This window comes from Pseudomonas sp. Soil_N_39, assembly GCF_057655955.1.
In genome coordinates this window covers 453364-538697 of record NZ_JBDGLI010000002.1, presented here as the reverse complement: position 1 = coordinate 538697, position 85334 = coordinate 453364, and the positions used below count along the sequence as shown (strand labels likewise).

The following is an 85334-nucleotide window of genomic DNA, read 5'->3' as shown; positions in this document are numbered from 1 at the left end:
AAGCCTCAACCTATCACTTGGCGGTTCAGGTCCGGAGTGGTTATGAAGGCCTGCAAATTGCGCTGCCCTCGGAATGTCTTCCCGTCATACCTCTGGAAAAACTGGCCCAGCGCTTGTTGGAACTGGCCAGAAACATCCAACCAAAACAAGTTGCGAAAAATCCCCGGGGCCCCAAGGTGCCTAAACCCAAAACATGGGTGCAAGGCACTGCGGTGCATGCACATGTTTCAACGGACCGGGTAATCAAGGCCGCCAAAACGAAAAGACCTTGAAAGGGATGGCCGTAAGGGTGGAACCATAAGTAGCCGTTACCCAAAAAACGGATATACACACAAATCCCACACATAAAAAAACCCGCATCACTGCGGGTTTTCTTACAACGTTGAAGCCTTAGTTAACCTTAGCGTTCAACTCACCTTTCAGATAACGCTGATACATCGCTTCCAAAGAAATCGGCTTGATCTTCGAAGCATTCCCCGCCGTACCAAAGGCCTCATAACGCGCAATACACACATCACGCATCGCCGTCACGGTCGCGCCAAAGAACTTACGCGGATCAAACTCGCTAGGATTGGTCGCCATCAACCGACGCATGGCACCGGTAGAAGCGAGACGCAAATCGGTATCGATGTTGACCTTGCGCACACCGTACTTGATACCTTCGACGATCTCCTCAACCGGCACGCCGTAGGTTTCCTTGATGTCGCCACCGTACTGGTTGATGATCGCCAGCCATTCCTGCGGCACCGAAGAAGAACCGTGCATCACCAAGTGAGTGTTGGGAATGCGCTTGTGGATTTCCTTGATACGGTCGATGGCCAGCACGTCACCGGTAGGCGGCTTGGTGAACTTGTAGGCGCCGTGGCTGGTGCCGATGGCGATGGCCAGGGCGTCGACCTGGGTCTTCTTGACGAAATCCGCGGCTTCTTCCGGGTCGGTCAGCATCTGGCTGTGGTCCAGCACGCCTTCGGCGCCGATGCCATCTTCTTCACCGGCCATGCCGGTTTCCAGCGAACCCAGGCAACCCAACTCACCTTCCACCGACACGCCGCAGGCGTGGGCCATGGCGACGGTCTGTTGGGTGACGCGTACGTTGTACTCGTAGTCGGTCGGGGTCTTGCCGTCTTCGCCGAGGGAACCGTCCATCATCACCGAGCTGAAGCCCAGTTGGATGGAGCGCTGGCAGACGTCAGGGCTGGTGCCGTGGTCCTGGTGCATGCACACCGGGATGTGCGGGAATTCTTCGATCGCCGCCAGGATCAGGTGACGCAGGAATGGCGCGCCGGCGTATTTACGGGCACCGGCCGAAGCCTGGACGATCACCGGAGAGTCAGTCTTGTCAGCGGCTTCCATGATGGCGCGCATCTGCTCAAGGTTGTTGACGTTAAAGGCTGGAACGCCGTAGCCGAACTCGGCTGCGTGGTCCAGCATCTGACGCATGCTGATAAGTGCCATTGTGTCTCTCTCCCGGTCGAGGGTCGTTAATCGTGCCAGCCTGCCGGAGCGGCGGCGGCTATTCAAGTCATTGCGGATCGGGGGGTGACCCCGGCCTGCGTGTTCGGTGTCGCTAAACCAAATACTGATGCGATCCCTGTGGGAGCGAGCTTGCTCGCGATGAGGCCAGCACATTCAACATCACTGTCGCCTGATACACCGCTATCGCGAGCAAGCTCGCTCCCACATTGGATCTGCTTTCACATTTGGATCACTGTGGATCAGTTCAATCGTATTACTGCGCCTTGCAACCCCGCCCAATCAAGTCATTGGTGGCGACCCAGTACACCAGGCCTTCCTGACCTTTGACGTGGAACGCCAGCATGTCATCGCTGTACAGCGAACCTTCGACACCCGGTTCAAGCGTGAGGCGATAAACCTTATCGGCGCCGCCCAGGCGCACATCGACTTCCTTTCGGGCAGCATCGGCGTAACGCCAGAGCACTTTGGCCTCGCTATCACAGGTCCAGCTCGTCCAGCCCTCTGCAACGGGCTCGGACGACTGCAAAAAACCCAGTTGCGAGCAACCGGCCAGCAATGCCAACGCCACAACGGCGATCAAGCCTTTCATCCGTGTTCCTCGACGGCCGGCACACGCCGTCCGCCATGAGTTAAGAGTCAGACCCGTCAAGGACAACCATGTTCCTTGGCCGGGGTTTGCGTCTCGTATTTGTCCAGGCCGTCCGGTCCGGAACGCTTGTTCAGCACCGGGTTGGTCTCGGCCTGCCAGTCAGCCTGGTAACAGCCTTCTTCGGGCGTCGGCGTGCCGGTTTGCGGGGCCGGGGCCTCCGGGCTGCTCGAGCAAGCCACCAGCATCGTCGCCGCCAGCAGCAACGTGAACGTCTTGACCATCAGAACACTCCTTTGCCTGGTCAACGCAACCTCAGGCCTTGGCCCGGCTTTCCAGGACTTCCACGGCGGGCAGCACTTTGCCTTCGACGAATTCGAGGAACGCGCCGCCACCGGTGGAAATGTAGGAGATCTGTTCGGCCACGCCATATTTGTCGATGGCCGCCAGGGTGTCGCCACCGCCAGCAATAGAGAACGCGTTGCTTTCGGCGATGGCCTGGGCCAGCACCTTGGTGCCGTTGCCGAACTGGTCGAACTCGAACACGCCGACCGGGCCGTTCCACAGGATCGTCTGGGAGGATTTCAGCAGTTCGGCGAAGTTGGCTGCGGTTTGCGGGCCGATGTCGAGGATCATGTCATCCTCGGCCACGTCGGCCACCAGCTTGACGGTGGCCGTCGCGCTTTCGGCGAATTCCTTGGCCACGACCACGTCCACCGGCAACGGTACGCTGACCTTGGCGGCGATTTCCCGGGCGGTATCCAGCAGATCCGGCTCATACAGGGATTTACCAACCGGGTGACCGGCGGCGGCGAGGAAGGTGTTGGCGATGCCGCCACCGACAATCAGTTGGTTGCAGACCTGGCTCAGGCTGTTGAGCACGTCCAGCTTGGTGGAAACCTTGGAGCCGGCGACAATGGCGGCCATCGGCTGGGCCGGCGAGCCCAGGGCCTTGCCCAGTGCATCCAGTTCAGCTGCCAGCAGCGGGCCGGCAGCGGCGACTTTGGCGAACTTCGCCACGCCATGGGTCGAACCCTCGGCGCGGTGAGCGGTGCCGAAGGCGTCCATCACGAACACGTCGCACAGGGCGGCGTATTGCTGGGCCAATTCGTCGGCGTTCTTTTTCTCGCCCTTGTTGAAGCGTACGTTTTCGAACAGCACGACGTCGCCGGCCTTTACATCGACGCCGCCCAGGTAGTCAGCCACCAATGGCACGTCACGGCCCAAGGCCTTGCTCAGGTAATCGGCCACAGGCTTGAGGCTGTTTTCCGCCGAGAACTCGCCTTCGGTCGGACGGCCCAGGTGGGAACAGACCATCACGGCCGCGCCTTTTTCCAAGGCCAGCTTGATGGTCGGCAGCGAAGCCAGGATACGCGCGTCGCTGGTGACAACACCGTCCTTGACGGGGACGTTGAGGTCTTCGCGGATCAGTACGCGCTTACCTTGCAGATCGAGGTCGGACATCTTCAACACGGTCATGGGTCGCAATTCCTGGGTAACTGTTTAGAGAGCAGGTTTTTTCGAAGCGGTTTGCAGGTAATGCTCGGCAACGTCCAGCATTCGGTTGGCAAACCCCCATTCGTTGTCGAACCAGGCCAGGATGTTCACGAGCCGCGGCCCGGAAACCCGGGTCTGGCTGGCATCGACAATGGCCGAATGGGGGTCATGATTAAAATCACAACTGGCGTGAGGCAACTCGGTGTAGGCCAGGAGGCCTTTGAGCGGGCCGCTGGTGGCGGCTTCGCGCAGGATCCGGTTGACTTCGGTGGCGTCGGTATCGCTCACGGTCTGCATCGTGATGTCGAGGCAGGACACGTTGACCGTCGGCACCCGCACGGCTTTGGCCTGAATTCGCCCGGCAAGTTCCGGCAGCAGCCGTTCAATGCCACGCGCCAGACCAGTGGACACCGGAATCACCGATTGGAACGCCGAACGGGTGCGGCGCAGGTCCTCATGGTGGTAGGCGTCGATCACCGGCTGGTCGTTCATCGCTGAGTGGATGGTGGTGATCGACACGTATTCCAGGCCAATGGCCTGATCCAGCAGGCGCAACAGCGGCACGCCGCAGTTGGTGGTGCAGGACGCGTTGGACACCAGCAATTCGTCGCCGGTCAGGCAATCCTGGTTCACGCCATAGACGATGGTGGCGTCGACATCCGCTTCGCTGGCCATCGGTTGGGAGAACAGCACCCGTGGTGCGCCAGCATCGAGGAAACGCTGACCGTCTTCGCGGGTGTGGTAAGCACCGGAACACTCGAGTACCAGATCGACATCCAGGGACGCCCAATCGATGCCTTCGGGGGTGGCACTACGCAGGACCTTCACGCAGTCGCCATTGATATGCAGACAATCGCCCTCGACCCGCACTTCGCCGGGGAACCGGCCGTGGGTGGAGTCAAAGCGTGTCAGGTATTCGATGCTGGCCATGTCGGCCAGATCGTTGATGGCCACGATTTCGAAACCGGCCTTGGCCCCTCGCTCGAACAACGCACGCAAGACGCAACGACCTATCCGGCCGTAGCCGTTGAGTGCAACTTTGTAGGGACGCGGTTGGGGCATGGGGGTTCTCTGACCAGGGTGAATCCATGGAGTACAGCGCTGAATGTTCCGCAGTCATCGCGGGCAAGCCTTGCTCCCACAGGATGGCATTTTCCCAGTGGGAGCGTGCACATCCTGTGGGAGCAAGGCTTGCCCGCGATGGCGTCAGAACAGGCGATGCATTCCTGGACTTAGTCTTCCAGCAGCTCTTCAGCCTGACCCAGGATGTTGTCCAGGGTAAAGCCGAACTCCTCGAACAACGCCGGCGCAGGCGCCGATTCGCCGTAGGTGGTCATGCCGATCACGCGGCCTTCCAGGCCCACGTACTTGTACCAGTAATCGGCGTGAGCAGCCTCGATGGCGATCCGTGCGCTGACTTGCAGCGGCAGTACCGCCTGCTTGTAGCCAGCGTCCTGGGCATCGAACACGCTGGTGCACGGCATGGACACTACGCGTACGTTGCGGCCTTGCTCGGTCAGCTTGTCGTAGGCCTGGACGGCCAGGCCGACTTCGGAACCGGTGGCGATCAGGATCAGCTCTGGCTCGCCGATGCAATCCTTGAGCACGTAGCCGCCGCGGGCGATGTCGCCGATCTGGTCGGCATCGCGGTTCTGGTGCTGCAGGTTCTGGCGGGAGAAGATCAGCGCCGATGGGCCGTCGTTACGCTCGATCGCGTATTTCCAAGCCACGGCCGACTCCACGGCATCGCAGGGGCGCCAGGTGTCCAGGTTCGGTGTGCAACGCAGGCTCGCCAGTTGCTCGATCGGCTGGTGCGTCGGGCCGTCTTCGCCCAGGCCGATGGAGTCGTGGGTGAACACATACAGGATGCGTTTTTTCATCAGCGCCGACATGCGCACGGCGTTGCGGGCGTATTCCATGAACATCAGGAAAGTAGCGCCGTAAGGCACCAGGCCGCCGTGCAGCGCGACGCCGTTCATGATCGCGCTCATGCCGAACTCGCGAACGCCGTAGTACATGTAGTTGCCGCTGGCGTCTTCGGCGCTGACGCCTTTGCAGCCTTTCCACAGGGTCAGGTTGGAACCGGCCAGGTCGGCCGAACCGCCCAGCAACTCCGGCAGCAATGGGCCGAAGGCGTTCAGGGTGTTCTGGCTGGCCTTGCGGCTGGCGATGGTTTCACCCTTGGCGGCGACTTCAGCGATGTACGCCGAGGCTTTTTCGGCGAAGTCGGCCGGCAGCTCGCCGCTGAGGCGACGCACCAGTTCGTTTGCCAGCTCAGGGAATTCGGCGGAATAGGCGGCGAAACGCTGGTCCCACTCGGCTTCGAGCGCACGGCCCTTTTCCTTGGCATCCCATTCGGCATAGATGTCGGCCGGGATTTCAAACGGGCCATGGTTCCACTTCAGCGCGGCACGGGTCAGGGCGATTTCCTCAGCCCCCAGCGGTGCGCCGTGGCAGTCTTCCTTGCCTTGCTTGTTCGGCGAGCCGAAGCCGATGGTGGTCTTGCAGCAGATCAGGGTCGGCTGGGCGCTTTTGCGCGCGGTCTCGATGGCGGTCTTGATCTCTTCCGGGTCGTGACCGTCGACGTTGCGGATCACCAGCCAGTTGTAGGCCTCGAAACGCTTGGGGGTGTCGTCGGTGAACCAGCCTTCGACTTCGCCGTCGATGGAGATGCCATTGTCGTCGTAGAAAGCGATCAGTTTGTCCAGGCCCAAGGTGCCGGCCAGGGAGGCGACTTCATGGGAAATGCCTTCCATCATGCAGCCATCACCCAGGAACACGTAGGTGTGGTGGTCGACGACATTATGGCCTGGGCGGTTGAATTGCGCCGCCAGGACTTTTTCCGCCAGGGCGAAGCCCACGGCGTTGGCCAGGCCTTGGCCCAACGGGCCGGTGGTGGTTTCCACGCCTGGGGTGTAGCCGTATTCCGGGTGGCCCGGGGTGCGGCTGTGCAGTTGGCGGAAGTTCTTCAGGTCATCGATCGACAGGTCATAGCCGGTCAGGTGCAGCAGCGAGTAGATCAACATCGAACCGTGGCCGTTGGACAGCACGAAGCGGTCACGGTCGGCGAACGATGGGTTGCTCGGGCTGTGCTTGAGGTAGTCGCGCCAAAGCACCTCGGCGATATCCGCCATACCCATGGGGGCACCGGGATGGCCGCTGTTGGCTTTCTGCACGGCATCCATGCTGAGGGCACGAATGGCATTGGCACGCTCACGACGGCTGGGCATCGCTGATCTCCTGCGGGTATTGAATCGAGAATGAATAAAACGGAACTGAAAAAGGCGAGCATTTTCCCTCACCCACCCGCCCCGGGGCAATGACAGATAGTCATCCTGGAGCGTTTTTCCGGTGGATAAAGTCGCATTCGCCAGGTGAAACCTTTCCGCTGATGGCTTGTAGAGTCAAGCACGGTCTGGGAAGTGCCATTTATCAACCAATATCAAAACTTTTTGATATTGAACTTGCGATGATCCAAACCCCTCACTAGACTGCCTCACTGAAACGGACTACCCACTAGTGAAACAGACTGCCCCACGATGAACCTACCCGCGCCCTCCATTCGCCATGACGACTGCGATGAGCTGGCGGCCCTTTGCAAGGCCGGCGGCGACCCGTTGCGGCTCAATGTATTGCGCGCCCTGGCTAACGATTCGTTCGGTGTGCTGGAGCTGGCGCAGATCTTCGGCATCGGTCAGTCCGGCATGAGCCACCACCTCAAGGTCCTTGCCCAGGCCGACCTGGTGGCGACCCGCCGGGAAGGCAACGCCATTTTCTATCGCCGCGCCCTGCCCCACACCGAGCTGCTGGGCGGCAAGCTGCACGCGGCACTGCTGGACGAAGTGGACGCGTTGAACCTGCCGACGGATGTGCAGGCGCGCATCGCCCAGGTCCACGGGCAACGGGCCGCCGCCAGCCAGGACTTCTTCGCACGGGTCGCCGAGAAGTTTCGTGCCCAGCAAGACTTGATCGCCGGCTTGCCGCAATACCGTGAGAGCGTCGTGGCGCTACTCGACAAATTGGGCTTCGAAACCACGGCCACGGCAATCGAAGTCGGCCCCGGCGACGGTGCTTTTCTGCCGGAGCTGGCGCGACGCTTCAGCCAGGTGACGGCGCTGGACAACAGCCCGGCCATGCTCGAACTGGCGCGCCAGGTCTGTGAACGCGAGGCCCTGACTAACGTGCACCTGCAACTGGCCGATGCGCTGGATGGCATGAGCCTGCAGGCCGACTGCGTGGTATTGAACATGGTGCTGCATCATTTCGCCGCGCCGGCCGAGGCGCTCAAGCACATGGCCGGCCTGCTGCAACCGGGCGGCAGCCTGCTGGTGACCGAGTTATGCAGCCACAACCAGAGCTGGGCCAGGGAAGCCTGCGGCGATCTCTGGCTAGGCTTTGAACAAGACGACCTGGCCCGCTGGGCCACCGCAGCGGGCCTCGTGCCCGGGGAAAGCCTCTATGTAGGCTTACGTAATGGTTTCCAGATCCAGGTTCGCCACTTTCAGCGACCCACTGGCGACACTCACCAACGGTAACTTGTAGGAAAACATCGAGATGAGCGAATACTCCCTTTTCACCTCCGAGTCCGTGTCTGAAGGGCATCCGGACAAAATCGCCGACCAGATTTCTGATGCGGTGCTGGACGCCATCATTGCTGAAGACAAGTTCGCCCGCGTGGCGTGCGAGACTCTGGTGAAAACGGGCGTGGCAATCATCGCCGGCGAAGTCACCACGTCGGCCTGGGTCGACCTGGAACAGATCGTTCGCGATGTCATCCTGGGCATTGGCTACAACAGCTCCGACGTCGGCTTTGACGGCGCGACCTGCGGCGTGATGAACATCATCGGCAAGCAGTCCCCCGACATCAACCAGGGCGTTGACCGGGCCAAGCCTGAAGACCAGGGCGCCGGCGACCAGGGCCTGATGTTCGGCTACGCCAGCAACGAGACCGACGTGCTGATGCCGGCCCCGATCACCTTCTCGCACCAGTTGGTTCAACGCCAGGCCGAGGCCCGTAAATCCGGCCTGTTGCCTTGGCTGCGCCCGGACGCCAAGTCCCAGGTGACCTGCCGTTACGAAGGCGGCAAGGTGGTCGGCATCGACGCCGTCGTCCTGTCGACCCAGCACAATCCTGATGTGTCCTACAAAGACCTGCGCGAAGGCGTGATGGAACTGATCGTCAAGCACGTGCTGCCTGCCGAGTTGCTGTCCAAGGACACCCAGTTCCACATCAACCCGACCGGCCAGTTCATCATCGGCGGCCCGGTGGGCGATTGCGGCCTGACCGGTCGCAAGATCATCGTCGACAGCTACGGCGGCATGGCCCGTCACGGCGGTGGCGCGTTCTCCGGCAAGGACCCTTCCAAGGTGGACCGTTCGGCCGCCTACGCCGGTCGTTATGTCGCCAAGAACATCGTGGCCGCCGGCCTGGCCGAGCGTTGCGAGATCCAGGTGTCCTACGCTATTGGCGTGGCCCAGCCTACATCGATCTCGCTGAACACCTTCGGCACCGGCAAGATCGGCGATGACAAGATCATCAACCTGGTCCGCGAAGTGTTCGACCTGCGTCCGTACGCCATCACCACCATGCTCGACCTGCTGCACCCGATGTACCAGGACACCGCCGCCTATGGTCACTTCGGTCGCACGCCGCAGACCAAGACCGTGGGTGACGATACCTTCACCACCTTCACCTGGGAAAAAACCGACCGCGCCGACGCCCTGCGTGCTGCTGCCGGCCTGTAAGACCTGCGTGTAAAAAAAGCCCCTGGCGACTTGGTCGCCAGGGGCTTTTTCATGCCTGGTGCTTGACTACTCTCATACCGGGGCCTTGTGACGATGGCATTTATCTATGGGAGCAAGGCTTGCCCGCGATGAGGACAACTCGGTCCCTGTGGTGACGAGGCGCCTGCATCGCGGGCAAGCCTTGCTCCCACAAAATTCCCTCGCCGAAGCTCAAGATCGCCGTGCCACCAGCAAAAACGAAGCCGCACTGGCCAGCAACCCCGCACACATCCGGTTGAACAAACGCTTACCACTGGGCCGCGCGAACAGCCGCCGCGCATAAATCCCCATGTAGCAATACAAGCCGATGGCGATGCATTCCAGCGCCAGGAACAAGCCGCCCAGCACGGCGAACTGTTGGGTGACGGTGCCTGTACGGTCGACGAATTGCGGCAGGAACGCAGTGAACAACAAAATCGCCTTCGGATTACCAATCGCCACCAGGAACTCCTGGCGCGCCAGGCCGGCCCGGCTCATCGATACGCGTCCGGCCTCGCTGTCGGCCTCGGGCTGGGCCCGCCACAACTGCACGGCCAAATAGAACAGGTACCCGGCACCGACGAGCTTGATCCCCAGGAACAGCAGCTCCGAGGTGTGCAGCACGGCGGTGAGTCCCACCGCGGCCAGGGCGATCATGATCGCAAACGCCAGCAACCGACCGATGCCGCCGCTGCAGGCCCGGACGAAGCCATAACGCGAGGCGTTACTGATGGAGAGCAGGTTGTTCGGCCCCGGCGCCATGTTCAGCGCAAAGCAGGCCGGAATGAAAACAGCGAGTGTCGGCAGGTCCATTCGGGCGCTCCAGGCAGAGGTGGATCGAAGGCTCATTCTGCACCGGTCATTGATCGGTTCAAGGGACAGTTGCGCGGCTAAATCGCGCGGGACTGTACCGCCGCGAGTTTGCCATCAGGCGCCGCAAAATCCGGTAACGCTCCGGCCCTCGCAACAGCTGGGACGCTGACTAGCCTTCAGGGACTCAACCGAGCAAGGATGCTTCGATGTCACCGTTCCTATACGCCCTCGCCTGCCTCGTATTCGTTGCCCTCCCCACGGTCGCCGCGCCCTGCCCCGACTGGCCCGCCGAACGGGCCCGGGCCGAGATCGCCGCGCTGCAACAGCAAATCGACACCTGGGACGACAGCTACCACCGCCTCGGCCAGTCGCCGGTGGCCGATGAGCTTTATGATCAATCCCGCATACAGCTGAACCTATGGCGCAGTTGCTTCAATCTTGCGGCGCCCGACGATCCCCTGCGCTCGGCGGGCGGAAAGGTGACGCACCCCGTCGTCCATACCGGCCTGGAAAAACTCAAGGACGTCGACGCCGCGGGGGCCTGGCTGCTCGGTCGAGAGGACGTCTGGGCGCAGCCGAAAGTCGATGGCGTGGCGGTCTCCCTGGTTTACCGCAAGGGCCGCTTGCATCAAGCAATCAGCCGCGGCGATGGCGTCCTGGGGCATGACTGGACCGCCAATGCGCACAAGATCGACGCCATCGCACAGCGACTGCGCCAGCCCGTGGACCTGGTCGTTCAGGGCGAGTTGTACTGGCGCCTGGACGGCCATGTCCAAGCCAGCCGCGGCAGTCTGAACGCCCGCGCAACCGTGGCGGGCTTGATGGCGCGTAGCAATTTGACGGCGCAGGAGGCGTCATCCATCGGCCTGTTTGTCTGGGACTGGCCTGAAGGGCCCAGCACCCTGCCCGAGCGGATGGTCGCGCTGAGCGCGCTGGGTTTCGCCGACACCCGCGACTACAACCAGCCTGTCCGGGCGCTGAGCGATGCCGAGCGGTGGCGCGACCACTGGTATCGCACGCCGCTGCCCTTCGCCAGTGACGGGATCGTCCTGCGCCAGAGCCGCCGTCCATCCGCCGACCGTTGGCAAGCCAAGGCGCCGTTCTGGAGCGTGGCCTGGAAATACCCATATGCCAAGGCCCTGGCCGAAGTACGCAAGGTGCGCTTCAAGGTCGGGCGTACCGGGCGCATCACCCCGGTGTTGGAACTTGAACCAACCCTGCTCGACGACCGGTGGATTCGCCGGGTGAGCGTCAGTTCACTCAAGCGCTGGGAGGCGATGGACATCCGTCCCGGCGATCGGGTCGCCATCAGCCTGGCCGGGCTGACCATTCCGCGACTCGACGAGGTGGTGCTGCGCAGCCTTGAGCGCCAGGAGGTCAATGCCCCCGCGGCGAGCGATCATCACTTCTTGAGTTGCTGGCAAGCGACGCCCGGCTGTGAAAGCCAATTCCTCGCACGCCTGAACTGGCTCAGCGGCAAGCACGGGCTCGCCCTGCCCCATGTCGGCCCCGGCACCTGGGAAAAACTCCTGGCTGCCGGTCGGCTCCACGGATTGTTGGATTGGTTGACCCTCGATGCCGCCGAGCTTGCTAACATTGACGGCTTCGGCGAACGCAGTAGCGCGCGCCTGCTCGCCAGCCTCGACAGCGCCCGGCAACGCCCTTTCGGGCAATGGCTCAAGGCCTTGGGCCTGCCGCCCATCGGTGAGGTCCGGCTGGAAGGGCCGTGGCAAGGGCTGGCTGAACGCAGTACCGAACAATGGCAAGCCGAAGCCGGCATCGGACCGGGACGCGCGGCGCAATTGAGCGCCTTTTTTCGCGACCCGCAGGTACTGGCCTTGAGTGACGAATTACGCACCGCCGGGATCGACGGTTTTTAATCCGGGGCCCGTGTGGTTGAACCCAAGGGGCGAAGATGCGTTCCAACAGCGCATCTGTTACCGACCGCTCGCGATTTTTTTACGGAGTTGCTATGAATTTCCTGTCCCCCGCTGCCCTGATGCTCTTGTGCAGCGCCATGGCCGCCCCTTTGATGGCGGACGAGCAGACCCCGGAGCTCACCGGCTGCGCGGCCAAGCGCCAGGGCATCATCAACCAGATCGAACTGGCCAAGTCCCGTGGCAACCAGGACCAGCAGGCAGGCCTGGAAACCGCATTGAGTGAAGTCACCACCCATTGCACCGATGCGTCCTTGCGCAAGGAGCGTGAAAACAAGGTGCTCGATGCCAAGCACGAGGTCAGCCGGCGTCAGGCCGACCTGGAAAAGGCCATGAAGAAAGGCGACGCCGAGCGGATCAACAAACGCAAGGACAAGCTGGCGGCCTCTCGCAAGGAGCTGCAGGAAGCGGTGGATGAGTTGGATAAATAGGTTTCTAGCTGCAAGTTCAAAGCTCCACACTTGCAGCTTGCAGCTGCTTCAAAATCAATAATCCCGAAATTCTTTATGACAGGCACTGCACGCATCTTCGACCTTCTGCACCGCCGGCCCCAGGTTGCTGGCCCTGTAGGGCTGGATCTTGCTGACGATCAGCAATTCACCGGTGGCGGCTTCAAGGCTGCGGGCCAGCTCCTGGAAGCGCGCCTGTTTTTGCCAGACCTCATCCCGGGCGCTGGTGTGGTCTTGCTCGCGTACTTGTGGAAAGTGCTTCCACGGTTCATGGGACAATTGGTCCAGTTGCGCCGCGCCCTCGGCGAAACGTGCGCCGTCAAACGGCACGCGGCCGCGCAACATGCCACCCAGTTCTTCGTTGGTCTTGAGCATCTGCTTGAAGATCGCCTTGCGCTGGCCCAGGGGAGAATTGGGATCGACGCCGCCACAGGCGGACAACATCAGGCAGGCCAGCACGGCCATGGAAAATCGTTTTACAAACATCTTGGCCTCGGGGCAGGGAACGGCGGTTAGTATCCTCGGGTCATCGGTAAAGACCAATGCCCCTATCAACAATACGGGTTGTTCGAGCGCCTGACAGCGCTCGAATGGCTGCAAAGGAAATCTTCATGAACAGCCGCATCAAGCCCTGGCACAAAGGCCTGGCATTGACCCTAACGCTGATCGCCCTGTTGGCCGGTTGTAATCGCGGCGAAAAGGTCGAGGAACCGCAGACCCACGCCCTCGCCACCTATGTCAGCGCACCCTGGGAGGCGCTGCCTGCGGTGTCCGATGCAGACCTGCTGGCCGGTTTCGGTTCCTGGCGCAGCGCATGCACCCGGCTCAAGGCCGATGCGACCTGGGGCCCGACCTGTGCAACAGCGGCCAAAGTGCCGCAAACCGCCGTGGCTGTACGCAACTTCCTGAAACAGAACCTGGACGTGTATGGCCTGCGCTCGGGGGACAACAGCCCCAACGGCCTGATTACCGGCTATTACGAGCCGGTCTACCCCGGCAGCCTCACCCAGACCGCCACAGCGAATATCCCGGTGTACGGCGTACCGGAGGACATGATCATCGTGTCGCTGGACAGCCTCTACCCTGAGCTCAAGGGCAAACGCCTGCGCGGCCGCCTCGAAGGTCGCGTGCTCAAGCCGTACGACGATGCGGCCACCATCGAAACCAATGGCATAAAGGCACCGGTCATTGCCTGGCTGACCGACCCCATGAACCTGCAATTCCTGCAAATCCAGGGTTCGGGACGCATTCAACTGGCTGATGGCCGCCAACTGCGCATCGGCTATGCCGACCAGAACGGCCATCCTTACCGCCCCATCGGACGCTGGCTGGTCGAACAAGGCGAACTGAAAAAAGAAGACGTGACCATGGGCACCATCAGTGCCTGGGCCAAGGCCAACCCGAACCGCATTCCCGAATTGCTCGGCAGCAACCCCAGCTACGTCTTCTTCAACCGCAACCCCGACAGCAACGAAGGCCCGCGAGGCTCGTTGAATGTACCGCTGACCGCCGGCTACAGCGTGGCGGTGGACCGCAAGGTGATTCCGCTGGGCAGCCTGTTGTGGCTATCCACCACTCGCCCCGATGGCAGCACCTTGAACCGGCCCGTCGCCGCCCAGGACACTGGCGGTGCAATTACCGGCGAAGTGCGGGCGGACCTGTTCTGGGGCACCGGCGAAGCCGCCGGACAGTTGGCCGGGGACATGAAGCAACAGGGACAAATCTGGATGCTCTGGCCCAAGGGCATGGCGCTGCCGTCGGTGCCGCAGGTGGCGAACGCGGTGACCGCCAATCCTTGAGGGATGGGGTGATTGTCCCGGCCTCATCGCGAGCAAGCTCGCCCCCACATTGGATCGGGTGTGTACACGAAATATGTATTCACTGAGATCAACTGTGGGAGCGAGCTTGCTCACGATGGGGCCAGCACAGACACCGGGACTCAGGAACCAGGCTCAGACCGAAACGAAAAAGAAACTCAAGACCAACCCCACCCCCACGAACCACACCAGCGAACGCAGAATCGCCCAGTCCGCCAGATAACAAATGATGTAGAGCAGACGGCTGGTGATGAACAGCACCGCCAACACGTTGATAGTCACCAGCTCGGCATTGCCGGCCAGGTGCGCGACGATCACGGCGGCGGCAAAGAACGGGCTGATTTCAAAACTGTTCAGTTGCGCGGCGAAGGCACGTCGGGGAGCGCCTTCGAGCGAGTCGAGAAAATCCCGGGGGTCGTGGTTATCCTGCAACCGGTATTTCCCACCGGCCTTGGCGATCCCGATACACAAGTAAGGCAGGAGAAAAGCAATCAATACACACCACAGGGCAACCGTCATACCGCACTTCCTTTTTTGAGTTTTATAGAAAATCGAACGTCAGCCATATCGGTCAGAACTTCATCACCAGCATGCCAACCAACACCAGCCCGCAGGCTAAGAGCCGCGGCAAACCGAAAGGTTCTTTCAAGTAACGCATGCCGAACAGCACCACCAGGATCACGCTGATCTCCCGCAGCGCCGCCGCTTCGGCAATCGAGCCCAGTTGCATGGCCCACAGCACCAGAGCGTAGCTGAACAATACGCAGAATCCGACCGCCAACCCCAGCCGCCATTGTTCGCGCCAGAATCGCATGAACGCCGGCCGTTTGCTCACCAGCGCCAGCAATGGGAACGGCCAGGCACTGAGCAGCGTGACCCAGACCAGGTAGTCCAGCGGCCGGGACCAATGCCGCAGGGCGTGGCCGTCGATAAAGGTGTAGCAACCGATGCACAGGCCGATCAACGCCACCACCGGCAACATCGACCAGGGCAGCCGGTCGCCGCCACCGCCCTGCCACAACAGGCAAAGCATGCCGAACGGGATCAGCAAGATACCGATGACCTGCTGGGTCGTCAGTGCTTCACCGGCGAAAATGAATGTCAGGGCCAGCACCACCAGCGGCGACAAGCCACGCATCAGTGGATAGACCAACCCCAGGTCGCCGACCCGATAAGCCTGGATCAGCAAATAGCGGTACAACAGCTCGAACGCCGCCGACGCCAGAATCCACGGCCAGATCTCCAGCGGCGGCAGGGCCACGAACCCCAGGGCCAATGCGACGACCAGCAAGGCGACACTGTCCATGCACGCCACCACCAGCAAACGCTCGCCACTGAACTTGATCAGCGTATTCCACGCCGCATGCAACAGTGCCGCTACCAATACCAAGGCCGTTGCAAGCACGGCACGCTCCTTGTCTGGCTCCCGCCCTGTAGGATCAGCGGGACTCATGAATTGATTCGCTATCGTTTATACTGCAGGCCGATCACGCCGCACTCAGTTGCGCATACATCAATTCCAATAATTTCGCTGTTGTCCCGCTCATTCGAACCGGGGCGCCGGCATGCGTATGCCTGATCCGGGCGTCAAGACTACAGACAGAGACCTTGCGCATGCCACTCGCCTTGCTTGCTTTGGCCGTTGCCGCTTTTGGCATCGGCACGACTGAATTCGTCATCATGGGCCTGTTGCCCGATGTCGCCCGGGACCTGGCCGTGAGCATTCCCCAGGCCGGGCTGCTGATCACCGGCTACGCCCTGGGCGTGGTGTTCGGCGCGCCGATCCTGGCGATCGGCACCGCCAACATGCCGCGCAAGGCCACGTTATTGGGCATGACCTTGATGTTCATTCTTGGCAATGTGCTCTGCGCCCTGGCGCCGAACTACACCACGCTGATGGCCGCCCGGGTCATCACCGCACTGTGCCACGGAGCGTTCTTTGGCATTGGTTCGGTGGTGGCAGCCGGGTTGGTGGCGCCAAACAAACGAGCCCAGGCGATTGCCATGATGTTCACCGGCCTGACCCTGGCGAACGTGCTGGGCGTCCCGTTGGGCACGGCCCTGGGTCAATACGCCGGCTGGCGCTCGACCTTCTGGGCGGTCTCGATCATCGGCGTGATCGCGGCCGTTGCCCAATGGGTCTGGCTGCCCAAGGAAATCCCCATGGACAAAGCCAACCTGGCCAGCGAGTTCAAGGTCCTGGGCAAGGTCAACGTATTGCTCGCCCTGGGCATGAGCGTGCTGGCCTCCACCAGTTTGTTCAGCGTGTTCACCTACATCGCGCCGATCCTGCAGGACATCACCGGTGTCAGCCCCCACGGCATCACCGTCATGTTGCTGCTGTTCGGCGTCGGTCTGACGGCGGGCAGTTTCCTCGGCGGGCGCCTGGCGGACCGGCGCCTGCTGCCTGCGCTGGTGGGCATGGCCTTGGCCGTGGTGCTGGTGCTGGCCGCGTTCAGCCAGACCAGCCGGTCGGTGATCCCGGCGGCGATCACCCTGGTGCTGTGGGGCATCTTCGCCTTCGCCCTGTGCCCAATCCTGCAACTGCTGATCATCGACCAGGCCCATGAAGCACCGAACCTCGGCTCAACCCTCAACCAGAGCGCATTCAATCTGGGCAACGCGGCCGGGGCCTGGATGGGTGGATTGGTGGTGGCCAGTGGTGCCGACCTGGCAGATCTACCGTGGACCGGAGCAGCGGTCGGCGGCCTCACGGTATTGACCGCCTTGTTCTTTATTCATCGCCAACGACGCTTGGCAGCAGTCGTTGTTTGAGGGCCTGGGACGTCGGCCCTGCCCGTGAACGGGGCGCCTGACATCAGGTTTGTGCCTACTCCGAGTCGTTGCGCCGCGCTGTCGTAGCTGAGGGTTTGTCTTTGGGCAGGCCAACTTCACTGCGGATCTGCGCATGGCTGATCAAAGCGAAGATAAAACTCCCGCCGACGATGTTGCCTGCCAATGTCGGCCCGGCGAAGACCATCCAGAAATCCTCCCAGGACAACTGGCCGGCAAACACCAGGTAGGACACTTCGGCCGAGCCGACTACGATGTGGGTGAAATCCCCAAGCGCCATGAGGTAGGTGATCAGAATGATGATCCACATCTTGGCGCTTTCCATGGAGGGGATCATCCAGACCATGGTGGCGATCATCCAGCCGGAAATGATGCCTTTGGCGAACATCTGGCCGGTGTCGTTCTCCATGACCTTGCGGCCGATCTCCAGGAAAGCCTGGTCGGTGCGCGGGTCGAAAATCGGCAGGTGCAACATCACGTAGGCCACCAGCAAGGTGCCACACAGGTTGCCCACCAACACCACCCCCCAAAGCCGTAGCAACCGACCGAAGTTGCCCAGCGTGGGTTTGCTCATGATCGGCAGCACGGCGGTCAGGGTGTTTTCGGTGAACAGTTGCTGGCGGGCCAGGATCACCGCGAGAAAGCCGGCGCAGTAACCGAAACTGGCGATCACCTTGAAGCCCTCGTGATCCGGCAGCCGGGAGCTGAGCAAGCCCATCGCCATCAGCGACAGGCCCATGGTCAACCCCGCCGCCAGGGCCGACCACCAGAGCGCGGCGATACTGCGCTCCAGTTCCTGGTTGCCCTGGGTGCGGATGATTTCATGCAGCACTGCGGCCCGCGGTGGCTGGTTACGGTCGACTTCGTGCTGTTCCTGCGCCGAAAGATCAGGGGTCTTGCCTTCTTCGTGGGTGTCCATACAGCTCCTGAACCGGTGGCGTGATGTACCTACGACACGCGGCGTTCGGAGCTGTTCAGTGGGACCCCACTCAAATGTGGGCGCGAGCTTGCTCGCGATAGCGGTGGGTCAGTTTGCATCGATGCTGGATGCGCAATCGTCATCGCGAGCAAGCTCGCTCCCACAGGGGATTGGTGGTGGACGCTTATCCTGTGACCGGCCCAGAACCCCTGTGGGAGCGAGCTTGCTCGCGATGAGCGCGCCGCCGATCTCACTCGACGACATCGTCCTTGAACTGATCCTTGACGTAGGTGATCTCGGTCCGCCCATGAGGCGCGGGCAGGCCGTCTTCGCCAAGGTTGACGAAGACCATCTTCTCCACGGTCAAGATGCTTTTGCGGGTGATTTTGTTGCGCACCTCGCAGGTCAGGGTGATGGAGGTGCGGCCAAACTCGGTGGCGGTAATGCCCAGCTCGATGATGTCGCCCTGGCGCGAAGCGCTGACGAAATTGATTTCCGAGATGTACTTGGTGACCACGCGCTGGTTGCCAAGCTGGACGATGGCGTAGATCGCCGCTTCTTCGTCGATCCAGCGCAACAGGCTGCCGCCGAACAGCGTGCCGTTGGGGTTGAGGTCTTCGGGCTTGACCCATTTGCGGGTGTGGAAATTCATGATCACTCCTGAGCGTCTGGCCAATGGATTGCAGCATCATGGCAGACCGGGCGGACAGGCTCTATGTCGCTGCCCCTATAACTGTCATCGGCAATTTCGATTTGCCCGACAGAAACCCTTTTGGAAGATCCGATTAGCCCGTTATAATCGCCACCGCTTTACCGGTCCACCCTTTGGACCGTTCCCGCCACCTGTCCGAGGGGCGCTGCAGCAGGCTCGACCTGTCAGGCTCGGATGGGGCGTTGTTTGTACGGGCCTGCCCGCACGGACACTAAACGCACAACGGCGCCCATTCGCATACATTACGAATGGAGGCTCTTCATGAGCGCTGTTATCACGCCTGCCGCTTTTACCGACTACAAAGTCGCCGACATGTCCCTGGCTGCCTGGGGCCGTCGCGAAATCATCATCGCCGAATCCGAAATGCCAGCCTTGATGGGCCTGCGTCGCAAGTACTCTGGCGAACAGCCATTGAAGGGCGCAAAAATCCTCGGCTGCATCCACATGACCATCCAGACCGCCGTGCTGATCGAAACCCTGGTTGCCCTGGGCGCCGAAGTCCGCTGGTCGTCCTGCAACATCTTCTCGACCCAGGACCAGGCCGCTGCCGCCATCGCCGCTGCCGGCATCCCGGTTTTCGCCTGGAAAGGCGAGACCGAACAAGAGTACGAGTGGTGCCTGGAGCAGACCATCCTCAAGGATGGCCAGCCATGGGACACCAACATGATCCTCGACGACGGCGGTGACCTGACCGAGCTGCTGCACAAGAAATACCCGGCCGTGCTGGACAAGGTCCACGGCGTGACCGAAGAAACCACCACCGGCGTACACCGCCTGCTGGACATGCTGGCCAAGGGCGAGCTGAAAATCCCGGCCATCAACGTCAACGACTCGGTGACCAAGAGCAAGAACGACAACAAGTACGGCTGCCGTCACAGCCTCAACGACGCCATCAAGCGCGGCACCGACCACCTGTTGTCGGGCAAGCAAGCGCTGGTGATCGGCTACGGTGACGTGGGCAAGGGTTCGTCCCAGTCCCTGCGTCAGGAAGGCATGATCGTCAAGGTTTCCGAAGTCGATCCGATTTGTGCCATGCAGGCTTGCATGGACGGTTTCGAGCTGGTTTCGCCGTTCATCGACGGGATCAACGACGGCACCGAAGCCAGCATCGACAAGGCCCTGCTGGGCAAGATCGACCTGATCGTGACCACCACCGGCAACGTCAACGTCTGCGATGCCAACATGCTCAAGGCCCTGAAGAAGCGCGCCGTTGTCTGCAACATCGGTCACTTCGACAATGAAATCGACACCGCTTTCATGCGCAAGAACTGGGCATGGGAAGAAGTGAAGCCACAGGTGCACAAGGTTCACCGCACCGGCACTGGCAGCTTCGACCCACAGAACGACGACTACCTGATCCTGCTGGCCGAAGGTCGCCTGGTCAACCTGGGCAACGCCACCGGTCACCCAAGCCGCATCATGGACGGTTCGTTCGCCAACCAGGTCCTGGCCCAGATCTTCCTGTTCGGCCAGAAGTACGCCGACCTGTCGCCGGCCCAGAAAGCCGAGCGCCTGACCGTGGAAGTACTGCCCAAGAAACTCGACGAAGAAGTGGCCCTGGAAATGGTTCGCGGTTTCGGCGGCGTGGTCACCCAACTGACCAAGCAACAGGCTGACTACATCGGCGTCACCGTCGAAGGCCCGTTCAAGCCGCACGCTTACCGCTACTGATCGGCGCCCTTCCCTTTGGAAGCGGGCCTGTGGGAGCAAAGCTTGCTCGCGATGCAGACACCTCGGTCCAGCTATCGGACCGAGGCGATGCCAATCGCGAGCAAGCTCGCTCCCACATAAACCCGCTCCCACAAGGGATATGCAGGCCTCTCCGGCTTACGAGTTTCCAAGGATACGACCATGTCCCAAGACCGTCGCTACAGCTTCGAGTTCTTCCCGACGAAGACCGATGCTGGGCATGAAAAACTGATCGCCACTGCCCGCCAGTTGGCCAGCTACAACCCCGACTTCTTCTCCTGCACCTATGGCGCCGGCGGTTCGACCCGTGACCGCACCCTGAACACCGTGTTGCAGCTCGAAAGCGAAGTCAAAATCCCGGCCGCGCCGCACCTGTCCTGCGTCGGCGACAGCAAGGACGACCTGCGCAGCCTGCTGTCCCAATACAAGGCCGCTGGCATCAAGCGCATCGTTGCCCTGCGTGGCGACCTGCCCTCGGGCATGGGCATGGCCAGCGGTGAGCTGCGCCACGCCAACGAACTGGTGAGCTTCATTCGTGAAGAAACCGGCGAACACTTCCACATCGAAGTGGCGGCGTATCCGGAAATGCACCCGCAAGCACGCAACTTCGAAGACGATCTGCGCAATTTCGTGCGCAAGGCCAACGCTGGCGCCAGCAGCGCGATTACCCAGTACTTCTTCAACGCCGACAGTTATTTCTACTTCGTCGAACGTATCCGCAAGCTGGGCGTCGACATTCCTGTCGTGCCGGGCATCATGCCGATCACCAACTACAGCAAGCTGGCGCGCTTCTCCGACGCATGCGGTGCAGAAATCCCACGCTGGATCCGCAAGCAACTGGAAGCCTATGGCGATGACTCCGCGAGCATCCAAAGCTTCGGCGAGGAAGTCATCACACAAATGTGTGAGCGGTTGCTGCAAGGCGGTGCACCGGGGCTGCATTTCTATACCCTTAACCAGGCCGAGCCCAGCCTCGCGGTATGGAAAAACCTCAAGCTGCCGCGTTGATTGACTTAACGCAGTGGTAAAAAGAGGCCTTGGCGAAAACCAAGGCCTTTTTTCATTCGGTGGGCGCCTGCCTTAAGCAAATGCGTTTGCATCGGGTGAACACCGCGAGGCCATCCATGAGCACAAAAGGCAATCAAGGCGCAGGCCAGAGCGCTCTAGCTATTTGATGAGCTCTCGTCGTAACCTCAGGCCCATGCCCGCCATTGTCCAGTTGCTAACCGCCCTTCTTCTCTTGTGCCTGAGCGTGACCGCCCAGGCCGAGAAGTTGCGCATTGTCACCGAACCCTGGGCACCTTATGTCTACGAAGAGAACGGCAAAATGCTCGGCCTGGACTACGAAACCACGGCCATTGTGTTCAAGCGCCTGGGCATCGACGTGGAATGGCAGTTCCTGCCCTGGAAGCGTTGCCTGGCGATGCTGGAACAGGGCTTGGCGGACGGTGCGCTGGACATTTTCCACAGCGATGAGCGCGATGCCCTGTTGCTTTACCCCAGCGAACCGCTGTCGGACGTGGAATTCGTGATGTTCTACGCCAACGCCCGCCCCCATCCTTTTCGCACGCTCGACGACCTGGGCGGCCTGACCGTCGGCACCTCGCCCGGTTACCTGTACAGCCAGGCCTTCAGTGAATCGACCCTGTTCAAACGGGAAACGGCGCCCACCCACGAAGCCAATTTCGGTAAGTTGCAACTGGGTCGGATCGACCTGCTCATCACCGACCGCAGGGTCGGCCGGCATGTGCTCGAACATATGCAGTTGGGCGACCAGATTACCGAAAACCCGACGGTGATAAGCCGTCAAAGCCAATACCTGGCGGTGCGGCGCAATGCCGGGATGGATTTGCTGGTGCAACGCTTCAGTGCCGAACTCAAGCGTTTCAAGCGCGAACCGGCCTATGCAGAACTGAGCGCCCGCTACGGCGCAGGTCCGATGACCAAGGCCTCCTCGCCCAGCCGGGCCAGCGCTGAAATAAACCGTTGAGCAGCAGGAAAGCGGCGCGGGGCGTTTGCTCTGTTATACTCCGGCCTTCCCGCCAGGCTCACGCCCGGACGCCCGGTCTTGCAAAAGGCATCCCGACACCGCTACAGCGCAGCCTACAGCCCGCGCGAGCCTTGTCCGGACCCGCCCTCGAGGCCCGGCAGGACCGGACGGGATGACGTCTTTTGGTTGAGCGTCATTCGCGCCCGGCAAGACTATCCCATTGGGCCAGGCCCTCACTAAAACAGGATTACTCATGTCCTTTGCTTCCCTCGGTCTCTCCGAGGCTTTAGTCGGCGCCATCGAAGCCGCCGGCTATACCCAGCCTACCCCGGTGCAACAGCGGGCCATTCCCGCCGTGTTGCAAGGTCGCGACCTGATGGTCGCGGCGCAGACAGGTACTGGTAAAACCGGCGGTTTCGCCCTTCCGATTCTGGAGCGGTTGTTTCCCAACGGTCACCCAGACAAATCCCAGCGTCATGGCCCGCGCCAACCGCGCGTACTGGTCCTGACCCCTACCCGCGAACTGGCGGCCCAGGTACACGAGAGCTTCAAGGTCTACGCTCGCGACCTGAAGTTCGTCAGCGCCTGCATTTTTGGCGGCGTCGGCATGAACCCCCAGGTCCAGGCCATGTCCCGTGGCGTCGATGTACTGGTGGCCTGCCCCGGTCGCTTGCTTGACCTGGCCGGCCAGGGCAGCGTCGACTTGTCCCACGTTGAAATCCTCGTGCTGGACGAAGCCGACCGCATGCTCGACATGGGCTTCGTCCATGACGTGAAGAAAGTTCTCGCCCGCCTGCCCGCCAAGCGCCAGAACCTGCTGTTTTCGGCGACGTTCTCCAAGGACATCACCGACCTGGCCGGCAAGCTGCTGCACAACCCGGAGCGCATCGAAGTCACGCCGCCGAACACCACGGTCGAGCGTATCGAACAGCGTGTGTTCCGCCTGGCGGCCAGCCACAAGCGTGCCTTGCTGGCGCACCTGATCACCGCTGGCGCCTGGGAACAGGTCCTGGTGTTCACCCGTACCAAGCACGGCGCCAATCGCCTGGCCGAGTACTTGGACAAGCATGGCCTGCCAGCCGTGGCGATCCACGGCAACAAGAGCCAGAACGCCCGTACCAAGGCCCTGGCCGATTTCAAGGCCGGCGAAGTGCGCATCCTCGTGGCCACCGACATCGCCGCCCGTGGCCTGGACATCGACCAGTTGCCCCACGTGGTCAACTTCGAGTTGCCGAACGTTGATGAAGATTACGTTCACCGTATCGGCCGTACCGGCCGGGCCGGTCGTTCGGGCGAAGCGATCTCGCTGGTCGCGCCGGACGAAGAAAAGCTGCTCAAAAGCATCGAGCGCATGACCAAGCAGAAAATTGCCGACGGCGACCTGATGGGCTTCGATGCCAGCACCATCGAGGCCGAGAAGCCTGAAGTACGCGAACGTCCGGATGTGCGCAATCCGCGCAATGCCCGTGGCCCACGCGGTGACGGCCCGAACGGCGGTGGTGGTGGCGGCGGTCGCAAAGACAAAGGCAAGGACAAGGGCAAGGAAAAATCGGCCAGCAACAGCAATGGCCGCGGCGAACGCCCTGCCCGCGAGCAGAAGCCCCGCGAAGGCACCCCGGCCCGTGAGCAGCAGCGCCCGGCCCCGCGCGCCGCAGCCGATCGTGCTCCAGACGAGTTCCTGGACGACGACGTAGACAACTTCGGTAACCGCGTCGACTACGTGCCGCAGCAGAAACCGGCCCAGGGCCGCGGTCGTCGCCCAGGTGCCCCGGCACAGGGCGCCGGTGCAGGCGCTCCGCGCAGTGGCCAGCCACAAGGCCGCCAGAACGGTCCGCGCAACAGCAACGGCTCGTCCACCGGCACCCCGCCGGCCAAGCGCAGCGGCCCACGCAACGGCGCCCCGCGTGACGGCCAGGCCCGTCGCGACGACACCCGCCCGCGCCGCCCGGCCCGTGACGACCAGCCTCGCCAGGAACCCGCCGTGCAGAACCCGCGCAGCAACCAGCCGAAGATCATGCACAAGGAATCGAAAGCCGATCGCTTCCCGACGCCTGAGCAGCTGGATCAACTGCCAAGCCGCCCACGGGGCGAAAAACCGGCATTGCTGACGCGCAATCGCTGAGTTTTTCCAAGCCGTAAAAAAAGCCCCAGGTCTCGCGACCTGGGGCTTTTTTTGGCCCAACAAAAATCCAAATGTGGGAGCGAGCTTGCTCGCGATAGCGGTATACCAATCAACATCGAAGTCGGCTGGTAAGACGCCATCGCGAGCAAGCTCGCTCCCACAGAGGAGCTCTGTGTTGCCATAATCTGCGCAATAAAAAACGCCCCTGATCGCAAGACCAGGGGCGTTTTTTGTCAGGCGCGAAGGTTACTTCGCTTTGACACCTTCAAACGAGACGTACAGTTCAACCGCATCGGAGGTTGGACCCAGGTCTTTCTGCTTGCCGAAGTCCGAACGCTTGATGCTGGTGGTGCCTTCGAAGCCCGCACGGTAGCCGCCCCATGGATCCTTGCCTTCACCCAGGAAAGTGGCCTTGACCACAACCGGCTTGGTCACGCCCAGCAGGGTCAGGTCACCGGTCACATCGGCGGTTTCCTTGCCATCGGCGTTTTTGCCGGTGGATTTGACGCTGGTGGAAACGAAGGTGGCCTTGCCGAATTTGCTGGCGTTCAGGAAATCAGCGCTGGCGATGTGCTTGTCGCGCTCGGCGTGATTGGTGAACACACTGGCGGTATTCACGTTGAACTCGATCTTGCTGGCTTCAGGCTTGGCGGCGTCGAAGCTGAACTTGCCGTCGATGTCCTTGAAGGTACCGGTGATGTAGCTATAGCCCAGGTGGCTGATCTTGAAGTCGACGAAGGCGTGCTGGCCTTCCTTGTCGACGACGTAGTCGGCAGCCATGGCCTGACCGGCCGACAGCAGGGCAGAACCAATTGCCAGGGCGGCGAGCGTCTTTTTCAACATGCTTTCTATTCCTTTGGAGTCGAGGTTGAACATCAGGCTTGGCGCCCCAGCATTCGCTTGAGGGTCGCGTCACGGTCGATAAAGTGGTGTTTCAATGCTGCCAACGCATGAAGGCCGGAAAAAATCACCAGCGCCCATGCCAGGTAGAAGTGAATCTCACCGGCGACGTCTGCCTGATCGGGCAGTCCGGACACCAGCGCGGGTACTTCAAACAGGCCAAACACCGGAATCCCGACACCGTCTGCGGTGGAAATCAGGTAACCGGCAATCATCACGGCGAACAACCCGAGATACAGTGCGCTATGGCCAAGCTTGGCGCCGACGCGGGTCAGGCGGCCATAGGTTGGCAGGGTCGGTGGTGGCGGGCTGACAAACCGCCAGATCACCCGCAGCAACATGACCGCCAGCAGCACCAGGCCAATGCTCTTGTGCAGGTCCGGCGCATCTTTGCGCCAGGTGCTGTAGTAATCCAGGCCGACCATCCACAGGCCCAGGGCGAACAGCCCGTACACCACCAGCGCAACGCCCCAGTGCACAGCGATACTGACCCAGCCATAGCGAGAAGAAGAGTTGCGAAGCTGCATTGCTCATATCCTGTAAAAACTGCGATCAAGACTAGCGAGTTATCTATCGATTTAAAGCGGAAAATTTCGCTTTGAAATATCGAGAAATACGATCTTGAGTCTGGAGGGGGTGGGTTAAGGAAAGATTAAAGCCAATACAATGCGTGATATCAGGACGGGCCTCATCGCGAGCAAGCTCGCTCCCACACTGGCCGAGCGCAATCCCTGTGGGAGCGAGCTTGCCCGCGATAGTGGCTCAAGCAAAAAAAAGCGCGGCTGACATGCCGCGCTTTTTTCTGTCACCGAGCCTTACTGAGCCTTGGTCTCAGTCGCTGTCGGCGTTGTCGCTGCCGGCTTGGCCGCCGGTTTCTTCGCCGGCGTAGCTTTCTTCACCGGCGCTTTTTTAGCCGGGGCCTTGGCGGCTGGTTTTTTCGGCGCTGGTTTGGTCGCGGCTTTCTTGGCCGGCTCAACCTTCGCCGGGGCTGGCGCGGGAGGCTCCACCGGGGCCGGCGCTGGGGCGGGGGCCGGCACGGGAGCAGGTGCTACCGGCTCTGGCGCCTTCACCGGCTCCGGCTTCTTGTCGTCATCCGAACCGCCAAACAGGTTGCTGAAGAAGTTGCCCTTCTTCGCGGCCACCGCACCGGCCGCTGCCGCTGTGGCCGCCGGAGCCACCTTGGCCGGTTCAAACGACTTGCCGGCCGCCAGGTCTTCAACCTGGCTGGCTGCCCGCTGGCCGCTGCGCAACGCACCTTCCAGAGTGCCCGGATACAAGGTGTCGGTGTGCTCGCCGGCAAAGGCTACGCGTTGCAATGGCTTTTCCCACAGGCGCCAGTACTTGCTGATCTGGCCCGGGCCAAAGGCCAGGTACGCGCCGCCCATGGATGGGTCGGTACTGTAGCGGCGGATCTCATAGCCGGTGAACGCGCCACGGGCCTGTGGATAAAACGCGTGCAGGCGGATCAGCACCTGATCGACCATCTGCTTGTCGCCGAAGGCTTGCATCACCCGGGCGTTGTCGCCGGACAGGTTGATGACCACGTTGGCGCCGCCCTTCATGGCCGGCTCGATCCACATCATGCCCAGGCCGGTGTTGCTGTAGATCTCGCCCGACATGCGCGCCTTGCTGTCCCAGACCGGGGTCTTGAACTTGAGCATGATCTGGTCGCGCCAGCCGTAGTTGGTACCCTTGATCGCGCCTTGATGCTGGGCATCCAGGGCTGGGGTCAGCTGGATCTTGTTCAGCGCCCGCAACGGCACCGCCAGCACCACATAGTCAGCCTGGTAGCCAACGCTGCCGACCTTCACGGTCACGCCGTCCTTGTCCTGGGAGATGGCCGACACCGGCGAGTTGGTCTTGATGGTCTTCAGTTGTTTGACGAACGCCTGGGCCAGCACCGGACTGCCGCCGAGCAGGCGCGAGGCCCGCAGGTCGCGGTCGGACACGCCGCGATAAACGCGGTTCTGCTGGGCGAAATACAGCAGCGACAGGCGCGAAGGTTCGTCATAACGGGTACGGATTTCCTGGTTCACCAACTGACGCGCCGTGGCCGGCAGTTGCAGGCGATCGAGCCAGTTGGACACGGTGATCTGGTCCAACGCGTGCAACGTGTTGTTGGCCGCCGGGTTTTGCGGGTCTTCGATGGAGCGCGCCAGATCATCCAGGGTGGTTTCGTAGCGCTTGAGGGCTTCGGCGGTGGCCGGCTGCTTGGTCGCCAGGTCGGCGGCGGTAAAGTAGGTGCCGTCGATCAGGTAGCTGGGGGTGCGCACGAATTCCGGAGCCGGCGTGGTGCTCAGCTTGAAGGTGGAGACGTACTTGTTCAGCACCGGCTGAGTCTTCTCGTTGCCGATCCATTCGCTGGTGGCCATGCCCGAGCGACCGCCCAGGCTCGGCTTGGCTTCCAGCAGCGTCACGGCCCAGCCTTTGTTCTGCAACTCATAGGCCGCGGTGAGCCCCGCCAGGCCGCCGCCGATGACGATGGCCGTCGGTTGTTTGTCCTTGGCCAGCGCCGAAACGCTGAACAGCCCTATCATTACCAGCGCACAGGCGCGCAGCCAACCAGCAGACATTCAACGAACTCCGGATTAAACGTAGGAAATTTCAGCTTTCGAGCCAGGCGGCTCGCGGTTTTTCGAGCAAGTATGCTCAGGGAACGGCGAAGAATACGACAGCCATCATAACGCCGCCAGCGACGTCTATCGCCTCACTCAAAGTAGCGCCAATGACACAATGGGTTGTCCCCAGGGCCGCCATTGCATAGGCTTGCGCGATTGTTTTGCCCGCGCCCGCCGCGAGCCGCCTCGAGGAGACTGTAAATGGGCCTGAATAACCAGTGGATGCAACGCGACCTCGCGGTGCTGTGGCATCCCTGCACCCAGATGAAAGACCACGAACAGCTACCGCTGATCCCCATCAAGCGCGGTGAAGGCGTGTGGCTGGAAGATTTCGAAGGCAAGCGCTACCTCGATGCCGTCAGTTCCTGGTGGGTCAATGTGTTCGGCCACGCCAATCCGCGCATCAACCAGCGCATCAAGGACCAGGTCGATCAATTGGAGCATGTGATTCTCGCCGGCTTCAGCCATCAACCGGTGATCGAACTGTCCGAGCGCCTGGTGAAGATGACGCCCGAGGGCCTGACTCGATGCTTCTACGCCGATAACGGCTCGTCCTGCATCGAAGTGGCGATGAAGATGAGCTTCCATTACTGGATCAATCGCGGCCGGCCGGACAAGAAGCGCTTCGTCACCCTGAGCAACAGTTACCACGGCGAAACCATCGCAGCGATGTCGGTGGGCGATGTGCCGTTGTTCACTGAAACCTACAAGGCGCTGTTGCTGGACACGATCAAGGTGCCGAGCCCCGACTGCTACCACCGCCCCGAAGGCATGGGCTGGGAAGAACATTCGCGCAATATGTTCGCCGCTATGGAGCAGACCCTCGCCGAGCACCACGACACAGTGGCGGCAGTGATCGTCGAACCGCTGATCCAGGGCGCTGGTGGCATGCGCATGTACCATCCGGTGTACCTGAAGTTGCTGCGCGAAGCGTGCGACCGCTATGGCGTGCACCTGATCCACGATGAAATTGCCGTCGGCTTCGGTCGCACCGGGACAATGTTCGCCTGTGAGCAGGCCGGCATAACCCCGGACTTTCTCTGCCTGTCCAAGGCCCTGACCGGCGGCTACCTGCCGCTGGCGGCGTGCGTGACCACCGACGAGGTCTACAACGCGTTCTACGACGACTACCCGACCCTGCGCGCCTTCCTGCATTCCCACAGCTACACCGGCAACCCGCTGGCCTGCGCGGCGGCCCTGGCGACGCTGGATATCTTCGAAGAAGACAACGTCATCGAAAGCAACCTGGCCTTGGCCCAGCGCATGGCGAGCGCCACCGCGCACCTGGCCGATCACCCGAACGTCGCCGAAGTGCGCCAGACCGGCATGGTGCTGGCCATTGAAATGGTCAAGGACAAGGCCAGCAAAACCGCGTACCCGTGGCAGGAACGGCGTGGCCTGGCGGTGTTCCAACATGCCCTGGAGCGCGGTGCATTGTTGCGGCCGCTGGGCAGCGTGGTGTATTTCCTGCCGCCGTATGTCATCACCCCTGAGCAGATCGATTTCCTCGCCGAAGTGGCCAGCGAAGGCATCGACATCGCCACTCGGGACAAGGTCAGCGTGTCGGTGCCGAAGGACTTTCACCCGGGCTATCGCGACCCGGGCTGAGCCTGGCCACCGCCATCGCGGGCAAGCCTTGCTCCCACAGAGAAGTGCGAGCCCACTGTGGGAGCAAGGCTTGCCCGCGATGAGGCCGCGAGCTTCAACCACGATCATTTTTTCTTGCAGAGACTCCACATGAGACTGTCCCGCTTCTTCATCGACGCCCCCCTGGGCCTCGGCGACCATGAACTGCCTGAAGCCCAGGCCCATTACATCGGCCGGGTGCTGCGCATGGCCGAGGGCGATGCGGTGCAGGTGTTCGACGGTTCCGGCCAGGAGTTTCGCGGCACCCTGGCCGAAGTCGGCAAGAAGCGCGTGCGGGTGCAACTGGACGAGCAGTTCGCCGGCCAATCTGAATCGCCGCTGCGCATTCACCTCGGCCAGGGCCTGTCCCGGGGCGAGCGCATGGATTGGGCGATCCAGAAAGCCACGGAGCTGGGGGTCAGCGAGATCACACCGATTTTCAGCGAACGCTGCGAAGTACGCCTCAAGGACGAACGCGCCGACAAACGCCTGCTGCACTGGCGCCAGGTGGCGATCAGCGCCTGCGAACAGTGCGGGCGCTCCACCGTGCCGGTGATCCACCCGCCGCTGCTGCTGGCCGATTGGTTGAAGCAGGCCGAGGCCGAACTGAAGCTGGTGCTGCATCCGGTGGCCGAGCCGCTGGTCAGCCATGCCAGGCCGTCGACCCTGGCGTTCCTGATCGGCCCCGAAGGTGGGTTGTCGGAGGCCGAGGTCGAGCAGGCCAAAACCGCCGGCTACCACGCCGCCCGCCTCGGCCCCCGTGTGCTGCGCACCGAAACCGCGCCGGTGGTGGCGTTGGCGGTGGCGCAGCAGTTGTGGGGGGATTTCTAGTTTCCTGCGCCCACTGAAGATCATTGTGGGAGCGAGCTTGCTCGCTCCCACAATGGATCAGCTGTGTTCAGGCGTCAGAGCACATAGAACAGAATCGCCACGAAGTGCAACAGACTGCCGGCCATGACAAACAAGTGCCAGATACCATGGGCGTGGCGCAACCGGTGGTCGAGGGCGAAGAAGATAATGCCGACGGTGTACAACACGCCGCCCGAGGCCAGCCAGGCGAACCCGGTGCTGCCCAAGGCCGCGAGCAGGGGCTTGACCGCCACCAGCACGATCCAGCCCATCACCGCATAGATCACGATCGACAGGATCCGCGCTTCGGAACGCGGCTTGATTTCCTGCAAGATACCAATCACCGCCAGTCCCCAGACGATCCCGAACAACGTCCAGCCCCAAGGCCCGCGCAGGGTAACCAGGCAGAACGGGGTATAGCTGCCCGCGATCAACAGGTAGATCGAAAAGTGATCGACCTTCTGCATGATTTCTTTTTTGCGCCCGCGCACGCTGTGGTAAACCGTCGAAGCGCTGTACAGCGCCAACAAGGTGAACCCGTAGATCGCCACGCTGACGATCTTCCACGGATCGCCCGCCATCCCGGCGATTACCAGCAACCACACCGCGCCGATAAACGCCGCCACCGCCCCCACCAGGTGCGTCCAGGCGTTGAGTCGTTCCCCGTGATACATCCAATACCACCTCACATTTAGAAACAGGTGCCAAGGCTCAGGCCTGGCGATTGAAAGTGCAATGGTTTGCTTTTCAAACCTGGAGACATACCTTGTGGCGAGGGGATTTATCCCCGCTGGGCTGCGCAGCAGCCCCAAATCTTGTCACCTCGGCGTGTCAGGCTGAACGCATTTAGGTGTATTGGGGCCGCTTCGCAGCCCAGCGGGGATAAATCCCCTCGCCACAAAGACCTATTGGGGCACAATCAGGTCATACGAATAAGAGTCCGCCCCATGCTGATCGACGAAGAATTGACCCTGAAAAAACTCGAGGTGTTCCTGGCCTTCATGCGCACCGGCAACCTGGCGCGGGCGGCGGCCGAGTTGCAGACCAGCAACGTCAGTGTGCACCGGGCCATTCACTCGCTGGAAAGCGCCCTGCGCTGCCCGTTGTTCAAGCACGAAGGCCGCAACCTCACGCCGTTGGAAAGCGCTTACGTGCTGGAGGAGCGTGCGCAGAAGCTGATCCAGGACGTGGTCGATAGCGTGCGCCTGACCCGCGAAGCCGCCGGTTTCTCCGCCGAGCGCTTCAAGCTCGGCTCGCTGTATTCGCTGACGGTCAAGACCGTGCCGCAGTTGATCATGGGCCTGAAGATCCGCCGTAGCGAACTCAATATCGACCTGATCATGGGCTCCAACATCGACCTGCTGTACAAGCTCAAGAACATGGAAGTCGATGCGATCCTGGTGTCCCTGGACGACAGCGTCAACGACCCGGACTGCGAGCATATCGAGCTGTTTTGCGATGACATTTTCCTCGCCACGCCAGCCGACTCACCCTTTGCCCAGCGCTGCGAAGTCGACCTGGCCGAAGTCCGCGACGAGACGTTCATCACCCTGACCCAGGGCTTCGCCACGCACCAGGACGGCGTCCGGGTGTTCAAGCAGGCGGGGTTCGAGCCGAAGGTGGCGATGCAGGTCAACGACATCTTCACCCTGCTGAGCATGGTCAGCTCCGGGGTGGGTTATGCCTTGCTGCCGGGCCGGATTGCGGCGGTGTATGAAAACCGGGTGAAGCTGATCCCGTTGCAGGAAAAGTACCGGCTGCAGCAGCACATCGGCGTGGTGTTCCTCAAGGCCAAGGAGCGGGATCCGAACCTGCTGGCGCTGTTGGCCGAGTGCCGGATGTATGCCAATCGCCAGGCTTGAAACCCAGTTATCCCCCATCGCGAGCAAGCTCGCTCCCACAGGGACACGCGGTCAACTGTGGGAGCGAGCTTGCTCGCGATGGCGCCAATACTTTCAATGAGGATTGAAAGCCCTACCCCAGCAACCCCCGCATGATCAGAAACAGCAACGAAGGCCCCAACAAGCACCCCAGCGCCGTATAAAACGCCGCCGTCAGGCAACCATACGGCACCAGCTTCGGATCGGTGGCCGCCAACCCACCGGCCACGCCGCTGGAGGTGCCCATCAAACCACCGAAAATCACCGCGCTACGTGGGTTATTGAGGCCAATCAACGGCGCCACGAACGGCGTCGCCACCATCACCAGGATCGCCTTGATCAACCCGGCGGCAATGGACAGGGCCATCACCTCGGAACTGGCCCCGATCGCCGCCCCGGTCACCGGCCCGACGATGTAGGTCACCGCCCCGGCGCCAATGGTGGTCAGGCTTACCGCATCGGTGTAACCGAAGGCCATCGCCACGCCCACGCCGGCAATGAACGACGTAGCGACGCCGACGAACAACGCCAGCACCCCGACGAAGCCGGCGCGTTTGAGTTCCTCGACACTCACGCCGAACGCCGTGGCGACGATGGCGAAGTCCCGCAGCATGGCACCGCCCAGCAAACCAATCCCGGACAGCAGCGGGATGTCCACCACGCCCTTCTGCCCGCCGGTCATCGCCCCACCGATGTAGGAGAGCACCAGCCCCAGCAGAATGGCGATGGCCGAACCATGCAGGCGGCCTTTGGTGAACGTGTCGCTGATCCAGTAGGACACCCACATGGTGATGCCGACAATGGCAAAACCGCTGATCAGGCCGTAGCCGGTGATGACTTTCATCATGGATTCGTACATGGCAATCACCCGACCGTCTTGACGGAAACATCGGCCTGAGGATCTTTGTTGCCAATGCGTACCAGCACCGGCACCAACGCAAAGGCAATCACCACCGCCAGGGTCCCGGCCAGGATCGCCATCGGCCCGCCCTTGAGCGCACCGTAGACATTTTGCTGCGCCGCCATCGCCACCACGATGGGGATGTAGATCGCGCTCCAGAACTCTACGCCGGCCTCGGATTTGCCCTTGAACAAGCCGCGTTTGCTCAGGTAACTGCCCAGGCCGATCAACAGCAGCATCGCAATGCCGACGCCGCCGACGTTAGCCGGCACGCCGATCAATTTGCCTAGCAGCTCGCCGATAAAAATACCCGCCAGGGTACAAAAGGCCAGAAACGCCACACCGTAAATAATCATTGTTTTAATCCTCAAAATGCATCGTCGAAGTTGTTGTTTTTGTGCTTCGCCAGCTTGAGTCGGTGGTCTAGGGTTGGCGGCTTCCCTCCTCACGCAACAGCGCCTGCAAGGTATCGAGCCGGGCGCCGTCGAAAGCCATGACCGTGCCCTGCTCGAATACCCGGCGCGCCAGCCCGGTCAATACCGCACCGGGCGGCAGTTCGATCTGCAACCGCACGCCGCGCTCGTAGGCGCTTTGCACCGTGCCGCGCCAATCGACGACGCGGCACATGTTGAAGGCCAGGTCGTCGCGCAGGGCCTCGGTGTTAATGACCGGCCGGGCACGGCTGCCACTGAGATAGCCCAGGGTGGGTGCTTTCAACGTCACATCGGCAAACGCTTGGGCCAATGCTTGCGCCGGAGTCTCCAGCAACGGGCAATGGGACGGCACGCTCACCGCCAGTCGACAAGCCTTGCCCGCACCCAGGCTTCGCGCCTGTTTGGCAACGCTGCTCATGGCCTCGTCGCTGCCCGCGATAACCACCTGATTATCCGCATTGATGTTGGCCAGGTAGACCGGTGTGCGGTCGCTGTGCACCTGCGCCAGCAACGCTTCCACTGCCGCCAGGTCCAGGCCGATGATCGCGGTCATGCCGTAGCCTTGCGGATACGCCTGTTGCATCAACTCACCGCGCAGGCTGACCAGCCGCAGCGCATCCTCGAAGCCCAGCGCCCCGGCAACGACCGCCGCCGGATACGCACCGATGGACAGCCCCGCCACATAGTCCGGCGCTGGGGCCTGTTCCAGCAATCGGCGGGCTGCCGCCACGCCGGCGATCAGCAGGCACAGTTGCACCGCACGGGTCGATTGCAACGCCTCGGCGCTGTCCAGTCGCAGGACGTCTTCACCGAGCAAATCCCCCGCCTCGTCCAGGATCCGCGGCGCCAACCCATGGAGCATGCCCACTCGCTGCGCACCCTGGCCGGGAAAGACGAAGAGGCTGCTCACGCGACCTGCCCCACTGAAGGTTGCCAAGGATCGCTCACCAGCCGGGCCTGAACGTCATCCTTGAGCAAGACCCGACGGGACGAACCCGCCCATTCGCGCAGGGCCACGGCGCCGCAAGGGGTTTGCAATTGCATGTCCACAGCGCATACCGAGGCATCCAGTAGTGTCAGCAACTTCCTGGCCTGGAGCCGATCCAGACAGTGCGGCGTGCGCAGGATCAGGTCCAGGTCACTGCGCTCATGCAGCGCCTCGATCCCCGTGGCGAGCTCGAACCCGGCACTACCGCTGACGCCCCAGGTCCAGCCGCTGGCGTCGAGCAGCGGGCGCAGTTGGGACAGCGCTTGCAGGGCTGGCAAGTCGCGAGTCGAGGCAACGTGACAAAGGTCTTCCGGCCTGACACGACGGGCAATCGCCGTGATCGCCATCGACGTTGCATAACGCTGCTCGCGCAAGCGCCCGCGCACGCCGACCGCAATTCGATCCGGCGTCATCAGCGCTCGCCGAACCACCACCGGTTGACCGGCGGTGATCGACTCGACCACCCATGCCGGCGCATCCGCTGGCAACTGTTGCGGGGTCATCCCCCACAGCAGATCATGGGCCAGAAACGTACTCACCACTGCTCTCTCAGCAGTTGGCGAACCCGGCTCGACGCGATACGGTTGTACGCACCCAGACGTCCGCTCAGGTCACGCGGCCCCGCCTCTACATCTTCAATCGCCTGGAGCAGACACGCCGTCACCCGCTCCAGATCCTCCGCCAACGGCTGCTCGATCTGTTCCACCGACAAGGTTTCCCACAACAGACCCAGGCTGGCAAAACTGTCGATGTCATAGGCCATCGGCGGCACACTGGCGGCCAACGCCTCAAGCTCTTCAACACTGCGCAAGGTCACCCGCGCCGCCGAAGCCTTGCCCATGGCGTGGACCATCACGCCCGGATCGCGCAGGGCAATCAACCGGTTGGCCTGGTAGCCGTGGGCCAGGAACGCCCCCGACATCGCCTTGCCCACCAGCAAGCCAATCACCGGATGCCCGGCCAATCGGGCGCGGGCGTAGCTGTCCGCCGCACCGGCCAAGGCCTGATGAATGCCCAGGGCTTCTTCGCGCCGGCCATAGGCCTGGCTCGGTACATCGACAATGGCGATCAGCGCACGCTTGTTGACCGCATCACGGTCGGCGTCAATCGCCTCATCCACCGCCTTGGCCAGGCCCCAGCCTTCCAGCAAGCCGACTTCGCCGTTGCGTGCCCGTGGGAAGCGGTTGTCGGGATCAGCCACCACCGCGAGCAGGCGTACGGTTTGCTCGCCCAGTCTGACGTCGGCAACTTTCAACGAAGCCGGCAAGCCTTGCACCGCGCTGGCACCGCCACTCAAGGCCTCGAACCAGCGCAAACCTCTCAATGAATACGCATTCATGGGCGCTCTCCCTGATACAGCTGACGAACCGCTGCCGGTTCAATTTGCACGTCAGTGTCCAAGCGGGCCAGGTGCTGCAGGAACAACTCGGCCTGGCCGCTGCGGTGTTGCGCGGGCACGCCCAGGTGCAGCAACTGGCTGACCTGTTGGCGGATCTGCGTCACATCGTCGGCCGCATAACGGTCCACCAATCCTGTGGCGAACCGCTGCTCGCCGCCGGTCAGACTCCAGATGAACGGGCGATCGCGGGAGTCGTATTCGTCGAGGCCGGCTTCCTGCTCGATCACTTGTGGACCGTTCAGGCCCAGCCGCGCTTCCCGGGTCACCAGCAGATAACTGCAAAGCCCAGCGGCAATGGACATGCCGCCAAAGCAACCGACGCTGCCGGCGACCACGCCAACCACCGGCTGGTACTGACGCAAATCGACAATCGCCGAATGGATCTCGGCAATCGCCGCGAGCCCGAGGTTGGCCTCCTGCAACCGTACGCCGCCGGTTTCCAGCAGCAGCACGGCGCGGGTCGCAATGCCTTTGCGGTTGTCTTCGGCCGCCAGCTCCAACGCACCGGCAATCTTCGCCCCGCCGACTTCGCCGAGGCTGCCGCCCTGGAACGCACCTTCGATAGCGGCGATCACCACGGGCAGGCCCTCGAGCGTGCCCTTGGCGATCACCACGCCGTCATCACTTTGCGGCACCACGCCTTGGCGCAAGAGCCACGGCGACATGATCCGCTGGAACGGGTCGAGCAACTCACGGAACGTGCCGTCATCGAGCAAGGCCTTGGCCCGTTGTCGGGCACCGAGTTCGACGAAGCTGTGCTTGTTGAGCAACGCTGCGCTGTCAGTCATGGCCGATCTCCTCGAAGCCCTGTTCCAGGCGCAAACGCACCACGCCAGGGGTGGCGCCGAAATCATGGATGTCGATGGACAGGGCCGGTGGCGTCTGGCCGTCGAACATGCGGGCGAACAGATGTTGCCAGCGTTGCTCGCTGCCATTGACCGAGGTCTGCACCTGGATGGTCAGCTTGCCCGCCAGACCCGGTTCAATCAGCACTTCCAGGTCGCCCGAGCCGACGCAGCCCACCAGCGCCCGGCCCCGTGGCGGCTGCCCGGCGGGGAATTCAAAGGATAAGGTTTCCATCAGCACACTCCAGGGAAGAGGCCATCGCCGCGTTCGATACGGTCGAGAAACAGGCAGGCGGCGAGCAGATCGGCAGCGCCACCGGGCGAGGCGTTCAAGGCAATCAGTTGTTGGTCCAGCGCGTGCAACTGACGACGACCGCCCAGGCTCGCACTGCCACCGGCATCAAGCACCGCTCTGGCGCCCTGTTGCATGGCCTGCAAACCCGGCTCGCCGGCGCGGTAGAGCACGCAGGTGTCGGCCAGGGTGGTCATGATCGCCAGCAAGGCATCGAGCCGGGCGTTCTGCTCGCCCGCCCCCGCCGCACGACTGCGCTTGAGCTGCGGCAGGCCCAGGCCCGTCACCGCCGGGAACGCCAGTTGCGCTTCTTCCCGGGCACCGCGCACGCCGTAGCGCTGGGCGACCTGGGCGCCGTGGCTCAGGGGTTGCGGCGCGTAGCGGTCGTTGAGTAAGGCCAGACGGGCGGCACGTAGCGTGACGGCACTGGCGACGTTGGATTCAGGCTCCAGCGCCGTCGCCGCCACGAGCAAGCCCAAGGCCCAGATCGCCCCGCGATGGGTATTCACGCCGTCGGTGGTCGTGAGCATCGCCGCTTCCCCCTCACGGCCGATGCGCCCGAGGGCTTCGCGTAACGGCAGGCCGATTTCGCCGCATTCAAGGGCGGCCTCAGCCATTTCCTTGAACGCCGGCCACAGCGACAGCGCCGAGGCGTGCATCAGGCCCAGGTGCAGGTCGGTGTGGGCGCCATTGCCACGACGGTCCACCAAAGCCGGTTTAGGTGACAGGTCGGCTTCGTCGATCAGCACATCCACCGCCATGTCTGCCAGGTGCTCGGCCAAGGACAGTTTTTTCGGTCGCAGGTTGAAGGCGTGCATTTACCAACTCCTGAATTTGGCGGGCGGGTTGTAGAGGCCACCGGACCATTCCACCAAATCGGCCACGCTCTTGGCCGCGAGCAATTCGCGGGTGGCGTCGGTGCGACGGATGCCGAGGTCTTCGGGCAAGGCGATCAGCCCTTCGCGGCGCATGCGCGCGGTGTCTTTCGGATCATGGCGCAAACCGATGGTGGTGACCCCGGCCACGGCGGCGATCATCGCCTGCCGTTCTTCCAGGGAGCGAGCCTTGTACAGGTAGGCGATGCCCTCTTCGGTCAGCAGGTGGGTGACGTCGTCGCCGTAGATCATGATCGGCGCCAGGGGCATGCCAGCTTTCTTCGCCACGTCCACAGCGTCGAGGGTCTCGACGAAGGTCGGTTTGCCGCCCTCCTGGAACGTCTCGACCATCTGCACCACCAGCTTCTTGCCCCGTTCGAGCAACGGCGCCTCGCCATCGCCGTGGCGCATGTCGAGCCAGGCTGGCGTGCCGTGACGACGACCGCGGGGGTCGTGGCCCATGTTCGGCGCACCGCCGAAGCCGGCCAAGCGGCCCCGGGTGACGGTGGAGGAATGGCCGTCGCCGTCCACTTGCAGCGTGGCGCCGATGAACAGGTCCACCGCGTACTGCCCGGCCAGTTGGCAGACCATGCGGTTGGAGCGCAGCGAGCCGTCGTGGCCGGTGAAGAACACGTCGGGGCGGGCGGCGATGTAGTTTTCCATGCCCAACTCGGTGCCGAAGCAATGCACGCTTTCGACCCAGCCGCTTTCGATGGCGGGGATCAGGGTCGGGTGCGGATTGAGGGTCCAGTTGCGGCAGATCTTGCCCTTCAGGCCCAGGGATTCGCCGTAGGTCGGCAAGATCAATTCGATGGCGGCTGTGTTGAAACCGATGCCGTGATTGAGGGATTGGACGTTGTGTTTTTCGTAGATCCCACGGATCGCCATCATCGCCATCAGCACATGCACAGGCTTGATGTGGCGTGGGTCACGGGTGAACAGCGGCTCGATGTAGAACGGCTTGTCGGCCACCACCACGAAATCGACCCAGGACGCGGGAATGTCGACACGCGGCAGGTCGCTGACGTCGTCCACCAACTGGTTGACCTGGACGATGACGATGCCGTCACTGAAAGCCGCCGGCTCGATCAGCGCCGGTGTGTCTTCGGTACTGGGGCCGGTGTAGATATTGCCGGCGCGGTCGGCCATGAAACCGGCCGAGAGCACCACGTTGGGAATCAGGTCCACCACCAGCCGGGCATAGAGCTCGATGTAAGTATGGATCGCGCCAATTTCCAGCAGGCCGTCTTCCAGCAACTGGCTGATGCGCAGGCTCTGGGTGCCGGCGAAGGAGAAATCGAGCTTGCGGGCGATGCCGCGTTCGAACAGGTCCAGGTGCTCGGAACGACCGACGCTGGGCATGATCATGTGCAAGTCATGCAGCTTGCCCGGGTCGGCCTTGGCCAGGGAGCGCGAGAGGAAATCCGCCTGCTTCTGGTTATTGCCCTCCAGTACCACGCGGTCGCCGGGCAGGATCAACGCCTCCAGCGCCGCGACGATCTTGTCGGTGGGCAACACCACACCGTCGGCCAGCCCCTTCACCAGCCCGAGCCGCCGCTGCTTCTCGCTGCGCCGCCGCGTCCAGCGCGAGTCGGGGGATATTGTTGTTGTCATGACCACTCCACGGGTTCGCTGTCGTGGGGGTCACATTAGGAGTGTTGGGGCGCGGGTATCAATCAAGCTCCGCGGCGGATCGTTACGGTTGGCGTAATGGTTCACGATGAACACAAATCAAAAATGTGGGAGCGAGCTTGCTCGCGATAGCGGTGGGTCAGGCCACATCAATGCTGACTGTTCTGTCGCCATCGCGAGCAAGCTCCCACCCCTGATCGTATCCACGCGGGTACGATCGAGCCGATTTATCAGGTTGAAATGCTTACCTTGTGGGAGCGGGCTTGCTCGCGAAACGGTGTATCAGTCGACATTGAGGTGGCTGACACTCCGCTTTCGCGAGCAAGCCCGCTCCCACCAGATTGATGGTTACCTTTCGATTGGTGGCGGCATCAAGCCTTCGCATTCCTGACGATCCGGTGGCTCGGCTTTCAGGCCGCCGCTACGTAACAGATTCTCCAGGTTTTCTTGCTTGCCCATCCTTGGTTTCCAAAGGGTCTTCACCCAGCAAATTGATCTTGTCCTGTTGCGCTACACGCACTACGAAACTGTTGCCAGCGGCAAATTTCACAGCCCAGTCCTGGGGCGTGTAGAGAGTCGGGTTAAGCGGGCGACCCAACTGCTCTTCCAAGGGCATGAGCCGCTCCATAACTTCACTGTAGTGCAGGCCTTCACCGATCAGCATGAGATCTATGTCACTGGATGCGTTTGCCTGGCCTTTAGCAATGGAGCCATAGACGAACGCCCAACTCAGCTGTTCTGAAAAAGGTTCCAACGCCTGACGCAACGGTTCGGCGATACCGATGGTTTTTTGCACGATGCCCAACAGTTCACTGTAAATCGGGCAATGTGGATTGGCCTGGTAATGGGTTTGATTGCCCTGACGCGTCATGGTGAGCACACCTGAGCGTTGCAGGCGCTCTAACTCCCGCATGAGGCTGCCCTTACCGACTTGAGCCCAGCGGGCAATTTCGTTGGTATAGAAGCTTTGATCCGGCTTACCGAACAACAAACCCAAGACCCGTTTCTGGGTGGCAGTGAAAAGAGCATTACTGAGAGAGAGGTGATTCATGGAGGATACCCAGAGTCCCAAAAAGGGAACGATAGGTCCCTTTTTGGGACCTATCAAGCTTTGAGCATAAATAGGTCCCATAAAGGGACTGATCAGACCCTTTATGGGACCTAATAATTGATATGTCGCAAAATCGGCGGCATCCCTGAATTCCAGTAATCGACATAAATCATTGTGGGAGTGAGCTTGCTCGCGATAGCGACGGGTCTGCTTGCATCAATGCTGAATGTGCCGCCTTCGCGAGCAAGCTTTGCTCCCACAGGTCTTGCTCAAACAGGTCCAGCCCAAACAGGTCTGATGGGTGTACACCGCCCGCAAGAGCCAGGCCGGCTGTCAAGCCGCCATCGCGAGCAAGCTCGCTCCCACAGTGGAGATGTGCATGGTTCAGGGTTTGTGGTGCTGAACCAACCCCGCCGCCACCACCAACTCCTCCAACGCCAGCAGATCCGGCACTTTCGCCACATGTTCACCCACCTGTACCGCCGCCTGCTCCAACCCGCACAGCGGCACGTCGACGTAGCTCAACTGGCTGTCGAGCTTGCAGGAGCGCGGGATGCCTTGCACCAGCAGGGCGATGAAGCGTAACTCCGGCCGGCCGCCCAGGGCATTGAGCACGACGATGCGCACGCGCTCGCCCATCACGGTTTTCTGGCCGCAGGCCGACTCGAAGCTCAGCAGCGGAATCTGCCGTTCGCGCCAGCTCACCCAGCCCAGGAACCACGGCGGGGTGTCCAGATCGAAGGCGCTGCTTTGGTAGTCGATCAGTTCGGCCACCGCCACGTTGGGCAGGATCAGATGCCGGTCGGCCAGGGGCAGCAGCAACCCGGTGAGGTGGCTGGCGCGATGTTCATGCATGGTTTTTGCTCCAGTAGGCGATGCTGTCGAGCAGCACCGATTCCTGGTACGGCTTGCCCAGGTAGTCGTTGACGCCGATGGCCATGGCGCGATCGCGGTGTTTCTGGCCGGTGCGGGAGGTGATCATGATGATCGGCAGGTGCGCCAGGCGTGGGTCGTTGCGCACTTGCGTGGCCACTTCGAAGCCGTCCATGCGCGGCATCTCGATGTCCAGCAGCATCAGGTCCGGCGCGTGTTCGGCCAGCAGCGCCATGGCATCCACGCCGTCCTTGGCGGTCAGGACGTGCATGCCATGGCGCTCCAGCAGGCGGCTGGTGACCTTGCGCACCGTCACCGAGTCATCCACCACCAGCACCAGCAGTGGCCGTTGCGGTTCGCCCTCGCCTTCAGCCGGCACTTGGCGGCGCGGGACCTGGTGGGGCAAGGCGCGGATCGGCGCCAGCAGGTCGAGAATCAACACCACCCGGCCGTCCCCCAGGATCGTCGCCCCGGACAAGCCCTGCACCGCCGAAAATTGCGGCCCCAGGCTCTTGACCACGATCTCCCGGGTCCCGGCGATAGCGTCCACCTGCACCGCGACATGCCGCTCGTTGCACTGCACCAGCAGCACCGGTAACGGTTGGCTCTGGCCCAACAACTTCGGCCGTGCGCCGGTTTTCAACAGCTCGCCCAGGTAGCACAGCTCATAGCGCTGCCCGGCGTAGGTGTAGGTCGGCGGATCGAGTTGGTAATAGCCATCCAGCTCGGCGGGCAACACCCGGACAATGCTTTCGATGGCGTTCAGCGGGATCGCGTACTGATCTTCGTGACAATGCACCATCAACGCCCGGTTCACCGCCACGGTAAACGGCAGGCGGATGCGGAAATGCACGCCCTGCCCCGGCGTGGAATCGATGATCATGCTGCCGCCCAACTGCCGCACCTCTTCGTGGACCACGTCCATGCCGACGCCACGCCCGGAGATCTGGGTGATCTTTTCCGCGGTGGAAAACCCTGGTTGCAGGATGAACTGCAGCACGTCGCGGTCGCTGATGTCGCTGTCCGGCGCCAGCAGGCCACGCTTGATCGCCTTGCTCCGCACCGCCTCCAGCGGCACACCGGCGCCGTCGTCGCGGATGTCGAAAATGATGTCGCCGCCTTCCCGGGACAGGTCGAGGCTGATGCGCCCTCGCGCCGGCTTGCCGGCGGCGATGCGCACGTCGGCCGGTTCCAGGCCGTGGTCGACGGCGTTGCGCAGCATGTGTTCCAGGGGCGCGGCCATACGTTCCAGGACGTTACGGTCCATCTCGCCGTCGGCATTGCCGACCACGAACTCCACGTCCTTGCCCAGTTCCTGCGCCACTTGCCGGACGATGCGCTTGAGCCGCGGCAGCATGCGCTCGAACGGCACCATGCGCGTGCGCATCAGGCCTTCCTGGAGCTCGGTGTTGATCCGCCCCTGCTGTTGCAGCAGGACCTCGGCATCGTGATTGCTGCGATCCAGGGTCTCCTTGAGCTCGAGCAAGTCCGAGGCGGACTCGAACAGCGCCCGAGACAACTGCTGCAACTGAGAATGCCGGTCCATCTCCAGCGGGTCGAACTCTTCGTAGCCCAGGCGCTCGGCCTCCACCTGCTGGCGGCTGAGAATCCGCCCCTGGGTTTCGGTGTCCAGGCGTCGCAACTGGTCGCGCATGCGCTCGATGGTGGTTTCCATTTCGCCCAGGGCCACGCGTGCATCGTTGACCTGCTGTTCGATGCGCCCACGGAAAATCGACGTTTCGCCCGCCAGGTTCACCAGGTCGTCGAGCAGTTCGGCCGAGACCTTGACCATGTCCGCACCGTCGCCCGCTGCGCCGGGGTCTTGTCTGGCGGGGGGCGCCGCTGGCTGACTGGCGATGGGCGCAGTGATCGGCTCCGGTGTCGGGACAGCCTGTGGTGCAGCACTTTCCTGGGGATGATTCACCGCCTGGATCTGCGCGATCAGCCGATCAGCCAGCGGGCACGAATGGCCGGCGCGCACCGCGTCGAGCATCTGCGCCAGTCGGTCATGGCTGCTTTGCAGCAAGGCGAACAGCGCCGGGGTCGGCTGGAGCAGGCCCGCCGACAGGCCTTCATAGAGGTTTTCCAGTTCGTGGGCCAGATCGCCGATGGGGACGATTTCCACCATCCGCGCGCCACCCTTGAGGGTGTGCAAATCCCGCAGCAGGGTTTCCACGGCCTGGCGATTGGACGGTTCTTCCTGCCAGCGCAGCAGCGCCGCGCCTGAACTGTCGAGGATGTCGAAACCTTCTTCCAGGAAGATTTCCAGCAACTCGGGATCATGGCCGGCACCGTCGGCTCGGGTCGCGGCGCTCGTCTCGATGGCGCTCGGCTTGTCCTGGCGGAACCTGCGGATGGAGTCGATCAGCGCAACGGGATCGCCCAACGGCTGGCCCTGTTGCAACTGCCCGAGCAACAGGTCCAGGCGTTCGTGGCTGCTGCCGAGCAGTTGCGCCAGCTCCTCGCTGTAGCTGTAGCGCCGGTCCACCAGCCCCTCGTAAAGGTTTTCCAGCTCCTGGGCCAGGTCGCTCACCGGGCGGATGTCGGCCATCCGCGCGCCACCCTTGAGGGTGTGCAAGTCCCGTTGCAGCGAGGACAGCGGCGCACCGTTGTCCGGATCGGCCAACCAGCGCTGCAGGGCCTGGGCGGCGCTTTCGAGGATGTCCTGGGCCTCTTCGAGGAAAATCGACGCAAGGTCATCTTCCACCGAGGTCTCGGCGGACGCGTCACGTTCCATTTCCGCCGTCGCGTGGCCCAGTTCGCGGATGCTCAGGGTGCGGCTGCCGTCGCTGCGGATCAGGCCGGTGGCCGACGGGTCGAGGCTCTCCTGGAGCAGGCGACGCAGGGCCGCTACCCGCTCGGGCTGCGGACGCACATGTTGCCCGGCCGCCAGCTCATCGAGCATGTCGATCAGCGCTTCATGGGCGAGCTGCGCCTGCTGGAAAAATTCATCGCTAACCGCCAGGCTGCTTTCTTCCACCGCGCCATAGAGGTCCAGCAAGGCTTCGCAGAGTTCGTCCACCGGGTGCAGGTCGGCCAGGTGCGCGCCTTCGCCGAGGGTGGTCAGTTCATCCAGCAGCGCACTCAGTTCCTGGCCTTCACCGGGGTGCTGCTGCCATCGCTGCAAGAGGCTTTCGGCGTCCAGCAGGATGTCCATGCCCTGGGCGAGGAAGTTGTTGATCAGTTGTGGGTCGCGCTTGGTTCGCAGTGCTTTGTCCGGCGCACTGTTGGCGGCGTGCAGACGCTCGGCCAACAGAGCCTGGGCACGCTGGATCAGATCCTCGGCGCCGGGGATCGGCGCCAGCGGCTCGCTGTGCAACTGGCGCAGGCCGCGGCGCAGCAGTCCGCCCGCCTCCAGGAGCAATTCCACCTCATCCAGGTCGAGGGCGATCAGGTGCGCCCGGTATTCCCGGGCCAGTTCATCCATCGCGCCGGCCAGCTCGGCGATGGGCAGTACGCCGGCCATGGACGCGCTGCCCTTGAGGGTGTGCAAGGCTCGCTGCAATTCATCGCTGGCCTGCAACGGCAGATGGTCGGCCGCCTGGTCGAGAAAACGATTGAGGCTGGTCAGGTGGCCCTGGGCTTCGTTGTCGAAGATCTTCAACAGCAGCGGATCGAGCGCAGCCACGTCCTGCTCATCGTCTTCATCGTCTGCATCGCCGCCCTTGGCCAGGGCATGGGCGCGGGCGGCCAGGCGGTCGACGTCGTCGCGTTGGCGCTGCCGATTGGCGGCGAATTCGGCCACCAGGGCCGGCAACAACTGCACCGTGTCTTCGATCAACTGACGGACCGACGCCTGCGGCTCGACGCTGCGCTCCAGCACCCGGTTGAGCAGGTTTTCCACGGCCCAGGCCAGTTCACCCAGCACCAGCGCCCGGACCATCCGGCCGCTGCCCTTGAGGGTGTGGAAGGCCCGGCGCAGTTCGCTCAGGGCGCCGTGGTCGTCGGGATGCGCACTCCAGCGCGGCAAGTATTCACGCAGGACGTCGAGCACCTCGGCGGTTTCCTCGAGGAAGACCTCGCGCAACTCGTCGTCCACCGGGCTCTCGTCCAATGGTGGCGGCAACAGGCTGCCCGGGGTGCTCTTGGCCGGCGGATTGACCGCCGAGACCGGGCTGGCCAGCACCTGGGCCAAGGACTGCACCGTCTGCGGGTCATCCAGCTCCTGCAAGTCCTGCATGACCTGGGCTTCGTTGGGGCTCAACACATCATCGAGCACCGGTACCCGTGCTTCGTCAGGGAAATAACCGAGCGCGGCCAGGCTCCGCTCGACTCCATCGAGCAACGGCTCGCCAGGGGTTTCCGGGTCTTCGCTCAGGCGCTCCAGGTAGTATTCGAGGCCAGTGATCACGTCGGCCAGGTGGTCGAGTTCTTCCCAACCCGGCTGCGCCTTCTCCAGCAGCAGATGGTCACGGATGAACGCGTTGCAGGCCTCCACCAGGCTGGCGGCACGGCTCAGGGGGATCATCGCCAGTGCCCCGCGCACCTGGGTCAGCAGCGCCGGCAAGGGTTGCAGTTGCTCGCTGTTCCAGTCCGCGTCGATGTAGTCGACGATCATGTCCTTGGCCTGTTGCAGGCAGGTGTGGGCTTCCTTGATGACGATCTGGTGGATCTGGGTCAGGTCGGTGGTGGGCAGGTGCGTGTCTTCACGGCTCTCGGGCTCGACGGTGCCGACCATGCCGGCCAGGGTCGCCTCGACGTAGAGCAAGGCCCCAGCAACGTCCATGAGGGTCGCGTCGTCCGGCTCGCGCTGGCCCTGGGCGAGGCTCAGGACCACCGCCAGTTGATCGATGATGACCTTGCGCGGCTGGCCGAAACCCAGCACCGCCAGGGTGTCGGCGATCTGCCGCAGCGGCGCCAGCAGGCTGTCCAGCTCCGAGGCGTGCTGGCGATCGCTGCGCACGAACAGGTCCAGGCGCTCCTTGACCCGTACCAACTCCTCGCACAGCGCGGCAAGCACCGAGCGCATGGCATCGCGGTCGGGCCCGGCCAGGCGCGCGCGTTCTTCGTCGACCATGGCGCTGTCGGGCAGCGCGTCGTCCAGTGAGTAGCGTTCTTTCATGATCTGCATCTGCCCGCTGGGGTGTTCGGCCTTGGCAATATAGAACAACAAGCTCTTGAGCAGGTGGGGCGGTGCCGGTTGATTGATGCCGGGCATGCCTTGGTCCAGCAGGCGCTTGAGTTCCTTGTCGGCTTCCTTGAACAGGCTGCGCAGCGCCGGGCTGTTGGCGATGCGCCCGTCACGCATGCCTTCGACCAGCGCCGACGCCACCTGCCATAACGCATTGAGCGGTGCCCCGGCGCATAACGTTTCCAAGCGCTGGAAAACCTTGGCCAGGTAACCGAGGTGGGTCGCGTCATCCTGTTCGCGCAGCAGGCCCACCAGGGCCATTTGCAGGGTCTGGCGCCATTTGCGCAAGGTGTTTGGCAGGTCGGCGGGTTCGAGGCGCCGCAAGGCCTCATTGCCCAGCGGCGCAATATCGGGCAACTCGGGACTGAACAGGCTGGTTTCCGACAACAGGCTCTCGCCCCGGGCACTGCGCAGGTCGTTGATCAGGGGCAGTACCACCAGCGGCAAATCGCGGCGGGCGCCTTGTATGCGATCCAGGTAGATCGGCAACTGCCCCAGGGCCTGGCTCAACAGGCTGATGGCTTCGTCGCGATGGGTGACGCGGTTGTCCTGCAGGGCGGCGCACAGCTGCTCCATCTCCTCGGCCAGCAACGCCGCACCGTAAAACTCGACCATCTGCAGGCCGCCGTGGACCTGGTGAATGCAGGCCAGGCATTGCCCGAGGGCATCCGACGCCTGGGGATCGTCCACCAGGCGGTTGAGGGCCAGATGCGCCTGCTTCAGCGTTTCGGCAATCTCGCCCTTGACCCATTCCAGGGCCACGTAGTCGTGCCGATCACCCATAACCACTCCAATCAGGAGAACACAACACGCCTGCAGGAAAGGGATTGATCTGTGGGAGCAAAGCTTGCTCGCGATGCAAACACCTCGGTTCCCGAAGTACCGCGTTATCTTCATCGCGGGCAAGCCTTGCTCCCACAGAAACCTCCTCGCCACAAAAAGCCTTTTCCAACGGATGGATCCGGTTGGTCACGCTTTGTCCTCCTCGACCGAAGGCTTCGCCGGCAAGGTAAACCCCGACACCGAACGGCGCAGCTGACTGGCCATTTTCGCCAGGTTGCCGATGCTTTCAGCCGTGGCGGTGGAGCCCGACGAAGTCTGCGTGGTGATCTGCTGGATCACGTTCATGGTCAAGGAAATCTGCCCCGCCGAGGTGGTCTGCTGCTGCGCCGCGTTGGAGATGCTCTGGATCAGCGCCGCCAGGGTCTTGGACACGCCTTCGATCTCTTCCAGGGCGACGCCGGCATCCTGGGCCAGCCGCGCACCGCGCACCACTTCGGTGGTGGTCTGCTCCATGGAAATCACCGCTTCGTTGGTGTCGGCCTGGATCGCCCGCACCAGGGTCTCGATTTGCCGGGTCGCCGCCGAAGAACGCTCGGCCAGGCGCTGCACTTCATCGGCCACCACCGCGAACCCGCGCCCGGCATCCCCGGCCATGGACGCCTGGATGGCGGCGTTGAGGGCGAGGATGTTGGTCTGGTCGGCGATGTCGTCGATCAGGCTGACAATGTCGCCAATTTCCTGGGATGACTCACCCAGGCGCTTGATGCGCTTGGCGGTGTCCTGGATCTGTTCGCGAATGTTGTCCATGCCATGAATGGTGTTGTGCACCACCTCGTTGCCCTTGTTGGCAATCTCCACCGAGCGCTCGGCCACCGCCGACGATTCGGCGGCATTGGCCGAGACCTGGTCGATGGACTGGGCCATTTCATTAATTGAAGTCGAAGCTTCGGAAATTTGCTGGGCCTGGTGCTCGGACGCCTGGGCCAGGTGCATCGCCGTGGCCTGGGTTTCCTGCACGGCGGCGGCGACCTGGCCGGCGGTGAGGTTGATGGTCGCCACCAGATCGCGCAGCTGGTCCACCGAGTAGTTGATGGAATCGGCGATGGTGCCGGTGAAATCCTCGGTGACCGAGGCCGTGACGGTCAGGTCGCCGTCGGCCAGGTCCTCGATTTCATCCAGCAGCCGCATGATCGCGTTCTGGTTGCGCTCGTTCTTTTCCGCGGTTTCGTGCAACTGGCGGTTGGTCTCACGGACCATTACCAGCCCGATCAGGATGATCGACATCAGCGCCATCAGCCCCAGCACATAACCGCCGATGGTATTGACGGAACGCCCGCCGGCGAGGTTTTCGAAGGCCGTGGCCAGGTGCGAAGCCTCGTCGAGCAAGGTCTGTGACAGGTTGAAGATGTTGCCCGCCGATTCGCGGACCTTGAACAGCTCCGGGGAGGTCTCGAGGATTTCATCCACCGAGCCCGAGACAAACTCGAACAGCTCGCTGATTTCGCTCAGCCGCGCCCGGGCATCGCGATCCTGGACCTGGGAGATCTTCAGGGCCGGGTCACCTTGCAACATGCCATTGAGCACCTGGCCAAAACGCGCCGCGTCGCGACCGAAGGTGTCGGCGGCCTGACTGGCGTTTTCGTCCCCCGCCAGCACGGTATTCACCGCGCCGAGAATCCGTTCGGCCAGCAGCGACTGGCGCTGGGCCATGGCCACTTGGGTGGCCGGCGCGCCACGTTGCAGCAGGATTTCGACGACTTTTTCGTACTCGACCTGCAACTGCGGCACGGTTTCGGCCAGGGTCGCCGCCACCTGGTGCAGTGACAGCACGGTCTGCTCGCTGGAGAGGATGGCATCGGTGTTCTTGAGCAGGCGCTCCCAATCCAGCTGCACGGCGCGCATCTGCGGGCGCAGGGTGGCGGGCGCAGGCGGCAGGCCGGTCACCGGGTCGCCCTGCTTCAGGTAACCCCAGCGCTGGGCGAAGTCATTACGCGCGTCGCTCAGCAGCTTGAACGCCGCGGGCTTGCCGGCAGCGGCCTCGGTGGCGTTCTTGGCGATGCGCTGGGACAGCACCCGCAGCTCACCGGCATGGCCGATGTACTGTTTGTCGTAGGTGGATTGGGTGTTGAGGTAAGCGAAGTTGGCGAACAGCAGCATGATGAAGACGATCAGTGCGACGAACAGCACGATGATCTGCGAACGACTGCGCGACGCTTCCAGTGGCTTGCCTGTTTTTGCTTTGATCATCGGTTCTCGCCTGTGCTGCCCAGTCCAACTCACTGCTATTAACTAACTGTAGTGTTGTGCAGCCTGCTCAATCAGTGTGGCTCTGTGGGAGCAAGGCTTGCCCGCGATGAGAGCGACACAGTTTTTCGTCAACCGAGGCGCCACCATCGCGAGCAAGCTTTGCTCCCACAGGCTCGCTCCCACAAGGGGCCTGCGCTGTCTCTTGTTAAATCGCCACATCCATGAACCCCGGCGACCGCGCCAGGGCAAACGGGCTGAACACCTGCCACTCGCGCTCGCCGCCGAACCGGCCCTGGACGAAGGCCGCCTCCGGACCGTCGAGATCGTCCACCAGGAGCGGTTCCAGGCTGTCCTGGGCAAAGTGCTGCAGCCCGAGGACCTCGTCCACCAGCAACCCGGCGAACACCTCGTCGTGGTCCACCACCAGCACCCGCCGCTGCTTGCGCACGGTGGACAGCTCATGGCCGAAGAACCCGCACAAATCCATCAACGGCAACAAGCGCCCGCGCAGGTTAGCCACGCCACGCACCCACGGCTTGACCCCGGGCAAATGCGTGTGACGTGGCTCGTGCAGCACTTCGCTGACTTCGCCCATCGGCGCCACGTACCAGTGCTCGCCCAGGCGAAAACCGATGCCGCTCCAGCCAACGCGGTGGGTCGGCTGGGAAGGCAGGTCCGCCCCCAGCAGCCGGCAACGCCGGTCGATCTGCAGCAGCAGCTCGAAGGCCGTCAGGGATTGGCTCATGGCCGCGCCGTCAACCCGCCAGTACTTTGTTCAAGGTCGCGATCAGGGTTTCTTCGTCCACCGGCTTGGTCAGGTAGTCCTTCGCCCCCTGGCGCGTACCCCAGACCTTGTCGGTGTCCTGATCCTTGGTGGTGATGATGATCACCGGGATATGACCGGTGTCCGGGTCCTTGGTCAACTGGCGCGTGGCCTGGAAACCGTTGAGGCCGGGCATGACGATGTCCATCAGCACCGCGTCGGGTTTTTCCTGGCGGGCCAGGGCCACGCCATCGGCGCCATTCTCGGCCTTCAGGACCTGATGACCATGCTTTTCCAGCATGCCGGTCAGTTTGTACATTTCAGTCGGCGAATCATCGACGATCAGAACTCGTGCCATGGTGTTCCCCATTTTCTTGTCGACCCCAGGCCCGTTGGCCGAGTGTCATTGATGTGCCTGGTGCGGCTGGACAGCGGCAAAGCCCGGGACATGGGCCTGTATCGCTCCCAGCAGTTCTTCCTTGCTGAACGGCTTGGTCAAAAACTGATCGGAACCGACGATGCGCCCCTTGGCCTTGTCGAACAACCCATCCCGGGACGACAGCATGATCACCGGCGTGGCCTTGAACGCGCTGTTGTTCTTGATCAGGGCACAGGTCTGGTAGCCATCGAGGCGCGGCATCATGATGTCGACGAAGATGATGCCCGGATGATGATCGGCGATCTTGGCCAGGGCATCGAAACCGTCGATGGCCGTGATCACCTCGCAGCCCACGTTGCGCAGCAAGGTTTCGGCGGTGCGGCGGATGGTCTTCGAGTCGTCGATGACCATGACCTTCAAGGCGCTGGGTTGCTGCGTGAGATGCTCTGCCATTGCCACTGCGAACCGATTTTTAACGCGTAAGTGTGATCGACAGCGCAAACCCTTGATGTTCAAGGCCCGCACGTCACATGGCAGCCTTTTTAGCACAGTCTCCATCGCCGATCTATCGGCCGCTCGGCGCGGTGGTTTTTCCTTGACCGCCAAACTTCCGGGCGCCACTCTGACGCCACTTTTTCACGCCATTATGTGCCCATCACTTTTCGAGGAACCAAGCCATGAGCGTACGCGTCGGCATTGTCATGGACCCTATCGCCAGCATTTCCTATAAAAAGGATAGCTCGCTGGCCATGCTGCTGGCCGCTCAGAAGCGCGGCTGGGAGCTGTTCTACATGGAGCAGCGCGACCTCTACCAGGCCGAAGGCCAGGCACGGGCGCGGATGAAGCCGCTGAAGGTCTTCGCCAACCCTGAGAAGTGGTTCGAGCTGGGCGACGAAAGCGACGCACTGCTCAGCGACCTGGACGTGATCCTGATGCGCAAGGATCCGCCGTTCGACATGGAGTTCGTGTATTCCACCTACCTGCTGGAACAAGCGGAAAACGCCGGCGTGCTGGTGGTCAACAAGCCCCAGAGCCTGCGCGACTGCAACGAAAAGCTGTTCGCCACGCTGTTCCCGCAGTGCACGCCGCCGACCATCGTCAGCCGTCGCCCGGACGTATTGCGCGAATTTGCCGACCATCACGGCGACGTGATCCTCAAGCCTCTGGACGGCATGGGCGGCTCCTCGATCTTCCGGCACACAGCTGGCCACCCGAACCTGTCGGTGATCCTGGAAACCCTGACCTTGCACGGCCAGCAGCAGATCATGATCCAGGGCTACCTGCCGGCCATCGTCGATGGCGACAAGCGCATCCTGATGATCGACGGCGAACCGGTGGACTATTGCCTGGCGCGTATCCCGGCCGCTGGCGAAACCCGGGGCAACCTGGCGGCCGGCGGACGTGGCGAGGCGCGGCCGTTGACCGAGAAGGACCGCTGGATCGCCGCCCAGGTCGGCCCGACCCTGCGCGAGAAAGGCCTGCTGTTCGTGGGCCTGGACGTGATCGGCGAGCACCTGACGGAAATCAACGTCACCAGCCCGACGTGCATTCGCGAGATCGACAACGCCTTTGGCACGGACATCGGCGGCATGCTGATGGATGCCATCGATCAGAAGCTCAAGGCTCGTTGATCCAGATCTGCTGAAGGAAACCCACATTGCGTTATCATGCCCGGCCTGAAAAAAACGCGATGTTGGTTTCCTTGTCATGACACTTCCGTCCGATCTGCCCCTAGAGCTCGCCCATCGTGGCGTGCGCCCGGCTGATCGCCTCGGTTTTACCCTGTTCCTGGCGGCGCTGATCCACCTGGCCTTGCTGCTGGGCGTCGGGTTTGCCACGGTCGAGCCCAAGCAGATCAGCCAGACCCTGGAAATTACCCTGGCCACCTTCAAGAGCGAGACCAAGCCCAAGAAGGCCGATTTCCTCGCCCAGGAAAACCAGCAAGGCAGCGGCACCCTGGAAAAAAAGGCGATTCCCAAGACCACCGAGATCGCGCCATTCCAGGACAACACGGTGCAGAAAGTCACCCCGCCGCCAGCGGCCAAGCCCGAAGTGCAGGAGACGGCACCCAAGGCGGCCGTGACCACCGTGGCGCCGAAGCCGAAAAAAGCCCCGGTCAAGGAAGAGGTCAAGCCCGACCCCAAGCCCAAGGCCCCGGCACCGACTTTCGACAGTTCCCAGTTGTCCAGCGACATCGCCAGCCTGGAAGCCGAACTGGCCCAGGAGCAACAGCTCTACGCCAAGCGCCCGCGCATCCACCGCCTGAGCGCCGCCTCGACCATGCGCGACAAGGGGGCCTGGTACAAGGACGAGTGGCGCAAGAAGGTCGAGCGCATCGGCAACCTCAACTACCCCGACGAAGCGCGACGCAAGCAGATCTACGGCAACCTGCGGCTAATGGTCTCGATCAACCGTGACGGCTCGTTGTATGAAGTGCTGGTACTGGAATCCTCCGGCCAGCCGCTGCTGGACCAGGCCGCCCAGCGGATCGTGCGCCTGGCGGCACCGTTCGCACCGTTTACCGGGGACCTGTCGGACATCGACCGGCTGGAAATCATCCGCACCTGGAAGTTCGCCCGGGGCGATCGCCTGTCCAGTAACTGACCCACCGCCAATCCCCTTGTGGGAGCGGGCTTTGTGGGAGCAAGGCTTGCCCGCGATGAAAACGCCGCGGTCTCTTGAGGACCGCAGCGCCTGGATCGCGAGCGAGCTTTGCTCCCACACAGCCCACATTTGATCGGTGTCGCCTTCCAGATCGAGGCATTTCCTGCACATCCCCAGCTTGTCAGTTCGGCCCTGCGCCGCCACACTAGCGCCTATGAAAAACGTCAGCCCCACCTACCTCAAGCATCACTTCCTGATCGCCATGCCGCACATGGCCGATCCGAACTTTGCCCATACCTTGACCTACATCGTCGAGCACACGGCCAATGGGGCCATGGGGCTGGTGATCAATCGCCCGCAGGAGCTGAACCTGGCGGACATTCTTGAGCAGTTGCGCCCCGACGTAGAACCGCCACTTTTGTGCCAGCATGTGCCGATTTTCATCGGCGGCCCGGTGCAGACCGACCGCGGTTTCGTGCTCCATCCGTCGGGTCCCAAATACCAGGCCACGGTGGACCTGGACGGCGTGTCGCTGTCCACCTCCCAGGACGTGCTGTTCGCCATCGCCGACGGCGTCGGCCCGGAAAAAAGCCTGATTGCCCTCGGCTATGCCGGCTGGGAACCCGGGCAACTGGAAGCCGAGCTGGCCGACAACGCTTGGCTGACTTGCCCGTTCGACGCCGACATCCTGTTCAACACCAGCAGCGAACTGCGCCTGGAAGCGGCGGCCAGCCGGTTGGGGGTCAACCTCAGCCTGCTCACCAGCCAGGCAGGACACGCCTGATGGCCCTGCGCTTGCTGCTGGGCTTCGATTACGGCACCAAACAGATCGGCGTAGCGGTCGGCCAGGTCATTACCGGCCAGGCCCGCGAGTTGTGCACCTTGAAGGCGCAGAATGGCGTTCCGGACTGGAACCAGGTCGAAGCGCTGATCAAGGAGTGGAAACCCGATGCCGTGGTGGTCGGCCTGCCGCTGAACATGGACGGCACACCCAGTGACATGTGCCTGCGCGCCGAAAAGTTCGCCCGCCGACTCAATGGCCGCTACAACCTGCCCTTCTATACCCATGACGAGCGCCTGACCACCTTCGAGGCCAAGGGCGAGCGCCTGGTGCGCGGCGGGCAGAAAGGCAGTTACCGCGACAATCCGGTGGACGCCATCGCGGCCGCCCTGCTCCTGCAAGGCTGGCTCGACGCCAACACCGCCCTGTTTGAAACCTGATTTTTTACAAAGCGCCGCCAAGGCGCTTTCTTTTAGCGATAAGCCGCGCCACTCACCACCGGCCCGGGAACCTGAAGGAGCCAGCATGAGCCTGCCCAATCCTGCCGAACTGATCAGCCAGATGGCGATTCGTCTCACGGCACACCTGGAACAACGCGGCATCAGCGAACCGCGCTACATCGGCATTCGCACCGGTGGCGTCTGGGTCGCCCAGGCCTTGCTCGATGAACTGGGCAGCCAATCGCCCTTGGGCACCCTGGATGTGTCCTTCTACCGCGACGACTTCAGCCAGAACGGCCTGCACCCGCAAGTACGCCCCTCGGCGCTGCCGTTCGAGATCGAAGGCCAGCACCTGGTGCTGATCGACGACGTGCTGATGAGCGGCCGGACCATCCGCGCCGCTATGAACGAACTGTTCGACTACGGCCGCCCAGCCAGCGTGACACTGGTATGCCTGCTGGATCTGGACGCCGCCGAGCTGCCGATCCGGCCGAACGTGGTCGGTGCGACGCTGACGCTGGCCGCCCATGAGCGGGTCAAGCTCTCCGGGCCGTCGCCGCTGCAACTCGAACTGCAAGACCTTGCCCTTTAACTGCCCTTGTAAGAGTCCATCGCGATGACGCCTCTCGAAACCAAGCGCCCGCTGCAGCTCAACGATCAGGGCCAGCTGCGGCACTTCCTGTCCCTCGACGGCCTGCGCCGCGAGCTGCTGACGGAAATCCTCGACACTGCCGACTCGTTCCTCGAAGTCGGCGCCCGGGCGGTGAAGAAAGTCCCGTTGCTGCGCGGCAAGACCGTGTGCAACGTGTTCTTCGAAAACTCCACCCGCACCCGCACCACCTTCGAACTGGCGGCCCAGCGCCTGTCGGCGGACGTGATCACCCTCAACGTGTCCACGTCCTCGGCGAGCAAGGGCGAAACCCTGCTCGACACCCTGCGCAACCTCGAAGCCATGGCCGCCGACATGTTCGTCGTGCGTCACGGCGACTCCGGCGCTGCGCACTTCATTGCCGAGCACGTGTGCCCGCAAGTGGCGATCATCAACGGCGGCGACGGCCGTCACGCCCACCCGACCCAGGGCATGCTCGACATGCTGACCATCCGTCGGCACAAGGGCAGCTTCGAGAACCTGTCGGTAGCCATCGTCGGCGACATCCTGCACTCGCGGGTGGCCCGCTCGAACATGCTGGCCCTCAAGACCCTTGGCTGCCCGGACATCCGCGTGATCGCGCCGAAAACCCTGCTGCCCATCGGCGTCGAGCAATACGGCGTGAAGGTCTACACCGACATGACCGAAGGCCTCAAGGATGTGGATGTGGTGATCATGCTGCGCCTGCAACGCGAGCGCATGACCGGCGGCCTGCTGCCCAGCGAGGGCGAGTTCTACCGCCTGTTCGGCCTGACCACGGCGCGCCTGGCCGGGGCCAAGCCGGATGCCATCGTCATGCACCCGGGGCCGATCAACCGCGGCGTGGAGATCGAGTCGGCGGTGGCCGACGGGCCGCACTCGGTGATTCTCAACCAGGTGACCTACGGCATCGCCATCCGCATGGCCGTACTGTCCATGGCCATGAGCGGGCAAACGGCCCAGCGCCAATTCGACCAGGAGAACGCCCAGTGAAGCTCAGCATTCTCGGCGCACGCGTGATCGATCCAGCCAGTGGCCTGGATCAAGTGACCGACATTCATATCGATGCCTGCAAGATCGTCGCCCTTGGCGCGGCGCCGACGGGTTTTGTCGCGGTCGACATCCTCGACGCCCAAGGCCTGGTGGCCGCTCCCGGCCTGGTGGACCTGAACGTCGCCCTGCGCGAACCGGGCTACAGCCGCAAAGGCAGTATCGTCAGCGAAACCCGGGCCGCCGCTGCCGGTGGCGTGACCAGCCTGTGCTGCCCGCCGCAGACCAAACCGGTGCTGGACACCTCGGCCGTGGCCGAACTGATCCTCGACCGCGCCCGCGAAGCCGGCAACACCAAGGTCTTCCCGATTGGCGCACTGAGCAAAGGCCTCGACGGTGAGCAACTGGCCGAGCTCATCGCCCTGCGTGACGCCGGTTGTGTGGCGTTCGGCAACGGCCTGAACAGTTTCCGCAACACCCGCACTCTGTGCCGAGCCCTGGAATACGCAGCAACCTTCGGCCTGACAGTGATCTTCAACTCCCAGGACCACGACCTGGCCGAAGGTGGCCTGGCCCACGAAGGCCCGACCGCCAGTTTCCTCGGCCTGCCGGGCATTCCGGAAACCGCCGAGACCGTGGCCCTGGCCCGGGACCTGCTGTTGGTGGAACAAAGCGGCGTGCGCGCCCACTTCAGCCAACTGACCAGTGCCCGCGGCGCGGCGCTGATCGCCCAGGCCCAGGCTCGTGGCCTGCCGGTGACCGCCGATGTGGCGCTGTACCAGTTGATCCTGACCGACGAAGCGCTGATCGGCTTCAACAGCGTCTACCACGTCCAGCCGCCGCTGCGCACCCGCGCCGACCGCGACGGCTTGCGCGAGGCAGTGAAGTCCGGGGTGATCTCGGCCATCTCCAGCCATCACCAACCCCACGAACGCGACGCCAAGCTGGCCCCGTTCGGCGCCACCGAGCCTGGCATCAGCAGCGTCGAACTGCTGCTGCCGCTGGCCCTGACGCTGGTGGAAGATGGCTTGCTGGACCTGCCGACCTTGCTGGCGCGCCTGAGCGCCGGCCCGGCCCAGGCGCTGCAATTGCCGGCGGGGAAACTGGCGGTTGGCGCGGCAGCGGATCTCGTGCTGTTCGACCCAGCCGCGTCCACCGTGGCCGGTGAAGCCTGGCGTTCCAAGGGCGACAACTGCCCGTTCCTCGGCCACAGCCTGCCGGGGGTGGTGCGCTACACCTTGATGGATGGGCGGATTACTCACCAGGCCTGATACCGCGCCGCTCCTATCGCGAGCAAGCTCGCTCCCACAGGGGGATCTTCGGTGAACACATGATCTGTGAACACCTCGATCCAGTGTGGGAGCGAGCTTGCTCGCGATGCAGGCGACTCGGTCTTACTGGAACGCCCCACGTTTCTGCGCATTCCGAATCGAAACCTGATCGTTCAGCGTCCAGAAGTCATACAGCACCCCAAGGAAAAACACCCCGCCGGTCAGCAGGTAGATAATCCCGCTGAGCCATTTGCCCTGATACATCCGGTGTACGCCCAACACCCCGAGAAACGTCAGCAGAATCCACGCCACGCTGTACTCGATCGGCCCTGGGGTAAAACGCAGGTCCGCTTCGCGATCCATGGCCGGGATCAGGAACAGGTCGATCAGCCAACCTATGCCCATCAGGCCGAAGGTGAAGAACCAGATCGTACCCGTGACCGGCTTGCCGTAATAGAAGCGGTGAGCGCCGGTGAAACCGAAAATCCACAGCAGGTAGCCAATGACTTTGCTGTGGGTATCGCGGATTGCGTCCTGCTGATAGCTGTTCATGAATGGCCTCTTTTGCCTCGATAGAAAAATTTGTTCGGACTTTTTGTGACTTTTTTGTGTCTCGCCGACAAGCGGTCCTGAGCGACTTTGAACCAAGGAAACCCCCGTGGTGTCTGGCTTCTGTCGGACAATCGGGTCAACTTGTCGCAATTATGGGGGGTTGGCGCCAGGTTTCGAATCGACAAACGGCCTCGGAATCGCAAAAAAAGCTGTTATAAAGTTGCGCGCTAACCTTTAAGAGCCCTGCCTAATGCGTCCATTTTTCAAGACATGGCTAACCATCTGCCTATTATTGCCCCTGGCCGCCCACGCCACCAATCGTGAGCAACGTCTTCCCAACGTCAACGGCTATACCCCGAAATCCCATGTTTCTGCTCCTTCGAGCAAGAACAAGCAAAGCGTCCAGCGCGTGAGCACCGCCCGCAGCCGACTGGTGCCACCCATGGCAACCAAGACGACCAGCAATGTCCTGAGCCGCGCCGTGAATGTTCTCGGCACACCCTATCGTTGGGGCGGCAGCAGCCCAAGTAAAGGTTTCGATTGCAGTGGTTTGGTGAAATACGCGTTCAACGACGCCACGTTCGACCTGCCGCGCACGTCCAACGCGATGGCCGCCGGCCATGGCGAGAAAGTCGAGCGCAAGGACCTCAAGCCTGGCGACCTGATCTTCTTCAAGCTCAAGAGCCGCCGGGTCAACCACGTGGCCATCTACCTGGGCAACGACCGCTTCATCCACGCCCCGCGCCGCGGCAAGTCGGTGACCATCGACACGCTGAACAAGCCGTACTGGAACACTCATTACGTGGTCGCCAAGCGAGTTCTGCCGAAAGAACCGGGTGCACTGCGCGTGGTTCAGCGCTGATCTGGTATTTGTGTCGCGGCTGACTGCCCCATCGCGAGCAAGCTCGCTCCCACATTTGATCTTCAGTGGTCACATAATTTGTGAACACCTCAGACCAAATGTGGGAGCGAGCTTGCTCGCGATGGGACCCGCAAAAACGCTGCAAACTCCCTAGAAGTTATCCGGCGTACGCGCCCGCTCCCGGGCATGTTCGCGACTGATCAACCCTTTGTTCACCAAGTCCTTCAAACACATATCCAGCGTCTGCATACCCAGCGAGCCGCCGGTCTGGATCGACGAGTACATCTGCGCCACCTTGTCTTCACGGATCAGGTTACGGATGGCCGAGGTCCCCAGCATGATTTCATGCGCCGCGATCCGGCCGCCGCCGATCTTCTTGATCAGCGTCTGGGAAATCACCGCCTGCAACGACTCCGACAACATCGAGCGAACCATGGATTTCTCGTCACCGGGGAACACGTCCACCACCCGGTCGATGGTCTTGGCCGCCGATGTGGTGTGCAAGGTGCCGAATACCAGATGCCCGGTTTCGGCGGCGGTCAGCGCCAGGCGGATGGTCTCCAGGTCGCGCATCTCGCCCACCAGGATCACGTCCGGGTCCTCCCGCAGGGCTGAACGCAGGGCCGTGGAGAAACCCTGGGTGTCGCGGTGCACCTCGCGCTGGTTGATCAGGCATTTGCGCGGTTCGTGAACGAATTCGATAGGGTCTTCGATGGTGAGGATGTGATGGTGCTTGTGGCTGTTGAGGTGGTCGATCATGGCCGCCAGGGTGGTGGACTTGCCCGAACCGGTCGGCCCGGTCACCAGCACGAGCCCGCGCGGCGACTCGGTCACTTTGCGAAACACCTCGCCCATCCCCAGGTCTTCCATGGTCAGGACTTTCGACGGAATGGTCCGGAACACCGCCCCCGCGCCGCGATTCTGATTGAAGGCGTTGACCCGGAATCGCGCTACGCCCGGCACGTCGAAGGAAAAGTCGGTCTCCAGAAACTTTTCGTAATCCACCCGTTGCCGGTCATTCATGATGTCGTAGATCAGCTCATGGACCTGCTTGTGGTCCAGCGCCGGCAGGTTGATCCGCCGCACATCGCCATCCACGCGGATCATCGGCGGCAGGCCGGCGGACAGATGCAGGTCCGACGCCCCCTGCTTGGCGCTGAACGCCAGTAACTCAGTGATATCCATAGCGCTCCTCAATTCCAGTAGAATGCCGCGAACCTCACCGCTGGCGCTTCTTTATGTCCACGATAGCAGACAACATCGCTCAGGTTAGTTCGCGCATCCGCGCTGCGGAGCAGGCCGCCCGGCGTGCCGAAGGCAGCGTCCAACTGCTGGCCGTGAGCAAGACCAAGCCCGCCCAGGCCCTGCGTGAGGCTTATGCCACCGGCCTGCGGGACTTCGGCGAGAACTACCTGCAAGAGGCCCTGGGCAAACAGGTCGAATTGACCGACCTGCCCTTGATCTGGCACTTCATCGGCCCCATTCAATCGAACAAGACGCGCGCTATCGCCGAACACTTCGACTGGGTGCATTCCGTGGATCGCTTGAAAATTGCACAGCGCCTGTCCGAGCAGCGCCCGGCCGAGTTGCCGCCGCTGAACATCTGTATCCAGGTCAACGTCAGTGGTGAGGCCAGCAAATCCGGCTGCACCCCGGCGGACCTGCCCGCCCTGGCCAGCGCCATCAGCGCTTTGCCACGCTTGAAGCTGCGTGGGCTGATGGCGATTCCCGAACCCACCGAAGAGCGTGACGCGCAGGATGCCGCCTTTGCCGCCGTTCAACGCCTGCAAGCCAGCCTGGCACTGCCGCTGGACACGCTTTCCATGGGCATGAGCCACGACCTCGAGTCGGCCATTGCCCAGGGCGCCACCTGGGTGCGCATCGGTACTGCCCTGTTTGGCGCCCGCGACTACGGTCAATCCTGAACCATGGCCGACTCATCTCTTTATAAGGACCTGTCATGAGCAACACGCGTATTGCCTTCATCGGCGCCGGCAACATGGCCGCCAGCCTGATCGGCGGCCTGCGGGCCAAGGGCCTGGACGCTTCGCTGATCCGCGCCAGCGATCCGGGTGAAGAGACCCGCAACCGAGTGAGTGCCGAACACGGCATCGAAACCTTTGCCGACAACGCCCAGGCCATCGACGGCGCCGACGTCATCGTGCTGGCGGTCAAGCCGCAAGCGATGAAAAGCGTCTGCGAGGCCCTGCGTCCGAGCCTCAAACCCCATCAACTGGTGGTGTCGATTGCCGCTGGCATCACCTGCGCCAGCATGAACAACTGGCTCGGCGAGCAGCCGATCGTACGTTGCATGCCCAACACTCCGGCGCTGCTGCGCCAGGGCGTCAGCGGCCTGTTCGCCACGCCACACGTGACCGCCGAACAACGCCAGCAGGCCGAAACGCTGCTGTCCGCCGTTGGCCTGGCCCTGTGGCTGGACACCGAACAGCAACTGGACGCGGTCACCGCCGTCTCCGGCTCGGGCCCGGCGTACTTCTTCCTGCTGATCGAAGCCATGACCGCCGCTGGCGAAAAACTTGGCCTGACCCGGGAAACCGCCGCCCAGTTGACCTTGCAGACCGCCCTCGGCGCCGCGCACATGGCGGTGTCCAGCGACGTCGATGCGGCCGAGTTGCGTCGCCGCGTGACCTCGCCGGCCGGCACCACCGAAGCGGCCATCAAATCGTTCCAGGCCGGGGGCTTCGAAGCCCTGGTGGAAAAAGCACTCGGCGCCGCCGCGCACCGCTCGGCCGAAATGGCCGAACAACTGGGCCAATAAGGAGCCATTCATGATTGGATTGAACACTGCAGCGGTCTACGTGCTGCAAACCCTCGGCAGCCTGTACCTGCTGATCGTGCTGCTGCGCTTCGTGCTGCAACTGGTACGTGCCAACTTCTACAACCCGCTCTGCCAGTTCATCGTCAAGGCTACCCAGCCGCTGCTCAAGCCGCTGCGCCGGATCATCCCGAGCCTGTTCGGCCTGGACATGTCGTCGCTGGTCCTGGCGATCCTCGTGCAACTGGCGCTGATGGCCCTGACCCTGCTGCTGACCTACGGCACCACCGGCAACCCGCTGCAATTGCTGATCTGGTCGATCATTGGCGTGACCGCGCTGTTCCTGAAGATTTTCTTCTTCGCCCTGATCATCAGCGTGATCCTTTCGTGGGTCGCGCCGGGTAGCCATAACCCGGGTGCAGAGCTGGTGAACCAGATCTGCGAGCCGGCCCTGGCGCCGTTCCGCCGCATCGTGCCGAACCTCGGCGGCCTGGATATCTCGCCGATCCTGGCGTTCATGGTGCTCAAGCTGATCGACATGCTGGTGATCAACAACCTGGCGGCGATGACCATGATGCCGGAGATCCTGCGGCTGCTGATCTGATCCACACCCTCCTGATCGGTCAGCACCGATCTATGTGGGAGCAAAGCTTGCTCGCGAAACAGGCACCTCGGTCCCTGGAAGACCGCATCGTCCTCATCGCGGGCAAGCCTTGCTCCCACGGGGTTTGCGCCGGGCGGACAATCAGCGCCGCCCTTTGCTTGCCGCCCGCCACAGCGGTCTTTAGACTTACGCCTCATTTCAACGCGAGCAGGGTCGATGCCAGCTGCCTTTCCCCCCGATTCCGTTGGTCTGGTGACGCCGCAAACGGCGCATTTCAGCGAGCCCCTGGCCCTGGCCTGCGGCCGTTCGTTGCCAGCCTATGACCTGATCTACGAAACCTACGGCACCCTCAATGCCACGGCGAGCAATGCCGTGCTGATCTGCCACGCCTTGTCGGGGCATCACCACGCCGCCGGCTATCACAGCGTCGACGACCGCAAGCCCGGCTGGTGGGACAGTTGCATCGGCCCGGGCAAGCCCATCGACACCAGCAAGTTCTTCGTGGTCAGCCTGAACAACCTGGGCGGCTGCAACGGTTCCACCGGCCCCAGCAGCCTCAACCCGGACACCGGCAAGCCCTTCGGCGCCGATTTCCCGGTGCTGACCGTGGAAGACTGGGTCCACAGCCAGGCGCGCCTGGCCGACCGCCTCGGTATCGGCCAGTGGGCCGCCGTGATCGGCGGCAGCCTGGGCGGCATGCAAGCCCTGCAATGGACCATCACCTACCCGGACCGCGTGCGTCATTGCCTGGCAATCGCCTCGGCCCCCAAGCTGTCGGCGCAGAACATCGCCTTCAACGAAGTGGCGCGCCAAGCGATCCTCACCGACCCGGAATTCCACGGCGGTTCGTTCCAGGAACACGGCGTGATCCCCAAGCGCGGGTTGATGCTGGCGCGGATGGTCGGGCACATCACCTACCTGTCCGACGACTCCATGGGCGAGAAATTCGGCCGTGGCCTCAAGAGCGAAAAGCTCAACTACGACTTCCACAGCGTCGAGTTCCAGGTCGAGAGCTACCTGCGCTATCAGGGTGAAGAGTTCTCCGGGCGTTTCGACGCCAACACGTACCTGTTGATGACCAAGGCGCTGGACTACTTCGATCCGGCGGCGAACTTCGACGATAACCTGGCGAAAACGTTTGCCAGCGCCACCGCCAAGTTCTGTGTGATGTCGTTCACCACCGACTGGCGCTTCTCCCCGGCGCGCTCGCGGGAACTGGTGGACGCGCTGATGGCCGCGCGCAAGGACGTCTGCTACCTGGAAATCGACGCGCCCCAGGGCCACGACGCCTTTTTGATTCCGATCCCGCGCTACCTGCAGGCGTTCGGCAACTACATGAACCGTATAACGCTGTGAGGACGCCATGAGAGCCGATCTGGACATCATCCAGGAATGGATCCCCGCCGGCAGCCGCGTGCTCGACCTGGGCTGCGGCAACGGCGAACTGCTGACCTGGCTGCGGGACAACAAACAGGTCACCGGCTACGGCCTGGAGAACGACCCGGACAACATCGCCGAGTGCGTGGCCAAGGGCATCAACGTCATCGAGCAGGACCTGGACAAGGGCCTGGGCAACTTCGCCAGCAACAGCTTCGACGTCGTGGTCATGACCCAAGCGCTGCAAGCGGTGCACTACCCGGACAAGATCCTCGACGAAATGCTGCGGGTCGGGCGCCAGTGCATCATCACCTTCCCCAACTTCGGCCACTGGCGCTGCCGCTGGTACCTGGCGAGCAAGGGCCGCATGCCGGTCTCGGATTTCCTGCCCTACACCTGGTACAACACGCCGAACATCCACTTCTGTACCTTCGAGGATTTCGAAGCGCTGTGCCGCGAACGTGAAGCCAAAGTCATCGATCGCCTGGCCGTGGACCAACAGCATCGCCACGGGTGGGCCAGCAAGCTATGGCCTAATCTGTTAGGTGAGATAGGCATTTATCGGGTCAGCAGCCCAGGCCTTGCCGATCATCAGGTCGCGGTGTGAGCCCCGGCCTAACCAGGAGCACGACATGAAACGTCTCGCGTTGTTTCTCATCACCGCTTGCCTGAGCGTTGGCACCATGGCCGCCGATGTCATCAAGGCCGAGCGGATGGAAAAATTCGGTGATATCACCGTGCATTACAACACCTTCAATTCCACCTTCCTGACGCCGGACATTGCCAAGGCAGCCGAGCTGACTCGCAGCAAGAATCAAGGCGTTATCAATGTTTCGGTGATCAAGGGCGGCAAGCCTCTGATGGCTCAAGTCAGCGGCTCGGTCAAGGATCTCACCAGCAGCTCCGTCCCGCTGAAATTCAAGCAAGTGATTGAGCAAGGCGCGATCTACTACATCGCCCAGTACCCGGTGGAACAACAGGAAGTCCGGACCTTCGAAATCGAGGTGCAAACCGGCGACAAGATCAACACCCTCAACTTCAACCAGGAACTGTTCCCGGGCCAATGATCAACCTTACCCAACTCGTATTGGCCAGCCACAACGCCGGCAAACTCAAGGAACTGCAGGCCATGCTCGGCGGGTCGGTGCAGTTGCGCTCGATTGGCGAATTCAGCCAGGTGGAACCGGAAGAGACCGGCCTGTCGTTCGTCGAGAACGCCATCCTCAAGGCCCGTAATGCCGCGCGCATCTCGGGCCTGCCGGCGCTGGCCGACGATTCCGGGCTGGCCGTGGACTTCCTCGGCGGCGCACCGGGCATTTACTCGGCCCGTTACGCTGATGGCAAAGGTGACGCGGCGAACAACGCCAAGCTGCTCGACGCCCTCAAGGATGTGCCCGAAGCCGAGCGTGGCGCGCAGTTCGTGTGCGTGCTGGCCCTGGTGCGCCACGCCGACGATCCGTTGCCGATCCTCTGCGAAGGCCTGTGGCCCGGGCGCATTCTCACCGAAGCCAGCGGCGAGCACGGTTTTGGCTATGACCCGTTGTTCTGGGTGCCGGAGCGCGATTGCTCCAGCGCCGAGCTGGGGCCGGTGGAAAAGAACCAACTGAGCCACCGCGCCCGCGCCATGGCCCTGCTGCGTCAACGCCTGGGCCTGCAATGATCGACGACGCTCCCGCACCGCTGATCCATGGCGGTGTACAAACGCCTCGGGCGCCACTGCCGGTGCTGCCGCCCCTGGCGTTGTACGTCCACATCCCGTGGTGCGTGCGCAAATGCCCGTATTGCGACTTCAACTCCCACACCGCCAGCCCGCAACTGCCGGAAGAGGAATACGTCGACGCCCTGCTGGCCGACCTCGACCAGGATTTGCACGCGGTTTACGGTCGCCCGTTGAGCTCGATCTTTTTCGGTGGCGGCACTCCAAGCCTGTTCAGTGCCCAGGCCCTGGGGCGGTTGCTCAAAGGTGTCGAGGCACGGATACCGTTCGCCCAGGACATTGAAATCACCCTGGAAGCCAACCCCGGCACGTTTGAACAAGAAAAATTCGTCGCTTACCGGGCCTTGGGCATCAATCGCCTGTCCATTGGCATCCAGAGCTTCCAGCAGGCCAAGCTCGAAGCCCTGGGCCGGATCCATAACGGTGACGAGGCGGTGCGCGCCGCTGGCATGGCCCGACAAGCCGGGTTCGACAACTTCAACCTGGACCTGATGCATGGGCTGCCCGATCAGTCCCTCGACGACGCCTTGAGCGACCTGCGCCAAGCCATCGCCTTGAAACCGACCCACCTGTCCTGGTACCAGTTGACGTTGGAGCCGAACACGGTGTTCTGGAACCAGCCGCCGACCTTGCCCGAAGACGACACGCTGTGGGACATCCAGGAAGCCGGGCAAGCCTTGCTGGCCGAACACGGCTACGCTCAATACGAAGTCTCGGCCTACGCCCAGCCCGGTCGGGCGGCGCGGCATAACCTGAATTACTGGAGCTTCGGCGACTTCATCGGCATCGGCGCCGGCGCCCACGGCAAGCTCAGCCATCCGGACGGGCGCATCGTGCGCACCTGGAAGACCCGCCTGCCCAAGGACTATCTCAACCCGGCCAAAAGCTTCCAGGCGGGCAAGAAAACCCTGGCCAATGAAGAACTGCCGTTCGAGTTCCTGATGAACGCGCTGCGCCTGACTGCGGGCGTGGAAGCGCAGCTGTACCCGGAACGCACCGGGCTGCCCCTGCAAAGCTTGACCAAAGGCCGGCGCGAGGCCGAACAAAGCGGGTTGTTGCAGGTCGAACCGACACGTCTGGCGGCCACCGAGCGCGGACAGTTGTTTCTCAATGACTTGCTGCAGACATTTCTGAGCTGATCAACACAAGGAAATCGAATGGATCTGGTACTCGACCTGCTGGCCACCGTATCCCGCTGGAGCCGCAGCAACCTGTCGGAAATCTCCCTGGCATTGGTAGGCTGCCTGCTGGTGCTGTTTGGTGCCGACATCAAGGGCTGGGTCGAACAACGCCTGGGCAGCATCGCCGGCGCCTTGCGCGTCCCGTTGATCGCCCTGCTGTGCATGATCGGCAGCGGCGCCGCGCTGATCTATACCACGCCGTGGATCGTCAGGGGCTTGAGCCAGTTCAACAACTACAGCCTGGCGCCGGTGTTGTTGGTGGTGCTGGTGTTGATTGGCGTGGTGGCGGATCGGCGCTGATCCGACAGCCATCACAAAACAACTGTGGGAGCGAGCTTGCTCGCGATGAGGCCATAACATCCAACATCAATGTTGACTGTCATGCCGCCATCGCGAGCAAGCTCGCTCCCACAGGGGATCCCGTTTCAGCAGGGGCTTCGGTGTTTAAGCCACCTTCTCGAACTTCAAATCCCAAACCCCATGCCCAAGCCGTTCGCCACGGCGCTCGAACTTGGTGATCGGCCGTTCGGCCGGTCGTGGCACGCACTTGCCGTCTTCGGCCAGGTTGCGATAACCCGGGGCGACGTTCATCACTTCCAGCATGTACTCGGCGTAGGGTTCCCAGTCGGTGGCCATGTGCAGCACACCACCGACCTTCAATTTACTGCGCACCAGTTCAGCGAACGATGCCTGGACGATACGGCGCTTGTGGTGCCGGCTTTTGTGCCAAGGATCCGGGAAAAACAGCATCAACCGGTCAAGACTGTTGTCGGCCACGCAGCGGTTGAGCACTTCGATGGCGTCGCAATCGTAGACCCGCAGGTTGGTCAGCCCTTGAGTCAGCACGCCGTTGAGCAACGCACCGACGCCGGGACGGTGGACTTCCACGCCGATGAAATCCTGCTCCGGCGCAGCGGCGGCCATTTCCAGCAACGAGTGGCCCATACCGAAGCCGATTTCCAGCGAGCGCGGAGCCGAGCGGCCGAAGACCTGGTCAAAATCCACCGGTGCGTCGGCCAGGGGCAGGACGAATAAAGGCGCGCCCTGCTCCAGGCCGCGCTGCTGGCCTTCAGTCATGCGCCCGGCGCGCATCACGAAACTCTTGATGCGGCGGTGCTGGCGCTCTTCGCCGTCTTCCGGCAGGACCGGCGTGTCGTTCGATTCAGTCATCAATGGCTCTTACTTGATCAGACCATCCAGCGGCGAGGAGGCGCTGGCGTAAAGTTTTTTCGGCATGCGGCCGGCCAGGTACGCCAGGCGACCGGCGACGATGGCGTGCTTCATGGCTTCGGCCATCAGGACCGGCTGCTGCGCATGGGCGATGGCAGAGTTCATCAGCACCGCTTCGCAACCCAGCTCCATGGCGATGGTGGCGTCGGAGGCGGTACCGACACCGGCATCCACCAACACTGGGATCTTGGCTTCTTCCAGGATGATCTGCAGGTTGTACGGGTTGCAGATCCCCAGGCCAGTGCCGATCAGGCCGGCCAGCGGCATGACCGCGATGCAGCCGATTTCCGCCAATTGACGGGCGATGATCGGGTCATCGCTGGTGTAGACCATCACGTCGAAACCTTCCTTGACCAGGGTTTCGGCGGCCTTGAGGGTTTCGATCACGTTGGGGAACAGGGTTTTCTGGTCCGCCAGTACTTCCAGCTTCACCAGATTGTGGCCGTCGAGCAGCTCACGGGCCAGGCGGCAGGTGCGCACGGCCTCGATGGCGTCGAAGCAGCCGGCAGTGTTCGGCAGGATGGTGTAGCGATCCGGCGGCAGGATATCCAGCAGGTTCGGTTCGCCCGGGTTCTGGCCGATGTTGGTCCGGCGCACGGCGACGGTCACGATCTCGGCGCCCGAGGCCTCGATGGCCAGGCGGGTTTCTTCCATGTCGCGGTATTTGCCGGTACCTACCAGCAAGCGCGACTGGTAGGTACGACCGGCCAGGACGAAGGGCTTGTCGCTACGAACGATGCTCATGGGAAATCCTCTGTTGGGGTGAGGTTCTTGCGAAATGCTGCGAAACCGAGGCGACTAGCCACCGCCGATGGCGTGGACCACTTCGACGCTGTCGCCATCGTTCAACGTGGTTTCGGCGTGCTGGCTGCGCGGGACGATATCCAGATTGAGCTCCACCGCGACGCGGCGTCCGGTAAGTTCCAGACGGGTCAGCAGGGCCGCAACGGTTTCACCGTCGGGCAGTTCAAGGGGTTCGCCGTTCAACTGAATGCGCATGCCGGATGCCGCCATCATTTTTAGGGGCTGGCATTCTAGCCCGATCAGTCTGGGTGACCCAAGCCATTCGTCATGAAATGGACCGGCAGGTCAGCCCAGCCGCCAGGCGGCAAGCCCCAGGCACAACCAGCCGATCAGGAACGCCACGCCACCCAACGGAGTGATGATGCCCAGCTTGCTGATGCCCGTGAGCGTCAGCAGGTACAGGCTGCCGGAGAACAACAGGATGCCGATGACAAAGGAAATTCCGGCCCAAGTGACGATGCGCCCGGGAATGTGCGTGGCCAGCAGCGCAACGCCCAGCAACGCCAGGGTGTGCACCAGTTGGTAGGTGACGCTGGTGTGGAAAATCGCCAGGTAATCGGCGCTCAGGCGATTTTTCAGGCCATGGGCGGCGAATGCACCCAGCGCCACGCCCGTGAAACCGAAGAAAGCCGCCAGCATCAGAAAGCTACGCAACATGGGAACTCCAGTCAGACTCGGTGGACAGGGTCTGTATAATGGCCCGCTCGACGGGTTCGGCCAAGCCATCTCTATGCTGCGTACATTGTTTCGACGATTCCTTAAAGCCCTGCTCTGGTTCGCCGTCGGCAGCGTTGTGCTGGTGCTGCTGTTTCGCGTGGTGCCGCCGCCGTTCACGGCGTTGATGATCGAGCGCAAGGTTGAATCCTGGTTCGGCGGTGAACCGATCGACCTGCAACGCACCTGGCAGCCTTGGGACCAGATCTCCGACAGCCTCAAAGTCGCAGTGATCGCTGGCGAAGACCAGAAATTCCCCGAGCACTGGGGCTTCGACATCGGCGCGATCCAGGCCGCCTTCGCCCACAATGGCCGTGGCGGTTCGATTCGCGGCGCCAGCACTCTCAGCCAGCAAGTGTCCAAAAACCTGTTCCTGTGGTCAGGCCGCAGCTGGCTGCGCAAAGGGCTGGAGGCCTGGTTCACCGCGCTGATCGAAGTGTTCTGGCCCAAGCAGCGGATCCTTGAGGTGTACCTCAACAGCGTCGAGTGGGATGACGGTGTGTTCGGGGCGGAAGCGGCGGCACGGCATCATTTCCGCACCAGCGCCGACGCCTTGTCCCGGCAACAGGCCAGCCTGCTGGCGGCGGTATTACCCAACCCGCGCAAATGGAGCGCCAGCCGGCCGAGCCCCTACGTGCTACGGCGGGCGGGCTGGATTCGCCAGCAGATGAGCCAGTTGGGAGGCGACAGTTATTTGCTGGGGCTCGATCATGCGCGGCGGGCGCCTTGGGCGCAGTAGACCAAACACCGACATTCAACTGTGGGAGCGAGCTTGCTCGCTCCCACAGGGGGTCTGCGGCGAATCCGAGATTGAGCGCACACAAAAACGCCCCGAACATCACTGATCGGGGCGTTTTTTGTTGTCGCTATCGCAGGTCAAGCCGCAATCGACACCTTGAGCTTGTTCATCGCGCTCTTCTCAAGTTGGCGAATCCGCTCTGCCGACACGTTGTACTTCTGCGCGAGGTCGTGCAGCGTGGCCTTTTCCTCGGCCAGCCAGCGCTGGTAGAGGATGTCGCGGCTGCGTTCGTCCAGCACTTCCAAGGCTTCGTGCAGGTTGGTGTTGGAGTTGTCGCTCCAGTCGGCGTCTTCCAGTTGACGCGCCGGGTCGTACCGGTGGTCTTCCAGGTAGTTGGCCGGCGATTGGAAAGCGCTGTCGTCGTCCGCTTCGGCAGCCGGGTCGAAGGCCATGTCATGGCCGGTCAGGCGGCTTTCCATCTCGCGCACTTCCCGAGGCTCTACACCCAGGCTTTCAGCCACGCGATGGACTTCTTCGTTGTTCAGCCAGGCCAGACGCTTCTTCTGGCTGCGCAGGTTGAAGAACAGCTTGCGCTGGGCCTTGGTGGTCGCGACTTTCACGATGCGCCAGTTGCGCAGGATGAACTCGTGGATTTCCGCCTTGATCCAGTGCACCGCAAACGACACCAGGCGCACGCCCATTTCCGGGTTGAAACGCTTGACCGCTTTCATCAGGCCGACGTTGCCTTCCTGGATCAGGTCGGCCTGGGCCAGCCCGTAGCCGGAATAGCTGCGGGCGATATGTACGACAAAACGCAGGTGGGCGAGCACCATCTGCCGAGCCGCCTCAAGATCCTGCTCATAATAGAGACTCTCGGCCAGTTCACGCTCCTGCTCGGGCGTCAGCAATGGAATGCTGTTCACCGTGTGCACATAGGCCTCCAGGTTCGCACCCGGGACCAGAGCATAAGCAGGTTGCAAAGAAGTGGTCATACGAAAAAACCTCCGACTCACATAACTCGTGCAGTTCAGCACTGCGAAAATTGACCGGGAACCCTAAGACAAGTTCCCACAAAAACCGAAAGGTCAATACGCGCAAAAAACCCTATTTTGGCGCAAGCTCACGCAAGTGGCGTGCGACCGCAATCCATGCACCGATATAACCCAACAGCACCGCGCCAAGCAAGAGCGACAGACCGTCGGCGACTGGCACTCCGGCCAGCGAAAAATCACTGCCGTACAAACCGGCCAGCCCCACTACCGCATCGTTCAGCCAGTCCAGGCCAAACGCCAATACGCCCCAGGACAGAATCCCGGCACCGAAGCCATACAGCGCCCCCATATAAAGGAAGGGCCTGCGTACATAACTGTCCGTACCGCCGACGAGTTTAATCACTTCTATCTCGGTGCGGCGGTTTTCAATATGAAGACGAATGGTATTGCCTATCACCAAAAGTAATGCAGAAACCAGCAGCACCGTCAGACCGAAGACAAACCGGTCGCCGAGCTTGAGGATCGCCGCAAGACGCTCGACCCAGACTAGATCAAGTTGCGCCTGTTGTACCTTCGGCAACTCGGAAAGTCTTTGTCTTAATGCTTCAAGGGCGGGCTTGTCGACCTCGTTCGGCGTCACCAGCACCACGCCCGGAAGCGGGTTCTCCGGCAGCTCCTTGAGGGCGTCGCCCAGGCCGGACTGTTGCTGGAACTCTTCCAGCGCCTGCTCGCGGCCGATGTACTCGGCTTCGGCCACGCCCGGCATGGCCTTGATCTGCTCACGCAATGCTTGGCCTTCGCCGGGGCTGGCATCCATCTGCAGGTACAGGGAAATCTGCGCGGCGCGCTGCCAGGAGCCGCCCAGGCGCTCCACATTATTCAGCAATAATGACAGGCCCATGGGCAGGCTCAAGGCAACCGCCATCACCATGCAGGTAAAGAAGCTGCCGATGGGTTGCTTGCCCAGGCGCCGCAGGCTGTCCAGCAGGCTGGCGCGATGGCTTTCGATCCAGGCGCGCAGCAGCGTGGCGAAGTCCGGGCCGTCGTCATCGTCGCGTTTTTTCTTTTGCGGCTGCGGATCGGAGGCCTTCGGGGCCACGCGTTCGGCCACTTTCGGGCTGCGAGTAGCACTCATACGCCGGCCTCCCCGTCACCAATCAGGCGTCCGCGCTGCAACGTGAGCATGCGGTGACGCATGCGCGCGATCAACGCCAGGTCGTGACTGGCGATCAGCACGCTGGTGCCCAGACGGTTGATGTCTTCGAACACGCCCATGATTTCCGCCGCCAGGCGCGGGTCGAGGTTACCTGTGGGTTCGTCCGCCAGCAGCAAGGCCGGGCGATGGACGATGGCGCGGGCGATGCCGACGCGCTGTTGCTGGCCGGTGGACAGGTCGCCCGGATACAGGTCGGTCTTGTCCGACAGGGCCACGCGCTCCAGGGCCGAGTCCACCCGCTTGATGATCTCGGCCTTGGACAGGCCAAGGATCTGCAACGGCAACGCCACGTTGTTGAACACCGTGCGGTCGAACAGCAACTGGTGATTCTGGAACACTACACCGATCTGCCGCCGCAGGTAGGGGATCTGGGCATTGCTGATGGTGCTCAGGTCCTGGCCGGCCAGCAGCAGTTTGCCAGTGGAAGGCCGCTCCATCGCCAGCAGCAGGCGCAGCAAGGTACTTTTACCGGCGCCGGAATGGCCGGTGACAAACAGAAACTCGCCCCGACGGACCCGAAAGCTCAGCTCATGCAAGCCGACGTGACCGTTCGGATAGCGTTTACCGACCTGTTCGAAACGAATCATGAGTGCTCCCGTTCGGCAAACAGTGCCTGGACAAAGGGCTCGGCTTCAAAGGTGCGCAAGTCGTCAATGCCTTCGCCCACGCCGATGTAGCGAATGGGCAGGCCGAACTGCTTGGCCAGGGCGAAAATCACCCCGCCCTTGGCGGTGCCGTCGAGCTTGGTCAGAGCCAGCCCGGTCAGTTCGACGGTCTGGTTGAATTGCTTGGCCTGGTTAATGGCGTTCTGGCCGGTACCGGCGTCCAGCACCAGCAGCACTTCGTGAGGCGCATCGGCGTCGAGCTTGCCGATCACCCGGCGTACCTTCTTCAATTCTTCCATCAGGTTGTCTTTGGTGTGCAAGCGACCGGCCGTGTCGGCGATCAGCACATCGATGCCACGGGCCTTGGCCGCCTGCACGGCGTCGAAGATCACCGAAGCGGAGTCGGCACCGGTGTGCTGGGCGATCACCGGGATCTTGTTGCGCTCGCCCCACACTTGCAGCTGTTCGACCGCGGCGGCGCGGAAGGTGTCGCCGGCAGCCAGCATGACTTTCTTGCCTTCGAGTTGCAGCTTCTTGGCCAGCTTGCCGATGGTGGTGGTCTTGCCGGCGCCGTTGACGCCCACCACCAGAATCACGAATGGTTTGTTCTGCGAGGTGATCACCAGTGGTTGTTCCACCGGCTTGAGCATGTTGGTCAACTCGCCTTGCAGGGATTTGTACAACGCGTCGGCGTCGGTCAGTTGCTTGCGAGCAACCTTTTGGGTCAGGCTCTGGATGATCACCGAGGTCGCCTCGACACCGACATCGGCGGTGAGCAGGCGGGTCTCGATGTCTTCCAGCAATTCGTCATCGATGACTTTCTTGCCCAGGAACAGGCTGGCCATGCCTTCGCCGATGCTGGCGCTGGTCTTGGACAGGCCCTGCTTGAGACGGGCGAAGAAGCCGACTTTGTTCTCTTCAGCCGTGCGGGCCGGCTCGACTGGGACCAAAGCTTCAACCGGAGCGGGTTCAGGTTCAGGTTCAGGGGCGGACTGCGAAGCGACAGGTGCAATGACAACCGTTGAGGCCTCGGCAATCGGCGCCACACCCTGTACCACGACAGGTTGTGGCGCGGCCGGAATCGGTGGGGTGATATGCGCGGCTTGCTCGTCTTCGACCAGCGCCACCGGCTCTTCTGCAACCGGCAGGGTCAGCCAGGGAGTGGATTCGACGGGCGGGGTCAGCGGCTGTTCGGCCACAGGCTCAGGCGCGACCGGTTGCAGGATCGGTTCGGCAATCGGCAGGATGATTGGCGCGGCGTCCTCTTCCACCGCTTCGGCGGCGGGCTCAGGCAGCGCTTGTGGCTGTTCGACGACGGTTTCCTGCGGCTTCTTGCGCAGCCATCCGAACAGGCCTTTTTTCTCGCCAGCCGCAGCTGGGGTCTTCTTGTCGTCGTTGGAACCAAACATGGAGGACGGCTATCTCACGGTAGCGACGCGCCACGAGGGCGCCTCGGTGATAAATATTCAATGCTGAACAGACTGCGTTTCATCCAGCTTGTTCACGCGCAACATTTTGTCGAAGCGTCCCCAGGACGCCTCAAAGTCGATTTTTTCGAAGGACTGGTACGGCATCATCGGCGAAAACGCCGGGATCAACGAGCAAACCCAGCGTTTCTCCGGAGAACCCAGACAACCCCGGGCCGATAAAAGGCCCGATAGGCGTGGCCGCCAGTAAAACGGATCAGTATCCTAGCACCTCCTCGCCTGCTGAGGCTAAGACCTAGCAGGCAACCCAACAGGTTTAAACACGAATGAATGCTCTTGCCCGCCGCGCCGCAGGCCTGCTGCTCAGCACAGTTTGTCTGCCTCTTTCAGCCTTGGCTGCCGACCCACAACCCACCCATGAATTCACCCTCGACAACGGCCTGAAGGTCGTCGTGCGCGAAGACCATCGTGCGCCGGTGGTGGTCTCCCAGGTCTGGTACAAGGTGGGTTCCAGCTACGAGACGCCAGGCCAGACCGGTTTGTCCCACGCCCTTGAGCACATGATGTTCAAGGGCAGTGAAAAAGTCGGCCCCGGCGAAGCGTCGCTGATCCTGCGCGACCTCGGTGCCGAAGAGAACGCCTTCACCAGCGACGATTTCACCGCCTACTACCAGGTGCTGGCCCGCGACCGCCTGGGCGTGGCCTTCGAGCTGGAAGCCGACCGCATGGCCAGCCTGCGCCTGCCGCCGGAGGAGTTCAGCCGCGAGATCGAGGTGATCAAGGAAGAGCGCCGCATGCGCACCGACGACAAGCCCATGTCCAAGGCCTACGAGCGCTTCAAGGCCATGGCTTACCCGGCCAGCGGCTACCACACGCCGACCATTGGCTGGATGGCCGACCTGGACCGGATGACCGTCGAGGAACTGCGCCACTGGTACGAGTCCTGGTACACCCCGAACAACGCGACCCTGGTGGTGGTCGGCGACGTGACACCGGACGAGGTCAAGTCCCTGGCCCAGCGCTATTTCGGCCCGATTGCCCGGCGCGCGGTGCCGGTGGCGAAAATCCCCCTGGAGCTGGCCGAACCCGGCGAGCGCCAGATCACCCTGCATGTGCAGACCCAACTGCCCAGCGTGATGCTGGCCTTCAACGTGCCGAGCATCGCCACCGCGACGGACAAGACGTCGGTCAACGCGCTGCGGCTGATCTCAGCCCTGCTGGACGGCGGCTACAGCGGCCGGATCCCGACCCAACTGGAGCGCGGCGAGGAGTTGGTGTCCGGCGGCTCGTCGAACTACGACGCCTTCACCCGCGGCGACACGCTGTTCACCTTGTCGGCGACACCCAACACGCAGAAAAACAAAACCCTCGCCCAGGCCGAAGCAGGTTTGTGGCGCTTGCTTGAGCAGTTGAAAACCACTGCCCCGACCGCCGACGAACTGGAACGCGTGCGCGCCCAGGTCATCGCCGGCCTGGTGTATGAGCGCGACTCGATCACCAGCCAGGCCACCGCCATCGGCCAGCTGGAAACCGTCGGCTTGTCCTGGAAGCTGATGGACACAGAGCTCGCTGAACTGCAAAGCGTGACCCCGCAAGACATCCAGAAGGCAGCCCAGCTGTATTTCACCCGCTCGCGCCTGAGCGTTGCGCACGTCCTGCCCGAGGAGAAAGCTCATGAATGAGCGCAAATCATCGCGCCTGGTGCTGATCGGCCTGGTTTTGCTCGCCTTGGCCTGCGCCCTGGCCTTTTACCTGTCGCCGTCGAGCAACTCCGACGCCAGCCAGGCATTGGACAAGGCCAAGTCCGGCAATAAGCTGCAATCGTTGGCCGAACTGGACGACAAGGCGCCCAGCCGGCGCCAGCTCGACGTACAAACCTGGAAAACCGCTGACGGCGCCAAGGTGCTGTTCGTCGAAGCCCGGGAATTGCCGATGTTCGACCTGCGCCTGACCTTCGCCGCCGGCAGCAGCCAGGACGGCGACGCCCCCGGCCTCGCCCTGCTGACCAACGCCATGCTCAACGAAGGCGTTGCCGGCAAGGACGTCGGCGCCATCGCCCAAGGTTTCGAAAGCCTCGGCGCGGACTTCGGCAACGGTGCCTACCGGGACATGGCCGTAGCGTCCCTGCGCAGTCTCAGCGCAGCCGACAAGCGTGAACCGGCCTTGAAGCTGTTCGCCGAAGTCGTCGGCAAACCGACCTTCCCCGCCGACTCCTTCGCCCGGATCAAGAACCAGATGCTGGCCGGTTTCGAGTACCAGAAACAGAACCCCGGCAAACTGGCGGGCCTGGAACTGATGAAGCGCCTGTACGGCGAGCATCCTTATGCCCACTCCAGCGACGGCACCGCCGACAGCATCCCACCGATCACTCTGGCCCAGGCCCGCGCTTTCCACGCCAAGGCCTACGCTGCCGGCAACGCAGTGATTGCGCTGGTGGGGGATTTGTCCCGCGCCGAAGCCGAAACGATTGCCAACCAGGTGTCCGCCGCCCTGCCCAAGGGCCCGGCCCTGGCGAAAACCCCGCCACCGGTAGAACCGAAAGCGAGCATCGGGCACATCGAGTTCCCGTCCAAGCAGACCAACCTGATGCTCGCGCAACTGGGCATCGACCGCGACGATCCGGACTATGCCGCGGTGTCCCTGGGCAACCAGATCCTCGGCGGCGGTGGCTTCGGCACGCGACTGATGACTGAAGTTCGCGAAAAACGCGGCCTGACCTACGGCGTGTACTCCGGCTTCACGGCGATGCAGGCCCGCGGCCCGTTCATGATCAACCTGCAAACCCGTGCCGAGATGAGCGAGGGCACCTTGAAACTGGTGCAGGACGTGTTCGCCGACTACCTCAAGAACGGTCCGACCCAGAAAGAACTCGATGACGCCAAGCGTGAGTTGGCCGGCAGTTTCCCGCTGTCCACCGCCAGCAATGCCGACATCGTCGGCCAGCTCGGCGCCATGGGCTTCTATGACTTGCCGCTCAGCTACCTGGAAGACTTCATGCGCCAATCCCAGGAACTGACGGTCGAGCAGGTCAAGGCCGCGCTGAACAAACACCTGAGTACCGATAAAATGGTCATCGTCACCGCCGGCCCGAGCGTGCCGCAAAAGCCGTTGCCGCCCCCTACTGACAAACCTGCCGAGCAGCCGCTCGGGGTTCCGGAGCACTAATGGCCCGCCCATCGAATTCCAGCAAGAAACCCGTGCACAACGGTGTGAACCAGTTGCGCATCATCGGCGGCGAATGGCGCAGCCGGCGCCTGAGCTTCCCGGATGCCCCAGGGTTGCGCCCCACCCCTGACCGCGTGCGGGAAACCCTGTTCAACTGGCTCGCGCCCTACGTGGCAGGCGCCCGGGTGCTCGACCCGTTCGCCGGCAGCGGCGCGCTGTTTCTCGAGGCCCTGTCCCGTGGCGCCGCCATGGGCCAGGCGCTGGACGCCAGCAACCTGGCGGTCTCCAGCCTGAAGGAACACCTGGGCACCCTGCGTTGCACCGTCGGTCAGGTGCAAACCGCCGACGCACTGCGCTACCTGGACAGCCAACCGGCGACGCCTTTCGACCTGGTGTTCCTCGACCCGCCTTTCAACCAGAACCTGTTGCCGACTGTCTGCGCCTTGCTCGAGGAACGTCAGTGGCTGGCCGAGGATGCCTGGGTCTACACTGAAAGCGAGACCGCCCCGTCCACCCTGGGCTTGCCGGGCAACTGGCGCTTGCACCGCGAGCAGAAATCAGGACGGGTGTATTACGCGTTGTGGCAGCGTCTGACAAAGGACATGGGCTGAACGGCTGCCCCGTGCATCGAGAATAATAATGATGTCCGCCGCATCTGAACGTTTCGTCCCTGCTCCGGGCCTTGGCAACCCGCACCTGCAGACCTTATGGGGCCCGTTATGGCGCCAGACCACCCACATCGAGCGCCAACGCGAGCGCCTGTGGCTGGAAGACGGTGATTTCCTCGACCTCGACTGGCACGGCCCACACAGCGCCGAGGCGCCGCTGGTGTTGGTGTTGCACGGGCTGACCGGCTCTTCCAACTCGCCTTACGTGGCCGGGTTGCAGCAGGCACTCGGTCGCCAGGGCTGGGCCAGCGCGGCCTTGAACTGGCGCGGCTGCTCGGGCGAGCCGAACCTGCTACCTCGCAGCTATCACTCGGGCGTCAGCGAAGACCTGGCCGCCGCCATTGCCCACTTGCGTGCCCGACGGCCCTTGGCGCCGCTGTTTGCGGTGGGTTATTCACTGGGCGGCAATGTGTTGCTCAAGCACTTGGGGGAAGCCGGCCGCGACAGCCAGTTGCAAGGCGCGGTGGCGGTCTCGGTACCGTTTCGCCTCGACCAGTGCGCCGATCGCATCGGCCAGGGATTTTCCAAGTTCTACCAGGCGCACTTCATGCGACAGCTGGTGACCTATGTGCGCAACAAGCAACGCCGGTTCCAGCACGACGGACGCCACGAAGGCCTGGCGACCCTGTCGGCGCTTGGCCCGTTGGAGAACATGCGCACCTTCTGGGACTTTGACGGCCGGGTGACGGCGCCGCTGCACGGGTTCTCCGACGCGGCGGACTACTACCGCCGCGCCTCCAGCCGCTATTTCATGGCGGGCATCAGCACGCCGACCCTGGTCATCCAGGCCGCCGACGATCCTTTTGTATTTCCCCACAGCCTGCCCGAACCCGGCGAGTTATCCGCCTCGACCCAACTTGAACTGCATGCCCGGGGCGGGCATGTGGGTTTTGTCGACGGAACCCTGCGGCGCCCGGGGTATTACCTGGAGCGGCGGATCCCTGATTGGCTGGCCAGCCTGGGGCGCGGCTGACGATTCGCAGACAACAAAAATCACTGTGGGAGCGAGCGTGCTCGCGATAGCGGTGGGACAGCGACATTGAGGTTGACTGACCCACCGCCATCGCGAGCAAGCTCGCTCCCACAGTTTTTTCCGGGGTGTTCGCGGAGTGGGTGCTCACTAAGAATCCCCTGTGGGAGCGAGCTTGCTCGCGATAGCGGTGGGGCAGCGACATTGAAGTTGTCTGACACACCGCCATCGCGAGCAAGCTCGCTCCCACAGAGACTTGGGGGGGTGAGCGTTATTCGCCCTTCGCCACGCCCCGCTGGGGATCATTGATCCATTCACTCCACGAGCCGGCGTACAGCCGCCCCAAGGGATACCCTGCCAGGCACAAGGCAAAAAGGTTGTGGCACGCCGTCACGCCGGAGCCGCAGTACGCCACCAGTTCGGTGGGCGAACGTTCGCCCAGTTTTTCGGCGAAGCGCTGCTTGAGCTGATCAGCCGGCAAGAAGCGTCCATCGGCGCCCAGGTTGTCGGTAAACGCTGCGCACTGGGCGCCCGGGATATGCCCGGCCACTGGGTCGATCGGCTCGATTTCGCCCTTGAAACGCGGCAGCGCCCGGGCATCCAGCAGGGTCATGGCCGATTCACCGAGGCGTTGTTGCAGCGCTTGCGCATTGATCAGCAGGCTCGCATCCGGCGCCCCCGTGAAAGTCCCGAGGCTGTTCTGCGGCGGATCCAGGCTCAAGGGCAAGCCGGCGGCGTGCCAGGCCTTGAGCCCACCGTCGAGGATGTACACACCATCGCGCTTGCCCAGCCAGGCCAGCAGCCACCAGGCCCGGGCGGCATAGGCGCCGGGGCCGTCGTCATACAGCACGACGTCGCTGTCGTTATCCAGCCCCCAAGCCTTGAGACGCGCGATCAAGGCCTCGGGCTCCGGCAGCGGATGACGCCCGGTCACGCCTTTGGTCACCGGCCCGCTCAGGTCGCGCTCAAGGTCCGCGAACGACGCCCCGGCAATGTGGCCCTCGGCATAGCTGCGTTGGCCGTAATCCGGATCTTCCAGGGCAAAACGGCAATCGAGGATGACCAGCCCGGGCTGTGATCGCCGCTGTTCGAGGGCTTGGGGGCTGATGAGTTGCGCGATGGGCATGGTGAGCTCCTGTGGCTGAGTCGGGGTCGGTCCTACTGCCCTTCCTCCAGGGTCTGGGCCAGTGGGACGTAATATTCATTGAACAGCGCATCCACCGCCTCGCGGGCCTGGTCGGTCACGAAACCGGCTTCCAGCACCAGCACCTGATAGACACCGCGCTTGATGGCCTGCTCACTCAGGTGGCTGAAATTTTCCCGCGTGGTGCACAGAAACCGCACCCAGGACGTGAGGATGATCCAGGCGTTGAGGGTCAGGGACTCGATCTGCACCCGGTCCATCTTCAGGATGCCGGCGGCAACAAAGCCCTCGTAGATCGCGGTGCCGTGGATCAGGCAGCGCTGGGAAAACCGCCGATAGCGGGCCGCAAGGTCCGGATCGCTGTCGAGCAGATGCTCCAGGTCCCGGTGCAGGAAGCGGTAACGCCACATGGCCGCCAACAGTTCCTGCAGGTAGAAGCGCTTGTCATCCACCGTGGCCGCCCGGCCCTGGGGCGGACGCAGGAAGCTGTCCACCAGGTTCTCGTATTCACTGAACAGCACGGCGATGATCGCCTGCTTGTTGGGGAAGTGGTAATAGAGATTGCCCGGGGACATGTCCATGTGGGCGGCGATGTGATTGGTGCTGACGCTGCGCTCACCCTGTTGGTTGAACAGCTCGAGGCTGTTTTGCACGATGCGCTCGCTGGTTTTCATTCGTGGGGCCATGGTTTGGGCTTTAATTCGACGAAGGCATTGATCGGCATCTTACGACCTATCGGTCACAGGAAAAACCCACAGCCGTTGCGGATGTCATTGACTTTATAGAGTATAAGCTCTAGAAAACACCCATTCTAATAATATCCGGTGCCTGACGATGCCTGCCGACGTTGCCTACCTGCACGAGTCTCAACAACAACTGGAGGAGCTGCGGTCGCTCTTCGATGCCCAGCGCCAGGCCTACGCTGCCCACCCGATGCCACCGGCCGAACAGCGCCGACAATGGCTCAAGGCACTGCGCGAGGTATTGAGCAACGAACGACAAGCCTTGATCGACGCCATCAGCCAGGATTTCAGCCACCGCAGCGCCGACGAAACCCTGTTGGCCGAACTGATGCCGAGCCTGCACGGCATCCATTACGCCAGCCGCCATCTCCAAGGCTGGATGAAACCCTCCCGACGCAAGGTAGGCATGGCCTTTCAACCGGCCTCAGCCAAGGTGATCTATCAGCCGTTGGGCGTCGTCGGGGTCATCGTGCCGTGGAACTACCCGCTATTCCTGGCCATCGGGCCACTGGTCGGGGCATTGGCGGCCGGCAACCGGGTGATGCTCAAGCTCAGCGAATCGACACCGGCGACCGGCTTGCTGCTCAAGCAATTGCTGGCCCGTGTCTTCCCCCAAGACCTGGTGTGCGTGGTGCTCGGCGAGGCAGAGGTGGGCATGGCGTTTTCCAAGCTGCCCTTCGATCACCTGTTGTTCACCGGTGCCACCAGCATTGGCAAACATGTCATGCGCGCCGCTGCCGAAAACCTGACCCCGGTCACCCTGGAGCTGGGTGGGAAATCGCCGGCCATCGTGTCGGTCGATGTCCCCATCAAGGACGCCGCCGAACGCATTGCCTTCGGCAAAACCCTGAATGCCGGGCAAACCTGTGTCGCCCCGGACTACGTGCTGGTGCCGCAGAACCGCGTCGGCGAGTTCGTCGAGGCGTATCGCGAGGCGGTCCGCGGGTTTTATCCGACCCTGGCGAACAACCCGGACTACACCGCCATCATCAACGAACGACAACTGGCGCGGCTCAACGGCTACATCAGCGACGCCACCGGCAAGGGCGCGTTGCTGATCGAGCTGTTCGAACAAGGCCAGGGCCGCCGCATGGCCCATAGTCTGCTGCTCAACGTCAACGATGAGATGACCGTCATGCAGGACGAGATCTTCGGCCCGCTGCTGCCCATCGTTCCTTATGACAATCTGGACCAGGCGCTTGCCTACATCAATCAGCGCCCCCGCCCGCTGGCGCTCTACTACTTCGGCTACAACAAGGCCGAACAGCATCGTGTGCTCCACGAAACCCATTCCGGCGGCGTCTGCCTGAACGACACGCTGTTGCACGTCGCCCAGGATGACATGCCGTTCGGCGGCATCGGGCCCTCGGGAATGGGGCATTACCATGGGCAAGAGGGTTTCCTGACCTTCAGCAAGGCCAAGGGCGTGCTGACCAAACAGCGATTCAACGCGGCGAAGCTGATTTATCCGCCCTACGGCAAGCCCTTGCAGAAGCTGATCCAGAAGCTGTTTGTCCGCTGACGCGTCTCTTGCCGGGTAATCACAACAATGAACCCCAGCCTCACTGATACCCCCGCGCTGTCACGGCGCGGCCTGCTGAAATTCAGCCTCGGCGCCAGCGCCTTCCTGGCCACCGTCGGGCTGGGCGCCAGCCTGAGCGGTTGCTCGCCTAGCCAACCGGCCAACGGCCTGGCGGCACTGCGCGACAGCGACCTGGCGTTTTTACGCGCCGTCATCCCCATGATGCTGGACGGTGCAATGGCCATCGGGCAGCTCCCTGCCGCCATTGACGCGACCCTGGGCAGCCTGGACAGAAGCCTGGCCCACTTGTCCCCCGCCATGCTCAAGCTCACGCATCAGCTGTTCGATGTGCTTACGCTAGGCGTGACCCGTGGCCCCCTGACCGGGGTGTGGGGGGCGTGGGAAAACGCCAGTGCCGATGACATCCGCCAGTTCCTCGACCGGTGGGAAAACAGTTCGCTGGACCTGCTGCGACAAGGCCACAGTTCGTTGCTGCAATTGGTGATGATGGCCTGGTACACCCAATCCGAAGCCTGGGCGCATTGCGGGTATCCAGGACCGCCAACGGTCTGAAAGCCAGACCCCGACCCCCTGTGGGAGCGGGCTTGCTCGCGATAGCGTCGCATCAGCCACCTATCGATTGACTGACACACCGCTATCGCGAGCAAGCTCGCTCCCGCAAAGGGCCTATCGCAATCTCATAACAATAAGAGAGCCCTGAACATGCCCCTACCCGATCCCTTCCGCGAAGGCCTCGCTCGTGGCTGGACCACCTACAACGGCGCGCAGCTGACCGAAGATCTGACCCTGGAAGCCGACGTGGCCATCGTCGGCAGCGGTGCCGGTGGCGGCACCACGGCGGAAATTCTCAGTGCTGCCGGCTACCGCGTGTTGCTGATCGAGGAAGGGCCGCTCAAGACCAGCCATGACTTCAAGCTGCTCGAAGACCAGGCCTACAGCAGCCTGTACCAGGAAGGCCTCGGGCGCATGAGCAAGGACGGCGCCATCACCATTCTCCAGGGCCGGGCGGTCGGTGGCACGACGCTGATCAATTGGACCTCCAGCTTCCGCACCCCCGACCAGACCCTCGACCACTGGGCCGCCGAGCACAACGTCAAGGGCCACGGCCGCGTCGAAATGGCGCCTTGGTTTACACAGATGGAACAACGCCTGGGCGTGGCGCCGTGGTTCGTCCCGCCCAACGCCAACAATGACGTGATCCGCAAAGGCTGTGAACAATTGGGCTACGCCTGGCACGTCATCCCGCGCAACGTCCGCGGCTGCTGGAACCTGGGTTATTGCGGCATGGGCTGCCCGACCAACGCCAAGCAGTCGATGCTGGTCACCACCATCCCGGCCACGTTGGACAAGGGTGGCGCGCTGCTTTACCTGGCGCGGGCCGAGCGCCTGACGATCAAAAACGATGCCGTCGTAGGCATCGAGTGCCAGGCCATGGACGAGCGTTGCGTGGTGCCGACCGGGCGGCGTATCACCATCAAGGCGCGGCACTACGTGCTGGCGGGCGGCGGCATCAACAGCCCGGGCCTGCTGTTGCGCTCCGCGGCGCCAGACCCGCACGAACGCCTGGGCAAGCGCACTTTCCTGCACTTGGTGAACATGTCCGCAGGGCAATTCGACGAGGTCATCAACCCGTTCTACGGTGCGCCGCAATCGATTTATTCGGATCACTTCCAATGGCAGGACGGGATCACCGGCAAGATGTCCTACAAGCTCGAAGTCCCACCCTTGCACCCGGCCCTCGCGACCACGTTATTGGGTGGGTTCGGCCCCGAGAACGCCTTGCACATGTCCCGACTGCCCCACACCCACGCCATGCTCGCGCTGTTGCGCGACGGTTTTCACCCAGACAGCCCCGGCGGTCGCGTCGAGTTACGCAGCGACGGCACGCCCGTGCTCGACTACCCCGTTTCGCCGTATACCTGGGACGGCTTGCGCCGGGCCTTCCACAGCATGGCCGAGATCCAGTTTGCCGGCGGCGCCAAGGCAGTGATGCCCCTGCACAACGACGCCCGCTACGTGAAGACCCTGGCCGAAGCCCGCACGCTGATCGACGGGCTCGACCTGGCCTTGTACCGCACGCGCCTGGGCAGTGCCCACGTGATGGGTGGCTGCGCCATGGGTGAGGACCCGAAAACCGCCGTCACCGACAGCCTGGGCCGCCATCACCAATTGGGCAACCTGTCGATCCATGACGGCTCGCTGTTCCCCACCAGCATCGGCGCCAACCCACAATTGTCGGTGTATGGGCTGACCGCACAATTGGCGACAGCCCTGGCCGAACGCCTGAAAACGCCATGAATATCCCAAGGCTATTCACTTAAAGTAAAGGATGGTTTGAATCATTGTGGCGAGGGGATTTATCCCCGCTGGGCTGCGCAGCGGCCCCAAAAGGCTGAATGCAAACAGCCTGGCACACTGCAGTGGCTGGGTTCAGGGCCGCTTCGCAGCCCAGCGGGGATAAATCCCCTCGCCACAGATTCATCTGCTTACTTAGGTGCGCAACATTGCATGGATATCTGGACTATTCGCAGCGTCTATAGTGCTTTCTTATCCAACAGCCGA

The 85334-nt window shown here is 62.6% G+C and carries 81 protein-coding genes, 2 pseudogenes and 1 riboswitch; of the genes and pseudogenes, 39 read left to right on the top strand and 44 right to left on the bottom strand.

The genetic code is table 11. The features are described 5' to 3' along the window. Positions 1 to 272 (top strand): annotated as a pseudogene (locus AC3A5O_RS04805) (IS4 family transposase); the annotation flags it as partial. A 118-nt stretch (positions 273 to 390) separates the two neighbouring features. Here the strand turns inward: AC3A5O_RS04805 and fba are convergent. The 6 genes from fba to tkt form a co-directional block, all read right to left on the bottom strand. Next, a complete protein-coding gene (fba, locus tag AC3A5O_RS04800) occupies positions 391 to 1455 on the bottom strand; it encodes a class II fructose-bisphosphate aldolase (protein ID WP_003177554.1) in 1065 nt (354 codons plus the stop codon). 274 nt (positions 1456 to 1729) lie between these two features. Then, positions 1730 to 2065, bottom strand: coding sequence for an MliC family protein (locus AC3A5O_RS04795; RefSeq protein ID WP_305491256.1), 336 nt, complete (start codon positions 2063 to 2065; stop codon positions 1730 to 1732). Positions 2066 to 2121: 56 nt separating this feature from the next. Continuing rightward, complete coding sequence (locus tag AC3A5O_RS04790) at positions 2122 to 2346, bottom strand: hypothetical protein (protein WP_122566574.1); 225 nt, start codon at positions 2344 to 2346, stop codon at positions 2122 to 2124. 31 nt (positions 2347 to 2377) lie between these two features. Further along, the gene (locus tag AC3A5O_RS04785) at positions 2378 to 3541 is read right to left on the bottom strand and encodes a phosphoglycerate kinase (protein WP_122566573.1); all 1164 of its coding nucleotides are present in this window, start codon (positions 3539 to 3541) and stop codon (positions 2378 to 2380) included. A gap of 24 nt (positions 3542 to 3565) precedes the next feature. Beyond that, the gene (epd, locus tag AC3A5O_RS04780) at positions 3566 to 4621 is read right to left on the bottom strand and encodes an erythrose-4-phosphate dehydrogenase (RefSeq protein WP_122566572.1); all 1056 of its coding nucleotides are present in this window, start codon (positions 4619 to 4621) and stop codon (positions 3566 to 3568) included. Positions 4622 to 4791: 170 nt separating this feature from the next. Next, on the bottom strand, positions 4792 to 6789 hold the full coding sequence (gene tkt, locus AC3A5O_RS04775; RefSeq protein ID WP_305468736.1) for a transketolase: 1998 nt from the start codon (positions 6787 to 6789) through the stop codon (positions 4792 to 4794). A 309-nt stretch (positions 6790 to 7098) separates the two neighbouring features. On the opposite strand from tkt, the gene AC3A5O_RS04770 reads away from it, so the two are divergent. Next, positions 7099 to 8094 carry an ArsR/SmtB family transcription factor gene (locus tag AC3A5O_RS04770; protein ID WP_122566570.1) on the top strand — a complete coding sequence of 332 codons (996 nt, stop codon included), beginning with the start codon at positions 7099 to 7101 and terminating at the stop codon, positions 8092 to 8094. 19 nt (positions 8095 to 8113) lie between these two features. Continuing rightward, positions 8114 to 9304 carry a methionine adenosyltransferase gene (metK, locus tag AC3A5O_RS04765; RefSeq protein ID WP_003177547.1) on the top strand — a complete coding sequence of 397 codons (1191 nt, stop codon included), beginning with the start codon at positions 8114 to 8116 and terminating at the stop codon, positions 9302 to 9304. 210 nt (positions 9305 to 9514) lie between these two features. Here metK and AC3A5O_RS04760 read toward each other — a convergent pair whose 3' ends face one another. After that, positions 9515 to 10135 (bottom strand): LysE family translocator, encoded by a 621-nt coding sequence (locus AC3A5O_RS04760; protein WP_305482018.1) that lies wholly within the window; start codon positions 10133 to 10135, stop codon positions 9515 to 9517. Positions 10136 to 10341: 206 nt separating this feature from the next. Here AC3A5O_RS04760 and ligB point away from each other — a divergent pair, with 206 nt between their 5' ends. Further along, the gene (gene ligB / locus AC3A5O_RS04755; protein WP_487752894.1) at positions 10342 to 12015 is read left to right on the top strand and encodes an NAD-dependent DNA ligase LigB; all 1674 of its coding nucleotides are present in this window, start codon (positions 10342 to 10344) and stop codon (positions 12013 to 12015) included. A gap of 92 nt (positions 12016 to 12107) precedes the next feature. Continuing rightward, complete coding sequence (locus AC3A5O_RS04750) at positions 12108 to 12503, top strand: DUF1090 domain-containing protein (RefSeq protein ID WP_122566567.1); 396 nt, start codon at positions 12108 to 12110, stop codon at positions 12501 to 12503. A gap of 54 nt (positions 12504 to 12557) precedes the next feature. Here the strand turns inward: AC3A5O_RS04750 and AC3A5O_RS04745 are convergent, their stop codons facing one another. Beyond that, a complete protein-coding gene (locus tag AC3A5O_RS04745; RefSeq protein WP_122566566.1) occupies positions 12558 to 13007 on the bottom strand; it encodes a c-type cytochrome in 450 nt (149 codons plus the stop codon). 125 nt (positions 13008 to 13132) lie between these two features. Here AC3A5O_RS04745 and mltA point away from each other — a divergent pair, with 125 nt between their 5' ends. Beyond that, positions 13133 to 14320, top strand: coding sequence for a murein transglycosylase A (mltA, locus tag AC3A5O_RS04740; protein ID WP_305468738.1), 1188 nt, complete (start codon positions 13133 to 13135; stop codon positions 14318 to 14320). A 153-nt stretch (positions 14321 to 14473) separates the two neighbouring features. Here mltA and AC3A5O_RS04735 read toward each other — a convergent pair whose 3' ends face one another. Both AC3A5O_RS04735 and AC3A5O_RS04730 read right to left on the bottom strand, forming a co-directional pair. Beyond that, complete coding sequence (locus AC3A5O_RS04735) at positions 14474 to 14857, bottom strand: MAPEG family protein (protein WP_122566564.1); 384 nt, start codon at positions 14855 to 14857, stop codon at positions 14474 to 14476. A 52-nt stretch (positions 14858 to 14909) separates the two neighbouring features. Beyond that, entirely contained in the window at positions 14910 to 15743 is an 834-nt protein-coding gene (locus AC3A5O_RS04730; RefSeq protein WP_487752893.1) for an EamA family transporter, read from the bottom strand. Between the two features lie 209 nt (positions 15744 to 15952). Between AC3A5O_RS04730 and AC3A5O_RS04725 the strand changes: the two genes are divergently transcribed. After that, positions 15953 to 17113 carry an MFS transporter gene (locus AC3A5O_RS04725; RefSeq protein ID WP_305468739.1) on the top strand — a complete coding sequence of 387 codons (1161 nt, stop codon included), beginning with the start codon at positions 15953 to 15955 and terminating at the stop codon, positions 17111 to 17113. Between the two features lie 55 nt (positions 17114 to 17168). On the opposite strand, the gene AC3A5O_RS04720 is transcribed toward AC3A5O_RS04725, so the two are convergent. Next, the gene (locus AC3A5O_RS04720; RefSeq protein WP_122566561.1) at positions 17169 to 18050 is read right to left on the bottom strand and encodes a formate/nitrite transporter family protein; all 882 of its coding nucleotides are present in this window, start codon (positions 18048 to 18050) and stop codon (positions 17169 to 17171) included. A 250-nt stretch (positions 18051 to 18300) separates the two neighbouring features. After that, positions 18301 to 18702: an acyl-CoA thioesterase gene (locus AC3A5O_RS04715; RefSeq protein WP_018605038.1), complete on the bottom strand. Its 402-nt coding sequence runs from the start codon at positions 18700 to 18702 to the stop codon at positions 18301 to 18303. Between the two features lie 191 nt (positions 18703 to 18893). Next, positions 18894 to 19000: riboswitch (S-adenosyl-L-homocysteine riboswitch) on the top strand. A gap of 23 nt (positions 19001 to 19023) precedes the next feature. On the opposite strand from AC3A5O_RS04715, the gene ahcY reads away from it, so the two are divergent. The 4 genes and pseudogenes from ahcY (at position 19024) to rhlE2 (ending at position 24563) form a co-directional block, all read left to right on the top strand. Continuing rightward, the gene (gene ahcY / locus AC3A5O_RS04710; protein WP_122566560.1) at positions 19024 to 20433 is read left to right on the top strand and encodes an adenosylhomocysteinase; all 1410 of its coding nucleotides are present in this window, start codon (positions 19024 to 19026) and stop codon (positions 20431 to 20433) included. Between the two features lie 180 nt (positions 20434 to 20613). Beyond that, positions 20614 to 21459, top strand: a complete 846-nt coding sequence (gene metF, locus AC3A5O_RS04705) for a methylenetetrahydrofolate reductase [NAD(P)H] (RefSeq protein WP_305482024.1) — start codon at positions 20614 to 20616, stop codon at positions 21457 to 21459. 193 nt (positions 21460 to 21652) lie between these two features. Further along, positions 21653 to 22460, top strand: a pseudogene (locus AC3A5O_RS04700) (substrate-binding periplasmic protein); the annotation flags it as partial. A gap of 234 nt (positions 22461 to 22694) precedes the next feature. Further along, positions 22695 to 24563, top strand: coding sequence for an RNA helicase RhlE2 (gene rhlE2, locus AC3A5O_RS04695; protein ID WP_092204931.1), 1869 nt, complete (start codon positions 22695 to 22697; stop codon positions 24561 to 24563). Positions 24564 to 24809: 246 nt separating this feature from the next. Here rhlE2 and AC3A5O_RS04690 read toward each other — a convergent pair whose 3' ends face one another. The 3 genes from AC3A5O_RS04690 to AC3A5O_RS04680 form a co-directional block, all read right to left on the bottom strand. Next, positions 24810 to 25406 carry a YceI family protein gene (locus tag AC3A5O_RS04690; protein ID WP_025215936.1) on the bottom strand — a complete coding sequence of 199 codons (597 nt, stop codon included), beginning with the start codon at positions 25404 to 25406 and terminating at the stop codon, positions 24810 to 24812. Positions 25407 to 25438: 32 nt separating this feature from the next. After that, complete coding sequence (locus AC3A5O_RS04685; protein ID WP_060740229.1) at positions 25439 to 25990, bottom strand: cytochrome b; 552 nt, start codon at positions 25988 to 25990, stop codon at positions 25439 to 25441. Between the two features lie 288 nt (positions 25991 to 26278). Beyond that, positions 26279 to 28036, bottom strand: coding sequence for a flavin monoamine oxidase family protein (locus AC3A5O_RS04680; RefSeq protein WP_305482028.1), 1758 nt, complete (start codon positions 28034 to 28036; stop codon positions 26279 to 26281). Between the two features lie 246 nt (positions 28037 to 28282). On the opposite strand from AC3A5O_RS04680, the gene AC3A5O_RS04675 reads away from it, so the two are divergent. Continuing rightward, the gene (locus AC3A5O_RS04675) at positions 28283 to 29689 is read left to right on the top strand and encodes an adenosylmethionine--8-amino-7-oxononanoate transaminase (protein ID WP_487752892.1); all 1407 of its coding nucleotides are present in this window, start codon (positions 28283 to 28285) and stop codon (positions 29687 to 29689) included. Between the two features lie 129 nt (positions 29690 to 29818). Beyond that, entirely contained in the window at positions 29819 to 30538 is a 720-nt protein-coding gene (locus AC3A5O_RS04670) for a 16S rRNA (uracil(1498)-N(3))-methyltransferase (protein ID WP_122567373.1), read from the top strand. A gap of 74 nt (positions 30539 to 30612) precedes the next feature. Here the strand turns inward: AC3A5O_RS04670 and trhA are convergent, their stop codons facing one another. After that, positions 30613 to 31230, bottom strand: coding sequence for a PAQR family membrane homeostasis protein TrhA (trhA, locus tag AC3A5O_RS04665; RefSeq protein WP_305482030.1), 618 nt, complete (start codon positions 31228 to 31230; stop codon positions 30613 to 30615). A 273-nt stretch (positions 31231 to 31503) separates the two neighbouring features. Between trhA and AC3A5O_RS04660 the strand changes: the two genes are divergently transcribed. Next, positions 31504 to 32418, top strand: coding sequence for a LysR family transcriptional regulator (locus AC3A5O_RS04660; RefSeq protein ID WP_122567375.1), 915 nt, complete (start codon positions 31504 to 31506; stop codon positions 32416 to 32418). Between the two features lie 112 nt (positions 32419 to 32530). Here the strand turns inward: AC3A5O_RS04660 and madM are convergent, their stop codons facing one another. From madM to pilG, 16 genes are all read right to left on the bottom strand, one after another. Next, entirely contained in the window at positions 32531 to 33295 is a 765-nt protein-coding gene (madM, locus tag AC3A5O_RS04655; protein ID WP_122567811.1) for a malonate transporter subunit MadM, read from the bottom strand. A gap of 5 nt (positions 33296 to 33300) precedes the next feature. Then, positions 33301 to 33693, bottom strand: coding sequence for a malonate transporter subunit MadL (gene madL / locus AC3A5O_RS04650; protein ID WP_122567376.1), 393 nt, complete (start codon positions 33691 to 33693; stop codon positions 33301 to 33303). Positions 33694 to 33760: 67 nt separating this feature from the next. Next, positions 33761 to 34681, bottom strand: a complete 921-nt coding sequence (gene mdcH, locus AC3A5O_RS04645) for a malonate decarboxylase subunit epsilon (RefSeq protein ID WP_487752891.1) — start codon at positions 34679 to 34681, stop codon at positions 33761 to 33763. Next, the gene (locus tag AC3A5O_RS04640) at positions 34678 to 35301 is read right to left on the bottom strand and encodes a malonate decarboxylase holo-ACP synthase (RefSeq protein WP_305482032.1); all 624 of its coding nucleotides are present in this window, start codon (positions 35299 to 35301) and stop codon (positions 34678 to 34680) included. The genes mdcH and AC3A5O_RS04640 overlap by 4 nt, the downstream gene beginning before the upstream one ends. Further along, positions 35295 to 36098, bottom strand: a complete 804-nt coding sequence (mdcE, locus tag AC3A5O_RS04635) for a biotin-independent malonate decarboxylase subunit gamma (RefSeq protein ID WP_487752890.1) — start codon at positions 36096 to 36098, stop codon at positions 35295 to 35297. The genes AC3A5O_RS04640 and mdcE overlap by 7 nt, the downstream gene beginning before the upstream one ends. Next, the gene (locus AC3A5O_RS04630; protein ID WP_487752889.1) at positions 36095 to 36946 is read right to left on the bottom strand and encodes a biotin-independent malonate decarboxylase subunit beta; all 852 of its coding nucleotides are present in this window, start codon (positions 36944 to 36946) and stop codon (positions 36095 to 36097) included. The genes mdcE and AC3A5O_RS04630 overlap by 4 nt, the downstream gene beginning before the upstream one ends. Then, positions 36939 to 37238 carry a malonate decarboxylase subunit delta gene (locus tag AC3A5O_RS04625; RefSeq protein WP_003206454.1) on the bottom strand — a complete coding sequence of 100 codons (300 nt, stop codon included), beginning with the start codon at positions 37236 to 37238 and terminating at the stop codon, positions 36939 to 36941. The genes AC3A5O_RS04630 and AC3A5O_RS04625 overlap by 8 nt, the downstream gene beginning before the upstream one ends. Next, the gene (locus AC3A5O_RS04620; protein WP_460081293.1) at positions 37238 to 38113 is read right to left on the bottom strand and encodes a triphosphoribosyl-dephospho-CoA synthase; all 876 of its coding nucleotides are present in this window, start codon (positions 38111 to 38113) and stop codon (positions 37238 to 37240) included. Before AC3A5O_RS04620 ends, AC3A5O_RS04625 begins: the two co-directional genes overlap by 1 nt. Further along, on the bottom strand, positions 38114 to 39784 hold the full coding sequence (gene mdcA / locus AC3A5O_RS04615; RefSeq protein WP_122567382.1) for a malonate decarboxylase subunit alpha: 1671 nt from the start codon (positions 39782 to 39784) through the stop codon (positions 38114 to 38116). Positions 39785 to 40223: 439 nt separating this feature from the next. Further along, complete coding sequence (locus AC3A5O_RS04610; protein ID WP_487752888.1) at positions 40224 to 40853, bottom strand: nucleotidyltransferase domain-containing protein; 630 nt, start codon at positions 40851 to 40853, stop codon at positions 40224 to 40226. 384 nt (positions 40854 to 41237) lie between these two features. After that, entirely contained in the window at positions 41238 to 41708 is a 471-nt protein-coding gene (locus AC3A5O_RS04605; protein ID WP_305468749.1) for a chemotaxis protein CheW, read from the bottom strand. Next, entirely contained in the window at positions 41701 to 47640 is a 5940-nt protein-coding gene (locus AC3A5O_RS04600) for an Hpt domain-containing protein (protein WP_487752887.1), read from the bottom strand. The genes AC3A5O_RS04605 and AC3A5O_RS04600 overlap by 8 nt, the downstream gene beginning before the upstream one ends. A gap of 186 nt (positions 47641 to 47826) precedes the next feature. Beyond that, positions 47827 to 49887 carry a methyl-accepting chemotaxis protein gene (locus AC3A5O_RS04595; RefSeq protein ID WP_122567387.1) on the bottom strand — a complete coding sequence of 687 codons (2061 nt, stop codon included), beginning with the start codon at positions 49885 to 49887 and terminating at the stop codon, positions 47827 to 47829. A 205-nt stretch (positions 49888 to 50092) separates the two neighbouring features. After that, a complete protein-coding gene (locus AC3A5O_RS04590; protein WP_122567388.1) occupies positions 50093 to 50632 on the bottom strand; it encodes a chemotaxis protein CheW in 540 nt (179 codons plus the stop codon). A 10-nt stretch (positions 50633 to 50642) separates the two neighbouring features. Continuing rightward, entirely contained in the window at positions 50643 to 51008 is a 366-nt protein-coding gene (gene pilH / locus AC3A5O_RS04585) for a twitching motility response regulator PilH (protein WP_003206465.1), read from the bottom strand. A gap of 45 nt (positions 51009 to 51053) precedes the next feature. Then, complete coding sequence (pilG, locus tag AC3A5O_RS04580) at positions 51054 to 51482, bottom strand: twitching motility response regulator PilG (protein WP_122567389.1); 429 nt, start codon at positions 51480 to 51482, stop codon at positions 51054 to 51056. A gap of 224 nt (positions 51483 to 51706) precedes the next feature. On the opposite strand from pilG, the gene gshB reads away from it, so the two are divergent. The 7 genes from gshB (at position 51707) to AC3A5O_RS04545 (ending at position 57743) form a co-directional block, all read left to right on the top strand. Then, positions 51707 to 52660: a glutathione synthase gene (gene gshB / locus AC3A5O_RS04575; protein WP_053188919.1), complete on the top strand. Its 954-nt coding sequence runs from the start codon at positions 51707 to 51709 to the stop codon at positions 52658 to 52660. Positions 52661 to 52736: 76 nt separating this feature from the next. Beyond that, a complete protein-coding gene (locus tag AC3A5O_RS04570; RefSeq protein ID WP_122567390.1) occupies positions 52737 to 53633 on the top strand; it encodes an energy transducer TonB in 897 nt (298 codons plus the stop codon). 214 nt (positions 53634 to 53847) lie between these two features. Further along, positions 53848 to 54417: a YqgE/AlgH family protein gene (locus tag AC3A5O_RS04565; RefSeq protein ID WP_018609528.1), complete on the top strand. Its 570-nt coding sequence runs from the start codon at positions 53848 to 53850 to the stop codon at positions 54415 to 54417. Continuing rightward, positions 54417 to 54854: a Holliday junction resolvase RuvX gene (ruvX, locus tag AC3A5O_RS04560; protein WP_039590497.1), complete on the top strand. Its 438-nt coding sequence runs from the start codon at positions 54417 to 54419 to the stop codon at positions 54852 to 54854. Before AC3A5O_RS04565 ends, ruvX begins: the two co-directional genes overlap by 1 nt. A gap of 85 nt (positions 54855 to 54939) precedes the next feature. Further along, the gene (pyrR, locus tag AC3A5O_RS04555) at positions 54940 to 55446 is read left to right on the top strand and encodes a bifunctional pyr operon transcriptional regulator/uracil phosphoribosyltransferase PyrR (RefSeq protein WP_305468751.1); all 507 of its coding nucleotides are present in this window, start codon (positions 54940 to 54942) and stop codon (positions 55444 to 55446) included. Positions 55447 to 55470: 24 nt separating this feature from the next. Then, on the top strand, positions 55471 to 56475 hold the full coding sequence (locus AC3A5O_RS04550; protein ID WP_003177495.1) for an aspartate carbamoyltransferase catalytic subunit: 1005 nt from the start codon (positions 55471 to 55473) through the stop codon (positions 56473 to 56475). After that, positions 56472 to 57743 carry a dihydroorotase gene (locus tag AC3A5O_RS04545; protein WP_487752886.1) on the top strand — a complete coding sequence of 424 codons (1272 nt, stop codon included), beginning with the start codon at positions 56472 to 56474 and terminating at the stop codon, positions 57741 to 57743. Before AC3A5O_RS04550 ends, AC3A5O_RS04545 begins: the two co-directional genes overlap by 4 nt. A gap of 123 nt (positions 57744 to 57866) precedes the next feature. On the opposite strand, the gene AC3A5O_RS04540 is transcribed toward AC3A5O_RS04545, so the two are convergent. Beyond that, on the bottom strand, positions 57867 to 58295 hold the full coding sequence (locus tag AC3A5O_RS04540) for an NINE protein (RefSeq protein WP_305491275.1): 429 nt from the start codon (positions 58293 to 58295) through the stop codon (positions 57867 to 57869). 250 nt (positions 58296 to 58545) lie between these two features. Between AC3A5O_RS04540 and AC3A5O_RS04535 the strand changes: the two genes are divergently transcribed. After that, the gene (locus AC3A5O_RS04535; RefSeq protein ID WP_122567396.1) at positions 58546 to 59157 is read left to right on the top strand and encodes a C40 family peptidase; all 612 of its coding nucleotides are present in this window, start codon (positions 58546 to 58548) and stop codon (positions 59155 to 59157) included. A 150-nt stretch (positions 59158 to 59307) separates the two neighbouring features. Here AC3A5O_RS04535 and AC3A5O_RS04530 read toward each other — a convergent pair whose 3' ends face one another. Next, the gene (locus tag AC3A5O_RS04530) at positions 59308 to 60342 is read right to left on the bottom strand and encodes a type IV pilus twitching motility protein PilT (RefSeq protein WP_122567397.1); all 1035 of its coding nucleotides are present in this window, start codon (positions 60340 to 60342) and stop codon (positions 59308 to 59310) included. Positions 60343 to 60395: 53 nt separating this feature from the next. Here AC3A5O_RS04530 and AC3A5O_RS04525 point away from each other — a divergent pair, with 53 nt between their 5' ends. From AC3A5O_RS04525 to AC3A5O_RS04485, 9 genes are all read left to right on the top strand, one after another. Beyond that, positions 60396 to 61082 (top strand): YggS family pyridoxal phosphate-dependent enzyme, encoded by a 687-nt coding sequence (locus AC3A5O_RS04525; protein ID WP_487752885.1) that lies wholly within the window; start codon positions 60396 to 60398, stop codon positions 61080 to 61082. A 35-nt stretch (positions 61083 to 61117) separates the two neighbouring features. Next, on the top strand, positions 61118 to 61936 hold the full coding sequence (gene proC / locus AC3A5O_RS04520) for a pyrroline-5-carboxylate reductase (RefSeq protein ID WP_305491276.1): 819 nt from the start codon (positions 61118 to 61120) through the stop codon (positions 61934 to 61936). A gap of 10 nt (positions 61937 to 61946) precedes the next feature. Then, positions 61947 to 62537, top strand: coding sequence for a YggT family protein (locus AC3A5O_RS04515; protein ID WP_210641784.1), 591 nt, complete (start codon positions 61947 to 61949; stop codon positions 62535 to 62537). Between the two features lie 216 nt (positions 62538 to 62753). Next, complete coding sequence (metX, locus tag AC3A5O_RS04510) at positions 62754 to 63893, top strand: homoserine O-succinyltransferase MetX (protein WP_487752884.1); 1140 nt, start codon at positions 62754 to 62756, stop codon at positions 63891 to 63893. 7 nt (positions 63894 to 63900) lie between these two features. Then, positions 63901 to 64521 (top strand): methionine biosynthesis protein MetW, encoded by a 621-nt coding sequence (metW, locus tag AC3A5O_RS04505; protein WP_122567402.1) that lies wholly within the window; start codon positions 63901 to 63903, stop codon positions 64519 to 64521. Between the two features lie 25 nt (positions 64522 to 64546). Then, entirely contained in the window at positions 64547 to 64981 is a 435-nt protein-coding gene (locus AC3A5O_RS04500; protein WP_487752883.1) for a DUF4426 domain-containing protein, read from the top strand. Then, entirely contained in the window at positions 64978 to 65574 is a 597-nt protein-coding gene (rdgB, locus tag AC3A5O_RS04495; protein ID WP_122567404.1) for an RdgB/HAM1 family non-canonical purine NTP pyrophosphatase, read from the top strand. Before AC3A5O_RS04500 ends, rdgB begins: the two co-directional genes overlap by 4 nt. Further along, positions 65571 to 66770 (top strand): radical SAM family heme chaperone HemW, encoded by a 1200-nt coding sequence (gene hemW, locus AC3A5O_RS04490; RefSeq protein WP_487752882.1) that lies wholly within the window; start codon positions 65571 to 65573, stop codon positions 66768 to 66770. Before rdgB ends, hemW begins: the two co-directional genes overlap by 4 nt. An 18-nt stretch (positions 66771 to 66788) precedes the next feature. Further along, positions 66789 to 67112 carry a DUF3392 domain-containing protein gene (locus tag AC3A5O_RS04485; protein ID WP_487752881.1) on the top strand — a complete coding sequence of 108 codons (324 nt, stop codon included), beginning with the start codon at positions 66789 to 66791 and terminating at the stop codon, positions 67110 to 67112. 144 nt (positions 67113 to 67256) lie between these two features. Here the strand turns inward: AC3A5O_RS04485 and trmB are convergent, their stop codons facing one another. The 4 genes from trmB to AC3A5O_RS04465 form a co-directional block, all read right to left on the bottom strand. Further along, positions 67257 to 67982, bottom strand: a complete 726-nt coding sequence (gene trmB / locus AC3A5O_RS04480) for a tRNA (guanosine(46)-N7)-methyltransferase TrmB (protein WP_305468756.1) — start codon at positions 67980 to 67982, stop codon at positions 67257 to 67259. 9 nt (positions 67983 to 67991) lie between these two features. Beyond that, the gene (locus tag AC3A5O_RS04475; protein WP_060740195.1) at positions 67992 to 68786 is read right to left on the bottom strand and encodes a thiazole synthase; all 795 of its coding nucleotides are present in this window, start codon (positions 68784 to 68786) and stop codon (positions 67992 to 67994) included. Positions 68787 to 68840: 54 nt separating this feature from the next. Beyond that, entirely contained in the window at positions 68841 to 69041 is a 201-nt protein-coding gene (gene thiS, locus AC3A5O_RS04470) for a sulfur carrier protein ThiS (RefSeq protein WP_163006804.1), read from the bottom strand. Between the two features lie 90 nt (positions 69042 to 69131). Further along, the gene (locus AC3A5O_RS04465; RefSeq protein WP_487752880.1) at positions 69132 to 69503 is read right to left on the bottom strand and encodes a DUF423 domain-containing protein; all 372 of its coding nucleotides are present in this window, start codon (positions 69501 to 69503) and stop codon (positions 69132 to 69134) included. Positions 69504 to 69576: 73 nt separating this feature from the next. Here AC3A5O_RS04465 and mtgA point away from each other — a divergent pair, with 73 nt between their 5' ends. Beyond that, positions 69577 to 70299, top strand: coding sequence for a monofunctional biosynthetic peptidoglycan transglycosylase (gene mtgA / locus AC3A5O_RS04460; protein WP_122567407.1), 723 nt, complete (start codon positions 69577 to 69579; stop codon positions 70297 to 70299). Positions 70300 to 70436: 137 nt separating this feature from the next. Here mtgA and rpoH read toward each other — a convergent pair whose 3' ends face one another. The 4 genes from rpoH to ftsY form a co-directional block, all read right to left on the bottom strand. Next, a complete protein-coding gene (gene rpoH / locus AC3A5O_RS04455; RefSeq protein WP_003177476.1) occupies positions 70437 to 71291 on the bottom strand; it encodes an RNA polymerase sigma factor RpoH in 855 nt (284 codons plus the stop codon). Between the two features lie 112 nt (positions 71292 to 71403). Beyond that, a complete protein-coding gene (gene ftsX / locus AC3A5O_RS04450; RefSeq protein ID WP_122567408.1) occupies positions 71404 to 72426 on the bottom strand; it encodes a permease-like cell division protein FtsX in 1023 nt (340 codons plus the stop codon). Continuing rightward, positions 72423 to 73094, bottom strand: coding sequence for a cell division ATP-binding protein FtsE (gene ftsE, locus AC3A5O_RS04445; protein ID WP_003177474.1), 672 nt, complete (start codon positions 73092 to 73094; stop codon positions 72423 to 72425). Before ftsE ends, ftsX begins: the two co-directional genes overlap by 4 nt. Beyond that, the gene (gene ftsY / locus AC3A5O_RS04440) at positions 73091 to 74521 is read right to left on the bottom strand and encodes a signal recognition particle-docking protein FtsY (RefSeq protein ID WP_487752879.1); all 1431 of its coding nucleotides are present in this window, start codon (positions 74519 to 74521) and stop codon (positions 73091 to 73093) included. Before ftsY ends, ftsE begins: the two co-directional genes overlap by 4 nt. A gap of 344 nt (positions 74522 to 74865) precedes the next feature. Between ftsY and AC3A5O_RS04435 the strand changes: the two genes are divergently transcribed. From AC3A5O_RS04435 to AC3A5O_RS04420, 4 genes are read left to right on the top strand one after another with little or no spacing between them, the layout of a single operon-like run. Further along, the gene (locus tag AC3A5O_RS04435) at positions 74866 to 76221 is read left to right on the top strand and encodes a M16 family metallopeptidase (RefSeq protein ID WP_122567410.1); all 1356 of its coding nucleotides are present in this window, start codon (positions 74866 to 74868) and stop codon (positions 76219 to 76221) included. Then, positions 76214 to 77704: a M16 family metallopeptidase gene (locus tag AC3A5O_RS04430; RefSeq protein ID WP_305468758.1), complete on the top strand. Its 1491-nt coding sequence runs from the start codon at positions 76214 to 76216 to the stop codon at positions 77702 to 77704. The genes AC3A5O_RS04435 and AC3A5O_RS04430 overlap by 8 nt, the downstream gene beginning before the upstream one ends. Next, positions 77704 to 78315, top strand: coding sequence for a 16S rRNA (guanine(966)-N(2))-methyltransferase RsmD (gene rsmD, locus AC3A5O_RS04425; protein WP_122567412.1), 612 nt, complete (start codon positions 77704 to 77706; stop codon positions 78313 to 78315). Before AC3A5O_RS04430 ends, rsmD begins: the two co-directional genes overlap by 1 nt. A gap of 31 nt (positions 78316 to 78346) precedes the next feature. Beyond that, a complete protein-coding gene (locus AC3A5O_RS04420; RefSeq protein ID WP_122567813.1) occupies positions 78347 to 79345 on the top strand; it encodes a hydrolase in 999 nt (332 codons plus the stop codon). 268 nt (positions 79346 to 79613) lie between these two features. Here the strand turns inward: AC3A5O_RS04420 and AC3A5O_RS04415 are convergent, their stop codons facing one another. Both AC3A5O_RS04415 and AC3A5O_RS04410 read right to left on the bottom strand, forming a co-directional pair. Further along, positions 79614 to 80468, bottom strand: a complete 855-nt coding sequence (locus AC3A5O_RS04415; protein WP_305468759.1) for a sulfurtransferase — start codon at positions 80466 to 80468, stop codon at positions 79614 to 79616. 32 nt (positions 80469 to 80500) lie between these two features. Continuing rightward, positions 80501 to 81172 carry a TetR/AcrR family transcriptional regulator gene (locus AC3A5O_RS04410; protein ID WP_122567414.1) on the bottom strand — a complete coding sequence of 224 codons (672 nt, stop codon included), beginning with the start codon at positions 81170 to 81172 and terminating at the stop codon, positions 80501 to 80503. Between the two features lie 148 nt (positions 81173 to 81320). Between AC3A5O_RS04410 and AC3A5O_RS04405 the strand changes: the two genes are divergently transcribed. The 3 genes from AC3A5O_RS04405 (at position 81321) to AC3A5O_RS04395 (ending at position 85070) form a co-directional block, all read left to right on the top strand. Further along, the gene (locus AC3A5O_RS04405) at positions 81321 to 82751 is read left to right on the top strand and encodes a coniferyl aldehyde dehydrogenase (RefSeq protein ID WP_487752878.1); all 1431 of its coding nucleotides are present in this window, start codon (positions 81321 to 81323) and stop codon (positions 82749 to 82751) included. A gap of 27 nt (positions 82752 to 82778) precedes the next feature. After that, a complete protein-coding gene (locus tag AC3A5O_RS04400) occupies positions 82779 to 83324 on the top strand; it encodes a twin-arginine translocation pathway signal protein (protein WP_487752877.1) in 546 nt (181 codons plus the stop codon). A gap of 150 nt (positions 83325 to 83474) precedes the next feature. Continuing rightward, positions 83475 to 85070, top strand: a complete 1596-nt coding sequence (locus AC3A5O_RS04395; RefSeq protein WP_305491284.1) for a GMC family oxidoreductase — start codon at positions 83475 to 83477, stop codon at positions 85068 to 85070. Positions 85071 to 85334: the final 264 nt, after the last annotated feature.

What these genes read in the sequence shown, in the direction of transcription:
- AC3A5O_RS04630 (WP_487752889.1), bottom strand. Translation starts at nt 36,946, where the DNA reads ATGACTGACAGCGCAGCGTTGCTCAACAAGCACAGCTTCGTCGAACTC.
- AC3A5O_RS04720 (WP_122566561.1), bottom strand. Translation starts at nt 18,050, where the DNA reads ATGGACACCCACGAAGAAGGCAAGACCCCTGATCTTTCGGCGCAGGAA.
- AC3A5O_RS04750 (WP_122566567.1), top strand. Translation starts at nt 12,108, where the DNA reads ATGAATTTCCTGTCCCCCGCTGCCCTGATGCTCTTGTGCAGCGCCATG.
- pilG (WP_122567389.1), bottom strand. Translation starts at nt 51,482, where the DNA reads ATGGCAGAGCATCTCACGCAGCAACCCAGCGCCTTGAAGGTCATGGTC.
- ftsE (WP_003177474.1), bottom strand. Translation starts at nt 73,094, where the DNA reads ATGATTCGTTTCGAACAGGTCGGTAAACGCTATCCGAACGGTCACGTC.
- AC3A5O_RS04415 (WP_305468759.1), bottom strand. Translation starts at nt 80,468, where the DNA reads ATGCCCATCGCGCAACTCATCAGCCCCCAAGCCCTCGAACAGCGGCGA.
- AC3A5O_RS04690 (WP_025215936.1), bottom strand. Translation starts at nt 25,406, where the DNA reads ATGTTGAAAAAGACGCTCGCCGCCCTGGCAATTGGTTCTGCCCTGCTG.
- AC3A5O_RS04595 (WP_122567387.1), bottom strand. Translation starts at nt 49,887, where the DNA reads ATGATCAAAGCAAAAACAGGCAAGCCACTGGAAGCGTCGCGCAGTCGT.
- hemW (WP_487752882.1), top strand. Translation starts at nt 65,571, where the DNA reads ATGATCGACGACGCTCCCGCACCGCTGATCCATGGCGGTGTACAAACG.
- AC3A5O_RS04530 (WP_122567397.1), bottom strand. Translation starts at nt 60,342, where the DNA reads ATGGATATCACTGAGTTACTGGCGTTCAGCGCCAAGCAGGGGGCGTCG.
- AC3A5O_RS04715 (WP_018605038.1), bottom strand. Translation starts at nt 18,702, where the DNA reads ATGAATTTCCACACCCGCAAATGGGTCAAGCCCGAAGACCTCAACCCC.
- AC3A5O_RS04600 (WP_487752887.1), bottom strand. Translation starts at nt 47,640, where the DNA reads ATGGGTGATCGGCACGACTACGTGGCCCTGGAATGGGTCAAGGGCGAG.
- AC3A5O_RS04565 (WP_018609528.1), top strand. Translation starts at nt 53,848, where the DNA reads ATGAAAAACGTCAGCCCCACCTACCTCAAGCATCACTTCCTGATCGCC.
- AC3A5O_RS04735 (WP_122566564.1), bottom strand. Translation starts at nt 14,857, where the DNA reads ATGACGGTTGCCCTGTGGTGTGTATTGATTGCTTTTCTCCTGCCTTAC.
- AC3A5O_RS04795 (WP_305491256.1), bottom strand. Translation starts at nt 2,065, where the DNA reads ATGAAAGGCTTGATCGCCGTTGTGGCGTTGGCATTGCTGGCCGGTTGC.
- metF (WP_305482024.1), top strand. Translation starts at nt 20,614, where the DNA reads ATGTCCCAAGACCGTCGCTACAGCTTCGAGTTCTTCCCGACGAAGACC.
- pilH (WP_003206465.1), bottom strand. Translation starts at nt 51,008, where the DNA reads ATGGCACGAGTTCTGATCGTCGATGATTCGCCGACTGAAATGTACAAA.
- AC3A5O_RS04395 (WP_305491284.1), top strand. Translation starts at nt 83,475, where the DNA reads ATGCCCCTACCCGATCCCTTCCGCGAAGGCCTCGCTCGTGGCTGGACC.
- AC3A5O_RS04400 (WP_487752877.1), top strand. Translation starts at nt 82,779, where the DNA reads ATGAACCCCAGCCTCACTGATACCCCCGCGCTGTCACGGCGCGGCCTG.
- AC3A5O_RS04515 (WP_210641784.1), top strand. Translation starts at nt 61,947, where the DNA reads ATGATTGGATTGAACACTGCAGCGGTCTACGTGCTGCAAACCCTCGGC.
- AC3A5O_RS04625 (WP_003206454.1), bottom strand. Translation starts at nt 37,238, where the DNA reads ATGGAAACCTTATCCTTTGAATTCCCCGCCGGGCAGCCGCCACGGGGC.
- AC3A5O_RS04500 (WP_487752883.1), top strand. Translation starts at nt 64,547, where the DNA reads ATGAAACGTCTCGCGTTGTTTCTCATCACCGCTTGCCTGAGCGTTGGC.
- metX (WP_487752884.1), top strand. Translation starts at nt 62,754, where the DNA reads ATGCCAGCTGCCTTTCCCCCCGATTCCGTTGGTCTGGTGACGCCGCAA.
- metW (WP_122567402.1), top strand. Translation starts at nt 63,901, where the DNA reads ATGAGAGCCGATCTGGACATCATCCAGGAATGGATCCCCGCCGGCAGC.
- AC3A5O_RS04680 (WP_305482028.1), bottom strand. Translation starts at nt 28,036, where the DNA reads ATGTCTGCTGGTTGGCTGCGCGCCTGTGCGCTGGTAATGATAGGGCTG.
- AC3A5O_RS04410 (WP_122567414.1), bottom strand. Translation starts at nt 81,172, where the DNA reads ATGGCCCCACGAATGAAAACCAGCGAGCGCATCGTGCAAAACAGCCTC.
- rhlE2 (WP_092204931.1), top strand. Translation starts at nt 22,695, where the DNA reads ATGTCCTTTGCTTCCCTCGGTCTCTCCGAGGCTTTAGTCGGCGCCATC.
- AC3A5O_RS04550 (WP_003177495.1), top strand. Translation starts at nt 55,471, where the DNA reads ATGACGCCTCTCGAAACCAAGCGCCCGCTGCAGCTCAACGATCAGGGC.
- metK (WP_003177547.1), top strand. Translation starts at nt 8,114, where the DNA reads ATGAGCGAATACTCCCTTTTCACCTCCGAGTCCGTGTCTGAAGGGCAT.
- AC3A5O_RS04430 (WP_305468758.1), top strand. Translation starts at nt 76,214, where the DNA reads ATGAATGAGCGCAAATCATCGCGCCTGGTGCTGATCGGCCTGGTTTTG.
- AC3A5O_RS04670 (WP_122567373.1), top strand. Translation starts at nt 29,819, where the DNA reads ATGAGACTGTCCCGCTTCTTCATCGACGCCCCCCTGGGCCTCGGCGAC.
- epd (WP_122566572.1), bottom strand. Translation starts at nt 4,621, where the DNA reads ATGCCCCAACCGCGTCCCTACAAAGTTGCACTCAACGGCTACGGCCGG.
- AC3A5O_RS04570 (WP_122567390.1), top strand. Translation starts at nt 52,737, where the DNA reads ATGACACTTCCGTCCGATCTGCCCCTAGAGCTCGCCCATCGTGGCGTG.
- AC3A5O_RS04685 (WP_060740229.1), bottom strand. Translation starts at nt 25,990, where the DNA reads ATGCAGCTTCGCAACTCTTCTTCTCGCTATGGCTGGGTCAGTATCGCT.
- ruvX (WP_039590497.1), top strand. Translation starts at nt 54,417, where the DNA reads ATGGCCCTGCGCTTGCTGCTGGGCTTCGATTACGGCACCAAACAGATC.
- gshB (WP_053188919.1), top strand. Translation starts at nt 51,707, where the DNA reads ATGAGCGTACGCGTCGGCATTGTCATGGACCCTATCGCCAGCATTTCC.
- trmB (WP_305468756.1), bottom strand. Translation starts at nt 67,982, where the DNA reads ATGACTGAATCGAACGACACGCCGGTCCTGCCGGAAGACGGCGAAGAG.
- AC3A5O_RS04465 (WP_487752880.1), bottom strand. Translation starts at nt 69,503, where the DNA reads ATGTTGCGTAGCTTTCTGATGCTGGCGGCTTTCTTCGGTTTCACGGGC.
- AC3A5O_RS04435 (WP_122567410.1), top strand. Translation starts at nt 74,866, where the DNA reads ATGAATGCTCTTGCCCGCCGCGCCGCAGGCCTGCTGCTCAGCACAGTT.
- AC3A5O_RS04610 (WP_487752888.1), bottom strand. Translation starts at nt 40,853, where the DNA reads ATGAATCACCTCTCTCTCAGTAATGCTCTTTTCACTGCCACCCAGAAA.
- AC3A5O_RS04760 (WP_305482018.1), bottom strand. Translation starts at nt 10,135, where the DNA reads ATGGACCTGCCGACACTCGCTGTTTTCATTCCGGCCTGCTTTGCGCTG.
- AC3A5O_RS04620 (WP_460081293.1), bottom strand. Translation starts at nt 38,113, where the DNA reads ATGCACGCCTTCAACCTGCGACCGAAAAAACTGTCCTTGGCCGAGCAC.
- AC3A5O_RS04475 (WP_060740195.1), bottom strand. Translation starts at nt 68,786, where the DNA reads ATGAGCATCGTTCGTAGCGACAAGCCCTTCGTCCTGGCCGGTCGTACC.
- AC3A5O_RS04590 (WP_122567388.1), bottom strand. Translation starts at nt 50,632, where the DNA reads ATGAGCCAATCCCTGACGGCCTTCGAGCTGCTGCTGCAGATCGACCGG.
- AC3A5O_RS04660 (WP_122567375.1), top strand. Translation starts at nt 31,504, where the DNA reads ATGCTGATCGACGAAGAATTGACCCTGAAAAAACTCGAGGTGTTCCTG.
- AC3A5O_RS04420 (WP_122567813.1), top strand. Translation starts at nt 78,347, where the DNA reads ATGTCCGCCGCATCTGAACGTTTCGTCCCTGCTCCGGGCCTTGGCAAC.
- rsmD (WP_122567412.1), top strand. Translation starts at nt 77,704, where the DNA reads ATGGCCCGCCCATCGAATTCCAGCAAGAAACCCGTGCACAACGGTGTG.
- AC3A5O_RS04725 (WP_305468739.1), top strand. Translation starts at nt 15,953, where the DNA reads ATGCCACTCGCCTTGCTTGCTTTGGCCGTTGCCGCTTTTGGCATCGGC.
- mtgA (WP_122567407.1), top strand. Translation starts at nt 69,577, where the DNA reads ATGCTGCGTACATTGTTTCGACGATTCCTTAAAGCCCTGCTCTGGTTC.
- mltA (WP_305468738.1), top strand. Translation starts at nt 13,133, where the DNA reads ATGAACAGCCGCATCAAGCCCTGGCACAAAGGCCTGGCATTGACCCTA.
- AC3A5O_RS04675 (WP_487752892.1), top strand. Translation starts at nt 28,283, where the DNA reads ATGGGCCTGAATAACCAGTGGATGCAACGCGACCTCGCGGTGCTGTGG.
- AC3A5O_RS04745 (WP_122566566.1), bottom strand. Translation starts at nt 13,007, where the DNA reads ATGTTTGTAAAACGATTTTCCATGGCCGTGCTGGCCTGCCTGATGTTG.
- mdcA (WP_122567382.1), bottom strand. Translation starts at nt 39,784, where the DNA reads ATGACAACAACAATATCCCCCGACTCGCGCTGGACGCGGCGGCGCAGC.
- ftsY (WP_487752879.1), bottom strand. Translation starts at nt 74,521, where the DNA reads ATGTTTGGTTCCAACGACGACAAGAAGACCCCAGCTGCGGCTGGCGAG.
- AC3A5O_RS04525 (WP_487752885.1), top strand. Translation starts at nt 60,396, where the DNA reads ATGTCCACGATAGCAGACAACATCGCTCAGGTTAGTTCGCGCATCCGC.
- proC (WP_305491276.1), top strand. Translation starts at nt 61,118, where the DNA reads ATGAGCAACACGCGTATTGCCTTCATCGGCGCCGGCAACATGGCCGCC.
- AC3A5O_RS04770 (WP_122566570.1), top strand. Translation starts at nt 7,099, where the DNA reads ATGAACCTACCCGCGCCCTCCATTCGCCATGACGACTGCGATGAGCTG.
- AC3A5O_RS04790 (WP_122566574.1), bottom strand. Translation starts at nt 2,346, where the DNA reads ATGGTCAAGACGTTCACGTTGCTGCTGGCGGCGACGATGCTGGTGGCT.
- AC3A5O_RS04535 (WP_122567396.1), top strand. Translation starts at nt 58,546, where the DNA reads ATGCGTCCATTTTTCAAGACATGGCTAACCATCTGCCTATTATTGCCC.
- ahcY (WP_122566560.1), top strand. Translation starts at nt 19,024, where the DNA reads ATGAGCGCTGTTATCACGCCTGCCGCTTTTACCGACTACAAAGTCGCC.
- thiS (WP_163006804.1), bottom strand. Translation starts at nt 69,041, where the DNA reads ATGCGCATTCAGTTGAACGGCGAACCCCTTGAACTGCCCGACGGTGAA.
- madL (WP_122567376.1), bottom strand. Translation starts at nt 33,693, where the DNA reads ATGATTATTTACGGTGTGGCGTTTCTGGCCTTTTGTACCCTGGCGGGT.
- AC3A5O_RS04785 (WP_122566573.1), bottom strand. Translation starts at nt 3,541, where the DNA reads ATGACCGTGTTGAAGATGTCCGACCTCGATCTGCAAGGTAAGCGCGTA.
- rdgB (WP_122567404.1), top strand. Translation starts at nt 64,978, where the DNA reads ATGATCAACCTTACCCAACTCGTATTGGCCAGCCACAACGCCGGCAAA.
- tkt (WP_305468736.1), bottom strand. Translation starts at nt 6,789, where the DNA reads ATGCCCAGCCGTCGTGAGCGTGCCAATGCCATTCGTGCCCTCAGCATG.
- ligB (WP_487752894.1), top strand. Translation starts at nt 10,342, where the DNA reads ATGTCACCGTTCCTATACGCCCTCGCCTGCCTCGTATTCGTTGCCCTC.
- madM (WP_122567811.1), bottom strand. Translation starts at nt 33,295, where the DNA reads ATGTACGAATCCATGATGAAAGTCATCACCGGCTACGGCCTGATCAGC.
- AC3A5O_RS04485 (WP_487752881.1), top strand. Translation starts at nt 66,789, where the DNA reads ATGGATCTGGTACTCGACCTGCTGGCCACCGTATCCCGCTGGAGCCGC.
- rpoH (WP_003177476.1), bottom strand. Translation starts at nt 71,291, where the DNA reads ATGACCACTTCTTTGCAACCTGCTTATGCTCTGGTCCCGGGTGCGAAC.
- AC3A5O_RS04540 (WP_305491275.1), bottom strand. Translation starts at nt 58,295, where the DNA reads ATGAACAGCTATCAGCAGGACGCAATCCGCGATACCCACAGCAAAGTC.
- mdcE (WP_487752890.1), bottom strand. Translation starts at nt 36,098, where the DNA reads ATGAATGCGTATTCATTGAGAGGTTTGCGCTGGTTCGAGGCCTTGAGT.
- ftsX (WP_122567408.1), bottom strand. Translation starts at nt 72,426, where the DNA reads ATGAGTGCTACTCGCAGCCCGAAAGTGGCCGAACGCGTGGCCCCGAAG.
- AC3A5O_RS04605 (WP_305468749.1), bottom strand. Translation starts at nt 41,708, where the DNA reads ATGCATGAACATCGCGCCAGCCACCTCACCGGGTTGCTGCTGCCCCTG.
- trhA (WP_305482030.1), bottom strand. Translation starts at nt 31,230, where the DNA reads ATGTATCACGGGGAACGACTCAACGCCTGGACGCACCTGGTGGGGGCG.
- fba (WP_003177554.1), bottom strand. Translation starts at nt 1,455, where the DNA reads ATGGCACTTATCAGCATGCGTCAGATGCTGGACCACGCAGCCGAGTTC.
- pyrR (WP_305468751.1), top strand. Translation starts at nt 54,940, where the DNA reads ATGAGCCTGCCCAATCCTGCCGAACTGATCAGCCAGATGGCGATTCGT.
- AC3A5O_RS04405 (WP_487752878.1), top strand. Translation starts at nt 81,321, where the DNA reads ATGCCTGCCGACGTTGCCTACCTGCACGAGTCTCAACAACAACTGGAG.